At 45.6% G+C, this 115,343-nt stretch carries 93 protein-coding genes, 5 pseudogenes and 1 other annotated feature (1 of these 99 running past the window's edge); of the genes and pseudogenes, 46 read left to right on the forward strand and 52 right to left on the reverse strand.

Annotation, left to right across the window (positions count from 1 at the left end; translation table 11 throughout):
* Positions 1-140: 140 nt before the first annotated feature.
* The 3 genes from OQJ86_RS04840 to OQJ86_RS04850 all read right to left on the reverse strand — a co-directional run bounded on the left by OQJ86_RS04840 (position 141) and on the right by OQJ86_RS04850 (position 1,882).
* The gene (locus tag OQJ86_RS04840) at positions 141-380 is read right to left on the reverse strand and encodes a hypothetical protein (RefSeq protein ID WP_042604030.1); all 240 of its coding nucleotides are present in this window, start codon (positions 378-380) and stop codon (positions 141-143) included.
* Positions 381-537: 157 nt separating this feature from the next.
* Complete coding sequence (locus OQJ86_RS04845; RefSeq protein ID WP_038880668.1) at positions 538-1,020, reverse strand: SRPBCC domain-containing protein; 483 nt, start codon at positions 1,018-1,020, stop codon at positions 538-540.
* Between the two features lie 82 nt (positions 1,021-1,102).
* A complete protein-coding gene (locus OQJ86_RS04850) occupies positions 1,103-1,882 on the reverse strand; it encodes a hypothetical protein (protein WP_038880666.1) in 780 nt (259 codons plus the stop codon).
* Positions 1,883-2,321: 439 nt separating this feature from the next.
* Here OQJ86_RS04850 and OQJ86_RS04855 point away from each other — a divergent pair, with 439 nt between their 5' ends.
* Both OQJ86_RS04855 and OQJ86_RS04860 read left to right on the forward strand, forming a co-directional pair.
* Complete coding sequence (locus OQJ86_RS04855) at positions 2,322-2,708, forward strand: DUF4345 domain-containing protein (protein WP_042604029.1); 387 nt, start codon at positions 2,322-2,324, stop codon at positions 2,706-2,708.
* Between the two features lie 9 nt (positions 2,709-2,717).
* Complete coding sequence (locus OQJ86_RS04860) at positions 2,718-4,220, forward strand: arylsulfatase (RefSeq protein WP_104035580.1); 1,503 nt, start codon at positions 2,718-2,720, stop codon at positions 4,218-4,220.
* A gap of 118 nt (positions 4,221-4,338) precedes the next feature.
* Here the strand turns inward: OQJ86_RS04860 and OQJ86_RS04865 are convergent, their stop codons facing one another.
* The 10 genes from OQJ86_RS04865 to dsrO form a co-directional block, all read right to left on the reverse strand.
* A complete protein-coding gene (locus OQJ86_RS04865; RefSeq protein ID WP_265986839.1) occupies positions 4,339-4,911 on the reverse strand; it encodes a TetR/AcrR family transcriptional regulator in 573 nt (190 codons plus the stop codon).
* A 95-nt stretch (positions 4,912-5,006) separates the two neighbouring features.
* Positions 5,007-5,576, reverse strand: coding sequence for a PqiC family protein (locus OQJ86_RS04870; RefSeq protein ID WP_265986841.1), 570 nt, complete (start codon positions 5,574-5,576; stop codon positions 5,007-5,009).
* Positions 5,576-7,222 carry an intermembrane transport protein PqiB gene (pqiB, locus tag OQJ86_RS04875; RefSeq protein WP_042602481.1) on the reverse strand — a complete coding sequence of 549 codons (1,647 nt, stop codon included), beginning with the start codon at positions 7,220-7,222 and terminating at the stop codon, positions 5,576-5,578. The genes OQJ86_RS04870 and pqiB overlap by 1 nt, the downstream gene beginning before the upstream one ends.
* Positions 7,215-8,546: a paraquat-inducible protein A gene (locus tag OQJ86_RS04880; RefSeq protein WP_038880656.1), complete on the reverse strand. Its 1,332-nt coding sequence runs from the start codon at positions 8,544-8,546 to the stop codon at positions 7,215-7,217. The genes pqiB and OQJ86_RS04880 overlap by 8 nt, the downstream gene beginning before the upstream one ends.
* 132 nt (positions 8,547-8,678) lie before the next feature.
* Positions 8,679-9,683 carry a substrate-binding domain-containing protein gene (locus OQJ86_RS04885; RefSeq protein WP_061035934.1) on the reverse strand — a complete coding sequence of 335 codons (1,005 nt, stop codon included), beginning with the start codon at positions 9,681-9,683 and terminating at the stop codon, positions 8,679-8,681.
* A 150-nt stretch (positions 9,684-9,833) separates the two neighbouring features.
* Entirely contained in the window at positions 9,834-10,895 is a 1,062-nt protein-coding gene (locus OQJ86_RS04890) for a c-type cytochrome (protein WP_265986842.1), read from the reverse strand.
* Positions 10,892-11,515, reverse strand: a complete 624-nt coding sequence (locus OQJ86_RS04895; protein ID WP_265986843.1) for a c-type cytochrome — start codon at positions 11,513-11,515, stop codon at positions 10,892-10,894. The genes OQJ86_RS04890 and OQJ86_RS04895 overlap by 4 nt, the downstream gene beginning before the upstream one ends.
* 175 nt (positions 11,516-11,690) lie before the next feature.
* Positions 11,691-14,783 (reverse strand): tetrathionate reductase subunit A, encoded by a 3,093-nt coding sequence (locus OQJ86_RS04900; protein WP_265986845.1) that lies wholly within the window; start codon positions 14,781-14,783, stop codon positions 11,691-11,693.
* 17 nt (positions 14,784-14,800) lie between these two features.
* On the reverse strand, positions 14,801-15,898 hold the full coding sequence (gene nrfD / locus OQJ86_RS04905) for an NrfD/PsrC family molybdoenzyme membrane anchor subunit (protein ID WP_265986847.1): 1,098 nt from the start codon (positions 15,896-15,898) through the stop codon (positions 14,801-14,803).
* On the reverse strand, positions 15,895-16,662 hold the full coding sequence (gene dsrO / locus OQJ86_RS04910; protein ID WP_042602487.1) for a sulfate reduction electron transfer complex DsrMKJOP subunit DsrO: 768 nt from the start codon (positions 16,660-16,662) through the stop codon (positions 15,895-15,897). The genes nrfD and dsrO overlap by 4 nt, the downstream gene beginning before the upstream one ends.
* A gap of 171 nt (positions 16,663-16,833) precedes the next feature.
* Between dsrO and OQJ86_RS04915 the strand changes: the two genes are divergently transcribed.
* Complete coding sequence (locus OQJ86_RS04915; protein WP_265986850.1) at positions 16,834-18,726, forward strand: sensor histidine kinase; 1,893 nt, start codon at positions 16,834-16,836, stop codon at positions 18,724-18,726.
* On the forward strand, positions 18,719-19,318 hold the full coding sequence (locus OQJ86_RS04920; protein WP_104048811.1) for a response regulator transcription factor: 600 nt from the start codon (positions 18,719-18,721) through the stop codon (positions 19,316-19,318). The genes OQJ86_RS04915 and OQJ86_RS04920 overlap by 8 nt, the downstream gene beginning before the upstream one ends.
* Before the next feature lie 98 nt (positions 19,319-19,416).
* Here the strand turns inward: OQJ86_RS04920 and OQJ86_RS04925 are convergent, their stop codons facing one another.
* The 3 genes from OQJ86_RS04925 to OQJ86_RS04935 form a co-directional block, all read right to left on the reverse strand.
* Positions 19,417-22,509, reverse strand: a complete 3,093-nt coding sequence (locus tag OQJ86_RS04925; protein ID WP_265986851.1) for a beta-galactosidase — start codon at positions 22,507-22,509, stop codon at positions 19,417-19,419.
* Positions 22,510-22,599: 90 nt separating this feature from the next.
* The gene (locus OQJ86_RS04930; protein ID WP_265986852.1) at positions 22,600-23,475 is read right to left on the reverse strand and encodes a MalM family protein; all 876 of its coding nucleotides are present in this window, start codon (positions 23,473-23,475) and stop codon (positions 22,600-22,602) included.
* 69 nt (positions 23,476-23,544) lie between these two features.
* Complete coding sequence (locus OQJ86_RS04935) at positions 23,545-24,786, reverse strand: carbohydrate porin (protein ID WP_265986854.1); 1,242 nt, start codon at positions 24,784-24,786, stop codon at positions 23,545-23,547.
* Positions 24,787-25,623: 837 nt separating this feature from the next.
* On the opposite strand from OQJ86_RS04935, the gene OQJ86_RS04940 reads away from it, so the two are divergent.
* From OQJ86_RS04940 to OQJ86_RS04950, 3 genes are all read left to right on the forward strand, one after another.
* Positions 25,624-27,741, forward strand: coding sequence for an alpha-galactosidase (locus OQJ86_RS04940; RefSeq protein ID WP_265986856.1), 2,118 nt, complete (start codon positions 25,624-25,626; stop codon positions 27,739-27,741).
* 395 nt (positions 27,742-28,136) lie between these two features.
* The gene (melB, locus tag OQJ86_RS04945) at positions 28,137-29,510 is read left to right on the forward strand and encodes a melibiose:sodium transporter MelB (protein ID WP_038870574.1); all 1,374 of its coding nucleotides are present in this window, start codon (positions 28,137-28,139) and stop codon (positions 29,508-29,510) included.
* Positions 29,511-29,688: 178 nt separating this feature from the next.
* Positions 29,689-32,823: an HD domain-containing phosphohydrolase gene (locus OQJ86_RS04950; RefSeq protein WP_265986857.1), complete on the forward strand. Its 3,135-nt coding sequence runs from the start codon at positions 29,689-29,691 to the stop codon at positions 32,821-32,823.
* A 67-nt stretch (positions 32,824-32,890) separates the two neighbouring features.
* On the opposite strand, the gene OQJ86_RS04955 is transcribed toward OQJ86_RS04950, so the two are convergent.
* On the reverse strand, positions 32,891-33,796 hold the full coding sequence (locus OQJ86_RS04955) for a LysR family transcriptional regulator (RefSeq protein ID WP_038870579.1): 906 nt from the start codon (positions 33,794-33,796) through the stop codon (positions 32,891-32,893).
* Between the two features lie 139 nt (positions 33,797-33,935).
* Between OQJ86_RS04955 and OQJ86_RS04960 the strand changes: the two genes are divergently transcribed.
* From OQJ86_RS04960 to OQJ86_RS05035, 16 genes and pseudogenes are all read left to right on the forward strand, one after another.
* Complete coding sequence (locus tag OQJ86_RS04960; protein WP_265986860.1) at positions 33,936-34,334, forward strand: hypothetical protein; 399 nt, start codon at positions 33,936-33,938, stop codon at positions 34,332-34,334.
* A 67-nt stretch (positions 34,335-34,401) separates the two neighbouring features.
* A complete protein-coding gene (locus OQJ86_RS04965) occupies positions 34,402-36,513 on the forward strand; it encodes a protein-disulfide reductase DsbD family protein (protein ID WP_265986861.1) in 2,112 nt (703 codons plus the stop codon).
* Positions 36,510-37,022, forward strand: coding sequence for a protein disulfide oxidoreductase (locus tag OQJ86_RS04970; RefSeq protein WP_265986863.1), 513 nt, complete (start codon positions 36,510-36,512; stop codon positions 37,020-37,022). The genes OQJ86_RS04965 and OQJ86_RS04970 overlap by 4 nt, the downstream gene beginning before the upstream one ends.
* Positions 37,023-37,127: 105 nt before the next feature.
* Complete coding sequence (locus tag OQJ86_RS04975) at positions 37,128-37,757, forward strand: class I SAM-dependent DNA methyltransferase (protein WP_265986864.1); 630 nt, start codon at positions 37,128-37,130, stop codon at positions 37,755-37,757.
* Positions 37,758-37,778: 21 nt separating this feature from the next.
* Entirely contained in the window at positions 37,779-38,213 is a 435-nt protein-coding gene (locus OQJ86_RS04980) for a GNAT family N-acetyltransferase (protein ID WP_265986865.1), read from the forward strand.
* Between the two features lie 67 nt (positions 38,214-38,280).
* Positions 38,281-39,051, forward strand: coding sequence for a phospholipase A (locus OQJ86_RS04985; protein WP_265986866.1), 771 nt, complete (start codon positions 38,281-38,283; stop codon positions 39,049-39,051).
* 46 nt (positions 39,052-39,097) lie between these two features.
* Positions 39,098-39,627, forward strand: a pseudogene (locus OQJ86_RS04990) (GNAT family N-acetyltransferase).
* 17 nt (positions 39,628-39,644) lie between these two features.
* The gene (locus OQJ86_RS04995; protein WP_265986867.1) at positions 39,645-40,037 is read left to right on the forward strand and encodes a hypothetical protein; all 393 of its coding nucleotides are present in this window, start codon (positions 39,645-39,647) and stop codon (positions 40,035-40,037) included.
* A gap of 259 nt (positions 40,038-40,296) precedes the next feature.
* On the forward strand, positions 40,297-41,145 hold the full coding sequence (locus OQJ86_RS05000; protein ID WP_265986869.1) for an MBL fold metallo-hydrolase: 849 nt from the start codon (positions 40,297-40,299) through the stop codon (positions 41,143-41,145).
* A 195-nt stretch (positions 41,146-41,340) separates the two neighbouring features.
* Positions 41,341-42,477 carry an efflux RND transporter periplasmic adaptor subunit gene (locus OQJ86_RS05005; RefSeq protein WP_038870601.1) on the forward strand — a complete coding sequence of 379 codons (1,137 nt, stop codon included), beginning with the start codon at positions 41,341-41,343 and terminating at the stop codon, positions 42,475-42,477.
* Positions 42,470-43,741 (forward strand): TolC family protein, encoded by a 1,272-nt coding sequence (locus OQJ86_RS05010; RefSeq protein ID WP_038870603.1) that lies wholly within the window; start codon positions 42,470-42,472, stop codon positions 43,739-43,741. Before OQJ86_RS05005 ends, OQJ86_RS05010 begins: the two co-directional genes overlap by 8 nt.
* Complete coding sequence (locus OQJ86_RS05015) at positions 43,738-44,967, forward strand: ABC transporter permease (RefSeq protein ID WP_265986874.1); 1,230 nt, start codon at positions 43,738-43,740, stop codon at positions 44,965-44,967. Before OQJ86_RS05010 ends, OQJ86_RS05015 begins: the two co-directional genes overlap by 4 nt.
* A gap of 2 nt (positions 44,968-44,969) precedes the next feature.
* Positions 44,970-46,253, forward strand: a complete 1,284-nt coding sequence (locus OQJ86_RS05020; protein WP_265986876.1) for an ABC transporter permease — start codon at positions 44,970-44,972, stop codon at positions 46,251-46,253.
* 22 nt (positions 46,254-46,275) lie between these two features.
* Positions 46,276-46,968 carry an ABC transporter ATP-binding protein gene (locus tag OQJ86_RS05025; RefSeq protein WP_181137897.1) on the forward strand — a complete coding sequence of 231 codons (693 nt, stop codon included), beginning with the start codon at positions 46,276-46,278 and terminating at the stop codon, positions 46,966-46,968.
* A gap of 259 nt (positions 46,969-47,227) precedes the next feature.
* Positions 47,228-48,211 carry a YopT-type cysteine protease domain-containing protein gene (locus OQJ86_RS05030; RefSeq protein ID WP_265986880.1) on the forward strand — a complete coding sequence of 328 codons (984 nt, stop codon included), beginning with the start codon at positions 47,228-47,230 and terminating at the stop codon, positions 48,209-48,211.
* Positions 48,211-48,639: a CesT family type III secretion system chaperone gene (locus OQJ86_RS05035; RefSeq protein ID WP_265986882.1), complete on the forward strand. Its 429-nt coding sequence runs from the start codon at positions 48,211-48,213 to the stop codon at positions 48,637-48,639. Before OQJ86_RS05030 ends, OQJ86_RS05035 begins: the two co-directional genes overlap by 1 nt.
* Positions 48,640-48,705: 66 nt before the next feature.
* Here the strand turns inward: OQJ86_RS05035 and OQJ86_RS05040 are convergent, their stop codons facing one another.
* The 3 genes from OQJ86_RS05040 to OQJ86_RS05050 all read right to left on the reverse strand — a co-directional run bounded on the left by OQJ86_RS05040 (position 48,706) and on the right by OQJ86_RS05050 (position 52,910).
* Positions 48,706-49,320, reverse strand: coding sequence for a PolC-type DNA polymerase III (locus tag OQJ86_RS05040; protein WP_265986884.1), 615 nt, complete (start codon positions 49,318-49,320; stop codon positions 48,706-48,708).
* A gap of 225 nt (positions 49,321-49,545) precedes the next feature.
* The gene (locus tag OQJ86_RS05045; RefSeq protein WP_265986886.1) at positions 49,546-51,672 is read right to left on the reverse strand and encodes a peptidase domain-containing ABC transporter; all 2,127 of its coding nucleotides are present in this window, start codon (positions 51,670-51,672) and stop codon (positions 49,546-49,548) included.
* A 2-nt stretch (positions 51,673-51,674) separates the two neighbouring features.
* Entirely contained in the window at positions 51,675-52,910 is a 1,236-nt protein-coding gene (locus tag OQJ86_RS05050; protein WP_265986888.1) for an HlyD family secretion protein, read from the reverse strand.
* A gap of 415 nt (positions 52,911-53,325) precedes the next feature.
* On the opposite strand from OQJ86_RS05050, the gene OQJ86_RS05055 reads away from it, so the two are divergent.
* The 4 genes from OQJ86_RS05055 to OQJ86_RS05070 all read left to right on the forward strand — a co-directional run bounded on the left by OQJ86_RS05055 (position 53,326) and on the right by OQJ86_RS05070 (position 56,258).
* On the forward strand, positions 53,326-53,460 hold the full coding sequence (locus OQJ86_RS05055; protein WP_212582279.1) for a class IIb bacteriocin, lactobin A/cerein 7B family: 135 nt from the start codon (positions 53,326-53,328) through the stop codon (positions 53,458-53,460).
* Positions 53,461-53,473: 13 nt separating this feature from the next.
* Entirely contained in the window at positions 53,474-53,611 is a 138-nt protein-coding gene (locus OQJ86_RS05060) for a class IIb bacteriocin, lactobin A/cerein 7B family (protein WP_265986890.1), read from the forward strand.
* Positions 53,612-54,224: 613 nt separating this feature from the next.
* Positions 54,225-55,199 carry a DUF1852 domain-containing protein gene (locus tag OQJ86_RS05065; RefSeq protein WP_265986891.1) on the forward strand — a complete coding sequence of 325 codons (975 nt, stop codon included), beginning with the start codon at positions 54,225-54,227 and terminating at the stop codon, positions 55,197-55,199.
* A gap of 30 nt (positions 55,200-55,229) precedes the next feature.
* Positions 55,230-56,258, forward strand: a complete 1,029-nt coding sequence (locus tag OQJ86_RS05070; protein ID WP_063344533.1) for a methionine synthase — start codon at positions 55,230-55,232, stop codon at positions 56,256-56,258.
* A gap of 94 nt (positions 56,259-56,352) precedes the next feature.
* Here OQJ86_RS05070 and OQJ86_RS05075 read toward each other — a convergent pair whose 3' ends face one another.
* The 3 genes from OQJ86_RS05075 to OQJ86_RS05085 form a co-directional block, all read right to left on the reverse strand.
* Positions 56,353-56,856, reverse strand: coding sequence for an ankyrin repeat domain-containing protein (locus OQJ86_RS05075; RefSeq protein ID WP_265986892.1), 504 nt, complete (start codon positions 56,854-56,856; stop codon positions 56,353-56,355).
* A 716-nt stretch (positions 56,857-57,572) separates the two neighbouring features.
* Positions 57,573-58,592, reverse strand: a complete 1,020-nt coding sequence (locus tag OQJ86_RS05080; RefSeq protein WP_265986893.1) for a DUF2955 domain-containing protein — start codon at positions 58,590-58,592, stop codon at positions 57,573-57,575.
* Positions 58,593-58,601: 9 nt separating this feature from the next.
* Positions 58,602-59,666: an HlyD family secretion protein gene (locus OQJ86_RS05085; RefSeq protein WP_265986895.1), complete on the reverse strand. Its 1,065-nt coding sequence runs from the start codon at positions 59,664-59,666 to the stop codon at positions 58,602-58,604.
* A 114-nt stretch (positions 59,667-59,780) separates the two neighbouring features.
* On the opposite strand from OQJ86_RS05085, the gene OQJ86_RS05090 reads away from it, so the two are divergent.
* From OQJ86_RS05090 to OQJ86_RS05100, 3 genes are all read left to right on the forward strand, one after another.
* Positions 59,781-60,641, forward strand: a complete 861-nt coding sequence (locus OQJ86_RS05090; RefSeq protein ID WP_265986897.1) for a LysR family transcriptional regulator — start codon at positions 59,781-59,783, stop codon at positions 60,639-60,641.
* A gap of 117 nt (positions 60,642-60,758) precedes the next feature.
* Entirely contained in the window at positions 60,759-61,301 is a 543-nt protein-coding gene (locus OQJ86_RS05095) for a hydrolase (RefSeq protein ID WP_265986899.1), read from the forward strand.
* 54 nt (positions 61,302-61,355) lie between these two features.
* Positions 61,356-61,832, forward strand: a complete 477-nt coding sequence (locus OQJ86_RS05100) for a GNAT family N-acetyltransferase (RefSeq protein WP_265987043.1) — start codon at positions 61,356-61,358, stop codon at positions 61,830-61,832.
* A 129-nt stretch (positions 61,833-61,961) separates the two neighbouring features.
* Here OQJ86_RS05100 and OQJ86_RS05105 read toward each other — a convergent pair whose 3' ends face one another.
* The 3 genes from OQJ86_RS05105 to OQJ86_RS05115 form a co-directional block, all read right to left on the reverse strand.
* Entirely contained in the window at positions 61,962-63,404 is a 1,443-nt protein-coding gene (locus tag OQJ86_RS05105) for a hypothetical protein (RefSeq protein WP_265986901.1), read from the reverse strand.
* Between the two features lie 96 nt (positions 63,405-63,500).
* Complete coding sequence (locus tag OQJ86_RS05110) at positions 63,501-64,835, reverse strand: LysM peptidoglycan-binding domain-containing protein (RefSeq protein ID WP_265986902.1); 1,335 nt, start codon at positions 64,833-64,835, stop codon at positions 63,501-63,503.
* A 330-nt stretch (positions 64,836-65,165) separates the two neighbouring features.
* A complete protein-coding gene (locus tag OQJ86_RS05115; RefSeq protein ID WP_265986904.1) occupies positions 65,166-66,062 on the reverse strand; it encodes a 1-aminocyclopropane-1-carboxylate deaminase/D-cysteine desulfhydrase in 897 nt (298 codons plus the stop codon).
* A gap of 264 nt (positions 66,063-66,326) precedes the next feature.
* On the opposite strand from OQJ86_RS05115, the gene OQJ86_RS05120 reads away from it, so the two are divergent.
* Positions 66,327-67,565 carry a leucine-rich repeat-containing protein kinase family protein gene (locus tag OQJ86_RS05120; protein WP_265986906.1) on the forward strand — a complete coding sequence of 413 codons (1,239 nt, stop codon included), beginning with the start codon at positions 66,327-66,329 and terminating at the stop codon, positions 67,563-67,565.
* 110 nt (positions 67,566-67,675) lie between these two features.
* Here the strand turns inward: OQJ86_RS05120 and OQJ86_RS05125 are convergent, their stop codons facing one another.
* The gene (locus OQJ86_RS05125; RefSeq protein WP_265986908.1) at positions 67,676-68,974 is read right to left on the reverse strand and encodes a sensor histidine kinase; all 1,299 of its coding nucleotides are present in this window, start codon (positions 68,972-68,974) and stop codon (positions 67,676-67,678) included.
* Entirely contained in the window at positions 68,971-69,648 is a 678-nt protein-coding gene (locus tag OQJ86_RS05130; RefSeq protein WP_038871919.1) for a response regulator transcription factor, read from the reverse strand. Before OQJ86_RS05130 ends, OQJ86_RS05125 begins: the two co-directional genes overlap by 4 nt.
* A 152-nt stretch (positions 69,649-69,800) precedes the next feature.
* Here OQJ86_RS05130 and OQJ86_RS05135 point away from each other — a divergent pair.
* The 8 genes and pseudogenes from OQJ86_RS05135 (at position 69,801) to OQJ86_RS05170 (ending at position 79,597) form a co-directional block, all read left to right on the forward strand.
* Positions 69,801-70,834 (forward strand): annotated as a pseudogene (locus OQJ86_RS05135) (glycosyltransferase family 2 protein).
* A gap of 2 nt (positions 70,835-70,836) precedes the next feature.
* Positions 70,837-72,243, forward strand: a complete 1,407-nt coding sequence (locus tag OQJ86_RS05140) for an ArnT family glycosyltransferase (protein WP_265986911.1) — start codon at positions 70,837-70,839, stop codon at positions 72,241-72,243.
* A gap of 4 nt (positions 72,244-72,247) precedes the next feature.
* The gene (locus OQJ86_RS05145) at positions 72,248-72,634 is read left to right on the forward strand and encodes a GtrA family protein (RefSeq protein WP_039974954.1); all 387 of its coding nucleotides are present in this window, start codon (positions 72,248-72,250) and stop codon (positions 72,632-72,634) included.
* Positions 72,635-73,023: 389 nt separating this feature from the next.
* Positions 73,024-75,120, forward strand: coding sequence for a methyl-accepting chemotaxis protein (locus OQJ86_RS05150; protein WP_265986915.1), 2,097 nt, complete (start codon positions 73,024-73,026; stop codon positions 75,118-75,120).
* A 554-nt stretch (positions 75,121-75,674) separates the two neighbouring features.
* Positions 75,675-76,343: a helix-turn-helix transcriptional regulator gene (locus tag OQJ86_RS05155; RefSeq protein WP_039974952.1), complete on the forward strand. Its 669-nt coding sequence runs from the start codon at positions 75,675-75,677 to the stop codon at positions 76,341-76,343.
* Positions 76,344-76,367: 24 nt separating this feature from the next.
* Positions 76,368-76,751: a RidA family protein gene (locus tag OQJ86_RS05160; protein WP_010447452.1), complete on the forward strand. Its 384-nt coding sequence runs from the start codon at positions 76,368-76,370 to the stop codon at positions 76,749-76,751.
* Between the two features lie 40 nt (positions 76,752-76,791).
* On the forward strand, positions 76,792-78,198 hold the full coding sequence (locus tag OQJ86_RS05165; protein WP_045405788.1) for a cation:dicarboxylate symporter family transporter: 1,407 nt from the start codon (positions 76,792-76,794) through the stop codon (positions 78,196-78,198).
* A gap of 76 nt (positions 78,199-78,274) precedes the next feature.
* The gene (locus tag OQJ86_RS05170) at positions 78,275-79,597 is read left to right on the forward strand and encodes a CoA-disulfide reductase (protein ID WP_265986924.1); all 1,323 of its coding nucleotides are present in this window, start codon (positions 78,275-78,277) and stop codon (positions 79,595-79,597) included.
* Positions 79,598-79,714: 117 nt separating this feature from the next.
* Here OQJ86_RS05170 and OQJ86_RS05175 read toward each other — a convergent pair whose 3' ends face one another.
* The 4 genes from OQJ86_RS05175 to OQJ86_RS05190 all read right to left on the reverse strand — a co-directional run bounded on the left by OQJ86_RS05175 (position 79,715) and on the right by OQJ86_RS05190 (position 84,842).
* Positions 79,715-80,164, reverse strand: a complete 450-nt coding sequence (locus OQJ86_RS05175; protein WP_265986926.1) for a hypothetical protein — start codon at positions 80,162-80,164, stop codon at positions 79,715-79,717.
* A complete protein-coding gene (locus tag OQJ86_RS05180) occupies positions 80,161-81,372 on the reverse strand; it encodes a hypothetical protein (RefSeq protein WP_265986928.1) in 1,212 nt (403 codons plus the stop codon). The genes OQJ86_RS05175 and OQJ86_RS05180 overlap by 4 nt, the downstream gene beginning before the upstream one ends.
* A 315-nt stretch (positions 81,373-81,687) precedes the next feature.
* A complete protein-coding gene (locus OQJ86_RS05185) occupies positions 81,688-82,170 on the reverse strand; it encodes a hypothetical protein (protein ID WP_038880541.1) in 483 nt (160 codons plus the stop codon).
* A 308-nt stretch (positions 82,171-82,478) separates the two neighbouring features.
* Complete coding sequence (locus OQJ86_RS05190; protein ID WP_104026589.1) at positions 82,479-84,842, reverse strand: YgiQ family radical SAM protein; 2,364 nt, start codon at positions 84,840-84,842, stop codon at positions 82,479-82,481.
* A 409-nt stretch (positions 84,843-85,251) separates the two neighbouring features.
* On the opposite strand from OQJ86_RS05190, the pseudogene OQJ86_RS05195 reads away from it, so the two are divergent.
* A pseudogene (locus OQJ86_RS05195) lies at positions 85,252-87,620 on the forward strand (EAL domain-containing protein).
* Between the two features lie 74 nt (positions 87,621-87,694).
* On the opposite strand, the gene OQJ86_RS05200 reads toward OQJ86_RS05195, so the two are convergent.
* Positions 87,695-90,421 (reverse strand): Ig-like domain-containing protein, encoded by a 2,727-nt coding sequence (locus tag OQJ86_RS05200; RefSeq protein WP_265986931.1) that lies wholly within the window; start codon positions 90,419-90,421, stop codon positions 87,695-87,697.
* A 655-nt stretch (positions 90,422-91,076) separates the two neighbouring features.
* Positions 91,077-91,394 (reverse strand): annotated as a pseudogene (locus OQJ86_RS05205) (Ig-like domain-containing protein); the annotation flags it as partial.
* Between the two features lie 211 nt (positions 91,395-91,605).
* Here OQJ86_RS05205 and OQJ86_RS05210 point away from each other — a divergent pair.
* Positions 91,606-92,316 carry a hypothetical protein gene (locus OQJ86_RS05210; RefSeq protein ID WP_198593898.1) on the forward strand — a complete coding sequence of 237 codons (711 nt, stop codon included), beginning with the start codon at positions 91,606-91,608 and terminating at the stop codon, positions 92,314-92,316.
* A gap of 183 nt (positions 92,317-92,499) precedes the next feature.
* Positions 92,500-92,700, forward strand: coding sequence for a DUF4250 domain-containing protein (locus OQJ86_RS05215; RefSeq protein ID WP_005445023.1), 201 nt, complete (start codon positions 92,500-92,502; stop codon positions 92,698-92,700).
* Between the two features lie 21 nt (positions 92,701-92,721).
* On the opposite strand, the gene metR is transcribed toward OQJ86_RS05215, so the two are convergent.
* Positions 92,722-93,633, reverse strand: coding sequence for an HTH-type transcriptional regulator MetR (metR, locus tag OQJ86_RS05220; protein WP_038871949.1), 912 nt, complete (start codon positions 93,631-93,633; stop codon positions 92,722-92,724).
* A gap of 263 nt (positions 93,634-93,896) precedes the next feature.
* Between metR and metE the strand changes: the two are divergent.
* Positions 93,897-96,180: pseudogene (metE, locus tag OQJ86_RS05225) on the forward strand (5-methyltetrahydropteroyltriglutamate--homocysteine S-methyltransferase).
* A 103-nt stretch (positions 96,181-96,283) separates the two neighbouring features.
* On the opposite strand, the gene OQJ86_RS05230 reads toward metE, so the two are convergent.
* From OQJ86_RS05230 to OQJ86_RS05300, 15 genes are all read right to left on the reverse strand, one after another.
* Positions 96,284-96,685: a GspS/AspS pilotin family protein gene (locus tag OQJ86_RS05230; protein ID WP_265986951.1), complete on the reverse strand. Its 402-nt coding sequence runs from the start codon at positions 96,683-96,685 to the stop codon at positions 96,284-96,286.
* Positions 96,686-96,688: 3 nt separating this feature from the next.
* Complete coding sequence (locus tag OQJ86_RS05235; RefSeq protein ID WP_038871892.1) at positions 96,689-96,985, reverse strand: YciI family protein; 297 nt, start codon at positions 96,983-96,985, stop codon at positions 96,689-96,691.
* Between the two features lie 120 nt (positions 96,986-97,105).
* Entirely contained in the window at positions 97,106-97,501 is a 396-nt protein-coding gene (gene yciA, locus OQJ86_RS05240) for an acyl-CoA thioester hydrolase YciA (RefSeq protein ID WP_038871890.1), read from the reverse strand.
* 137 nt (positions 97,502-97,638) lie between these two features.
* Positions 97,639-98,211 (reverse strand): septation protein A, encoded by a 573-nt coding sequence (locus OQJ86_RS05245; RefSeq protein WP_038871887.1) that lies wholly within the window; start codon positions 98,209-98,211, stop codon positions 97,639-97,641.
* A 133-nt stretch (positions 98,212-98,344) separates the two neighbouring features.
* Positions 98,345-98,587: a hypothetical protein gene (locus OQJ86_RS05250; RefSeq protein WP_038871884.1), complete on the reverse strand. Its 243-nt coding sequence runs from the start codon at positions 98,585-98,587 to the stop codon at positions 98,345-98,347.
* 94 nt (positions 98,588-98,681) lie between these two features.
* Positions 98,682-101,225 carry a quorum-sensing autoinducer 1 sensor kinase/phosphatase LuxN gene (gene luxN / locus OQJ86_RS05255; RefSeq protein WP_265986955.1) on the reverse strand — a complete coding sequence of 848 codons (2,544 nt, stop codon included), beginning with the start codon at positions 101,223-101,225 and terminating at the stop codon, positions 98,682-98,684.
* Positions 101,218-102,417 carry an acyl-homoserine-lactone synthase gene (locus OQJ86_RS05260; RefSeq protein WP_265986957.1) on the reverse strand — a complete coding sequence of 400 codons (1,200 nt, stop codon included), beginning with the start codon at positions 102,415-102,417 and terminating at the stop codon, positions 101,218-101,220. The genes luxN and OQJ86_RS05260 overlap by 8 nt, the downstream gene beginning before the upstream one ends.
* 158 nt (positions 102,418-102,575) lie before the next feature.
* Positions 102,576-103,835, reverse strand: a complete 1,260-nt coding sequence (locus OQJ86_RS05265) for a dicarboxylate/amino acid:cation symporter (protein WP_265986959.1) — start codon at positions 103,833-103,835, stop codon at positions 102,576-102,578.
* A 337-nt stretch (positions 103,836-104,172) separates the two neighbouring features.
* Positions 104,173-104,979 carry a tryptophan synthase subunit alpha gene (trpA, locus tag OQJ86_RS05270; RefSeq protein WP_265986962.1) on the reverse strand — a complete coding sequence of 269 codons (807 nt, stop codon included), beginning with the start codon at positions 104,977-104,979 and terminating at the stop codon, positions 104,173-104,175.
* Positions 104,979-106,169 carry a tryptophan synthase subunit beta gene (gene trpB, locus OQJ86_RS05275; protein WP_005376781.1) on the reverse strand — a complete coding sequence of 397 codons (1,191 nt, stop codon included), beginning with the start codon at positions 106,167-106,169 and terminating at the stop codon, positions 104,979-104,981. The genes trpA and trpB overlap by 1 nt, the downstream gene beginning before the upstream one ends.
* A gap of 64 nt (positions 106,170-106,233) precedes the next feature.
* On the reverse strand, positions 106,234-107,673 hold the full coding sequence (gene trpCF / locus OQJ86_RS05280) for a bifunctional indole-3-glycerol-phosphate synthase TrpC/phosphoribosylanthranilate isomerase TrpF (protein WP_038871867.1): 1,440 nt from the start codon (positions 107,671-107,673) through the stop codon (positions 106,234-106,236).
* Positions 107,674-107,686: 13 nt separating this feature from the next.
* On the reverse strand, positions 107,687-108,697 hold the full coding sequence (gene trpD, locus OQJ86_RS05285; RefSeq protein WP_038871865.1) for an anthranilate phosphoribosyltransferase: 1,011 nt from the start codon (positions 108,695-108,697) through the stop codon (positions 107,687-107,689).
* Positions 108,698-108,734: 37 nt separating this feature from the next.
* Positions 108,735-109,343 (reverse strand): aminodeoxychorismate/anthranilate synthase component II, encoded by a 609-nt coding sequence (locus OQJ86_RS05290; RefSeq protein ID WP_265986975.1) that lies wholly within the window; start codon positions 109,341-109,343, stop codon positions 108,735-108,737.
* A 16-nt stretch (positions 109,344-109,359) separates the two neighbouring features.
* Complete coding sequence (locus tag OQJ86_RS05295; RefSeq protein WP_265986977.1) at positions 109,360-110,925, reverse strand: anthranilate synthase component 1; 1,566 nt, start codon at positions 110,923-110,925, stop codon at positions 109,360-109,362.
* A 125-nt stretch (positions 110,926-111,050) separates the two neighbouring features.
* Positions 111,051-111,154, reverse strand: a sequence feature (Trp leader region).
* Entirely contained in the window at positions 111,101-111,226 is a 126-nt protein-coding gene (locus OQJ86_RS05300; protein ID WP_038880506.1) for a trp operon leader peptide, read from the reverse strand. It overlaps the preceding feature by 54 nt.
* Before the next feature lie 94 nt (positions 111,227-111,320).
* Between OQJ86_RS05300 and rnm the strand changes: the two genes are divergently transcribed.
* Together rnm and OQJ86_RS05310 are read left to right on the forward strand one after the other, a co-directional pair.
* Entirely contained in the window at positions 111,321-112,196 is an 876-nt protein-coding gene (gene rnm, locus OQJ86_RS05305; RefSeq protein WP_038871860.1) for an RNase RNM, read from the forward strand.
* Positions 112,197-112,235: 39 nt separating this feature from the next.
* Positions 112,236-112,856 carry an L-threonylcarbamoyladenylate synthase gene (locus tag OQJ86_RS05310; protein WP_102386973.1) on the forward strand — a complete coding sequence of 207 codons (621 nt, stop codon included), beginning with the start codon at positions 112,236-112,238 and terminating at the stop codon, positions 112,854-112,856.
* A 112-nt stretch (positions 112,857-112,968) separates the two neighbouring features.
* Here the strand turns inward: OQJ86_RS05310 and OQJ86_RS05315 are convergent, their stop codons facing one another.
* Positions 112,969-113,679 carry a calcium-binding protein gene (locus OQJ86_RS05315; RefSeq protein ID WP_038871856.1) on the reverse strand — a complete coding sequence of 237 codons (711 nt, stop codon included), beginning with the start codon at positions 113,677-113,679 and terminating at the stop codon, positions 112,969-112,971.
* A 345-nt stretch (positions 113,680-114,024) separates the two neighbouring features.
* On the opposite strand from OQJ86_RS05315, the gene rluB reads away from it, so the two are divergent.
* On the forward strand, positions 114,025-114,963 hold the full coding sequence (rluB, locus tag OQJ86_RS05320; protein WP_038871854.1) for a 23S rRNA pseudouridine(2605) synthase RluB: 939 nt from the start codon (positions 114,025-114,027) through the stop codon (positions 114,961-114,963).
* A gap of 165 nt (positions 114,964-115,128) precedes the next feature.
* Here the strand turns inward: rluB and OQJ86_RS05325 are convergent, their stop codons facing one another.
* On the reverse strand, positions 115,129-115,343 hold the 3' portion of the coding sequence (locus OQJ86_RS05325; protein ID WP_005431208.1) for an HI1450 family dsDNA-mimic protein. The gene runs 106 nt beyond the window's last position; 215 of the gene's 321 nt are visible here — the last part of the coding sequence; its start codon lies off the right edge, out of view; the stop codon is at positions 115,129-115,131.

Below are 115,343 nucleotides of genomic sequence, written 5' to 3' on the forward strand. Positions count from 1 at the left end.
CTGGCGCGGATATCATCGTGGAGCGGGGAAGTTAATGTTCCCAACGTGGACTCCGAATACATTAGCGCAAACCAACTTCGTTATTACTAAATTGTAGTTGCAATAACGGGGCGGACCATACAATTTTATTCTTGAGGCATTTAGCTTACTAGGTAAGAAGCTTCCAGCAAGTAAGTCTTAACGTCACCAAGTGAAGCAAATTCTTTGTCGATAGCTTTAAAACGTTCATCAATAGAGTCCGTCGCCACGATTTGGCTAAAGGCTTTTACCGAGAAAGTTTCGTTAGACTTAAAAAACTGATGCACGTTTTCCAATTGAACTTTGTGGATGTGCTCCACCTTGCTTAATGCGGTGGTTAGATCTGAAATGTTAATCGACATTGCTGCTCAAGCGCCTTATCTATTGACCATGGGGTCATATGATTGGGTTTTATAGTTTTCGCTAAGGGTATCTCATGCAATGTGTCTCAAATATGATTGAGATCAGGGAGGGAGCATTTATTGTACATATCCGTCGGTAGGCGGGGGGCATTGGTGCTTATTTGCCGCAGTGACCATGAGACTGACGACATAACTCTTCTAGCCATTTGAGCTGGTATCTTCTCAACCTTTTTGGTGCAAAGTATTTGGTAAGCCAAGTCATGCCACCACGTTGTGTGCTTTCGGTGACAATACTGCAACCGGTTTTGGTTGGTTCCAACACCCACGCGTGATACATATCAACGCCGCCTTTTTTCCCTTTCCAAGCCAAGCGCTGATGCTGTGTGTATTCGACAACCGTACAATGAAAGTCTAGCCAAGAGGCTTTCCAACGAAACATGGTGTTTTTGCACAATGTGCTGTCGCCACTTAGGATCTGCACCATGGTTTTTCCGTCTCGCCATGCGGGCCATTCATGAGCACGAACTAAGTGTTGCCAAACAACCTCGGGAGGTTCAGGGATTTCGATTTGGCTACGCACATGAATATGAGAATGTTTGGGATGATAATAATCCGGCCAGATAACTTCCGGTTTGTTCATCTAAGCAACACCTTATGACACTCGTTCTTATTAGCTTAGGAGAATCCGGTACGAAGTGCCGAAACACTTCGCCCTAAAGTGATTAAAAGTACAAACCAAGACCGATTAAGAAGCCGTGCGAGGCGGTATCGTATTCAAAGGTTCCTTCGTTTACGTAATCAACCCAAGTGGATTTGTAAGCGAGGTTAACGTCTGACCAATCATTAATGTGGTAACGCAAACCAAATTGGGTCGCATAGGTAAAGTTGGTGTCTTTACCTAAACCGGCATCCAAGCTGGCATGAAAGCGCCAATCTTTGGTTAGGTCATTGATCCATCTAACACCCATTAGAAAATCAACCCAGTCTTCTTTGATGTTGAGCCTATCCACCAGAATGCGGTTATCGTTGCGGTAAACCTTGCCCTTGATGTCGTTATCCCACCAACGTAAGCCAAACATGTAATCGATCATGCCGAAGGAGTAGGTTTCTCGCTGAAATGCTTTTGCTTCTAGAACGCCTTGGCGGATCTCCAAATCAGCACGATAACTGACATTAGGGAGAATACCTGACAGGTTATTTACGTCACCACTGAGATCCATAAAACTGTAATCGATGTAGTAACCCCATTTGTTTTGATATACCCCTTCAAGTCTTGCCATAGCACCAATGTCGAGATGATCCATGATGAACTTTGGATCGACATCGAGACTGGAAGAGAAGTTACCCATGGTGGTATCACCATTGATATTTAAGGCGAGCATGTAGATCTCGACACTGTGTTGCCAGTTGCTTGGTGAGGATTGCGTATCTTCTGCTATTGCGCTTGGCGCCACTGCAAGCGAGGAAATAAGGGCGATAGAAGGGAAGGTCATCTTAGCCATATCAACGTCCGTGTTTGTAATCGTTATTAAATGAATTGCACAAAATTAGCGTAGAGCATGGATTGCAGTAATTCAAAATCTCAGGTTTATGGATAACTTTCTTTTCAATTCAGTGTGATACCAATTCTCTATGATCGAGCTAAGATCTTTTTGTAAATAACACTAGACCGACCGGTTTGTATTATGTATTCTTTGACCATCGAAGAACGTGGTAATGCGTTCAACATTCAACGTCGATGGAATGATATTTGACGGAGAATCCCAGATGAAAATCGAAAACGTCCTGCTATCTGGTTTGTGTATTTTGGCGCCTTTATTAATGTTTGCTTAAAGACACACAGGCTTCATCAAGCCTCTTTCAAAAAACCATTAGCTATGCAACTTGTTTAATTTGTTAATTTAACTACGCTGTATGTGAAACAGCGAATCAGGAGACGTCATGAAAATTCAAAGTATTTTTCTTCTCTTAGCTGCGGCAGGTCTTACCCCGATTGCACTTTCTTATGGTTTTTCACCGGTTGACTCGCTCTCATTTTTATTTGGGATTGATGCATCCTCGGTGAATGTTAGCCACATTTTCCGAGCGGTCATGGGATTGTATTTAGCGCTCTCTATGTTTTGGGTAATGGGGGCGATGAGCACCAAATATCGTCTACCTGCACTGTATAGCTTGGTCATTTTTATGTGGGGCTTAGCGATGGGAAGGCTCTTGAGTTTGCTAGTAGACGGAATGCCGCATTGGTTGTTAGTCGTGTATCTATTTTTGGAGTTCGGCTTTGGCTTAGTGGGGCTGAAGATGATCAGAAAAGAAGAGCAAACTGCATAAGGAAAATCTATGAAAGGGATACTTCGTCGTATAGCGCTAGGATTAGCTTCATTGGCGTCCTTCGCTGTAACCGCAGCGCAGGACCAACCCAATATCTTTGTGATATTTACTGATGATATTGGTGTCTCTAACGTCAGCGCTTATCACCGTGGGTTGATGAGTAGCCAGACGCCAAACATCGATAGCATTGCTGAAAAAGGCATGTTACTTACCGATTATTACGCTCAGCCATCCTGTACTGCTGGGCGTTCTGCTTTTTTAACTGGGCAATTACCAGTAAGAACAGGCATGCACACTGTCGGCCTGCCTGGTGGTCCTGTTGGGCTTAACCAAAATACTCCAACTCTACCTGAGTTACTTAAAGAGCTTGGCTACGTTACGGGGCAGTTTGGAAAAAACCATTTAGGTGACCGCGATGAGTTTCTTCCAACCATGCACGGCTTTGACGAGTATTGGGGTTGGCTTTACCACCTAAACGCAATGGAATACACTGAAGACCCTGATTGGCCAAAAGATGAAGCTTTCCAGAAGTTTGCGCCACGTAATGTGATTCATGCAAAAGCCGATGGAAAAGGCGGTCAGTCGATTAAAGATGATGGCGCTCTCACCATTGAGCGAATGCGTACTCTTGACGATGAGGTCAACAAGCGTGCGATCGATTTTATTGAGCGTGCGGTGAAGGCCGAAAAACCTTTCTTTACTTGGTACTGCCCATCAAGAGGTCATGTATGGACGCATCTCTCTCCAAAATATGAAGCGATGCTTGGTACTAACGGTTGGGGATTGCAAGAGGTCGTAATGAAAGACCTCGATGACCACGTTGGAGAAATGCTTGCGAAGCTTGAAGAACTCGGCGTTGCTGACAACACCATAGTGATCTTCACCGCTGATAACGGGCCTGAGATCATGACGTGGCCAGACGGAGGCATGACTCCTTTCCACGGTGAGAAAGGAACAACATGGGAGGGTGGGGTTAGAGCCCCTTTCTTGATCAGTTGGCCTGAAAAAATCCCAGCCAATAAAGTCAGCAACGGTATGTTTGATGGGATGGATCTGTTACCGACGTTGGTCGAAGCTGCTGGTGGCCCTGCTGATTTAAAACAGCAAATGCTGAAAGGTTACAAAGGCCACAAAGCACACCTTGATGGCTACAACCAAATGGAAATGCTAACTAACAACGGCAAATCTAATCGCAATGAAATCTTTTACTATGAGCGTGATAAACTGCAAGCCGTTCGTGTGGGAGATTGGAAAGCGCATTTTGTGGTACAAAACCACGGTTGGAGTGGTCCGAAAGAAGAGTTGAATGCGCCACTGTTATTCAACCTACGCCAAGATCCTTATGAGCGAGCGGAAGAAGAATCCGGTATGTACTTAAAATGGATGGGGCAGAAAATGTGGGCCTTTGGTCCTGCCCAAGCCGCAGTTCAGCAGCATTTGGAAACCTTCAAAAAGTGGCCTCCAGTGACGCCAGAAACACCTGCAGAAACCGTCGGTGGGGTCGGGAATTAGCATTACCCATCTAATAAACACAAAGCCAGCGAAATGCTGGCTTTGTTGTCTTTATCTTGATGGTTTCTCTCGATATATGTGTTGCACTGTGTTTTGCCGGGTATGTGAGAGGCTCTGCTTACTCGTTTAGGAGCTTAACGGTGGTTTGCATCGCATCATCTAAAATTGCGCGATCCTTTTGCATTGCCGCAAGCAAGGTATAACCCAACCACAAGCTAAACAGTGTTTTTGCTGTTTGTTCCGGTGCAGACAAACTAAGCGTGCCTTCTTGATTACTGCGCTCAAAGAAAGTCGTCATTTTCTCAATCATTTTCTTAGTGCCGGCAGCCATTTCACTTTGCATTTCAGTGTCGTGACCAGAAACTTCACCTGCGAGTTTGACGACTAAGCACTGAATACGAAAGTCGTCGGTTAACTTCACCACACACCAATCATCAAAGTAAGCTTGTACACGTTCTTGCGGCGTTTTTGTTTCATCTGAAAGGAAGCGGCCTAAGCGTTCGAGATGCGTTTCAAAGTAGTCGTGCAGCAAAATCGCACCGAAGTGTTCTTTTGATTTGAAGTAGTGATAAAACGACCCTTTAGTACCTTCTGCTTCGTTAATGATCTTCATTAAACCCACACCAGCAAAGCCGTGTTCATTGATCAAATGCAATCCTGCATCGAGCAACGCTTGTCGCATGTCTTTCATTTTTTATCACTCACTAAAAGGGCAGGGTTACAGTGTATCGGGAAAACAAGGAGAGAAACAATCGCCCACTCAGAGAACTGAATGGGCGAAGCGCGTTATAGCTGAGCTGCGATGTGGTCTGTCAGATTGTTCAAACCCACCGATAATGCGTCGACAAGCGCATCGTAGCCTTCATCTTGTAAAGGCATACTGATTTTTACCGGTGCACTGGTCTTCACTTTGCCGTTAGCATCAACAATGAGCCATTCGCCTTCGATTTCAGCGTTGCCCTCATAACTGCCATTGAACTTGCTCAGTGACAATTGAAGCTTGCTTTCGCCACTCTGGTCGAGCAGGTTATTGACGTCTACCGGCCAGTATTGAGTTTGTTTGCCACGCAGTTCAGCGATCACTCGTTGAGTAATTTGCTCAGAGATACTGTGCGCCCACTGATTATGTTTCGCTTGGATGATCTGGGTCTCTGAAGCGCGATACACTATGCCACTGTCGGCAAGATAGCTTGCTAATTCAACTGGGCGAACCACAAGTTGTGGACGCTGTGCAATCATGGTGTCGCTTACCTTTGCTGAGCTTGCTTCCGGTAAGACATACAAAGCGCCTATGTCTTCAGGAGCGCTACTGCAACCTGCCAGAAGGGCAGAAATCAATAAAAGTCCGCGTTTCATTATTTTTGTCCTCTAACTGGGATTGGGTCGTTGACTTCATCTTCGCCAAATACCAATGAATTTGGTTTTTCGTTCAACTGCTTAAGGACTGGTTTGAACTCAGTCATTACTTGTTCTAGCTCTTTCAGCGTCGACTCCATTTCACTGTACATGGTGGAGTTCGGACCGTAGCCATCTAATGTTCTTTGCAGCTGTTCTAGGCTCTTACGAATGTCGGCTGGAATCGCTTTGGTGTCTTCTTGGTTGAGGAGACGATCCACACTGCTCGCAACACGCTCTGCTGAAGCAAGCGTTTTTTCCGAGTTCTTCAATGTCTTGTTCAGTGAGTTCAACGTGTCTTCCATTGGTAAGCTGTTTAGCTTGGTTAGGAAGTCATTCACTTGGCGTTGAACCTGAGCAAAGCCACCTTGTTTGGTTGGGAAGACATCTAAATCTTCAAATTGGCTCGGCACGTAAGGTTCATCATCAGGATAGAAATCCGCATCGATATACAGTGCACCCGTTAACAAGTTACCCGTTTTCAGCGTACCGCGAAGACCTTTGGCAAACTCTTCTTTTAGCTTCTCTTTGAACCTTGGCAGTTGGCTTGATGGTAAATTTTCATAAACTCGGCCAAGCTCAATACGTACAAGCACTGGGATTTTCTTCGCGGAGAAGTCTTCTTCTGGCGTTGGCATTCGCATAGGCACTTTGATAACGGTACCAATGCGTAAACCACGGTATTCAACCGGTGCTTTAGCTTTCAGACCACGAACAGACTCTTCAAACATCATCACAAACTGAATGTATTCATCGTACATGCCTTCGCGCACTTGTTTAACATCATCGAACAAACGGAAGTGTGTCATGTCTTCTTTAAGCTCATCTCCTGCGCCCATTCCTGGCAGGGTATCGAAGGTTACGCCGCCCGTAATCATGCTTTCTAGTGAACCGAACTTCACCTCAAAGCCTTCCGCATTAAGCTGCAAATCGACACCTGAGCTCAACCAAAAATGAGTTTTGGTACGCACAAGACTGTCATATGGCTTGAAGATAAACAGTTGGTACAAAGCGCGGCGAGTGTCGACATCGAAACTAGTGGTTTCAACTCGACCCACGGTAAAGCCTTTGTAGATCACTGGGTCACCAACGCCAAGTTTTCCGGCTTCGCGGTGTGTCAAAACAATGCGTAGACCTTCTGCGTCAGGGGAAGCGACAGGTGGCACATCGAGAACATCAAAATGCTCTTTTTCGACCTGAGAATTGCCTGGTTGAAGTTGAATGTAGGCACCAGATAACAGGGTTTCTAAACCTGACACGCCCTCACGACCAATACGAGGCTTAACGACCCAGAACATGGAGTCTTCACGCAGCATGCGTTTCGCGTCTTTGTTCATTTGTGCTGTAGCGATGATGTGGTCATAGTCTTTGCTGAGTTTAACGTCAGTAACCACGCCCACTTTTACGTTCAGTGCTTTGATCTCTGTTTTACCGACTTCAATGCCTTCTGCTGTTGGTAATTTCAGTGTGATCTCTGGCCCTGTGCTGTTGATGTATTGGAACAGCATCCACGCTCCCATCGCTAACGCAAGGATCGGAATGATCCAAATCGCAGAGACCTGCTTTTGCGGTTTTATTTGAGCGGTTGCCTTGTTCTCATCACTCATATTTGGCTTTCTCATTTAAGTTATTAGTCATTGGCTCCTGCGCTTCGTTTTGTGGTAATTGCCACAACAAACGCGAGTCAAAAATCATTGCAGAGAGCATGGTGAGTATGACCACAGCAGCAAATGAAAGCGCTGCTGGACCAGGGTAAATCGCCATTAGGTTTTGCAACTGCACGAGCGCAACCAGAATAGCGACAACAAAAATATCAATCATCGACCAACGACCGATAAATTCTGTAATTCGGTAGATTTTCAAGCGTGAAATACTTTCTTCAGGAGGCAAGTATTGTGCTTTTTGAGCGTTGAAATACAGCCAAGCGAGTGCCAACATTTTTGCCATTGGGATAAACACACTGGCGAAGAAGATAACCGCTGCAATAGGGTAGGAGCCCAGTTGCCACAGAAGAACCACACCTTCCATGATGGTCGAGCCTTCGGAATGACCGAGGCTCACTGTGTACATCATTGGATAAAGGTTCGCTGGAATGTAGAAAATGATTGCCGCAAAAAGTAAGGCCCATGCTTTCTGCATGCTGTCTGTAGGGTTGTATTTGTGTATTGGGCTATCACAACGAAGACACTTTTGATGTTTTTTGTCTTCAATAGGGTTGAGTTGATGACAGGTGTGACAACCAATGTGGTTTTCATTGTGGTGCGTATCACCTTCTTTCACATTTGGCAGTTCAATCGCAGGAATGAAGTGTCCCCACAGCCAGCTCTTATCGACCATTGAAATACATTTCACGACCAGCACGGTGTAAACACAGAATGCCCAAAATGAACTACCCATGCCAATCTCAGCCAATGAGGCGATTTTAATTAAGCTCACTAAGACACCGATCAGGAACACATCGACCATCAACCATGGTTCAACACGGAATAAGATCCGGCATAGGGTTTTCGCCATGCGAATCTGCTTCTTACCTAATGGATGCTTGAGTGACTTCAAGGCTTCAAGGTGTAAAAACAGAATTAATCCGACGTAGATTGCGGGCAGCACCACGACGGTCGCCAGAAGCAAAGCCCCGAGTAATGCGTTATGAAACTCGGCTAGCATCTTAGCGGCATGCATCAAGGTAATCTCTTGAGATAAGCCTTGAACACTGAATGACATAAACGGGAATGAGACACTTAAAACTAAGGTGATCAAGCAAGCCACCGATACAGCAATGACGCTTTGATACGGTTTCGCGTTCACTTTGGTAAGCGAATGTTCGCAACGAGGACACTGCGCTTTTTGACCTTGCTCGATATCTGGGATACGAACGACCAAGCCGCACTCCTCACAGGAGACTAATTGACGTGAATTGGGTTGAATGCTCATTCAGTTATTATTTCGTACTTTTAATCACTAAGAATAACCCTTTTTCAAGATATGCGCTTGTTTTTGCGGGGATGTTTTACAAGCTTCTTACCTGTTTAATAGAAAAAACCAGCCGGTGAGGCTGGTTTGAGGTTATTTGATATTGCCAACAGAAGCACGTCTGACCAGAATTGGCATGAACAATTTGTGTTCTGTGCGTTCGGCTTCTTCGTTATTTACTAACTGAAGTGAGAGTTTGACCGCTTCATTTGCCATGACTTGAATTGGGTAACGAATGGTCGTTAGGCGAGGGTAAATGTAGCGTGCGATATGGCCATCATCGAATCCAATCACCGACATGTCTTCAGGAATACGGATGCCGTTTTCTTGCAGTAACGTCATGCAACCTGCGGCCATATAGTCATTGTAGGTAGCAACAGCAGTGATGGGCGTGTTCTTCGCCATCAGGTTTACCATGCCTTGCTCACCGCCGGTTTCGTCTGGCTCGCCGTATTCGATGTATTCTTCACGAATCTTGATGCCGTTATCTCGCAGAGCATCAAGATAGCCGTCGCGGCGATCGCGTGCATCTTCAATATCATGACCTGAGCAGATATAGCCGATGTGTTCGTGTCCATTGCGAATCAAATGCTCAGTGGCAATGTAAGAGCCTTTTCGGTTATCCAACGCAATACAGCGTGAAGCGATGTCTGGCACGATACGGTTGATCAACACCATGCCCGGAATTTCATTGGCGAGCGTGGCTAACTCGGCATCTGTCATGCCTTTGCTATGCACGACCAAAGATTCACAGCGGCTGTTGATCAGCAAGTTGATCGCGTTGCGCTCTTTCACGGCATCATGATAGCCACTGCCAATCAGAAGCTGTTTCTCTTGCTCACTGGCAATGGTGTCGATGGCTTTGACCATGGTGCCAAAAAAGGGCGCAGAAACGTCGTTCACCAATACCCCAATCGCGTTGGACGATTTACTGACCAGTGCGCGCGCATTGGCGTTTGGGCGATAGCCTAGTTTCGTCATTGCTTCTTTGACGGCGACAATCGCGGATTCACTGGTGTGTGGGGCGTTATTGATGACGCGAGAGGCGGTTGCAATGGATACGCCAGCTTCTTTTGCGACGTCTTTGATGGTAGCCATAGGGAACTCAGGATCTGAAATTTGCTTCATTTAACAATGCACAGCGGATGAACTCAAACACCCAATTGAGAATAGTGGCGGTGTATCAAGGTTTTAAAACAAAAAAGCGTGCTCAGGTGAACACGCTTTTAGTCGAATTGAAGTTGCGCCTTAATCTACCGTGGTTGGCGGGAAGGCTTTACTGCCTAAAACATGACCATTCACTTCTTTGCCGTAGTACCCTTGGTGGTTGTGGTACTTCGCCGCGTTCGCTTGCAAATCACCTTTGTAGCGAGGGTCTTGTGGTCGTTCGTGACTATTGATGTAAGCCGCGACATCCCATGCATCTTGTTTACTCAATTGAACGCTTTTACCCAAAGGCATGTTCTCGTAGATGAAGTAAGCTGCGGTGTTAATACGGTGCATACCAGCGCCCCAGTTGTAAGCGTATTCGCCCCACAAAGGTGGAATGTAAGACCGGCCGCTTTCATCGTGAATGCCTTGACCACTTTCTCCATGACAGGCCGCGCAGTTGTCGACGTAAACTTGCGCGCCACGCTCTGGTGAAGGCTCAAGCTCTGGATTATCAATTTTTGGGTAGCCACGGCCTGCTAGGTTGCCACGTTTCTCCGTAGGCAAAGCGTTAGCGATTTTTTCTGGCAACGGAAAGTCTTCTGCTTTACCGCCCATTAATAATTGTTCAGTGCTGATGGCAGGAACTGGCTCATCTTGCATACCGTATTGGTCCAATAAGCCTCCCAATGCTAACCAGTAGGCATAAGCGCTGAGCGCCTCTAATTCCTTTGAGTCTTTTGCTGGTGGCTTACCGTTCATCGAATAGGTGAAACAGCCTTGAATACGGTCGGCGTAACTGTTTACTTTGTCGTTCTTTTTACGATAAGCAGGGTAGGCCATATAAGCTGCCCACAGAGGCGCGGCGTTGGCTTTACGTCCGGCTTCCATGTGGCAGTTTACACAGTTTTGCTCGTTACCCACATAACGCCCACGCATTTGCTGGGAGTTCACAAACAGTGAGTAGCCGTATTTTACTTTCTGACCAAATTCGTCGTTTTCGATGGTGCTTAAATCGCGAGGTTTAAGGTATTGCGTATCAGCGTGCTTTTGTACTGCTGGTAATTCGGTTTGGCGATCTGGCAGTTCATGGTTTGCAGTATCACTGGCGTGTGCAAGGGTAGAGATGCTTGCAAGCAGCAGGGAATAAATCAGTTTCATTTCGACTCCTCATAACGCAAAGAAGCGAAGTAGTAAGACAAGTTTTCGATTTCTTTATCGGTGAGCTTTTTCGCAATGCTGCCCATCATATTGAGCGGATCACCGCTGCGTGTGCCGTTCTTCCAAGCATGAAGTTGGTTTTGTAAGTAATCGGCTTGTTGGCTCGCAAGGCGCGGGAATTTGTCTACGCCTATACCACTTGCGCCGTGGCAAGTTGAACAAGCGGGAATGTTTCTATCCCAGTCTCCTTGATAAACCAGTTTGCGATAGGGGTTGCTGATATCGGCTTGGTCACCGCGCTGCTCAAGGTCGGTAAATTCCCAAGTCGGCAATTGAGCAAAATATTGCAGAACTTCTGCACGAAGTGTCGGGTCACTCAGCTCATCGGCCATGCCTTTCATGATGACATTGTGGCGTTTATCGCTTGAGAAGAGTTCGAGCTGGCTCTCCATATAGTCGGCATTCAGTCCGGCAAGCATAGGTGCGATACCTGCTTGGCCTTTACCGTCGACACCATGGCATCCGGTACAGATCTCACCGTGTTCGGGGAGTGGTGCAGAATAGGCTGCGAAAGAGGCGGCACTCAAGCAAAGCGCAGCCAAAGATAAGTTACGAAACATGCTGACTCACATTTGATTATTATTTGAGCGCATTATTGTGAGTATTGTTATTAGTTGTGGCTATTGTGGAAATCCACATAAATCTTGTGGAGAGGCATTGCGGCTTACTGCAGAAATAAGAAAGGCTTCCACCCTAAAAGGGAAGAAGCCTAACGAACAAATGATGGCTGAATCGCTACGCTTTGCGAATCTTCGCAGGCAGAGATTGACGAGCTGCTGCACCAACCACCCAGTCCAGCATCACACCTTTACCTTCACGAGTAGGGTCAATCAAACCTACGTCGTTGATGTTGACGCCATCATTGCCGCTGGTTTTCACTGGTTGTTGTTTATCACCAATCCAGTGCGCACGCTGACCTAGCTCTGTGTGGCCAAAGCCATGTTCAAAACCGAGCGTCCCTTGGCGAATACCAGACATGACCATTGCAAGTGCGGTAGTGCTGGCTCCCGGTGTTTCAATCACGAAATGGTCGCCAGTTTGAATGCCAACCGCAGCGGCATCCGTTGGATGGATATAGACAGGGTTAACACCTTTAATCGAGTTTAAGCGTGGTGATAAGTTGGATACTGCGCTGTGAATGTTCGATTTAAAGTTGGTCAGACTAAATGGCCACTCGTTTTTCGGGTACTGAGTCTCAAGTGGCGTGCCATCTGCGAGCTTTTGTGGATGCCAAGTCGGACAGCCACTGTAGAACTCTCCTGTCATGGTGTTTCTTGCACTGCCAACACGCTCGTTCCAAATCGCGACAGGACGCGACCACTTGTACTTCATTTGTTCGCCTTTGTAGGCTTCTGTAGCGTTTTCAAAACGACCACCACGAGCAAAAATGAACGCCACGCGCTTCATCTCTTCATGTGTTAGTGCTTTTTGCATGCTTGGCAACAGGCGCTCAAGACCAGACCAAGCAATGTCTTCTGCACTCACTTCCGGAACGCCACCTTTGACGTAGGCAAGGTTGGCTGCTGAGCGAAGATAGAAGTCTTCAGCTGAGTGAATACCGTGTAAACGACCTTGCGTGTCTTTGATGGCGTTGTCACCAAAGCCGCCTAGCTGCATCTTTTTGGCGATATCAATCAGGAAGTTCTCTAGACAAATACTGCGACCATCGGCGGTTTTTTCTGTGCGAGCTTCCACGATTGGCCAGCGAGCCGTCACCGCTTTTACTGGAACATCATGCCAAGGTGATGCCATGCCCCAGCTTTCGTAAGTGACGGTATCTGGCACAATGTAGTCCGATAGTGCAGTGGTTTCGTTGATGAAGGCATCGACAGAAACAATCAAACCAAGCTGCTTTGGATCTTTGAGCTTGTCTTCAAGCAACGTTTTTAAACTCGGCACACCATAGATTGGGTTCGCCATATGGTTGATCCACGCTTTTACTCGGTATGGATAACCATCGATCGCCGCCGATAGATGCTCGGTAAGCAAAGGCGCTGCAAACGGATACCAAGGTGCACGAGTCGGGTAAGGGGATTCTCCCGCCTCCACGCGACGTTTGTATTCGCTGGTTTTCTGATAAGGGAATTTGCTGCGTGAAAGGAACACACCTTTTGGTCCCACTTTGCCTTCAAATTGAGTGAAGTCGTAACGAGGGCCTGCGGCAGATGTCGGATAACCGCCTGCTTTCGCCATTGCGCCGCCTTTCATGTTGATATTACCAATCAGAGCATTGAGCATCATGATGGTGAAGGCGTTGTAGAAGCCGTTGGTGTGCATGTTGCCGCCATGAGTATCAACAACCGCTTTAGTACCATGACTGGTAAAGCGTTTTGCTAGCGCGATGATTTGATCCGCTGGGATCTCACATTGCTCGCTGTAGAAGTCCAGATCGTATTTAAACGCTTCCTCTTTCAAACGTTGCAAGGATGACTTAACGCGAACGACACCTGATGTCAGCTCTACATCTTGGTCGACAAACAACGATGCTTCACCCGCCTGCTTGTGTACACTCAACTCGCCGCTTTGCGCATCGACAATCACATATGGATCTGTCTCTGATAGTGCTTCCCTTTCAAATGGCATGCCCATTTCAGATGCACGTAAGAATTGCCCGTGACGTGGGTGAGATTCATCGCTGATCACAAGGTGAGTGGCATTACACCAATGTGCCGTGCCCGCTCTTTGCATCGCCGTTGCTCCTGGTTGAGCAAGGAAGGTTTTGTTGTAGCGTTCGTTGGCGATGATCCACTGAATCATGCCAAGAACCAAGGCTGAATCGGTGCCCGGTTTAATTGGCATCCAATGGTTATTATCGCCCGCAGCAAGGCTGGATGAACCTGCTGGCAAGCTCGGCGTGATAATGGTGTATTCCAGTTTGCCTTCGGTGCGCGCTTTGGCTAGCTGACGGGCTTGACGTTTGAACGGGTTGCCCGCTTGTGCTGGTGACATGCCAATAAAAATAACGTATTCGGCATTATCGAAGTCTGGCTTTAAGTGGGCGTTCTTATCCAAATCATTCATAAACGCGCCGCTGCCTGCGCGGAAAGCGTAGCCACAGTAAGAACCATGATGGCCAAAGTTACGCGTACCAAAGCTGTTAAAAGCAAAACGTTTGAAGATGTCGTCACGGCCTTCGTTACCGGCGTTAGTCATCAACAGTTGGTTGGCTTTCGGGCCGTATTCTGGGCTTTGTGGATCAACGGGTGTGTTTAGGTCACGAATGTCTTTCAAACCTTCAACATGACCTTCGCCAAACAGATCGCCACCGTTGACGACTTCGTCCACCAATTGCTCGTAGCTGATTGGTTCCCATTTGCCTTCACCACGTTTGCCCACACGCTTCAGTGGTTGGGTAATACGATAAGGGCTATTACGGATTTCCATCATGCCGTTACCGCGAGCACATGCTGTGGAACGGCCCTCTAAACCGTTTTCCCCTGCCAAGCTCAAGTACGCGTCTTTTACTGGCGTCTCAAATGGTATGTGCTGTTGATGTGATAACGGGTGGTATGGGTTGCCCGAAATGCGCAGGATCTCGTCGTTACGATTGTCGATACGAACGCGCAAACCACATAGGCTCCAACAACCAAAACACATTGATGGCGCAATACGCTGATTTGGATTCGGGATTAAGTTGCCCTTGTCGTTCACCTTATATTCGGGCTCCAGTGAGTTGCCGTGGTGAATATCACGGGTTTTCTCACCCGCAGTGCCGTGAATAGCACCTTCTACCATGTGTTTTGTGGTGGTTGCGTAGCCCGCAGCGAAGGCACCAAGCCCGCCCACTGCAAGGCCAGATTTCAAAAACTGACGGCGTTTGTTATCCATAATGAAATCCTCTTAGATCAGTGTTGAGTTAGGGTTGAAGGTGACGATTCACGCTTTGGTTGAATCAGTTCGGAACCAAGTAATGCCAGCGCAATCCACAGGCCAAACATGCCGATGATGCCGATCAGACCATTACTGCCAATTGGTAAGTCATATGGATATGGGCCAACATCAAACTTAGCGATGGTTTGTACTTCCATCATGGTGATCCAACGAACCGTCCACGCTGTCGTGAGGGCCATCCCAGACATGAATAACACTCGAATGAAGTGACGATTGGTATCGCGCAGCGTAAACAGTGCAAGCAGCACGCTACCCAGCAGCAAAGACGTTAGTAATGCGATGTGTTGTACCCATAATGGAGAAGCGTAAAGGGATGAGCTGGCATTGTTCGAAGCCCAGATAGGAACCAACAACAGCGATAATGCGCCGCTAATTGCCGTCGTCTGACGCAGTAAACGTGTATCTCCGAAGGTCAGGCGATCCGACTTCGATGGAATCAAAAGCCAAATAAGTAAGGTAAAGCCGACCGCGCCAATAAACGCAGTCACAAACCAAAGCACAGGTGATGCAGGTTGATGCCACAATGAACGAGATTTCACGATCGCAATCTCTGCGCCAGTGTAAAGCGCGATGGTGAGGCCAGATAAGACCGTCATAATCGACGCTGCCATCATCAGCTTGCGGCCGGTTTTCCAACGGCCTAGCGAGAGCTTCGCAAGTAGCGGAAATACCTTACCCGGTTGGTTCTCTAGGTTGATCAAATCATTACGCAGATACAACCATGCCGTTGCCACAGCCAAGCCAGAGAACAGAGGTAAGAACAACGAACCTAATGACATCCAAGACCAAGGGGTGAGATGTGCGTAGAAATGCCAAGCACGTCCCGGCTGGTGGAGATCGCCTGTTAACGCGAGCGGACCAACGATCGCGCCAATCGCCAAAGTCAGCACCAAGGCTGCACGCAGACGATGGCTGGTGTGAGATTCAAACAACAGCGCGATTAAGAACAAAATAGCCGCAGCATAAGCTGAGCCGATGTAGAAGAAATATTGCACTGCCCACGGAAGCCAAGCGATGGCCTGAGGTTGTACGAGCACTTCGGTTATGTTCATGCTTTTTCTCCTTGTGGATCATAAATCGCAGGCTGACCTTCAATGTGTTGCGTGAAGCGTTCATTCATGCCGATGTAGAACACGTGAGGTTTGGTGCCTTCGTTTGGCTTAAGCACTTTGATGTCGTCTTGATGCTTTGTCATCAGGCGGCGAACTTCGCTGTTCGGATCGTTGATATCACCAATCACGCGAGCACCACCAACGCACGTTTCCACACAAGCAGGCAGCAAACCTTCTTCGAGGCGATGGGCGCAGAAAGTACATTTGTCCGCAGTGAGGGTCTCTTCGTTGATGAAGCGCGCATCGTAAGGACAAGCCTGAACACAGTAAGCACACGCCACGCAGCGACTGTTGTCGACCATCACGATGCCGTCTTCTCGTTGGAAGGTGGCTTGCACCGGACAAACGGCCACACACGGCGGGTTATCACAGTGGTTACACAAGCGTGGCAGCATGAAAGACTTCACTTCTTCTGTCGCGGTTGAGCCATCATCGAGGGTGACTTCATATTGTTTTACAGTGGTTCGGAACTGACCAATAGGGGCTTGGTTTTCGATGCTGCAACCGACAGTACAAGCCTGACAGCCTACACATTTACGCAAGTCGACAACCATGGCGTAGCGTTTACCGACTTGGCCTTTACGGTCTGGTTCATTGTTGTTTCTGATCACCGTGCCTGCTGTGGCTGTGCCAATTCCGGCGATCGGAATCAGCGCAGCGCCTGCGGTAACGGCACTGAGAAAACGGCGTTTGGTGGAATCCATAACTCACCTGCTAAGATTGATTAGAGCTTGTTTTCATTGTCAGAATTGCAGCCCTTTGTCGATATAGTGGATTTCCACATACCGAGAGCAAAGTTGATCTAAAACAAATGTGGATTCCGCTATGTTGCTGTTATTCTGATGCTCCCAATACCGAGGATTAAGAAACAATTCATGCTGAAAAAATCGCTAAACTTCATTCGCTTATGGATTGTTTTCATCAGTCTTATATCCGGCTGCTTCACGGTTTCTTTTGTACATGCAGCATCAACACAAACATTAGATTCCAGCGCTTTCTCTAAACCGCAAGTCGATGTAGGTGTGCTAGCCATACGTGGCCATTTATATGCGGAGCAGCGTTGGCAACCGACGATCTACTGGCTCAATCAACAGATCCCTGAAGTCCGATTTGTTCTCCATCCGCTAGATCTCGATGGCATGACCAAAGCAGTCGAAAACCAAAGCATGGATTTCATTCTCACTAACCCCGGACAAGCAGTGCGTTTGGGGCGTCAGTACGCGTTGTCTTGGATAGCGACGTTGACCAGCCAAGCGCCAGAAAACTCAAATTACGGCATTGGATCGGCGCTGGTGGTGCGTTCTGATTCGCCGTATTCCACACTCAATGATGTGTCCGGTTTGCCGGTCGCAGCGGTGTCAGAGAAAGCCTTTGGTGGTTACCTCACATTGCGTTATCAAGTGATAGAGAAAGGGTTAGATCCGAATGACTTCTTCTCGGACGTGCGCTTTTTGGGTTTCCCAATTGATGCCAACCTCTACCAACTGCGTGATCACAATGTGGAAGCCGCCGTGGTTCCAGCTTGTTTGGTTGAGCAAATGGAAGGTGAAGGGCTATTGGAAGAGGGGCAACTGCGGGTGTTAAGTCCGCTTAAACTTCCTCAAACTGAGTGTGCAGTATCGACGCCCCTATATCCAAATTGGTCCTTTGCGAAAACGGAGCGTGGATCGTCTCAATTAGCCAAGAAGATCAGTCGAGCCTTACTTGCGATGCCCTCCGATAATCCCGCTGCTATTGCAGCCAAAGCATCCGGTTGGACATCACCAGTCAGTTTGTTGTCGATAGACAAACTCTACCAAGCGATGGACTTGCACCCATTGCAGCAACCTTGGTGGAAAGAGGCGTTGCGCTGGTTGCGTTTCCATCAAGAATGGGCGTGGGCGTTGTTTCTGTTTGTTATTGTGTTGAACATTTACCACTTCTGGCTGGAGTATCGTTTCAGCAAGAGCAAACAAGCGCTAGAGAAAACCTTACTGCGCTTAAAAGAGAAGAGCGAAATGCTAGAGCACTCACAACGAGTGGCTATTGTGGGCGAATTAGGCGGCAGTCTTGCGCACGAGATTAACCAACCTTTAGCGGCGATCCGAAACTACAGCGAAGGTGGCTTGTTACGATTAGCTAAGAAGCGTCCTCATGAAGATATCGTGCCAGTATTAGAAAAGATCCAGACCCAAGTAGAACGTGCCGATGCGATCGTTTGTCGCCTGCGAACCTTGATTAAAAAGCGCAGCGTCGACATGGCTGCGTGCGATGTCGAGCAACTGATTTCTGATACGGTTGAGCTGCTGAATTTCCGCTTGCAGAAGCAAAGCATTGAAGTAGTTCGCAGCACCGAAGGACAACCCCAATGGGTCGAAGCTGATGCCGTAGGTCTGCAGCAAGTGTTGGTAAACGTGATGAACAACTCGATAGATGCTTGTGTGATGTACGCAGAAAATCATCCTAACAGTTACCAAGGCAAAATTGCGCTTCACACGGATTATCAAGCGCAAAGTATGTCGATTCGAGTGTTAGATAACGGTACGGGCTTGGAGCATGAGAACCCAACCGCCGCCTTTGTGAGTACAAAACAGGAAGGGTTAGGGCTGGGCTTGGCGATCTGTCGTGATGTGATGGAGATGCATGGTGGTGAATTCGTTATCCAATCTACTCAGCCACACGGTTGCTTAGTGGTATTAACCTTGCCGTATCAAACCATGAAAACCGCCAATACAAAACGCAATGAAGAAGAGCAAACAAAAAGAAACACAGGAGAAGTGAATGAGTGATAAGCAACTGCCCGTATTTGTGGTCGACGATGATGAGTCGGTGCGAGATTCGTTGGCGTTTATGCTCGAAGAACATGACTTCTCTGTGACGACGTTTGCCGATGGGCAGGCATTTCTTGATAGCGTGGATATCCATCAAGCAGGCTGTGTAATTCTGGATAGCCGAATGCCGAATCTACGTGGCCAGCAAGTGCATCAAATCCTCAATGAAGCTAAAAGTCCACTGGCGGTGATTTACTTAACCGGACATGGCGATGTGCCAATGGCGGTGGATGCGCTGCAAGCTGGCGCGGTGAATTTTTTCCAAAAGCCAGTAAAAGGGGATGAGCTGGCACAAGCGATTTTGAAAGGCCAAGTTCAATCTGCGGCGAATTTGGATATTGCGGGCGCGAAAGCTGCGTATGAATCACTGACGCCAAGAGAGAAAGACATTCTGCGTTTGATCATCGCGGGTAAGCGCAATATTCGCATTGCCGATGAGTTGTGTATTGCGATGCGAACAGTGGAAGTGCATCGCGCAAGTCTGTTGAAAAAGTTCTCGGCGAAAACCGTGGCAGAGCTGGCTTACATCTACGGCAAACTGGCGCAATAAAACAGGCATAAAACTTATGCTCAAATAAAAAAATCCCCAAGCCGAAACTTGGGGATTAAAGCCACACTGACGTGTTTTATGTTAAGGGTATCAATCGATTACTGAGCGGGTTTAAACGTCACTTTGTAAGCGTATTGATTGTCCGTTAACTGGAATTCCTTGTGCACACTTGGGCTCCAAGAGTCATCACCGCCAACGCCCATATGTTTATGGTCTAGGCGCACGTAAATCTTCTCTTCTGCGACCAGAACATTGGTGTGTTTTGCTGCTGCTAAGTGCTGCTGAGCGTACTGACTCACACTGAACTGGAAGTCTCCCGAGACTTCTAACTCATTCACTTTCAACCATTGCGTACCACAACGCAGACCGCTATCGGTTGGGAAAATGTATGGCGTGTGCATTTGCTCAAGTGTTTGTGTGTGCTGGCCGAAGCGCGCCGCTGCCAAACGGTCAGGGTAGTTTTCAAATGGACCTAAGCCTTGCCATGTGATCGGCGCGTTTTGCTCATTCAATGGCAGTTCGAATTCCAAACCGATGCGTGGCATTGGTGGTAAATCATCAGCCAGCTTCACGTCGACAGCCAATGCCATCTCACCGTTATTGCTCAGTGTGTGTGTCCAAGTCGTGATCGCCTGTACTTCACCATTAAAGTGGTAAGCGAACGTCGAAGTCACTTTCACTGCATGTGCCAGAGTTTCACTGTGGCAAGCGACGCATTGGCGTTCCCACTGGCCGATACCCGCCATGTCCCAACGACACATCCAAGCGTTTGGATCGACGTTGTCGATTTCGCTCACGCCGATGTCGTTATCCAGTGGCGCACGGAAGAAGTTATCTTGTGGTGCCGCGAGCATTTGTGCTTCGCCATCGACACGCCAGTCGGTCATCAAGCCAGTTTGGCTATCCCAACGCCATTGATGTTTTTCATCCACACTAGATACCAAAATGGCATTGTCTTGCTGCGTTAGCATTGGCGCCGGTTGCGTTTCCAATGTTGGTAGAGCAAGGCCTGCTGTATTGCGTAGTGACATTTGCTCAGAAGCAACGACGTGTTCTGCGTCTGCCCAAGGTGTTGCAGCAATCAGAGTAATGTCGATATTTAAGTGATATTGCGCTTCCGCTTTTGGCGTGAAATTAAAGGCAATCTCAATACTTGCTTGGCTATCCGCTTCTACGTTAAGCGCCAATGAACCCGTTTGGATGATTTTGCCATCTTCCAACAGAGACCAGTTCAATTGCTCATTATCGGTCGCGCGGAACAAGTTCTCGTTAGTTACCAACAGTGTGTAAGCTTCTTTGGTTTGTTCTTGCAGTGATACGGTGATCATGCGTTGGCAGTATTTTGCTTCTTCCAACGTTGGATGAACCGTGCGATCTGGGAAGATCAAACCGTTGATGCAGAACTGACGGTCATTGATTTCATCACCAAAGTCGCCGCCATAAGCCCAGAAATGTTGACCGTTTTCATCCCATTGGCTCAGACCTTGATCCACCCAATCCCAAATAAAGCCACCTTGCAGGCGAGGGTAATCGCGGAACGCATCCCAGTAATCATTAAAGCTACCCAGACTGTTGCCCATCGCGTGTGCGTATTCACACAAGATCAAAGGGCGCGTTTCGTTTGGTAACGACACCCACTTCTTGATTGCCCATTTAGGCACGGCTTCGTCTTCAATGACCGTGTTCACACGCGCGTACATTGGCGCAATGATGTCGGTTGCTGTGGTGTTTGAACCGCCGCCTTCGTATTGTACTGGGCGAGACGGGTCGTAGTTTTTAGACCAAGCGTACATGGCATTGTGGTTGCTGCCGTGACCGGATTCGTTACCTAAAGACCAGATGATGATTGAAGGGTGGTTCTTATCGCGCATCACCATTTGGGTGTAGCGGCTCATGTAAGCGTGCGCCCATTGTGGATCGCTCGATAGGCGGTTCATTGGCTGCATGCCATGCGTTTCGATGTTCGCCTCATCGCACACGTACAAGCCGTATTGGTCACACAGTTCGTACCAACGAGGGTGGTTCGGGTAGTGCGCTGTACGTACCGCGTTGAAGTTGTATTGCTTCATCAAACAGATGTCACGGATCATGTCTTCTTCCGTCATCACATGACCAAGCTCTGGGTGATGTTCGTGACGGTTCACGCCGCGGATCAACAAAGGCTTACCGTTTAGCTTCAATTGGCCATCGGTGATTTCGACTTTACGGAAGCCCACAGGGTACGCTTCGCTTTCTAGGTGCGTGCCATTTTCATCCAATAGTGAAACGACTAAGCGGTAAAGGTTCGGTGTTTCCGCTGTCCATTTCTTTGGCTCGTGTACGTGCAATGTTTGGAATACCACGTCATCCCATGTGCCACGTTCGTCAATGCGACGGTTGTGTGGGCGGTCGATGCGTGGCTCTGTCACAGCTTGTTCACCTTCAAACAGCTGCACTTGAACTTGGTAGGTGTCAGGCGCAGAAACCGAAGTCACAATCGACAGTGAACCATCGCGGTAACACGCGTCTAAATCCGGTGTGATGAACACATCTTCAATGCAGTGTTGTGGTTTAGACAGCAAAGTCACGTCGCGGAAGATACCACTTAGCCACCACATATCTTGGTCTTCTAGGTAGCTGCCATCACTCCAACGAATCACCATGACGGCAAGGCTGTTGTCACCCGCAACAAGGTAAGGCGTTAGGTCGAATTCAGAAGGTAGGCGGCTATCTTGACTGTAGCCAACCCAAGTGCCGTTACACCAAAGGTGGAAAGCCGAGTTCACACCATCAAAGATAATGCGCTGCGTATTGGCTAAATCTTCTGCTGAAAGTGACACGCTAGTGCGGTAGCAGCCCGTTGGGTTATCACTTGGTACAAACGGCGGGTTTACTTCGAATGGGTATTTCACGTTGGCGTAGATAGGCTTGTCGTAACCTTGCATTTGCCAGTTTGAAGGGACAGTAATCTCATCCCAGTCTTTGTCATTGAATTGTGACTCGATGAACTCGCCGTCAACTTGCTCTGGCGTATCAAACAGTTTGAATTTCCATTGTCCGTTCAGCGATTGGCGCTGGGCTTGAATACCGTCGCGGGCATGGTCAATATCGCGGAAACTGGAAAGAGGGCTGTGAGCCTTAAGACAGTGAATGTTCACTGATTGCGGGTTTTCCCAGTCGCGTCTTTGGAGAATTTCTGAAAATGCCTTCATGGTTTTCCTACTTAACTTTTTGTTTCTAATCTTGTTTCGCTACGGAATTTGAGTCCGCAGCGAGAGTGTCTTTGGTCTTGTTGTGAAGTGTTATTTCGCTAATTGCTTCACGAGATAGTCTTTTGCTTGGGTAAAGCCTTGCTCAGCTGCTTGGTTGGCAATCGCTGCAGCTTGTTTTACATCGTTGTCTTTGAGCGCTGCATCGATTTGAGATTGGTACAACGTCCATTCATCTTGTGCTTCAGGCGATGCGGCAGGGGTTAACTCTGCTTTTTCGGTGTCGTTGGTTTGTGTGCCAAATTCCGCCAAAAGCGTTAACAGCGCGTTGTTGTCGGAGGCGCTCGCCGTGACATCAATAACGCCAAAAGGTTGGAACTGCGCTGTGAGCGGAAGCTGTTTACTGCCAATGACGTTTTGCGTTTCTGCGTAGACTTCTTCTGGATGCTTACGAGTCAATTCGGTGCCAAGCAGTGTCGAATCTGAAGCGATGACCACGTATTTCGCGCCATTAAGTTGTGGGTTTACCGTGATCACTTGTTCAACACGTTCTAGGCCGCGCATACCCGTTGTGTGGTAGTTAAAGTCTTTTTCGGAGTATTCGGTTAGAAGCTGCCATTTCGCGTCATAAATAAGAACGTTAGCAGCAAATAGCGCATTGTTATCAACATACGAGCGAACAAGTAGCGAAAATGGCGCGTCAGAAGTGATTTGGTAGCTCATCACCGGGAGCGGTTTGGATGAAGCAGAATCTGAGGAAAGTAAAACCGCACTGCTAACACTTGGCAGATTTGCATCTATAACCACCTGCTGGTGGAAAGGAATCGATAGGGCGGTCAGAGGCAAAGCATCTAACGTTGAGCAACATTGTGGTTGGCTCAAATCGGTATTGAAGGTTTGCTCTGGTAATCCACTGCACGCGCCAAGAGACAGAGCCATGAATAGAGTTGCTAGCGGTTTTAGTTTCATCTGCGTTGTCCTTTGTGGGGTGAGCGTATTACTCACCCCGTTGGGTTCATAAATAGTAGCGGGTTTGGATTACCACCATGTTTCGACGTTAAAGCCGAAGGTGATTTCGTCGACGTTTTGTCCACCATTGCTGCGAGCATGGCCGTAGACTTCACCGCCACGGTTCCACTCATCGGCTTTCTCTGAGTAGGTCGCGAACAAGCGCAGTGATGGACGAGCCCAAACGCCTTTGCCTGCTTGGAACATTTGCGCCACCGTCACTTTGTACATGTCGTTAGCGCCAGCGCCGTTTTGTGCTTCTACTGATTCGTAGCCAACTTCAAGTGCGGTCGCCATGTATTCTGTCCAGCTGTACTGAGGACGAGCGCCTACGCTGAACCATTTCTCACCTTCGTTGTTATCCAGGTTTTTGTCTTGGTAAGCGATGGAGTACATCACTTGGAAATCTTCATTCACGTTAAGATCGCCAGAGTTGAAAATACGCCAGCTGTAACCATCGTGTTCAACGCCGGTGTTGTATTTACGGTTTGAGCCACCTTCAGCACTCATCAAACCGCCCGCAAGCGCATCTGTACCGTATTGGAAAGCGAATGTGTTTGAACCATAGTTCCAAGCTTGACGGTAAAGTGCAGAAAGCATAGCGCCAGAAGTGGTGATGTCACTTTCGTCATAACTAGAGTTTTGCGTGAACACATAGTTCAAACCGACCGTAAGATCTGCACTGTCGCTCAGTTCAATGCCGCTCAAACGTGCGTCGATGTTGTGTAAGCTGCGGCCATCTGCGCTAGAGTTTGGCGCCATCCATGCGATGTGACCTTTAGCAAAACCAAGATCCCAGTTTTCAATACCGATACCTGTGCTCGATGTGTCCCAGTATTTAATGTCGATCATGTGCACTTCATGACGGCGGTAAAAGCGTTCGCCCGCCCAAACGGTGGCATCTGCTTGGCCTTCAAACAGACCATGACCTGCCGACCACATTTGGATCAAGCTAACGTCCCCCCAGCTTTCGCCGCTACCAAGGTAAAGTGTGGTATCAAAGTACGCGTCGCCTTGTTGCCAAACGTCGGCTTTGAGGCCCGCTTCCCACCAGTTCAGTTCGTTACCCAAACGGTAGTTACCGTAACCTTGACCTGCACGAATCACATCGTTGCGTTCGCCTTTGCCACCATTGTGTTCATCGTTATCGGTGTAAATGTTGCCCCACTTGGTGTAGCCGAAGTAAGTGATGTTCTCCACTGCAGCCATACCAGCAAGCGGTGCTAGGGCGAGGGTTAACCCAAGCGCTCTTACAAGCGTCTTTTGTTTCATGAAGTGTCTCCATTCTATTTTTATGGATTTATTTTTTATTGGTTTGAGTCCTAACTCGCTGCGCAGTGTAAATAAACTCTGGAAACGTTTTCATGATGGGGTTGGCATTTTTGTCGTAATGAGGGGGTTATTACTATTTTGTGTGATTGCGATCTCTTAAATTGAGGTTTTAAGCGCGATTTTAGATTGATTTCTAACCACGTAAGTTGGAATCGTTTACTTCGTCTGGATGGTGTTTGAGTTGGAAGATGGAAGTTTATTTTATTTAAGATGCTGATTTAAATAGGTTTTTATCTAAGGAGAGGGAGTTATTAAGAAGAAGAGGAAAGAGAGCCCAATTGAAATCAACTGGGCATGTGAGACAAGGAAGCATATACAACAAGGGGTTCGCGGGCGCACTGCACACGAGCATTTGCGGTATCGTCAAACTGGGATTTTGAGTTAGGACCCAAGAGAGACACTTCATAAAGAATCTCGAAGCCTCAAGAATACGGTTGTCGGTTAACCACTTCAAGAGGTGAGGAGTTCAACTGAGCGGTCTGTAACCTTATTTATGATTTTGTTGTTGCAAGGTAATGAATTAAATAACGAAAAATTCTTTATAAATCAGTTTGGTATTCGAATCTACGTGCAGTGCTTTAAAGAACTCAGTAACTAAAAAATCTGAGGTTTTTGAACTGATCGCTGCGTAATATAAGAAGGAATTAGGTGTAGCGGGCGATGGCACCAGTTTGAAAAATTAACTGTAAACGTTTCCATGATTTTGGTGTGGCTCACAGATTCTTTTGTTTTTTTCATTATGATGCAGCGTAATTTCCAGTTTCAAGGTAAGACAAGATGACGGACAAAACACTGATTGAGCTAACCGGTCAGCAAACTCAATTGATTGTAGAGTTGGGCGAATATGCAGAGATTCTGCATTGGGGACAAAAAGTAAGTGGTGACCTTAGTGGTTTCCGCATGGCTTTACATCGTCCCGTGCCATACGGTCGTTTGGACAGCGACGTATCCATGACTCTACACCCAGAGCTTGGTCGTGGCGTTTTCAGCAGCCCTGGTGTGGAAGGGCATCGCAATGGTCAAGATTGGGCTCCAGTGTTTGTCATCTCCCATATTGAACAACAGCAAGACAGTATTGTGGTTGAGAGCGAAGATGCGATCGCAGGTCTTCGTTTACAAACCGAGCTTAAGCTTGATAGCAACGATGTGGTGAAAACGCGTCATACGCTCACCAACAAAAAAGCAGGCGTTTATCATGTGAACCGTCTTGCCAATACGTTGCCTTTACCAGCTCGTGCAAATGAGTTGATGACTTACTACGGCCGCTGGGTTCATGAGTTCCAAACGGTGCGCCAGCCATTGCTGCAAGGCGGCTACCAACAAGAAAACCGTCGCGGACGTACCTCTCATGAGCATTATCCTGCGCTTGTTGCTGGTACGACTCACTTTGATGAAATGAATGGCGATGTGTGGGGCTTCCATTTCGCATGGAGTGGCAACCACAGATTACGTGTAGATGTGAAAGCTGATGGCCGTCGTTACATGCAGGCTGAAGTTATTTACCTGCCTGGTGAAGTAGCGCTAAAAGAAGGTGAGAGCATTACGACGCCTTGGTTGTACGCGAGCCACAGTAATTGTGGTTTGAATGGCATGAGCCATCACTTCCACTCTCATGTACGCGAAATGATTTTGCCGAGTGATTTCACGGACAAACCTCGCCCGATCCACCTCAATACGTGGGAGGGCATCTACTTCGACCACGATCCAGAATACATCATGTCGATGGCAACTCAGTCCGCAGAGATGGGTGTAGAACGCTTTATCATTGATGATGGTTGGTTCAAAGGACGCAACGGTGATAAAGCAGGGTTAGGGGATTGGTTTCTGTGTGAAGCTAAGTACCCAAATGGCCTACACCCGATTGTGGAACACGTAAATAAATTGGGCATGGAATTTGGCTTGTGGTTTGAGCCAGAGATGATCAACAAAGATTCCGAATTGTTCCGTACTCATCCTGATTGGTTACTGGCTGTAAACGGTTACGATCAGCCAACTGGTCGCAACCAATACGTGATTAACCTACAAAATGATGATGCGTTTAACTTCTTGTTTGAGCGATTGGATCACTTCCTCTCGACTTACAATATCGCTTACATCAAGTGGGATATGAACCGCGAAGTCGTTCAGCCTGCGCATTTAGGTCAGGCTGCGGCGCACAATCAAACCCAACGTTACTATCAGTTAGTCGATAAAGTTCGTGAAAAGCACCCGAAAGTCGAGATTGAATCTTGTGCAGCTGGTGGTGGTCGTATTGATTTTGAGGTTCTGAAACGCACGCATCGTTTCTGGGCTTCAGACAATAACGACGCACTTGAGCGTCAAACCATTCAACGCGGTATGAGCTACTTCTTCCCGCCAGAGGTGATGGGCAGCCATATTGGTGCTAGCCACTGTCATAGTACGCGCCGCCGCCATAGTATTGAGTTCCGCGGGCTTACGGCACTGTTCGGTCATATGGGGATTGAGCTTGACCCAGTGAAAGAAGAACAAGCGGAAAAAGAAGGCTTTGAGCGCTACATCAAGCTGCACAAGATGCTGCGTCCATTGCTACACAGCGGAAGAACTTGGCGAATCCCAACGGACGATAAGGCACATCAAATTCATGCCGTTGTCTCAAACGATCAATCGGAAGCCGTGGTGATGATTGCTCAGCTTGCGATGCCAACGAACTCTTTAAGTGGGCATTTGCGTGTACCGGGCTTGGATCCACAAGCAACATATCGAGTGACGGTATTGGATAAACCGTCTAACTACGATGACATAGTGAATTATCAACCGCCTTGGACTGAATCGGGTTGTGAGTTATCTGGCGCATGGTGTGAAGAGGTAGGCTTGACCATGCCAATCCTCGATGCAGAAAGTGCCATGTTGGTGAAGTTCGAACGTATTCACTAAGCCTTACCGATTTAGAACCTTGCCTATTTAGAATCATAGCTATTTAGACGATTTCATCGTTTCTCATTGGTTTTCTATCGCCGTACAGACATCAAGTTTGTACGGCTTTTTGCGTTGGTTTTAATTGGCCGTTTTGAAATCGTTCTCATGCTCAATGAGCGTAAAGTGTTGATAAAATGACGTAAATAACACGATCTCCTCGCATTAATAGGTCTAAATATTGTTCGATGTCTCATTTTGAAAACCTGTCTGTAAACGTTTCCATAAAGCAGTTTTTGATCACAGTAAGGCATTCAGTGTGTGAGTAGCATTAGCATCGAAATATAAATAAAAGACGTCGACGTTATGAATTCTAGTTAGGGGAATGAATAGCAGTACGACACTAAGGAACTATTATGTCTGATAAAATTACGCTACAAACCAAGCTGTCCTACGGCCTTGGCGCACTCGGTAAAGACTTTGCCTGTGCACCTATCTACATCTTCTTAATGTTCTACTTCACTGACGTAGCTGGCTTGTCTGCTGCTTTCGTTGGTACTATCTTCTTAGCCGCTCGTGTTATCGATGCCATCACTGACCCAATGATGGGAGTGATTGTTGACAACACGCGCTCAAAATTCGGTAAATTCCGTCCTTGGATTGTGATTGGTACGCTTTTAAACGCAGTAGTGCTGGTCGGCCTTTTCAGTACTCACATGTTTGAAGGCACTACGCTTTACATCTACGCAGCGGCGGCATACATCCTTTGGGGCCTAACGTACACCATTATGGATATCCCATACTGGTCAATGATTCCAGCGCTATCAAGCTCTCGCCAAGAACGTGAAAAGCTTGTGGTATGGCCACGTTTGTTCGCGAGCCTTGCATGGTTCATTACTGGTACTTACGGTCTGCACATTGTGGGTGAGTTAGGTAACGGCAACCAAGGCGACGGTTTCTTCAATGTTGCGATGCTGATTGCGGTTCTGTTTGTGATGAGCGCATTCTTGATTGCTCGTAACGTAAAAGAGAAAGCGGCACCAGCTAACGCAAAACCAGCAGAGAAATTCAGCTTCAAAGACGTTTTGACTATCATCGGTAAAAACGACCAGCTTAAAGCGCTAATCGGCACGGTTCTGTCTTTCCAAATTGCGAACCTATTGGTTGGTGGCTTTGCGATTTACTACTTCTCTTACGCACTGGGTAACGCAGAGCTATTCCCAGTTTATATGGCGGTCGCAGGCGCGGCAGAAGTCGCGGGTGTGTTCTTATTCCCACGTCTTGCGGCATTCCTTCCCCGTAAGCTTCTATGGCCTATCGCGTGTGGCTTCCCAATTCTGTCTTGTGTACTTCTACTGTTGATGGGCTTTATCGCCCCAGCTAACGCGCTAATGATTGGTATGGCGGGTGCAGCAATTAAGTTTGGTGTGGGTATTGCGAACGCGCTGCAAACTGTAATGCTGGCTGACGTTGTGGACTACGGTGAGCACAAAACAGGTCGTCGTAGCGAGAGCGTTATCTTCTCAGTACAAACCATGCTTGTGAAGTTCGCAGGCGCAGCAGGTGGCTTCATTGTGGGTGTTGGTCTGTCTGTTGTGGGTTACGTACCAAACGTAGAGCAATCAGCAAGCACCATTATGGGCTTAGAATTTATGATGATTGGTCTACCTGCCATCATGATGACCATCAGTGGCGTGATTTACCAACGTTACTACCATCTACACGAAGGCTTCAACAAAGAAGAAGCTGAGCAACAAACTCAAGTTGAAAGCGTTCCAGCACAAGCATAATCGTTACGTTTTCACTTAAGTACCCCAACTCAATTTAGTCACTAAGATAAAGCGCCTCCCGATGGAGGCGTTTTTGTTTGCTTCGATCAAATTTCGTGATTGGCTTAAATTCAATTTTTAGACAATAATTTCAGTTGGTTAAAGGATTAAGGCGCTTGGATTACTCCAAGCTGAAACGATGAAGAAACGTAAACGGATTTCGTTAAGGACAGTGCTAGGGTTGATGTTTGTCTTCTGTACCCTAGTGACAGCAGGTGTGGCGATTACTTTGCAATACCATTTTGCAAGGAAAACTGAGCTGCAACACACCCTCACCCGATATCAAACCATCGCAACAGGTGTATCGAGTCATTTATCTAATCTACAAAATTTAGCTGAGAACGTGGCACGAAGCGGCGCGCAGTTAGTGTCGCTCATCGGGGTAGATACGCCCGAAGAGAGCATCATCATCCCTTTGTCTAAATTGTTGGTAAGAGAGCCCGGCATTCATAGTATTTTTGTTGCCAAAGCGAACAACGACTTCTTCCAGTTGATCAACCTTCCCTCAGAGGAAATTCGCTCACGTGTAGATGCTCAACCAGGGGACAAGTGGTTGTTGATCGCGCATAGCGGAGTGAAGCGAGATCGTCGTAAGGTAAGTATTTACTATGATGAAAACTTTGTATCACGCCATGCTTTAGATGAGTTTAGTAACTTCATCCCGACTCAACGCAGCTGGTTTGAAAATGCTGACCATGATGACATTTACAATACTTCTCCATATTTGTTCAACACTCTAAAAGTATCTGGGGAAACCTTTTCCATTAAGGTGCCAGAATCTGATACTGTGGTGGGTGTAGACATTCTTCTCTCCTCGTTAGAGGCGCAACTCACCAACCGTTTTGTCGAAAACAAGAAATCGCCAGAAGCGGAGGCGTTTATCTATCAAGCCAATGGCCGATTGATTGCAACTAACAAGATGGTCGACATCGAAGATCGCTTACCTTTGGTCTCTCCGGTGAACTTAACTGATGAGCAACGAGCACTGGTCGCCCAAACGCCAGAATTGAAAGTGTCGAACCAAAATAATTGGGCTCCGCTTGATTACACCGTTGGCGGTCGCCCAAATGGCTTCTCGATTGATTTGTTCAAGATGATTTCTGAAATGACCGGCTTAAAGTTTAAGTTTGTGAACGGTCGACGTTGGAATGAGCTCGTCAACGATTTTAAAAATGGCAATATCGACATTCTTCAATCGATTGCCGACCAAGATGACCTTTCGAGCATCGGTGTCGTCGGTGAACCTCTTTATCACGCAAAGTTTGCTTTGCTCACCACAGAAGAGAACAAGCACATCAATACCTTAGAGCAAGTGAAGAACGAAAGAATTGGCTTGCTGAAAGGGTGGAGCATTCAAGACGACTTGTTAGAAGCTTACCCGCAAATGACCATCGTCAATTACGCTTCTTTGCACGATGCGATCGACGGGGTATTGAATGGTGACATCGTCGCTGTGCTCGACATCCGTCAAATATTGGCCAACAAAATACGCGAAACATTTCGTCAGAACTTAGCCATCACTTTGGTTAAGGATTCAAACCTCTCCAACGCGTTTTACTACTTGGCGAATGAGGAACAAAGACCTTTAGTTGAGATCATTAACCGCGCTATTGACGCGATTACGCCAGAGCAAAGAAAAGAGCTGCGTGAAAAATGGTTTGAGGGTAAGGCAGCAGTGTCGACCTATACCTTTACGCCATACGAAGAGCTGGTCAAATTTGCCAAAGATCCTAAGTTCATCAATTCCGTTCAACTAGTGACGCTCAATGGGAAAGACAAGTATGTTTTTGTCTCCAAACTCACTCATAAGGAAGAGCGTTACTTTGCTGTCGTGATTCCACAGTCTTACGTCATGTCAGGCGTAAATGAAGTGACGCTATATGCTGTGGGCGCATCGTTGTTTGTTCTTGCATTACTCATTCCAGTCGCGTGGGAAATGGCAAAACCGATCTCAGACCCCATCAATGCATTGAGAAAGCAAGTCAGGTTTGTACGTGATCGCGAATACGACAAAGTGCAGCGTGTGCATTCTCGCATTGAGGAAATTCATCAACTTAGTCTTTCGCTGATGCGAGGCAGCAACTCGCTTAAGCAGTTTGAACAAAGGCAAAATGAGTTTTTTGATTCCGTGATTCAACTTATCGCACGCGCCATCGATGAAAAGTCACATTATACGGCAGGTCACTGTAACCGTGTGCCGGAGATTGCGTTGATGCTTGCGGAAGAAGCAGAGAAATCTGACCAAGGTGCGTTTGGAGCTTTTGAGTTTGCCAATGACGAGGAGCGCCGTGAATTCCGTATTGCCGCTTGGCTTCATGATTGCGGTAAGATCGCCACGCCGGAATACGTGGTCGATAAAGGCAGTAAGCTAGAAACCAACTACAATCGAATTCACGAAGTTCGCATGCGCTTTGAGGTGCTATGGCGAGATGCGCAGATTCAATATCTACTCAAAAAACTAAAAGCTATGGGCGTCGATGAACAACCTGAGCAAGCACTTGAACAAGAATTTTCTGCGCTGAAAGAAGAGTTCGAATTTGTCGCCAGTGCGAACGTGGGGGCGGAGTTTATGTCGGATCAAGGCATCGAACGTTTACACAAGTTGGCTGAGAAAGAGTGGACGCGTTACTTCGATTGCGGGCTTGGCTTATCGCCATTAGAAGAAACACGCTATGAACCACAACCAACGCCAGCAACGGAGAAGCTGCTTTCTGACCGTCCTGAGCATGTGATTGAGCGTGAGCAGCCGTTTGATCTTGACCCTGAGTTTGGCATTAATATGACGGTGCCAGAGAAGCTTTACAACCATGGTGAACTTTATAACTTGGCGGTGCAGCGCGGTACGTTATCAGCAGAAGAGCGCTTTAAAATTAATGAGCACATGATCAGCGGCATTAAGATGCTAGAGAGCATCCCATTCCCGCCAGAGTTAGAACGTGTACCTCGTTATGCTACGACTCACCACGAGGCGATGGAAGGGTTTGGTTATCCGCGTGGATTGATGGGCGAAGACCTGTCGATTCCGGAGCGTATTCTTGCGGTTGCTGACATCTTTGAAGCGTTAACCGCGGCCGATCGACCTTACAAGAAAGCCAAATCCTTGAGTGAGGCAATCAGCATTATGTCGAAAATGGCACTCGGTGGTCACATTGATAAAGACGTATTTAAGCTGCTGTTAACCAGTGGCACTTACCTAAGTTACGCCAAGCGCTATTTACCGGATGAGCTTATCGATGATGTCGATATAGAGAGCTATTTAGAAAAGTTATCTTAGCCTTCAATCCAGCTTGAAAAATGTGCGTAAGAGCTTCGGTTCTTACGCACTTTTTTATGCGCCAAACTTAAACATCAAAGTCTTGTGAAAATTTGGTTTTGACGAAATCGATGAAGGTGCGCAGGCGCTTAGGTTGGTAGCGATCACGGTGGTAAATCGCTGATAGCGGCACCGACGGAATTTCCCATTCTGGCATTACTTTAACCAGTTTGCCTTGTTCGACCTCGTCATCACAATAACTGAGAGGTACACGGATGATGCCGTTATCGAATAGCGCGCCCATTACCAGTGCACGTCCGTTTTTACAGCGTAGATTACCTTTCACGATGACATCGCTGTGCTCTTGTGGGTTAGCCACGTTACGGTAACTCCAGCGAGTGACTGAGCCTGTCAGAGTACGATGCTTCGCCAGTTCTTTTGGCGTGACAGGTTCGCCGTACGTTTTGAGATAGTTCGGACTTGCAAGCGTAACCATATCGATCATCATCAATTTGCGTGCGACGAATCCTGCGTCTTCCAACTCGCCCATGCGAATCGCGACATCGAATTGGTCTTCAATCAAATCAATACGTGGTGAAGAGAAATCCAAATCTACGGTGATGTTCGGATATTCCAACATGAACTCATTGACGTATTTGGCAATGATGTCCTCACCGATATAACCACCCACGCAGTTTACGCGAATCAAGCCGCGCACTTCTTGAGTATCGTCAACAGCAGCGATTAACGCTTGGTCGATGTCGTGCAGCGCTTTTTCGCACTCTTGATAGAAATGCTCGCCAGCGTGAGTGAGGCGTAATGTTCTCGTGGTGCGAGTCAGTAAGGTCACACCCATTTGTGCTTCAAGTCCACTGATTTGGCGAGACACATGAGACCGAGAGACGGAAAGCGCTTCTGCCGCTTTGGTGAAGTTACCCAGTTGAGCGATCAAAACGAAGGAGCGAATATCAGCAAGATTAACTTTATTGAGCATGTTGAATTATTTACAGAAACGGTAGTCATAAGACTATCACAGTTAGTTACGAAAACGCGCTGTTCAAAAAATCATACTACTTGAGGTTTATATTAACTTGCGTATGATTTCCCGCGTTTCCACATTTATCGAAGTTAGAATGCAATCATCCACTCTACAATCTGCCGCGTCCCGACAACAGGGCAAATGGTTCCTAGCACTAATCGGCTGGGTGATTGTTGTGTGCTTGATGAAAAATTCTGGCTTGATGTTCAGTTGTGCTATGCAATATGACTCTAGCTCTGCCTCTGTGCTCATTGGCGATGAAGTTAAAACCGTAAAAGCAGAAAAAGGGCATGACACGAGTAAATGTGAATTGTCTGAAAAGCTGATTCAATTTGCTCAGCAACAACTGGAAACCTTGGTCGTTGTATTATTTGTTGGCATTTTCGCGCTTGTCGTGTGGCGCTGTTGTGCGTTCGCTAGCAAAAGACAATGGACCGAACCGATAGTCCAAAAGTATCGAGTCCATCTCACCCTGTGTGTATTCCGCGAATGACAAGTGATTTCTGACGAGTTTCGTATCGTCAGTTTTTCTCTACACTTGTTTTTAACTAGGAATAACTATGAACCACATGAAAAAAACGACTCAAGCCGCGTTGATGCTTATCATGACGCTGGCACTGAGCTTATTCTCGCTAATTGCCCAAGCACAAACGACAGACACGGGATGGCTGACCAACCCGCAGCATCCACCTGTGCAAACGCGCTTTGTCCTTACTGGCCAACACGATCCTAAAGCAAAAACGCTGACGGGATATCTCGATGTCAAATTGAGCGGCGACTGGAAAACCTACTGGCGTTCGCCGGGCGAGGGCGGTGTTGCGCCATCCATTGATTGGGAAAAATCACAAAACCTAACTAAGGTGGATTGGCAGTGGCCATATCCGCAGAAATATGAACTGCTTGGTATTGAAACGCTGGGTTACAAAGGCGACACGCTTTTCCCGATGACCTTGCACGTTGAAGATATGACTAAACCTGTGACGATTGATGCGACATTGACGCTTTCTTCGTGCACAACGATTTGTGTCCTGACGGATTACCATATTCAATTGTCCTTCATGCCTTCTGACTTACAAGTCGATGAAGGTGTGATGTTCAGCTATGCGCAAGCGGTGAGCAGTGTGCCTCAAGCTTCGCCATTTATTGACGTGACAGAAGCAAACTGGGATGCAAACCAATCTAAACTACAAATCAAACTGACCAATTCACAAGGTTGGCAAAAACCAGAGGTGCTGGTTGATGGTGTTGATGAAAACACCAGCGATTACAGTTTCAAACTGCTTGGGCTGCACCAAGAAGGCAATACCCTGATAGCAAACTACAAAGTAAACACGTGGCTAGGTGATGTGGAACTGGATAACCAATCGGTTTTCGTTTCAATTAAAGATAGCAACTTGCTAGCAGAAGAAGTGGCACCTGTTAAAACAGGATTGATCACAGAGACGTTGCCAAGTACATCACTGGTGAGCATCTTCCTATTTGCGTTGCTCGGTGGCTTGATTCTCAACATCATGCCTTGTGTGTTACCGGTTCTAGGCATGAAGCTAAGTAGTATTGTTGCCGCGCAGGGGGTAGAACGCCGCCAAATTCGGACACAATTCATCGCGTCTTCATTAGGTATTTTGACTTCGTTCTGGATCTTAGCTGGCTTTATCTTGGTGCTTAAGCTTACAGGCAGCGCTATCGGCTGGGGCGTTCAATTCCAAAGCCATTGGTTCCTTGGTGTGATGGTTTTAGTTACTGCACTGTTTGGTGCCAATATGTTGGGCTTGTTTGAGATTCGTCTTTCTTCAGGTACCAATACTTGGTTGGCGTCAAAAGGCGATAACTCGTTAGTGGGGCATTACGTTCAAGGCATGTTTGCGACACTACTAGCTACGCCTTGCTCTGCACCTTTCCTTGGCACAGCGGTGGCTTTCGCATTGGGTGCTGATGTCATCACGTTATTCGCAGTCTTTACCGCACTTGCGATTGGTATGGCGCTGCCATGGATTTTAGTGGCGATCTTCCTAGGTATTGCCTTAAAACTGCCAAAACCGGGTCAGTGGATGAATGTCGTAAAAATCGTCTTTGGCATCATGATGCTGGCAACTAGCGTTTGGTTGTTGTCATTGATGGCAAACCACTTACCAATCTTCTGGGTTATCTTGATTGGCTTGGTAGCGTTTATCGCGATCATGGCACGTGTGAAGCATATTTATGGCAACAAAGCCTTAGCTATCTCAGGAAGCGCCTCTTTGATTCTGATCGCTGGTGGTTTGGTGTTAGGCAGTGTGACTGCAAATCATTGGGCTACGCCATTGCCAGAAGATTTGGCTTGGGAAAAACTCTCTAACGAAGCCATCACTGAGCACGTGAAAAATGGTCGTGTGGTATTTGTCGATGTGACGGCAGATTGGTGTGTGACCTGTAAAGCCAACAAGATTGGTGTGATCTGGCAAGATCCGGTTTATTCACTGTTGCAAAGTCCGAACGTGGCGACACTGAAAGGCGATTGGACACATCCGAACGGCTCAGTGACCGACTTCCTACGTGCACACGGTCGCTTTGGTGTGCCATTTAACATCGTATATGGACCAGCAGCGCCAGAGGGTATTCCTTTGCCTGTGATACTGACTGACGATGTTGTGGTGAAAGCAATCGAACAAGCAAGTGGAGGCACGATTAAGTGAACACAGTAAAAAAGCGCAAATCGCTGAAATACTGGCTTAGTCAAGCGTTGCAAATGGTGCTTATGGTGACCGTGATTTCGGTCGCCATGGATTGGTATCGCACCAAAGACATTCCTAAAGAGCAAGCGCCGCCGCTAAGCGTAGTCATGGCTGATGGTGAATATATGGACGTGATCGCCAAAAGTCATGAAGAGCCCGTTGTGGTCTACTTTTGGGCAACCTGGTGTCCGGCATGTAAGTTTGTTAGCCCAAGCGTGAGTTGGCTGAGTGATTACTATGAAGTCGTCACTGTGTCAGGTGCGTCAGGTCCGCAAGAACGGGTAGACCAATTCATGCAGGCGAAAGGTTACCAGTTCAACAACATCAACGATCCGAAAAGTAGCATTATGCAAGAATGGAGCATCAGTGTGACGCCCACTATCTATGTATTAAAAGATGGAGAGGTGAGCTCAATCACCACAGGAGTCACAACGCCAATTGGCATTCTGGCAAGGGTCTGGATGGCATAAACTAATGTGTAGCACGTCGACCTTTTTCACGCTTTTACAATGACATAAGTGTGTAGGTTAGTATGGCGTGCTACATTTGCAGCGTTCAACGATCAAGGAGGAATCATGGACGTTGCCACAATGTATGATGAAGTATCTGAGCGGTATCAGAAATTAATCGAAGACAGCCAATATGTTGGTCCGCGTTGGATAGATGGGAAGCTAAAAACGCTTAATCTCCAACAAGCTTCTGCTCTTGATTTGGCTTGTGCCACAGGCAGCATCGGGGAAGTTATCAAAACTCATTACCCAGAAGTTACTCTGCATGGCTTGGATATCTCATCCAAAATGGTCGATAAAGCACGCGAAACAAACCTCTATCAAAGCGTCAGTGTTCATAACCTCGACCAACCTTTCTCTCCAATTTTCAATCAAACCTTCGACATCATAACCGCGCTTGGTTTCACGGAGTTTCTTGCCAAACCCCAGTCGTTACTTCAATGCATTGCTAACAAGCTCAATGCTGACGGGCGCTGTTTTATCAGTTTCCAATGTCACGACCCAGATGGAAAAGACCTGCCAAGAAATACCTACAGTGGCGCGGTTGTACATACCGCTTACACCGAGAGTGAAGTCCGTGAATTCAGCCAAAACGCAGGGCTTGAAGTCGTATCACTAGAAAACCTCGTTGGTTACACATCAGGTGCTGGCTATGTATGTCGTTACCTGCTCTTGGAGCTAAAAAAGCCAAGTTAATTAACTGTCACGGAGAGCAACATGCAAGGATATCGTATTAGCACAGCCTTCGAAGAGATGGATTTGGATTGCATCCATCAGTTCATTTCACAGAGCTATTGGGCGAAAGGAGTGCCAAGGGACACGCTAGATAAAGCGATACGAAACTCCTTTTGCTTTGGTGTGTTTACCGAGTCGAATCAGCAAATCGCGTTTGCTCGCCTTATTACTGACAAAGCCACCTTCGCTTATCTCGCCGATGTTTTCGTACTCCCTGATTACCGCGGCAGTGGCATTAGTAAGTGGTTAGTTTCTGAAATTGTGTCCTACCCAGATCTTCAAGGTCTACGTAGAATGATTCTTGCGACGCGCGATGCACACGGCCTTTATGAACAGTGCGGCTTTAAGCCTATTGAGCCTGTCGAGAACTTTATGCAGATATGGCAACCTGATGTTTATCAAGAGAAGATAGGTTGATTCAACAGATAAGTTGCCAATTACCTTCTATATTGAATTCATGGATTTACAGATAAAAAGGACGATGATGCTTAACCGTAAAGAAGTATGCGTACTTGCTGATTTTACATCGATATTTGTAACAGAGGTCTATGCAGAGGAGAGACGTTTCTCTGCTCACGAAGACAACTATTTATTGCCTTTCTATACGGAATCAAAGGTAAATCAAGAGCGCTTCGCTCCGCTTAATCCTAACGGTCATGATGCGAAAGATGTCATGGTTCAGTTCCAAATCAGCATGAAATACAAGTTACTGGTTTTTGGTGATGATGGGCTTTTTGTCTCTTACACCCAGCGTTCTAACTGGGAGGCATACGATGATTCTGCTTACTTTAGGGATGACCAATATAATCCTGCCGTCTTCTATCGTTGGAACTTAAACCCTTGGCGCATTTCGCTTGGTTTTGAGCATCAATCCAATGGTGCGGGTGGAAATGATGAAGTCAGTTGGAATCGCGTATACCTAGATAACAAGTGGCGCTTTGACTCTGGCTTTGTCCGTTTTAAGACGTGGCTTGATGTTGGTAGTAACCATTACAACCCGGATATCGTTGATTTTCTTGGTTATGGCGAGCTAGAAGCAGCTTGGATTTCTGAAAATGATCACAAACTAAAGTTCACGGTATCCAACGTGTTTACAAAAGATTGGGAAAAGGGTTTCTATCGCGCATCTTGGAACTTCCCCGTTTATCAAGGGCTAAGAGGTTACATGAAAGCAGAAACAGGTTACGGCCTAACAATCTCTAATTACAACTTCGACGAAAGTGCGTATGGAGCTGGATTTGCGTTCGACTTTTAGTGGCCAACCTTTAACACCCAAAGAAACTTGTTCGAGAGGGAAGTGAATGAGGGTTGAAGCGCAAGATGTGGCAATTAGGTACCTTGAAGAAACAGATGCCGCTCCTTTGTTTGAAAATTATCTTGGTGATGAACAAGCGTGTTTGTATCTCAATCGACAAGTACACCAAAGCTCAAACGAAACGTTACAAGCGATCGATGGCGATCTCAGTACGAGTTGGCTCACCCTAATTTCTTGGTACTCGCAATTGAAGAAAGCGCAACTCAAGTTCCCATTGGTTGCTTAGTCTTAATCCCTGAAAACAGTCATAGCGAAATTCACTTTGGGATCTCTAGAAATTATCAAGGTAAAGGGTATGCGACTCAGGCGTGTAAGCTCGGGATTGAGTATCTGAAAAGTATCGGAGTCGAGCAGATTCATACAGCGCCTCATATCGACCATCAAGCCAGTATTCGCGTGCTCGAAAAATGTGGATTTAAGAAACAAGGTGTGTTGAAAGAGTATGCGGTGTTTCCTGTCCTTAGCGACGAACTTCAGGATTGTTTGGATATGCAGCTAAAAGAGTTGAAAGCATGAAATGGCTAATATGCTTAATGACTCTCATTGGATCTGAAGCAGTAGCAAATGAGAGGCTTCAAACTGCTGTTGAAGAGACTCCATACTCGGCTGTTGTGGTACTAACTGGTTTTGAGGGACCGGAGCAAGACGGTGGAGATAACTACTATAAGGTTCAAGCTAAGGTACTGGATGGAATTCGAGGCCGTATTACTTCCAACATCACTTTCGATATGTACACAGAGGTTGGAGATCCCCCTAAAATTGGAATTGATCCAATAATCATCACTCTCTGTCATGATGAGCAAGGGTACTACTGGCCGGGAACAGGCTCTGAATTCAAAGCCACCAAAGAACAAATTTTGTTAGCGAAAGAAGCCGCTAAAAACCTATCTGACCAGCAAAGAACCTTTGCACAATGTGACCAGTAGAATCTTATTCATCTAAGCCCAAAACTCGTGTTTTGGGCTTTTGTTATTTAGGCGTTATTGAACCTGCTCGTCTGGGTGACCCCACATCAATGGTTCTGCATAAGGGCCTTTGACTGATGAAGTGGAAAAATCAAGCATGATAGAAACGGATACTGTAAACCTCTGTCTAATCACACAATTACCATTACTTTTTTCTACAAGCATCAAACCTCGTTATTGTCTCATCCACTAAAGCGGTTCAACGTCATTAGGAGACACCATGATCGTTACCACTCTCGTTGATAATTCTCGTCTTGAGCACAGAACCGATCTCTGTGTCGAGCGCGGTTTATCGCTGCATATCGACACTGAAGGAACCAAACTGTTGTTTGATATGGGCAGTGGGCGAACGTTTTGCGACAACGCGCCTTTACTAAATATTGATATTCAAGAAGTGGACCTCGCCGTTATTTCTCACCGGCATCATGACCATTGCAACGGCACATCTCATTTTCTAGAGCAAAACGATGTAGCCAAAGTCTACTTAAAGTCGTGTGGAGATCAGGATTACTACTTTCGAGCTTTTGGTTTCAAGAGTGATGTTGGTATGGACAAAGCTTTGTTAGACACAACAAATGACCGCATAGTGCAGGTCAGCGAAACGACGCAAGTTGCTCCAAATGTTCATGTGATTACCAAGATCAGCGACAAGTACCCACAACCCAAAGGAAATCAGTACCTCTATACCCAATCGAAAGACGGCGGTTATGAGCAAGATGCTTTTGAACACGAGTTACTTTTGGTGATCAAGGAAGAAGATGGCTTGGTTGTGTTCACGGGATGTGCGCACAGCGGAGTATTGAACATGATTCAAACGGCCGTTGAGCTGTTTCCGAACGACAGGATCAAAGCGGTAGTGGGTGGTTTTCATCTTGTCGGCTTACCCGTATTTAATAGCATTGGCGGCACTAAAGACGACATCAAAGCATTAGGGGTAGCGCTATCTAGATACCCTGTTGAGAAGTTTTACACGGGCCATTGCACGGGCATGAAGGCGTATCATTTACTGAAAGAAGTGCTTGGTGATCGTCTGGAGCATTTGCCAACGGGTCGTTGTGTTGGGGTTTAATCATCGCCCCTGTTAACGTTTATGATTGTGAGCGAGCCAAATTCCAATCTCAGCTATTCATCTTGCCTATTGTCAAAGCACCCTGACAAAACCTTACCAAATATGACAGTTTTAGCGGTTTCAAACCACGGTATCCTTAGAACTTTATGTTCACCAGATGGTCACAAGACTACAAAACAATAATTGGAATCAATAATGGCAAAAACTTGGCTTGTCGCTGCTGTGAGCGTTGCATTACTTGGCGGCGGTGCGTATTTCTATCTGCAATCTTCGGCTCAACCAGAGGCGTTTCCGACGTTGGCAGTGGAAAAGGGAACCATTGAGAAACAAGCGGTGGCAGTCGGCAATATTGTCCCTGCACACTCAGTATCTATTAAGTCACAAATCGATGGTATCGTGGGCGAGATGTACGTTCAGGTCGGTGAAAAGGTCAAGCAAGGCCAACCATTGATTAAGGTTCGTCCGAACCCGACGCCTCAAGCGCTTACTGATGCTTCAACAGACTTAATGCGCAGTGAAGCGGACCTCGAATCAGCCAAACAAAAGCTCGCCAACCTAGAAAGCTTGGTGAAGCAAGACATCATTCCAAAGAATTACGATGAATACGTTAGTGCGCGTTCAACCGTGAAATCGGCTCAAGCGAACGTACTGCAAAAACGCCAGAACCTCGAATTAATTCGCAGCGGTGAAGCTTCTATTGGTGACGCTCGTTTAACCTCAACCATTTATGCACCAATTGATGGCACAGTATTAAACCGTAAAGTCGAAGTCGGTGAGCCAATCATATCAACTGAATCTAGCCAGGCCGCGACAGAAATGATGTCTCTGGCGGACATGAACAGTTTGATCTTCAAAGGTAGCGTGAGCGAGCATGATGCCGCGCAGCTTTCTCCGGGTATGCCAGTTCTACTAACCGTGGCGCCGTATCCGGATGTGGAAATCTCTGGTGTGCTAACCAAAGTGGCGATTCAATCAGAAAACCTAAATTCGCCTGAAGGCAATGCCTCTGCAAAAAGCTTCGATAACGGATTTGAGGTCGAAGTGGGTGAGCTGAAGATCCCGAAAGAAGTATTGCTGCGTTCGGGCTTTTCATCAACGGCACAAATCACACTGAAGAAATCTGAGAACGTATTAACCTTGCCAGAACGAGCGCTGCAATTTGATGGCGATACGCCAAACGTATTGATCCCTGATAGTTCAGAGCAAGGCTTCCACAAACAGGAAGTGAAGCTAGGCTTGTCGGACGGCATCAATGTAGAAGTGTTAGATGGTGTTGAGCTAGATGAAGAGATCATCGATAACAGCATGATGATGGGAGCCGCACATGGCTAAGCTGCACTTATCTAAAATTGGTGTTGCGATCTTAGCGGCAACACTCAGCTTACCAAGCTATGCAATTTCGATTGAACAAGCGTGGCAACAGGCAAAGCAAAGTGATCCAAATTACGAGAAAGCCAAAATTGGTGTTCAACTTGGTGAAGTGGGTGTCGATGCAAGCCGTAGTTCACTCTTACCCGGTTTGAGTGCGACAGCATCAGCGAATTGGAGCGAATCTGCCGACAATACCAATAGTTATGGGGCATCGCTTTCTCAAACCATTTGGGACAGCAGCTTGTGGTCGGATCTAGACCAAGCGAATGCCAACTACATCAAAGCTCAGCTTGAACTGGCTCAATCACATAATGAATTAGCACAAAGATTGCTTTCATCGTATTTGGATGTTGCGAGTGCACAAGGTGATTTGCAACTGGCGCAATCCAAGTTGGAAGAAGGCAACAAACTGCTGAAGATCATCGAGAAGCGTTACCTCGCGGGTAAAGTGAAATCGGTGGATGTCGAAGAGATTCGAGCAACACAAGTTGCGGACAGAGCCGGTATCTTGAATGCGCGTTCTGACTTAGAAGTGAAGCGAGCTGAACTGGCTGCGTTGATCAATCAAATCCCGCAAAACGTCGATCAAATTCGTACTGATTCGCTTGTTCAACCGCCCTTGCTGGTTGACTCTCAAGAGCAATGGTTAAAGCTCGCGAAGGACAGTAGTCCAGAACTTTTAGTGGCCGCGCAAAACGTGAAAGCCAGCGAGTTTGCCAAAGATTCTGCACAAGGTGGGTATTACCCGACGTTAAAAGGGAACGTTGGCTACAACGATGATGACCGACGTAAAGACGGCGAGTTCAATGCAGGCATTACACTGAGTGTGCCCATTGATTTGAACGGCGCAACACGAGCCAGAGTCGATGAGGCGTCACTCAATACCCTAAGTGCAAAGCAAGATCTACGTCGAGTGGAAATCGATATTCAAAAGCGCGTGATCCAGCAGTTCACTCAAGTCGACATCAACTGGAACCAAGTTTTGATGGCGGACGAATTGGTTACTTCTCGTGAGAAAGTACTGCGCAGCAAAGAGAAGCTTTATGATGCGGGTTTGCTCGAAGTATCAGAAGTGATTAGTGCACACAACAGCTTGTTTGAGGCGAAAAACAGCCTACAAACCAACTTGTACAACTATTGGCGTCAGCGTATCGGCTTGTTGCAAACTGCAGGTAAGTTAGATGACGACACCATGGCTCTGATCTCTCGAGCGTTTAATTCATGACCAGTTTATTGCAGCAAACCTTATTGCAGCAAACATGGCAAACGCTGATGGCACATCGCATGAAAAGCATGCTCGCCATCATTGCCATTGCGTGGGGCGTAATATCTGTGGTGGTTTTGATTGCGCTGGGAGAGGGCTTTTATCGCCATCAAACTCAGCAGTTGTCGTTTATGGTCAATAATGTGCAAGTTGCGTTTCCATCGAGCACCAGCAAACCTTGGCACGGATTACCTTTACGACGTCAGATTCAGATCCCGCAGGATAAAGTCGATATAATCAAACAATCTGGCTTTGTAAAATCTGCATCCAGTGTTTATGCCAAGTGGGATGCAAACATCACCAATGAAAAAGGCCAAAAACTCACGAGTTTTGTTAGCGGCATAGACCCGTACTATTTCTCATTGATTCAACGCAAGTTGGAGTCAGGTTCGCGTAATCTGTCACCCAGTGATATTGCCAATCACACTCGCGTAGCGATTTTGGGCGACCAAATTGCCAAAATGGGTGAAATCAGTATTGGTCAAATGGCCAAAGTTAACGGCGTGCCCTTTTTGGTGATCGGCATTATGAAAGACGAAGATGCGGGCATTTCATTTGGTGATAGCCGTAAAGTCTTCATCCCTCAAACTACCTACCTTGATTTGTGGGATGCCAAACCGTGGATGCTGCTACTCAAGCCTGTCGACGGTTTGGATGGCAACGCATTCCGACAAGCCATTGTTAACTTCTATGCCAAGCAATTGCACTTCGACCCGACCGACAAAGAAGCGATTAACTTGCCAGACTTCAGCGAGGGCGCAGCGGTGATCACGGGTATTTTTCGTGGCATTCAAATCTTCCTTGGGGCAAGCGGTGCGATGACCATGGCCGTTGGCGCTCTTGGTGTCGCGAATATTATGTTCCTCTCTGTGACAGAACGAACGCGAGAAATCGGCGTGCGCTTGGCGATTGGTGCAACGCAAAAATCCATACTCAACCAGTTCATCCTTGAAGGACTCATTTTGGTGGCGGTCGGTACAGCTCTCGGTTTAATGGTTGCTTATTTAGTGGTCGCATTGCTTGGCTCCATTACCTTACCGGAGTGGTTAGGTTTTCCGGTTATCACGCCAGACTCTATCGCTTGGTCACTGTTAGTTACGTTGGTTCTGGCATTGCTGGCGTCTTACTTTCCGGCGAGGCGAGCATCGCGTCTCACCCCCGTAATTGCATTAAGTGCGAGGGCGTAATCATGTTGCTACCGATGAGACAAATCTTTCAAGAAATGGCAGCAGAAAAGCTGCGTTTGGGTTTAACCATTCTTGCTGTGGCATGGGCGACCTTGTGTATCGCTGCAATGCTTGCCGTGGGCGAGGGCATTCGTCAGGGCGTATTGAGAACCGCGCAAAATGGCAACGGTAATCTGATTTACTTAACCGGAGGTATGGCGACTGTCGATTATGGTGTGTTCCACCAAGGTAAGTTTCTAACCTTAAAAGCCGACGATACCGATGTCGTTAAAGCCCTACCAGAGGTGAAAAGCGTTGCGCCAACCGCAGTATGGGATGAGCGTATCACCGTGGACGATAGAGGTTCATGGCAAGAACCCTTAGCGGTCACGACGGATTTTGCGTCCATGACCAATCTGATCCCAATGGATGGCGGTCGTTGGCTCAATCCGCTCGACCAAAAGCAGATGCGTAAGGTGGTTGTATTGGGTTATTCACTTGCCGCGGATCTGTTTAATCCTAATGAAGACTTCAGCTGGTTTGCTCCTGTGACGTTACAAGCCGATCCAGTGGGTAAAAAGGTCAAGATTGGCAGTGAAGAGTTTACTGTAATTGGCGTGTTGAAGAAAAACAGTGCTGAAATCGAACAGGGTGATCAAATTAACTACGCCAGTTTTGTGCCGTTAGCCACGTGGCAACGCTTTCATACTAATGGTGATATTGGCGGTATCAACGTAGAGCCGAATGCTAATGCAGATCGTGAAAAACTCGCAGAGACCATTCGTCAGGTGATTGCTCGTAAACATGGTGCCAGTGTGAGTGACGAGCAAGTCGTCCAAGTGGAAGACATGTTCCTTAAACAGAAAAGCATGCAACAGTTCTTAGTTGGTCTACAAAGTTTTCTTGGCATCATTGGCTTTGTCACGCTTGCCGTGGCGGGCGTCGGGATTGCGAATGTGATGTACGCAACCGTGAAGCGTTCAACCAGAGACATCGGCGTGCGCATGGCCGTTGGTGCTACGCCAACCGCGATTCGTCTGCACTATTTGGTGCAATCGCTGATGACCATGATGTTAGGTGGCGCATTGGGATTAGGCGTGACTTACGCGCTTGTTAGCGCAACTAGTGCGATTAATTTAGAAGGCAACATGTTTTATGAACGCCTTGGCAGACCCGTTCCTGAGCTCTCTTGGATAGTCGTTGCAATTGTGATTAGCACCTTGGTGTTTATTGGCGTTGCATCTGCTTGGTTACCTGCTAACCGAGCAGCAAAAGTGAGCCCGTTGGAGGCGCTGCAAAGTGAATAATAAAAAGAATTCTGGAGAGAAAATGTCAAACGCCCCATTGGTTGAGCTGACTAACATTTGCAAATACTACGCAAGCGGAGAGGCCGAAGTGCGCGCTCTAGATGGCGTCGACTTAACCATAAACCAAGGGGAGTTTCTGTCGATTCTTGGCCCATCTGGTTCGGGTAAATCGACTTTGATGAACATGCTTGGCTGTTTAGATAAACCAACCGATGGCCAATACCAATTGGGTGGTCAAAACGTCGCAAGTTTAAGCCCGAACGAGCTAGCCGGTATTCGTAACCAAAAGATAGGTTTTGTCTTCCAAAGCTTTAACTTGCTGGAATACGCCACAGCGTTGGATAACGTGGCTCTGCCGTTGGTTTACTCTGGCATCAAAGCCAAAGAACGTCGCCAGCGTGCCGCTAAATTGCTAGATCAAGTCGGGTTAGGGGATCGTCTCGACCACAAACCAAATCAGCTTTCTGGCGGTCAAAAGCAGAGAGTGGCGATTGCAAGAGCCCTAGTCAACGATCCGCAAATCATCTTAGCGGATGAACCAACAGGGGCATTGGATTCGAAATCTGGCGCAGAGATTGAAGCCTTGTTCAATCAACTCCACGCTGAAGGCAGAACCTTGATCATCGTGACGCACGATAACGCCCTAGCTGAGCGCACCAAGCGCATCATCACCATCAAAGATGGCAAGGTGATCTCGGATAGAGTGCCTGAGTAACCTTCTTTATGTTTGCTAAGACTCAGCGCATAGGGAAATAACGCTTAGAGGGCAATGATGGTTGCGGAAATCATCATTGCCCTCTATTTAAACAGAGCCACCTCAACGATTTCTGTGCCTCATAAATACACTCGCCCCAAATCTCTTTAAAGAAGTACTCTGATCAAATCAACAAAACAACGACCATGGCTAACAGCCCGCCTTCATTGCTTTGGTTAACCTTGCTGCATACAAAAACAAACAAAGAAAGCAGGTAGTTATGCAAGGTATTACTAATATCTCTCCTATCAGTCGACCAATCATCACTGCGCCAGTCAGCCAACCACAAAACCAAGTTCAACTTGGTGGTTTGAGTGCAAGCACGCAAATGACGCCAGATGCCATTCGCAACTTGATGCTGCAACAGATGAATAGCGGTGCTACCGCAAACCCAGCACCGATCAGTTCGTTTTCTCTGCAAAGCGCGACACCGGAACAAAGCGCAGAGCCTCGCTCAAAGCTACAAAACTTCAAAACAGCGGTACAAACGCTGGGCGACCGTATTTTGCACGCGCTGGTCAGCACTAAAACCGCTTCATTGCGTAACTCAGCAGCAAAACACAACGGCGAAGTGACCATGCAAGTCTCTCAGGTAACGGGCAGCATCAAAAACGCCATCCTAAAAGACACCAACACCTCTGGCGGATGTTGTGAAGCACTGAGCGCTCATTGGATGAAGGCACGAGCAGAAGGCTCTAACCTTGGCGAACAGCTATTTCAATCAGGAACGGCAAGCGACAAAGGTAAGCTGAACAAAGAGACAATGCAGTCTGTCGCGCAACTGCAAACCGATGGCATGGTGGGTTATGACCAAGAAGCGATCACAGAAGGTTGGCTAAGAAGCAACAACATTGAATCGCCTTACCGAGAGCTTGGTGCTTTATCACGTGTGCATGGGCAAACAAGTCGTGGCCGAAATGGTGCAGCAGAACTTGCGGCGAAAATCGTTGATAACGGCCCTAAAACATCACTATTGAAGAAGATTGGCCTCGAAGGCCCAAGTAATGCGCACGCCGTTGCCGCCGCGGTTGATGGGGAAAAAGTGACCTTCTTTGACCCGAACTTCGGTGAGTTTTCTTTCCCAAGCAAGGAAGACTTCACCAGCTGGTTTGTTCAGGATTTCTGGCACAAATCAGGCTACGACTTACCGAAATTCGGCTTATCGGGAGAATTCAGCATCGTCAACTTGGAGGCTAACCACTAATGACAACCACATTCGATCACCTAGTTAAACACTTTTTCGAAAAGAACGGCCTAGAGAACCCAACCGCGCAAGATGGTATCTATAGCCTGTTGATTGACCAAAAGTATCAACTTCATTTCACGCATCAGAATGAAGAGTGGATGGTACTGTATGCAGAACTTGGTGAGGCAAACCCGATATCGGAGCAGCTGGCGAAGAGCAATATCTTTGGTGAATACTGGCCTGCGCACGTTGTATCGCATCAAGAAAACAGCGCTGTTTTATGGTCGCAACAACCGATGGCGATGCTGAATGTCGCAGCGTTAGAGGCGTGGACAGAGTGCTTTATTCAAGATCTTGTTGAAAAGCAGGCGGCGATTTCTGGTGTAGCGCCAACGCCAGCAAGCGCAGAGCTAACCAATATCCGACCTCATATGATCTCGGTGTAAACCCTAGAATCTAAATTCACAGGGCATAAGTAACGCCCGCATGATTGGGCGTTACTTGTTTGTGGTTTAAGCGCGGCTTTTAGCCAGTAGCTGATCCACTTTTCCTTTCGCTGTTTTACTTACCGTCTGCATAAACTTAAAGCTTGGCGTGGCAATGCCCGATTGCTCAAGCTCTTCCACCATCAGCAACCACAGCTTTGCCGTTACCTGGGCATCGGCTAACGCGCGGTGGAATACACCGTCGTTTTCGATGTTCTTATAACGAACCAACTCACCCAGCTTGTGTGACGATGCGTCTTGAATCAGGCGTCGTGCTACCAATAAAGAACACGCGAACTCGCCAGAATAACCGCAGTCGATTCGCTCTAACTCTGCATCCAGAAATCGCTTATCGAACGACGCGTTGTGCGCGATAAGATTCTCACCCGCAATAAATTCACTGAACGATGCCATCACTTCATCGCAACTTGGTGCTGTGCGCAGCATGTTATTGGTTATACCTGTGTAGCCCTCAATAAATGAGCTCACACGAAAGCCAGGATTCATAAGTTGCTGAAAACTATCGACCACCTCACCATCTACGATCTTAACCGCACCAATTTCAATCGCGCGATCACCCATATTCGGAGACAGACCTGTGGTTTCAAAGTCGAGTACGACAACGGAGTTAGCTTGAGGCATGAAGTTTTCCAACTGAACAATAAGGCGCAAGAGTATCGTTGAAAGTGTGGGAAAAGGGAAGGAGGCTGTATAAGCCCGCTAGCACACGTGTCTAATAAGTCATAAAGCTTAAAAACTATATTGTTCTCATCTTTGTTAATATCAAGTTAAATTGGCTCAATATTTGTTACCAATAACTTGTCAGTTGGAAAAAGTGTTTGAATTTATCTAAGGACCTATTCGAAATTAAAGGTCTAATACAAAACGATTTATATCCTCTTCAAGTTTGTTGTTATCAATGTAAACAACACGTTCAGCTTGTTTTATTGTCTCTAAACGATGTGCAATTATTACTCTAGTCATTGACATTTTTTTTATATTATCTCCAATGTCTAGTTCGTTTTTTACATCCAGGTGACTAGTTGCTTCATCCATGAAAAGTATTTTAGGTTTTTTATACAAAGCTCTAGCAAGTAATAATCGTTGTATCTGACCTCCAGAAAATTGATTTCCCATATCTCCGACAAAAGAACCATAGGACATTGGCATTGAGGTTATATCTTTATCTATGGATGCTGTAATTGCAGACTCCTGTGCCTTTTTTAGGTCGGGGAATGTGTCAAAAAACGTAATATTATCTAATACAGTACCAGATAAAAGAGTATCGTTTTGCATTACTGCAGCAACTTGTTTTCTATACTCATTCATACCGATATGTTTGATGTCTTTACCATCTACAAGCACTCTACCTTCCGTCGGTTCTAATAAGCCTAACATTAACTTGACTAATGTACTTTTGCCACAACCAGATTCTCCCACTATGGCTATTGATTCACCTGACTGTATAGATAAATTACAAGACTTAAAAATCCAAGGTTGATCTTCGGAATAACGAAAACTAACCTTTTCTAAGGTCAACGTACCCTTTAAGTCATTAATCGAAAATTGAGAATCAAGGTTTTTTTCAACTTTGGATAAGGCTATGTCAGAAATACGATCTAAGTGGAGTCTCATCATGCGGAAATCAATCATTTGCTCAACTAATTTTATTATGTGATCCGTAAACTGCTCTTTATAAGCGATAAACGCTAAAACCATACCAATAGTTAACGTGTTCTCCATGACAAGTGTTGCAGAAAAATATATAACTATAATTTTTTCTATTCCAAAAATAATATTGTTGGCTATTTTAAAAGTTATATCAAGTTTACCTAGTTTGATCTCGGAGTTTAACAGGTCTGCATAGTAGTTCTGCCACAAGTTTTGGCGCTTATGCTCACTAGTATGTAATTTTATAGTTTGAATACCCCTCACTGTTTCCAAAAAATTACTTTGCTCTTTAGCTGAAGACTGTATCATTTCATCAGTATTTCGGCGCAAGGTTGAATAAAGAGAAAAACGAGTAACGATATAAAGAAAAACTGCAATTAGAACAAAAGAAGTCAGCTTGAAGGAATAAACTAACATGACGAATAGTACAATAATAGACATAAGGCCATCTACAATTGTCTCTGTAACGCCGGTCGTTAATCTTTCTCTTATATAACCCAAAGACCCAAAACGTGATACAACGTCACCAACATGGCGTTTTTCAAAATAATTCATAGGTAAACGCAATAGGTGATGTAAAAGGTTAACACCCATTTGCATGTTTAACATACTTGAAAGTCTTAACACCAAGTAACTTCTAACAGCTGTTGAAATTACTTTTACAAAAACTAATAAACTAAAACCAATAGCTAGGACAAGCAGCAATGGAAAATCTTGACTTAATAAAACCTTATCAACTACAAGCTGCATATAATATGGATTAACTAAAGCTATAACTTGTAATATTAAAGAGATAACTATGAGCGATATTAAACTGGACTTGAAGCCAACAATTTTTGTCCACAACTGAGACAGCTTCATTCTATCTCGATTATCAGTTCGTTGAAAATTTTTTGTCGGTGTAAGTTCTAATGCAATTCCAGTATAGTGAGCACTAAACTCATCAATTGTAAATCTTTTTCTCCCCAAAGCTGGGTCATTAATGTAGATACCTTTTCTATCTACTTTTGTGAGTACAACAAAGTGATTCAAGTCCCAGTGTAATATACAAGGTAAAGTTAACTTTTTTATATCTTCTAATGGGCACTTTAAAGCTCGACTGGCTAAATTTAGCTTACTTCCCAGCAATATCATTTGTTGGAGGTTCATCCCTGATAGACTTGTCGTATGCATCTTTCTCAAGGACGCAATATCAAGTTTACGATTATGATAACTAGATATCATCGCCAAACATGCTAAACCACATTCAGCAATCTCATTCTGTAAAATAACAGGAGTTTTATAAGCACCAGAAAACTCCAGAAGCTTTAAAGGTTCAGACATTATCAAATTCTTCCTTTCAGACTATAGATGGGTTCAAACAGCCACTGAAAAAGTGAGCGTTTATCTAAGATAATATCCGCCTCGATTAGCATTCCTGCTTTCAAAGGAAAGTTTTCCCCATAAGCATTAATTGACTGAGATTTAAGTTTTGTCTGTACACGATATACAGGTTCGTTTAATGGAAATGGAGAATTAACCTCCCCGTCGAATAATAAGGATTTATCGACTATTGTCACTGTACTTTCAACAAAACCAAAGCGCTGATAAGGACAAGCATCAAACCTTAACCTAGCTTGATCATTCTTTTTGACAAAACCAGATGATCTTGTCGGAAAAAATAACTCAGCTACTAACTCCGCATCTTTTGGAATAACACTTAATAGGGGTCTTGTTTGGGTTAGTAATTCACCTTCCTTTGAAGCTATGGCTGTAATAATTCCTGAATCAACAGCTAAAATATTGAAAGAATAATTATTTTCCGCTTCATCGATTAGACGTTGGATCTCTGCAGTTTTCATCAATATTTGAGTTGATTTTAGTTTTTTTTCATGTGGTTTTTTTCTAATTATATGTTTGGTTTCATTAAGATTAGTTTGTAAGGAAATTTTTGTAGAATTTGCATTTTCTAACGCTTCTTCAACTAATAAAATTTCTTGTTCTCGTCGTTGTAGATCGATTTTCGAAACAAAGCTATTCTTAGATAGACGCTCGAAACGTTCGTATTCACTAGTTTTTATGGTTTTCTTTTTAGAAAGTAACTGTATTTTTCTTTCGGCACTACTAATTGATAGGTTTAAATCTTTTACTTTTTGTTCAAGAGCTTCTAATTCTTTTTCTATAAGATAGTTAGTTTCTAGCAAATCTCTCTCTAGTAGTCCTTTTTGCTTATTTAGAATGGAAATAACACTTTCACTTAAATCTTCTCCATTTAGCTGAGGGCGCTTTAGAACTACTTTAGCGATGACATCACCTTTTTTTACGACTGCTCCCTCACTAACGTATAGAGAATCTAGTACTCTAACTCGGTTAGGGTATATTTTTATTACACCAGTGTTTGGAACTAAATAACCTTTGACAGTCTCTTTTCTTGCATAGTTAGAGGTTGTTAGAAAAGCAACTAGAATTCCAAAAAACAGAAAAACAACACCAATAGTTATATGTATAGAAAATGGTTGTGCAAGAGTGATTTCTCCTAGTAATCTATTTTTTTGTGAATCTATAACTTCTTTGCGAAACATTGTAAATTCTCTCTTCATCAATTTGAATAACTTGGTTTTTATATGAAGAACACTCAACATAACAATAATATTCTTACTGATAATTTATTTGGGGTGAGAGCTAATAATATTATTGATAAATTTAATTATTGTATTTTAATTTATTTATGGCAAATAGACGTTAACAAAAAAAACATTAATATCAAAACTATAATCCTTTGGTTATTTGTCCTGCTTATGGTTTTGTGACTTTCTATCACATTGCGTTGCTTATATGTTGGATATTTGTATGCGCTTGTGTAATTTGTAAGATGCGTGACATGTTCTAGGAGCTTAATGCTTCTGAGTTCGAAGGTTGTCTTACCTTTGAGCTTTGTGTATCTAAAATGTTGCGACTCAGCCTTAGGCGTAACCATGTATGACAAGGAGATTAACAATGAAGGAATTAAGCTTTCAAGAAACTCAAAAGGTGAGCGGAGGTATTGCTCCCGCTTTAGCTCTTGCTGCATTTAGCGGTGGTGCTGCATTTGGTGCTGGTTTGTATACTTCCATTTATAACATGCTGAAATAAAGGAGATGATATTATGAAAGAGCTAACGTTTGATGAAGTAAAGGAAGTGAATGGCGGTATTGCTCCAGCAGTTGCTGTCGTTGGCTATTTTGTCGCAGGAACAGGTTTTGGCGTCGGTCTTGCTAGTGCTATACATTGGGCTATGAAATAAGGGGGCACCATGACTTTAAGTGATTCTGTCAAAGTTCTTGCATTTATTGTAGGTTCGGTACTGGGCGCTTCTATTTATGTAATGAACATTTAGGTAAAAGTTCTTTTATTCTTTTTAAATTTTAACCCGGCAGTTGTTTTCAGTTAAGCACTGCCGGACTTTTTTGGCGTACGATGCGATTAAAAACAGGGGGTTACAAAATGCACAAGAAAGTAATAGGTACATATTAAGCATTCAAAATGCTCTATTTTAAGAACTTAGCTTATTCCCTAATGTAGTTCTTCATGTCTCAATTAACACAAACCGAGCTATCTTGTCTTGTAGTCAGATTCTGTATTATTGTGGAATTCAGCTTCCTATCATAACGCTCTTCAAACCATGAAATTCCTTCATGTTCAACGTGAAGTATTACCAATGTTATTCAAGTAACGAAGCAAGTATAAAAAACAGACTGCTCTGGTGTTAGGCACTGTGACAGCTGTTTTTGAACTGAATTTTCGAAGTAAACGCTGCATACACCGACGATTGGGAAAAGCAAAAAACACAACCATCCCCAAGAACAGAGTTAGGAATCAGTCAGCGTTTATCTAAGGAAATAGGATACCAACTCACCATGAATAACGATTTCAACTTTGCTATTAAAAGCATCCGTTTTGATGAGAACTACCAACCATCAGACAGCACGCGAATCACCACCAACTTTGCCAACCTAGCTCGTGGTGACAGCCGCCAAAATAACCTTCGTAATGCACTGCGCATGATCGACAATCGTTTTAACGCCTTGGCACATTGGGATAACCCGAATGGCGATCGTTACAGCGTCGAGTTGGAAATCATCTCTGTGGATATGGATATTCAAGGCAGTGGTGAAGCGTTCCCTTCTATCGAAGTGCTTAAAACCAACATTATTGACCGCAAAACTAATGAACGTATCGAAGGCATTGTCGGTAACAACTTCTCTTCTTATGTGCGCGATTACGACTTTAGCGTTCTGCTGCTAGACCACAACAAAGACCAGCCTCAATTTAGCATCCCTGCTGATTTTGGTGAGTTGCACGGTAAGCTGTTTAAAGCGTTCGTGAAATCGGAATCGTACCAACAACATTTCCATAAGCCGCCAGTGATTTGCTTGAGTGTGTCGGACAACAAGGTTTACCGCCGTACTGACAACCAGCATCCAGTGTTGGGTTTTGAATACCAGCCAAACGAATCGTCATTGACCGAGCAGTACTTCAAAAAGATGGGCTTACAGGTGCGCTACTTTATGCCGCCAAACAGTGTCGCTCCGTTGGCGTTTTATTTCTTCGGTGACTTGTTGAATGACTACTCGAATCTAGAGCTGATCAGCACCATCAGTACCATGGAGACGTTCCAAAAGATTTATCGCCCAGAGATTTACAACGCGAATGCGGTAGCCGGCCAGTGTTACCAACCGAACTTAAAGAATCTCGATCACTCGTTAACCCAAATCGTTTACGACCGCGAAGAGCGCAGCCAGCTTGCGAAAGAGCAAGGGAAGTTTGCTGAGGAGCACTTCATCAAACCTTATCAAGCGATCCTTGAGCAATGGTCTGCAAATTACGCGTAATCAAAAACGAGAATCTAGAAGGGAATGACGATGAAAACACTATTACCGACTTCAACGGCGGGCAGCTTACCTAAGCCTTCTTGGCTGGCTCAACCAGAGACGCTTTGGTCTCCGTGGAAACTGCAAGGCGACGAGCTAATTGATGGCAAACGCGATGCGCTGCGTGTCTCTTTGCAAGAGCAAGAACTGGCAGGGGTCGATATTGTCAGTGACGGTGAACAAACTCGCCAACACTTTGTGACGACGTTTATCGAACATCTTAGCGGCGTAGACTTTGAGAACCGCAAAACGGTGACCATTCGTAATCGCTATGACGCGAGTGTACCGACGGTTGTTGGCCCAGTAAGCCGAACCAAACCTGTGTTTGTCGAAGATGCGAAGTTCTTGCGTCAGCAAACCAAACAACCGATCAAGTGGGCCCTACCGGGGCCAATGACGATGATCGATACGCTGTATGATGATCACTACGGTAGCCGTGAAAAGCTGGCTTGGGAATTCGCAAAGATTCTTAACCAAGAAGCCAAAGAGCTTGAAGCGGCAGGCGTAGACATTATCCAATTTGATGAGCCCGCATTTAATGTGTTCTTTGATGATGTGAACGAGTGGGGCATTGCCTGTCTAGAGCGTGCTATCGAAGGGCTAAAATGCGAAACCGCAGTACATATCTGCTATGGCTACGGCATCAAAGCCAATACGGATTGGAAGAAAACATTGGGCACTGAGTGGCGACAATACGAAGAGGTATTCCCTAAGCTGCGAAAATCCAACATCGATATTATTTCGCTTGAGTGTCATAACTCGCGTGTACCTATCGAACTACTTGAACTTATCCGAGGCAAGAAGGTGATGGTTGGCGCAATTGATGTAGCAACCAACGAGATTGAAACACCAGAAGAGGTTGCAGAAACACTGCGCGAAGCACTTAAGTACGTCGATGCCGACAAACTTTACCCATGCACCAACTGCGGCATGGCGCCTCTATCTCGCGAAGTTTCAACTGCGAAGCTAAATGCACTCAGCGCAGGCGCAGAGATCATTCGTAAGGAGTTGGCGGGTTGAGTATTTAGCGATACTCAATATTCAGTTATCAACCCCTAGATAAACAAAACCAAGAGCTCGGCTCTTGGTTTTTCTGTATTAATGACAAGCTTTTCTAAATCATTCTTTTAAGAAATTCCAACATGTTGGCTCTCGCTGGTGTCGGATTTTGCTTAATCAGCCTGTCCGTGAAGTCATACAAGCTTTCGCTAGTTTGCGAGCTCAGAGTTTCAACGCTTGCTCCATGATCAATGAGGTATAGAAACGACTCATAATCGTCAGATAAAACGGCACTGTGTAAAGGTGGAAGAGAAAGTCCGTCTAGGGTGTTGATGCTGTTGATATCTGCCCCTTGTTGTAGCAGCACATTGGCGACTTTGAACTTATTCTCATGATCTGAGTTCAATATCGTCATAATGCCAAGCTCAGAGTTGATTGAATCAATATAGCTTTCACTCAGGTTGAAGGTCTCGATATAGGTTAAGCAGGCGCTGTCATTGAAGAGGACAATATTGCTACCTAAAGCACAGAGCACAAGTCTTTCATCATCAACTGAGCTCGTGAAGAGAGTAATCGTGGCAACGGAAACAGCCAAAATTGCAGTTAACTTTTTTAGCATAGTTACGCCCAGAGTTTGAGTTTTGTGGTGAATGGATGGATTTTTAGTCGGATTGAGGCGACAAGTAAATAAGGGAGAAGGACGCTTCTGCCATCATGCGAAGAGCTTGTAAAAATGTTGAAATTAATAGAGTTATCGTTTCACAGGGGTTGTAATCTCATCACACATCGTAAGGCGAAAAGCACGCATTGAAAAGTACAGTAGTTTGCAAACCTCCACAGCACTTTGCGGGTAGATCCTGAATCATGCTCGTCGCTCGTTTTTCAGGATGACAAGCGTTGGGAGATACGTTACTCACATAGCCAACTATTTGGTTTGTATACAAGACAGGGTCATTCCAGCGAGTCTAGACGAGACTAGGAATCTGCTAACAACTCGCTTGGAAAATGGCGATAACCTCAGGACTTAATAGCACTCTTTGGGTAGATCCTAAATCACTCGTTCCTCGTCGTTCAGGGTGACGGACGTTGGTAGATACGTTGCTCGCGATATTTTTATATTTGGTCTGTATCCAAAGTTGGGTCATTCCAGCGAGTCTAAACGAGACTAGGAATCTGCTAACAACTCGCTTGGAAAATGGCGATAACCTCAGGACTTAATAGCACTCTTTGGGTAGATCCTAAATCACTTCGTTACTCGCCGTTCAGGGTGACCGGTTCTAAATAAAAATGCCGCTCACAGCAAGGTGAGCGGCATACTTCGTTTCCCGTTTCCCGTTAATTCAATTCCACATTCTTCATCTCAGGATGCTTCAATAACATCACGCGAATCCAGTGGTGTACTACCCACATCACCATTGCGGTAAGCATTACCGCTACGAATATCGAACTGAATCGGTACAAGATGGAGAAGAACGCGTCTTTCTGCTCAGGCACCAATGACGTGGTCAGTGGAACAGACAGGGCAGACATCGCCGAGAAAGCAATGGCGGCTTTGACTTGTCCTTTCGTTAGCCACAAACAGAATGGCCCCATAGCGATGGTAAACGCCAGCCAGAACAACAGTCCATGACCAAACCAACTGCCCAAGATTAACTGCACCGCCATACCCGCGATACAACCCAGCGCTGTACCGATGATGCGGATTTTCGCCATGGCCATTGAGCCTGCCAATGTCATTGGCGTTAGGATGATGAGGATCGACGCCTGCGCCGAAAGTGAGTCGTACAAATCACCTATTTGGAACACCAAAAACGCCGCCATTGCTACCACCCAGCCCATTGCTACTTGGCTGATGTAGTCGATATCGCTTTTTACTGGCGTAGTCATTTTTGTTTGTAAGATCTTCGATTCTGGCTCTGGGAATAGCCAATAGGCGAGGGCACAGACAAAGATATTGCTGAACGAGATCACCCAAAGGTTGACGTTGAACTCCTCGATATCCATGAAATCGTAGCTCGCGAAGTTCAGTACGATCGAGCCAACCAATAACCCCATGTAGCCAAACAGATAGGTTTTGGGGTTCATCATTGCGATGCATTTAAACAGCATCATAATGCCCACCGCCGCGAACATCAGTGTGGGGTGGAACTGTAAGTATTCGAGAATAAAGGTGGCTTGAACCGTGGTCCAAACCGCCGAGAACAACACCATCAAGACGAGTGGCAGACTAAAGTGGTCCATACGACCGAGTACAAACAGTGGCAGCATGACGGCAAAGAAACCGTAAGACCAACCAAAGATCATGCTCAACGCCAAACCCATTGAGCAGCCAAACCAAATACGTAAGGTTTTCATCGCAGCCGCCTAGTAGATAAAGTGGAACCAGCTAGCAAGGTAGATTTGAACTTGTGCCATCAACGCCCAAAACGGACTGTTGTCTGGGTAAAGCACGATGGTGGCACGAGAACCAACGAACAGAGAGGAAGGCAGTGCTTCTTCGCTGGTCAGGTTCACGCGAGTGCGCTGTGCATCACGTACCCAACGGTTGTTCACTTCGACTTTGGTCAGTGCGCCATTTGGGGTTTGCTGAGCAGCGGCCACGCCGTAATCTCGGCTAGATAGGTCGAAGTCATAAACCGAACCTGGGTTAGCATCAAACGCAACCATGGCGTGGTAACTGTTGTCGACGCCCGCTACCGATTTCTCACGAAAATCCGCAGCAACCCACATTGATCCGGTTGGTACAAAGGTAAGCAATGGCATGTTGGCGTTTGCCATGGTACCGACTTCCAATTGCAGGTTAGTTACTACGCCGTCACTTGGAGCAAGAACTGCGGTATTAGTTAGATCGAGTTGAGCTTTCTCAATGCCATTTTGAGCAATGCGTACTGCGGTGCTTTGGCCTTTTTTGTCCCCAAGTTGTGCTTCAATCACTTTCAAGTTTTGTTGTTCTGCTTTGAGCGCAGCTCGTGACACTTGGTTTTGTGCGTAGGCACTGTCTAAGTTGGATTGAGAAATGACTTTTTGCTTCGACAACTTTTGTAGACGTGAGTACTCACTGTGCGCGTTGTTGTAAGTCGCTTGAGCACGAGCAATGTTTGCCAGTGCAGCTTCCCGCTGCGAATACAGTGTTGCTTCTTTTTCGTAAGCGGATTGCAGTGATAGCTGCGCTTGTTCAAGGGCGATTTTGTATTTACGAGCATCAATGGTGAACAGCACATCGCCTTTGCGTACAGACTGGTTGTTGGCAATCAGCACATCGGTCACTTTGCCAGACACTTCTGGTGCAACTTGCACCACGTAACCTTGGACTCGCCCTTCGGTCGTGATTGGCGCGTGTCGATCCGCAATGATGATGTAGAAAAATAGTACAATGAACAGGACAATAAGTGTTCGCATCCAGTGTTTGAATTTATGATCTGCCGTCATAATAGATACCTGAATTTATGGTGCTCGCAAGCAAATTAGACAGGCGATTATAGAGAACTTGGTCACAATTAAGTAGAATGACAATAAGCACATGAATGACCTAAAAGTAGGACAATGAACGTTAGTTTTGATGATCTTCACCTGTTTAGCCAAACCGTCGTGCACGGTGGTATCAGTGCTGCGGCAGAGGCGAACCAGTTACAACGCTCTAAAGTGAGCCGACGTTTGCAAGAATTAGAGAAAGCGTTGGGCTGCCAATTGCTGATTCGAACCACGCGAACCATTGAGTTGACCGAGCACGGCAAGCGTCTGTTTGAGCTGGTGGGGCAACCCATAGAGCACATTCAACAAGGTTTGAATGTGATGCATGAATACCAACAAGAGTTGACGGGTAAAGTGCGTGTTGCGATTCCCTCTGCATTGATGAGCTCGGCGGCGTTTAATTCGATCATTAACGAATATACGACCCGTTACCCTGAGATGTCGGTAGAGATTGAGAACCACCAAGAGAGTGTCGATCTTAAGCGACAAGCGTTTGATCTTCAGCTTTTACCGAGCGTAGCGAAAGTCTCGGACGACAGCTATGTTCAGTTCAGCTTATTGCCTTATCGCAGCCATTTTGTGGCGTCTAAAGCCTACCTAGAGGCGCATTCACCATTAAAAACCATGGAAGATTTAAAGCACCATCGTTTGCTCACCAACCGTTACAACGCGGATTTACTCGACTCTGAATTGCATGTGGCATTGAAATCCGACGATTTGAATTTACTTCGTTCTATGGCGATCGCAGGCAACGGCATCGCCTTTATCCCTCAAGTGCACTCCAAGCCTGCATTGGAAGACGGCATGCTGGTGGAAGTGCTGCCAGAGTTTACGCATCCTAAGCAGCACCTGACTCTGATTTATCCATCCAATCTGTTTTTGCCCAACAAGGTAAAAGTGTTAATCGAACTGTTTCGGGAAAAATTCCAATAGCGTGAGCGGACAATAACTTTGCGAATTTGCTCATCAGAATAGGCGGCAGTTCTGGTACATTCTCTTTATTCAAACGCTTGAGTATATTCACCTTCAAGCGGCTCATAGGAGATGAGAATGTTATCGAAAAATTCCACGGGTCTGATTGTTGTCGATGTGCAAGGTAAGTTGGCAACGCTAATGCACGAAAGCGAAGCGCTGATTGAAAGTACGACTAAGTTAGTCAAGGGCGCAAAGGCTCTCAAGCTCCCTATTGTTTGGCTTGAGCAAAACCCAGACCGATTAGGCCCGACGGTAGAACCGATTCGTGAAGTGTTAGCGAAAGAGCACTTGGCGATTGCAAAGCATACCTTTGATGGTTGCAAAGAACCGACATTCAAACTCGCGGTAGAACACGCCAAAGTCGATACTTGGTTGGTTTGTGGTATCGAAGCGCACATTTGTGTGTATCAAACCGCGGTGTCGCTGCGTCAAATGGGTTACAAAGTGGAACTGGTGACGGATTGCGTTTCTTCTCGAACGCCAGCCAACAAAGCGCTCGCGCTTGCAAAACTGACTGCGAATGGCGTTGGCCTAACAGGCGTAGAAATGTGTTTGTATGAAATGGTAGAAGATTGCCGAGCACCAGAGTTTAAAGAGATCTTAGGACTCTTCAAATAGTAAACAATAGCAGTAGCAGACAATTGCTACGGTGAAACAATGGCAGAGATGAAGATGGAACTGAGAGCATTTGAAACGGAAGATTACGAGGCACTCATCCGTTGGATTGATTCAGAGCAACTGAACTATCAATGGGGTGGGCCAAATTTCAATTTCCCTCTAGACCACCAACAGATTAGCCTCCATTGCGCGAAACCTGAAGTCTTCCCGTTTATGCTCGTTTGTGACGGGAAGCAGGCTGGCTATGTTGAGCTGTTTAAAGAGTCTCAATCCCAATTTAGAATTTGTCGTGTTTTTGTTTCCAATGATTTTCGAGGGAAAGGTCTTTCGAAAGTCATGCTCACGCAGCTCATCGAACTGTCTCAAACTCAGTATCATGCTCAAGTCTGGTCGTTGGCGGTCTTTGAACGTAACACCGTAGCCAAGAATTGTTATGAATCTCTTGGGTTTGAAGTGACGTCGCGTGAATCAGGAGAGCGTTCTTTTGATGGCGAGATCTGGGATTTGTTATTCATGGAAAAGCGTTTTTAGCACGAATATAACCCCCTTACTATCCACAAATTCAGAAAGAAACAAACACCACAACGTGAGCAATATGAGTTTGTATTCATCTCCCCCTGGCGCTATCGGCCTGCCAAGGGAAATACGTCTTATTATGGCTTACGCTTCGTCATGTGTATGACTCGACTCTTCATATGGATAGAGTGCGGCATTCGTCTCGTCTAACCCTTCCGGCTCAAACTGATAGCCAGACCCCATGCTCATGTCTTTGTACTTCACTAACATCTTTTCAATAACGAGAGACTGAATACGCAGAGGATCTTTTCCTAACGTTGAGGCGATGTATTCACTGAACACCTGAACCGTCACGTTATGCTTTTGTACGTTTGGTTTTGTACCAGTTTTCACTTGAATGACGAGGTTTTTTTCGTTCTCAGATATTTGAGTCAGATGCGCTTTAAACTTGTCATTGTAAACGTTGGATGTTGCCTTTAATCGCAGCTTGTTGATTCTTGGATACTGACTTTCGAGTTCGTCATCGAGCTTTTGGTGCAGCTTCAGATCTTTTAACGCAATGGATTTTTGCTGATCAATGCTGTTGAAGAACTTCATTTCGTTGGAGACATCAATATCTTCTGAAGAAGAGATAAATGCAGGGTCAAACAACACATTGCGGTTGAGCATAGTGAACTGTTCGATTGGTCGGCCTTTTACTGCCCCTTCATTGAGCAAGCTGTTTGGTGCTTTTGCGCCTTTCTCGTAGGTGTCACCACTTGTGACGCCAAGTGCAATATACAGCGTGGTATCGTCTTTGACTTCTGATGTTGCCTCTTCTGCGGCTGAGATAAGATCCATTTCAGACATGAGTACGTTGCAGTCCATCATGGTGATTTTTTTAAGGTGGTTGAGTTTGCAAAAATCCACGACAGCTTTTCTTGTTGCACCGAAACCAACGGTACCGGACTCGAATGACCACCCAACCAAACCTACGCCAGCGGCTTGAAGTAGTGTCCCCATTTGTTCTTGATATAAGTTCAGCTCACTTTGGTGGACGAACAGATAGACGGGGCGACTCATCCCCTCAGTGTACCAATATAGTTCTTGCAGCTTTTCTTTGGATTTAAACTCTTCCGGCATTCCGACAGAAGGTACCATTAACGCGGTACCTGAGTTGGATTGAGGTGGGATCTTAATATCAAATTGAGACATGCTTTCCGAAGCAGAATCGCGGCTTTGTTGCCGAGTTTGCATTGGGCTTGGATCATTGATTTGTCGGCGATAATAAACGCGCTCTAGCTCATCATAGTTATTTAGAACTTGATCGACGGTGACTGGCTCGTACTTCAATGCGCCGGTGTTGTCGTTAACGACATAACGGTAGTTAAAACGAATCAGCGCTTCTGGCGGTCTGTCTTGGATTGCCAAGTCATTTTCTTCAACGTGGTTTTGCCAGTTGAGTTGGAACTCGTTCCACTTCGCTAAGTTTTGAACGTCTCGTAATCGTTTCGCCGGAGCGCCTTCTTGTGAGTGGTGAGACGCGTCATTTTTTCTTTTTTTTGTTTGGCTTGAAGAAGAAGCCGGTTGGTTATTTTCACCGTACATAAACGTGTTCACTTTTTTAAATTCAGGCGACGATAGGCTGATTTTTATCGTATTGGCATTTGGGTAGGCGCTTTGTTCGGGCGCAGCTGGCGACCGTTAAGTCTTTGATACACTGGTTATATGCGTCAGTTGTATGTCGTCTTCAATAAAAGAAACGGCCACACGTAACAACCGATTTTCCACCTTCTGTACATTCAACACAGGTGTATTCTTTGACAAGTTGGAATGGTTAAAGATATTGATGACGGTTGATGGTTGGTTTGCACCGCAATACTCTCCCCATACATCTCGCTTTGAATATTTTCCCCAAATATCCCCAAGCGGATAGGCATGTCCGACGATGAAGTCGTTCTGTGGGCAACTTTGGTCAGAATTGCCCGTTGCTTGAGCCGGCTGCGTAATGTTGACCGTTAGTACATCGCCAACTTTTAATGAAATAGGATCACTTTCAAACGTCGGATTGAGTTTGAGCAGCGCTTTTGCTGACAAACCGTAGAGAGGAGCAATGTCTGTCCACCATTCTTGTTTTCCGTCGTCTTTTGTTCTCACCTTATGATTTTTTATGTGGACGGGTTTAATGTCCGATTCAGTGGCTGCTTTGGTTCGTGGCAGCAAAGGCTGCTTCCCCACAGCTTTAAGTGCAGCAATATCGATTAAAGTGGCGTGTTGATCGAGCCAAGTTTGGTTGATTTCTGCAAGCGCGTCATTGGTGAGTTTTTCGCGACGATAGAAAATATGTTGCGCTGCTGCCTTCTTACCTTCAATAGCGACAGGGGCGAGTATCATGTTAAACGTTTTTGGGCTAATGAGCTCATCTGTCATGCCGTTGGCCGTAGAAGCCGTCACTTGCCAAGAGAATTTATCATTCCCTAGGATCGCCATTTCATACATTAGCTTCCCATCATGGAAATAATAGTAATAACCTTGCGCTGCCCATCCTAATAACCCCTTGGTTTCTACCGCTGGAATAAATGGTAAGAACTCAGCATTAATATATTCACTACCAACTGGCTTGGGGGTGATTTTAAATTTTTGATTCAGGCCGATGTCTTGAAAAAGTTCATGTAAAAGGGTTTTGTCTTCGGCTTCGAAACATTCGGCTGATAACACCGTGCAGAGTGATGGTTGATTTTGCTCCAATTTGCTCCAGCGTTTTATCAACGGTTCATTTTGTGTTTTCGCTAAAGAAAAAACACCAGACTGCAGGGTATTTAAGTCATCTTTGGGAGCATGAATTTTTATTCGACATTCGAATCCAGCCTCGGCTTGAGATTGACTGTTGCTAACGACAGAACCGTAGCTTGCTTGAGTCGCGTTCTTTGACGTTGATGAGTAGTTTGTGCGCGAGCGGTTACTTGACGAAGACGTTACTGGGTCGATAAGTGGCGCGTAGCCAGCTCCCCTCACACGTGTTGATGTTGGACGCTTCATTAATATCGCCTCTTGAATTTAATTGGTGATAGCTTAGCGGCAAATAAAAGAACGCACTATAGACAAAACAACCAATTCCTTTTGCTTACTTACTAAATCTATAGTCAGAACGAAAGTCACGCAGGGTAAGGTATTTAATGATAATAATGTTTTTTAAAGCGAGGAGGTGATGCAATAAATATTATTAATGCGAAGGGAGGGTAGATATATTTAAGGTTTATTTTAGCAAAGCGTGAAGCGCTAATTATTGGTTATTATTGACGATAACTTAATAACCAATAACTGTTAATCACTCACTAGCGCTGTGGCTTACTAGAAGTACTAACAAGCTTATTCAAACTCTCTTTGGTATCTCGGCAGCATGGACTCATTGCCAAGCAACCCGCCTTGATGGATGTAGATGAGCGTTTTGTCCTCGTTTTCTGCTAACCACGGCTGCAAACATTGCCACATGTAAGGATCATAAAGCAGGTCAAACTCGAGGTTGGTATGGTCGTACAAGGCATTCCAGGTTTCGTAGTCGCTTTGGTATAAACGGCCAAAATGGTGTTTATTGCGCACCGAAAGTATGGTTGGATGGTTTTCAGTTTCCAGTGTATTGAATTGCTCAGTCAGATAGTCGGCATCACCGACACAAGCACAGGTAAGGACTTCGATTCCATGTGGCTTTAGGTGTTTACTCAGGTACAACGCGGTGGTTCCGGTTCCCGATGGCAACGCTACGGCAAACTGTTTTTTGCCTTCAAGGCGTGTCCAATCAAGCAGTTCACGCGCCAGTTGTTTTACCCCGGCTTCGGCAATCGTCGCTTTTCCGCCTTCTGGGACAACCAAGGTTGTGTCGTCCAACCCACGTACTTGCTCGATATACTCGGTTGGATGCAAAGTGGGCTCGATGTCCTGCATCGCCGTGATATTCATACCTAAATCGAGCGCGCCTCGATAGTTGCCGATAGGGGAGTCTTTAAGCCAAGACGGAATATGTTGAACGTAGAACTCGAAGTTCCAGCCTTTGATTTGCGCCAGAGCGGCAAGGGAATACATCGCGTTGGATTGAGCTGAACCGTAACTGATGAGTGTTTTGATTTGGCTATTTTGCGCTTCCATCAGCGCCATAAATTTACGTGCTTTGTTGCCCGAAAAGTGAGAATGAAGCATGTCATCACGTTTAAGAAAAAAGGTGTGACCGTAAAAGTTATGTTGAGTTATCGGGCTTTCAGAGAGTTTCATGCTACTGCTGACGTGTCCAACCACGCGACCTGCCGTTCAAAAGGGCGCGTAGTGTAACGCCATTAAATCCAGATCAAAAGTCTGTGTTTGAGCGGTAGCCGGATTCGACTTCTTGTTAAAGTGGCAACCTTTCTTCACGCCCCGTTTCAGTTGATGTCCTTTTTTGAGTGTTTTTTCTTTGTGACATTCTTAACGTTCCTCGCCTTTCAAGGTTAAGACACGTAAACTACGCCGCTTATTTCAACTCAATCAGAAGGCTTGGTTTTGCAAACTCTAGAACAATTAAAAACAGGACAATTAGTAGGAACGAAACAACTGAAGTTGGCGCAAGGGCTAACTGAGTTTCCTATGGAAATTTTAGAGCTTGCAGAAACGCTTGAAGTGTTAGATTTATCTGGTAACGCACTGTCAGATTTGCCACCAGAACTGGAACAGTTGACCAAGCTAAAAATCATCTTTGCTTCTAATAACCAGTTCACGCACTTACCAGAAGTCTTGGGCAAGTTGCCAAACCTAGAAATGGTTGGCTTTAAAACCAACAAGATCAAAGTGGTGAGTGAAGCCTCACTACCAACTCAGTTAAGTTGGCTTATTCTGACCGATAACGAGATTGAAGTTCTCCCCAACAGTCTGGGTGAAAGACCGCGCCTAAGAAAGCTTGCACTGGCGGGCAATCGCATCAAGCAACTGCCAAATAGCATGGAAAACTTGGTTAATTTGGAATTGATTCGTCTCTCTGCGAACCAGCTAGAGCAGTTCCCTGATGTGTTGATGAAGCTGCCTAAGTTGGCGTGGTTTGCTTTTGCAGGTAACCCATTCTGCAAACACCCATCGTCGCTAAATAGTGTGCCGAGAGTGACCACAAACAGTTACTCACTTAACCATGTTCTCGGGCAAGGTGCGAGTGGCGTGATTTCTCATGCTAACTGGACTGACGTTCAATACGACTTCCCGAGTGAAGTCGCGGTAAAAGTGTTTAAGGGCGAAGTGACTAGTGATGGTTACCCACATGATGAACTTGAAGCATGCTTGCAAGCAGGGCATCACAACAACTTGGTGAAATCCATCGCACAAGTGGATGATGGCGATGAACTGGCGTTGGTGATGGAGCTGATCCCAAACAGTTACTACAACTTAGGTTTGCCGCCAACATTGGAAACCTGCACCCGAGATACATTCCCACAAGGGTTTACACTGACAGTCGAGCAAGTCAATTCTATTGTGGAGCAGATGGTGGACGTATTTAATCACCTGCACGACAACAAGGTGTGCCATGGCGATTTGTATGCGCACAATACTTTGGTGAATGAGCAAGGTGAGATGATCTTTGGCGACTTTGGTGCGGCGAGCATTTACGGTTACTTATCAGACGAGCAGCAAGCCGCAATCAGAGCCATTGAATCTAGAGCGTTGAAGTACTTTATCGAAGATGTGTTTTCTGTGTGTGAAGCGTCGGAATCGGCATCACAGGCATTCAATCGACTCGCTGCGCTTGCGGCATAAGACTTTATTTAACCGCGAAAGGTCGACAGACGATAGAAAGAGGTATCGAATTGCTCGTTTTAATACTGAGCCAATGAGATACCTCTTAATTGAATCAAGTGCTGAGGAAGTTACTCTGAGCAAGTCTCTTGATGCTCTGACGCAAGATCAATCATTGCCTCACATCCACCCTCTGGATGTGTACCAATCTTAAATTGCCAGCCATAACGCTGGCATAAATCATCCACAATCATCAAACCCAATCCGTGCCCATCAGAATGTGGAATGGTCGAAAAGCCTTCGCCTTCATCACGTACCGAGATGGTGTTTTCCCCCATGCTGATATGAATTGATCCCGATGGTGTCGCGGCGATGCCGTTGCGAATCAGGTTGCCAAGAATAATGGTCAACACAGCATTGGTCGCGCGCGTTTTTGGGTTTCCGTCGATCTGTACATCAAAGCTGAGTGCTTTCTCATCCGCCTGAGCTTGGCTTTGGAAAATGATTTGTTTCAGCTCTTCTTCGGTGATGCTACGTACCGATGAATCGTCTGCATTGCGCTCGTAACGCACTAAGCCGAGTAGGGCATCCACCATGGTCGACATCTGCTGCGTTGCATCCTGAATTCGGTTCACTTGGCGGGTCTGGAAATCCGTGTTCGCACTTCTCGCCAGTAAGCTACTTGAGCCTTTCATCACGGTTAACGGTGTACGCAGTTCATGGCTCGCGTATCGTGCAAAGGCTTGCTCGCGCTTGATGACTTGGTTGATTTTGTGGCGATATTCATTCAACTCATCCGCGAGGGTTTGGAACTCTTTGGCCGAGCCCTCAGGCACACTAAAGGTCTGCGTGGCATCGCCTTGGTGGTGATCGAGTTGAGTTTTAAGCGCATTGACGGGTTCAATCAAGCGCTGTGATAAACGCAGCAGCAGGCTACCAAACAGAAACACCAGCACGGCGACAATGGACAACACCATAGCGACAACGAGAATGAATTCCTCTGAGGTGATCTCGATTTCATCAATCAAGGAAACCAGAATCACAGGATGTTCAACGCCTTTGTAAGTGTACGTGCTCATGTAGATCATTCTGGAGCTTGGCTCGTCACCCACTTCGTCTAAAAATCGGCTTTTTCCAATCAGGTATTGTTGGAACTGTTCTGGTATGAGCTGGATGTCATTGTATGCGGTAGTGAGAAAGTCGAGTTTAATCACGCCTTGCTCAGGGTGAGACTGAAAGTGCTCGATGGCTTCTTTTTTATCGATCATGATACGGCGTTCACCGACACGATCCTCAGACCAAAGCAGTGCGCCTGTAATCAGAAGAAAACAAAAAATACCAATCACGACCGACACCAAAGAGAAAAACAGAGCGAGTCGCCCTGTCATACTTTGTGTGCTTTGCGTGCTAGCAAGTAAGCGATTGATCATGCATCTGGCTCCAAGCGAAAGCCAACTTTCGGCACGGTGATCAGCACATGTTGTTCAAATGGCTTATCGAGTTGGTTACGTAGCTGGTAAATGTGGCTGCGCAGAACGTCGTTATTCGGCTCGTTTTCTTGCCATAGCTGGAAGGCGATTTCTTCACGCGTCACCACGTCTGGTGCGCTTTTCACAAGCATTTCCAGAATGGTGTAAGTGGTTGGATTGAGCGCCAGCAGTTTATCTTGGCGGTACGCTTTACGCGTTTTTTGGTCGATAGACACTTCACCGTATTCCAACTTGCTCGATGCGACAGTGCCACGGTAACGGCGGATCAGCGCCATCATACGCGCTTCAAGAATATCCAGGTCGAAAGGTTTGGTCAGGTAGTCATCGGCGCCGTGTTGGAAGCCTTTGAGCATATCGTCACGGCTATCAAGTGCGGTCAGCATAAGTACCGGTGTGTTGTTGCCCGCATCGCGAAGTTTATTACACATGGTCAGGCCATCCATGCGTGGCAACATGAGATCGAGCAAGATGATGTCGAAGGTGTTTTCCATCGCCAGTTTCAGGCCGAGCTCGCCGTTGTCTGCATAATCGAGTTCCATACCTGCACACTCGAAATAATCGAACAACATGCCTGCGATTTCTCGATTATCTTCGACTAAAAGTACGCGTTTCATGTATTTCTCTCCAAGTGGGCGGGTTTTCGAAAATAAGACTTCGTCTTAACCGAACATTATTCACTAAGAACGTGAAAAAGATGTCAACAACATCTCTTTCACATTGATGTTTGTAGACTGGATTCATTCATCGGATTTAGTGGAAGAGTAGCATGTCAACCTTCAACATTCACGCTGCAGCCTTTTCAAAGGTGAGCCAAAACACTGAGCCTAAAACAGTTTTGTCTGTTGTGGTGCCATTCTTTAACGAGCAAGAAGTCTTGCCTGAATTTCATCGTCGTTTAGCCGCCGTTTTGGATGAAATGCCAGAACGCTGCGAAATCGTTTATGTCGACGATGGCAGCAAAGACGACAGCCTAATGATCGCGCAAAGCTTTTCTCAATCTTCTAGCGATGTTCGTTGTATTGCATTAAGCCGTAACTTCGGCAAAGAGTCCGCCATGAGTGCGGGTTTGGAACACTGCCAAGGTGAAGCGGTGATCGTGATTGATGCCGACTTGCAAGACCCGCCTGAGTTGATCCCGCAAATGGTATCAAAATGGCGTGAAGGGTATGACGTAGTGAACATGCAGCGCAGTGAACGCCACGGTGAAACTTGGTTCAAACGCTTCTCGGCCGCTTGTTTTTACAAAGTGCTTAACAGCATGGCGAAATTGGATGTGCCGGAGAACGTGGGCGATTTCCGTTTATTGAGCGCAAAAGTGGTTAAACACATCAATGCGCTGCCAGAGCGTAACCGATACATGAAAGGCATTTTTTCTTGGCCTGGTTTCAAGCAAGTGACGGTGCAGTTTGAGCGTGATGCTCGTTTCTGCGGCGAAACCAAGTGGAACTACCTCAAGCTGATTGGCCTTGCAATGGACGGCATTACCTCGTTTTCCATTCGCCCTTTGCGACACTTGCTGGTGCCTTAGTGGCGGTCAGTGCTTTTATTTATGGTGCATTCATTGTGATGAAAACCGTTGTGTTTGGTGAGCCTGTCACTGGCTACCCATCCATGATGGTCGTCCAACTTGCATTGGGCGGTGTGCAATTGCTGTCGATTGGCCTTTTAGGCGAATACATTGGCCGCATTTTTGTCGAGACCAAGCAACGTCCTCTTTATCTTGTTCAGTCTGTTTATGAGCAGCCTGCAAAACATCAATCCATCCAAACCATGAAGTTTAAACTGGGAGAAACCGCGTAATCATGAGTATTAATAAAACCCATCTGTGGTTGTTGTTGGCGTTTGCTCTTTTACTCCGTCTTATTTCACTTGCCGCTTACCCTTTGATGGACACCACAGAAGCCCGCTACGGCGAAATGGCGCGCTTAATGGTGGAAACCGGCAATTGGCTTACCCCACAGTTTGATTACGGCGTGCCTTTTTGGGGGAACCCCCCCCTATTCACGTGGATGAGTGCTTACGGCATTGAGCTGTTTGGATTGAATGAATTTGCAGTGCGCGCGCCTCATTGGTTAGCGGGTGTTGCGACGATTGTTTTTGTTGCTTTCATGGCGTATCGCGCGGGCTTTAATGCAGTCATCGCAGCGTTGGTACTGGCGACGTGTGGCATCTTTTCAATTGCGGCGGGTGCGGTGATGACCGACATGGCACTGACGTTGGCAATGACCATGGCGATGGTCGGCTTTTACTATTGCTGGCTTGGCAAAGACAAACACAGCCGATTGTGGGGTTACCTCGGTTTCTTTGGTTTGGCTTGTGGGTTGTTGGCAAAAGGTCCCGTAGCGATAGTGATCATGGGCATCGCAGTATTTCCTTGGCTTGTGATTCAGCATGGTTTCTTTGGCGCTTTTAAAGCCTTGTGGCAGCGGTTTCCTATCGTATCGGGTTTGGCGCTTATGCTGGCGGTTGCTCTGCCTTGGTACATCATGGCAGAAATGGCAACGCCGGGCTTTATTGATTACTTTATTGTTGGTGAGCACTTTAAGCGTTTTGTTGTCAGCGGTTGGGAAGGGGACCTGTATGGCTCTGCTCATGATCAACCACGTGGGATGATCTGGGTATTCTGGCTGCAGTCGGCTGCGCCTTGGTCAATTGTATTGCCTATCTTGGCGTGGAAACGTCGTAAGGTACTCAAAGCCATTGAAACTGATCATCAAGGCCTATTTAGCTTCCTGATGTGTTGGCTGATTTCCCCAATGATCTTGTTCACCATGGCTGGGAATATTTTGCCTGCTTACGTACTACCGGGTGTGCCTGCGTTGGGTATCTTAATTGCGATGCTGGTGGATAAACACGATTTTAAATGGTTGACCGGAACGGCGGCGGTGTTACCAGCCCTGCTTATGATTGCGATGTTGGTTTTGAATATGGGCAAAGCAGACAGCCGCAGCGACCGCATCATCTTCGCGCAAATTAATGACAACGCTCCGGTCTTTTATATTGGTAAGCGCCCGTTCTCAGGCCAGTTCTATAGTCATGGTCAGGCGAAAAAACTTGAAGATAAGAATGACTTAAACAATCTAAAGAAATTCCACCTGATTGGTAAATCGCAGCAAGTGGATAGCATGATTCATGAAAATGCGTTGAGTTGTACCAACGAGTTCACAGCAAAATCGAAACGCTCACTCTACACCTGTGTGATTGGGTAACGGAATGCACAAATTAATAAGGTTTGCTCTGGTTGGTGGTGTCGGCTTTATAGTCGACACCCTTATCTTTTCGCTGTTGTTCCATTGGTTTGGTCTGGAGCTGATGCTGGCTCGTGGGATAGCATTTTTGTTTGCGGCAACCACGACTTGGCTTGGCAATCGCTGGCTGACTTTCTCTCAAGCAGAAAAAACCGATCCGTTTGCTCAATGGCAAAAGTTTATGGTGAGTGCTTGTATTAGTGCAGTGCCGAACTTTGCGGCTTTCAAAGGTTTGACGCTTATGTTTGGGACTCAAAACTATATGGTGTACGTCGCGTTGGTTTTCGGAATATTGGTAGGCATGATGAGTAACTACTTACTCAGTACAAAATGGGTATTTAGCGAACATTGATCCTAGCTTATTTGCTTTAATACTGAATAACTGCATTAAAAACAGTGAGATGAAGAAAATTAAACGTGACTCAAGTCACGGTTTGGCTAATCTAATACTCAGTATAGGAGAATGAATAGCTATGGGTACTTTCGTATAAGATTCATCTTGAATGTTGATTTTAAATTCTATAAATACAATAACTTAATGATCGATTCTCTAGGTTTTATTTATTGTGGGGCTCATGCACTTAAAATATAAAACTGGCCTCATACGTAACCCTGTTAATAAGTTTGATCTTTCCATTCTCTTTTCATTCATATCTTGACGTCTTCTGTTCACCTCTGTTGTTTAAAATCCATGAAATTTCAGAAAATAATGCCAATCTATCATCAGTTACAGAGGTGACTATGTTTAACAGTATACGTACGCGAATCGCAGTCAGTGCGGGCGGTGCCATGGCCTTCACCTTATTGATTGCAATGGGTATGACAACCAACGCATTTACTGACGTGAACAAGCAAGTGAACGAGAAAGTAAAAGCGCAATTGACGAATGCGACTAGCACCGACTTGCAAAATACCGCGATTCAGCAGGGGTTGGATATTGCTAACCAACTTGATCCTGTATTGGCAAACTTAAAACAAGTACGTTCGATCATTGAGTTGAGTGCAGAAACCAACGCAAGCGCAGACCTTATTGTTAAACAGTTTACTGCCGCGCTAGAAGCACAGAATAAAGCCGTATTTGCGGGCTACATGGTTTGGCAAGACAAAACGTGGCCAGAACAAGTGACGTTTAATCCAGAAGAGGGTTTTAACAGCCAAGGCTATCTGGCGCCTTTCTTCTCGCCAAATGACCAAAATAGCTTTGATGCAGTGGCGATGGAGAGCTTTAGCAACACGGAGCTAAATAGCAGTGGTGAACGTAAAGACGATTGGCATTTAATGCCTTATGAAACGGGTAAAACGTTCGTCATGGAGCCGTACTTTTATCCTGTACGTGGTAAGCAAGAGCTGATCACAACGATCAGTCAACCAATCAAACAAGATGGCAAAATCATCGGCTCTCTTGGGTTTGATCTGTCTCTTTATGAGCTACAAAGCCAGAGCGAGCAATCTGCACGTAACTTGTTTGATGGCAAAGGTAAAATCCTCATCACATCATGGAAGGGCATCACCCTAGCGAACAGCCGCGCTGCTGATATGGTCGGTAAGAAGGTCTCTTCTGAACTGGCCTCTGAATGGTCTAACATCCAATCTATTGCAAAACGTCAAGGCGCTGGTGTTGTGACCTTTGGCGGTGATGAATATGCGATTACTTCTATCGATACGAGTGACGCTCCTTGGGTAGTCATGGTGTCGGTTCCCAGTAGCCACCTTGCAAGAAGCGTCGATGACTACGCGCAATGGAGTGATGAACAGAATTCAAAAGCGCTTGAAAAAGGTGTGTGGGCGGGGATCATCGCTGCTCTTCTAGGTATTGCCTCGATGGCTTTGATCGCGAACTCTTTGGGTAAAGTGCTAAACAATCTGGTTGAGCGTTTTAAAGATGCCGCGCAAGGTGAAGGTGACTTAACTTACCGTATCGAAGTGAAAGGTAAAGATGAAACTGCGCAATTGGCACATTGGTTCAATACTTTCCTATCGCGTATGCAAGAGATGCTGCTGACCGTGATGGTGACTGCTGATCAAGTCGATAAGAATGCGACCGAAGGTCAAACGCGCGCTGCGGCTTCTCGCGATCAATTGAATACGCAAGTAAATGAGGTGAACTCATTAGCGACGGCCATCAATGAAATGAGTGCAACCGCTCAAGAAGTAGCGAACTCTGCGGTCCAAGCGGCAGCGGCGGCGAGCCAAGTACAAAGCAACAGTCTAAATGGTATGACTCGCATGGACAATGCTGCGAGTGCGGTAGATAGCTTGGCAATGCAAGTCAACGATGCGCAGCAACAAACACAAAACCTAGTGGATTCTAGCACGGCGATTCAAGGTATTTTGAGTGAGATTGGTGGCATTGCAGAGCAAACCAATCTGCTGGCTCTGAACGCGGCTATTGAAGCTGCACGTGCAGGTGAAGCGGGTCGAGGCTTTGCGGTGGTTGCCGATGAGGTTCGTAACCTTGCAAATCGTACTCAAGGATCAACTGAAGAGATTCGTACGATGCTGGCCCGTCTAGAACAAGAAACTCAATCAATTGTGGTCTTGATGGAACAAAGCCAAAAGCAAGCTAATGATACTAAAGGTGAAACACAAGCTGCCCACTTAGCGCTGTCTGAAATCAACCAAGCGATTGAAGTCATCAATGATATGAACAACCAAATCGCTTCGGCAGCAGAAGAGCAGAGCTCAGTATCAGAAGAGATTAACCGCAATGTAGTGATCATCAACGACACGGCGGTAGAGGTGATGGATACGATGACCTCTTCAGTAGAAATCAGTAACGAGTTGACGGTAAAAGCGAGCGATCTTCACGGTGAGCTGAGTAAGTTCAAGCTGTCTTAATTCGTCTTTCCTCATTTTTCATACAAAGCCGAGCAGGTAAATCTGCTCGGTTTTTTTGTTCTGTACTTTCATTTTTGCACTTCGATAACCGCTTTTTCTCGGTATTTTCTTCAACGTTTGCGTCTTTTTAAAATTCACGTCGTCTTATCAGCATGGACTAAGGTTGGAGAGAGCAGTTATTGATGTTTTATTCATTCACAACCATTGTTTTGTATCGTAAATGAATGGCATTTTATAAATATTATCGCCTTTTAAATTTGTTATTACCGTACGCGATTTTCACTGACTTTAAGAACTTGTTCTAGATCATTAAAGTGTTCAAAAGTGCAATCTTTGATTTTAAATATTTAAACTTTGATGAGGTTTAAGAAATTAAACCCAATTCATATGTTTTTGGTGATCTTGTTCAACTATTGTGCGTGATTTCGATCAATTCTTCGGTTTTTGGCGGTGTTTTAGACGCATCTTTTAGGTTTACAGAAGTTTACCCTGTATTGCTCAACTAACTCGAAAGGAGTACTTTTTAGTCATTGAGTTCAAAAATGTAAACCGAGATGATGAGTGTAAAGCAAGTTCGATTCACCGACGAAGACAGAGAATGTTTAAGCAATTATTTTCGTTTAGCAGACACGATTGCCGATTTAATCGGGCCGTACTGCGAAGTGGTCATTCATTCATTTGAAAGCTTAGAAAATTCAGTCGTGAAAATCGTCAATGGTCATCATACTGGCCGCGAAATCGGCTCGCCTATCACGGATTTGGGTCTACGTATGTGGAGCACATTCGAGAAAACCGGAGAGGTCTCGCCAAAGAGTTACTTCACTAATGCTGCGGATGGTTCGTTACTGAAATCGACCACATGCATTTTGGCGGGCCCTGAGCAAAAGCCGATTGGCATGCTTTGCATCAATATGAACTTATCCTTCCCATTCCCAGAAATCGTTAAAACGCTTATGCCGCAGTGCAATGTGTCTCAAACCTTAGTCAGTGAGACGTTTAGCAAAAATGCCAATGAGGTCATTCAAAAAGCCTTGAGCGCTGCGATCACAGAGGTGGAGCAAGACGAGACGATTTCTTGCAAAGGCCGTAACAAAGCCATCATTCGTTGTCTGTTTGATAACGGCGTATTTGAGCTAAAAGAGACGACCACACAAGTATCAGAGCAGCTTGGGATCAGCCGTCAGGCCGTTTACAAGTTTATCCGTGAATTTAAATCAGAATAAAATTAATAACTTAGGAGTTACATCGTGAAACAGATCATTGCCACTGAACAAGCACCAGCAGCTATCGGCCCTTACTCACAAGGTACGGCTTATGGCGACATGGTTTACACATCAGGTCAACTACCACTGGTTCCAGAAACCATGCAGTTTGTTGAAGGCGGCATCAAAGAGCAGGCACGTCAGTCTCTTGAGAATTTAAAAGCGGTTCTAGAAGCAAGCGGTGCAGGCCTAGATACAGTATTGAAGACGACATGCTTCCTATCAGACATGGAAAACTTCGCCGCATTTAACGAAGTGTACACAGAGGTATTTGGTACAGAAAACGCACCAGCTCGCTCTTGTGTTGAAGCAGCAAGACTACCAAAAGACGCATTGGTTGAAGTTGAAGCCATTGCATACAAAAAGTAACCGATCTTCGGACATAAATGGGTATCAATAGGAGATTCTCATGAGCGTTTCATTTATTGGATTGAGCATCCTGTTCTTTGGGTTCTATGCATTACTTGCGAACTTCAAAAAACAAAAGAAAAGCTTTAACTTCCGCGTACTAAGTGCGCTTGCTGCTGGTCTGTTATTCGGCGGTGCGATTCAGCTCGTATTCGGTGTGGGCAACGTGGCAACCGCAGGCTTTGCTGAACTGATTTCCGTGTTCGGTAAAGGCTACATCAAGCTTCTACAAATGATTGTAATCCCGCTGGTATTTGTGGCGATGATCTCTTCAATCATGAACGTAGAAGGCGGTGGTGCACTATCGCGTATCGCACCAAAAATCATCGGTATTCTACTTTTCACTTGTGCAATCTCAGCAGCCGTTGGTATCGCAAGTATTTACCTATTCGGTATCGATGCAAACGCACTAGTCAGTACAATCGGTACGAATGGTGCGATTGAAGCTCGTGGTGATGCATTAGTAGCAACGCAAGATGCGATGGCGAACAGCGGTTTGTCTGGTATGGCGCTATCTATCATTCCAGCTAACATTTTCGACATGCTAACGGGTTCTGAGCGTACTTCAACACTATCAACAGTATTGTTCGGTATGTTCCTTGGTTACTGTATCCTGCAAGTGAAAAACCGTAAGCCTGAGAAAGTGCAAAACTTCGTTGATTTCATCAACTCTGCAAAAGAAGTAGTACTTTCAATGGTACGTGAGATTCTGAAGCTGACGCCTTACGGTGTATTCGCTCTGATGACCACGTTCATGATGACAAACGATTTGTTCGCACTAGCAGAAATGGGTCGCTTCCTACTAGCAAGCTACGTGGCAATCGGTGTAATGTTCGCTATCCACTTCGTGATGGTGTCTATGTTCGGTCTGTCTCCGGCGAAGTTCATGAAGAAAATCTGGCCAGTGCTTGTATTTGGCTTTGGTTCTCGCTCAAGCATGGCGGCAATCCCACTAAACGTTGAAACTCAAACTCAACGTCTAGGTGTGGACGAAGAAACAGCAAACATGTCAGCAACGTTTGGTACCAGTATCGGTCAGAACGGTTGTGCAGGTATCTACCCAGCAATGCTCGCTATCATGGCAGCTCAAGTAATGGGTATGCCAGTTGACCTAGGCTTCATCCTACAACTGATTGCTGTCATCGCGATTGCTTCATTCGGTATCGCAGGTGTTGGTGGCGGTGCAACGTTCGCAGCAGTAGCGGTGCTAACCATCATGGGTCTAGACATTACGGTTGTGGCGATTCTGGTTTCTATCGAAGCGCTTATCGACATGGCTCGTACCGCGCTTAACATCTCTGGCTCAATGTTGTCAGGTGTACTAACCGCGAAGAAGAATGGCTCACTAAACACTGAGCAATACAATGCTGACGTTACTGCAACAGTAGCAAAAGAAGCAGCAGTGTAATTTCCAAACTTAATAAAGAGCACCCAACGCGGGTGCTCTCCGTTTTTCCTGAGTTCAGGTTATTTAGGTAATAAATATGAAAGTTGTTGTCGTAGGCGGTAGCGCTGCAGGTATGAGTTTCGCAGCGAAATACAAACGTAATCAGCCATCAGATGAAGTGATTGTGCTCGATAAGCGCGATTACATCTCGTTCGGTGCGTGTGGTTTACCTTATTTTGCTGGTGGCATGTTTGATGACACTGAGCGCATGATTTCTCGTACGCCAGAACAAGCGATTAAATCTGGTTTAGACGTGCGCATTGAAACAGAAATGGTGGCACTAGACCGCACAGAAAAGCTGATTAAAGTTCGTCACCAAGGGGAAGAAAGCACCATCGATTACGATATGTTGGTGATTGCCACGGGCGCACGCCCAATCGTGCCATCTTTCGGTGAGTTCAACCCAGAGCACGTATACACGCTAACCAGCATGGAAGATGGTTTGGCAGTAAAAGAAGCGCTTAAGGACAGCAACAAACAACGCATTTGCGTTATCGGCGGTGGTTTTATCGGGCTAGAAGTGTTCGATGTCGCACACTTACTAGGTAAGCACGTCACCATCATCGAGCGTGAACAACACGTGATGAGCCGTCAGTTCAGCCCTGAGATGATTGAAGAGGTAGAAGGCGCGATTCGTGAATCTGGCGCTGAGCTTAAAACCGGTTGCAGCGTATCAGCCATTCGCGACGCAGAGCAGGGCGATTACATCGTAGAAACCGACAACGGCAATGTTGAAGCAGACGTTGTGATCATGTCACTTGGTTTCAAACCAAACACAGAAGCATTCGAGTTACCAAAAGCAGCGAACGGCGCACTACTAGTCGATGAGTTTGGCGCAACAGAAGATGCACACATTTACGCTGTCGGCGACTGCGCTGTGGTTCACCACATGGCGCTAGGCAAATCAGTGTATGTTCCACTGGCAACCACAGCGAATAAGCAAGCGCGCATGATGGCTGACAAACTTGCTGGCAAAGACACTTACATGAGTGGCTTCTTGGGTTCATCTTGCTTGAAAGTGCTGGACTACGAACTGGCATGCACAGGCGTATCGGAACTTCTAGCTAAAGAACACGGTTTGGAAGTGAAGGTTTCAACCATTTCAGATAAGAACCAAACCGACTACTACCCAGGCCAAGAAGACATTAAAGTGAAGCTGGTTTACCACCCAGAAACCAATGTACTGCTTGGTGGCGAAATCGTGGGTAAGAAGGGTGCTGTAGGCCGAATCAATGCACTCGCTGTTGCCATCACTGCGAAGATGACAACACAGCAACTAGGCTACATGGACTTCTGCTATGCACCACCATTCGCACGTACTTGGGATGCACTAAACGTTGCAGGTAACGTAGCGAAATAATTTAGTTATCCAAGTCAATTCAGACAAAACAAAAGGGCTCCAGAGTAATCTCTGGAGCCCTTTTTCATGCTTGTTGTGAATTATTAAGCAGATTTTTGCGCGTATCGATTTATCAATTTACTTAGAAACTTTGATGCAAAGGGATTCTTCTCTAGCAAACTTAGTTGCGAAGAATGGTAGGTAGCCTTCGGGGGAGCGAGAGCACTCTTTCAGACCCGCATTTTCATAGCGTGCCTGATAAATCGAAGGGGTTATCAGAGTCAATACGATAGCAACAGCAAGAGAACCTAAGATCAAATATTGTAAGCCGTTTCCATATACTTCATCCCAGCGTTTCTTTTTAAATGCAAAAAACAAAGCACTGATTAACCCTCCAAGTAATACTAAGCCAAATGGAATCATCGCTAAGTCAAACCTTGAGTAGACCGCAACGTCGCCAATTTGAGAAGCTAGCGTTAGAATTTTTTGATATCCAAAGTAAAAACAGAAACCAGATAAACCTATTAATAGCAAAATTCCTGGGTAAAGTTTGTACGTTTCTTTGTTTGATTTTTGGCTGTTATTCATATTGTTTTTGGTACTAGGTCGTTTATTGACTCGCGAATAAATTGTTTTATTTCAGACTCGATGACTTCTTTTCCGGTCTCTAAGGCATCCGCGATAAACATTGCTGTAAGGTCAAGAAGACTATCTTTAACGCTTTTTTGTAGCTCTTTTCCTTTCTCAACGGCTTCCTGCTCTGCTCTTTCGAGCAACTCAATGACCCTTTCAGTCACACCATAGTGTTTATCTAACTCATTTAATACAATGGATGTTACTAACCCTGCAACAACAACAACTGCGAGTTGTGCAGAAACGAGAGCGACAGAAGTTAGCATAAGAGATCCGGCAATTGCTGAAACCGCAGAAGATATTCCGATCTTCACTATGTCTACTGCTAAAGAGCCGATTAAGTCTGTTAAAAATACCTCGTCATTGAGTGCATAGTCCAGAATTCTGAAGCCTGCTGCGACATAAATGGTTAAAACGGTTCCAGATTTTATTGAATTTGCGAGACCATACTTTCCAATACCGAGTTGCACAACTTTGGGGTTATCCAGTCTATACGTTGTACCTGTTAAAATTCTTCTTAATCCAGAGTACCCTGACAACGTAATCATCTCTGTGCCAACTTGATTGTAATATGTTGCCATCCTCATACCAAAGGTTGCCTTTAGTCCCAACTTGGTAGCTTTTAGCCCATGAATATTAAACTGAGCGATAACCATCGAAGTTGTTACGATATCTTTACCGTTGACGCCATAATTGATGAGTATTTGAGCCCCTGTGGAGGTTGTCATTGACTTCCAAGTGCTATGAGTATCTTTCCAACCCCAACTTTGTAAAACTTTAAACGCTTCATCTAATGTCAAATACATCACATGTTCTTGGTTTCCTACCAATTGTTGTCGAAGAGTCTCGTCAGGCAGCTTTTTCGTGTTTATATATTCCCCAGACATAAAGTCGTAGGGAGGCCAATACATGTTTTCAGGACTGATATTGGCTACAGGTTTTTGTGGGGTAGTAAAGTACGTGCTTTTTTTCTGGGGAGTAAGGAATCCTTTGCCAACGCCAGGAGTTATTCGGTTAGCTCTAGTTTCATTCTCATAGGCTATTGAAGTTTTTGGGAAAAATGTTTGTTCTTCAGCTTCAGAATGACTTGTGTGGCAAGCGTTCTTTTGTTCGTTTTCGTATGCAATTGATCCTTCGGGAAATATACTTTTCTCGTTGCTCATTTTTGGCACCAGATTTTTGGCTTGGATGAGAGAATTGTAACGTTACAGGAATCTCCGGTTTGCCTAAAAACGTAAGCGAAATAACTAAAACAAATGATGTGTGATTTATGTACCGTTAGTGATTGGCTAGATAGCACCTAGATTACAAAACCTATATAACTCCCAAAAGACCCCAGAGTTACCTCTGGAGCTTCACTAGTATCTGTTTCTAGGATGATTTTTGGGGAAGCTGACGGCTTTAAAAGGGAATATGAAGTTTAGAGCATCAGTTTTATTACCATCGATTACTGTAGGGGAGCTTAGCCCCAAAATCGCTTAGTAGTTTCTGGTCATGAGACCAAGAATCGAAGCGCTATTCTCACCAAAATGCAAAGTGACGGACTTCGTTTCTCCTTGAGCGAATTTATCATCCTGCTCAATCGAAGAAGGAGATAAGTACACTTGGCCACCAAAGTACGCTTTGATTTGAGATGTTTTGAGCTTAATACCACCGCCTGAGTTGTTGGTGATAACGGCTTGAATCATACGCTTGCCAGAAGGGCTGCTGAATATGTCGTAGCTCTCTATCGAGAAGTAACTGTAAGAAGGCATATCTTTACTGTGTTTGGGTTCCGGCACAAAGGTTGAACCAGAAACCGATCTCACGAATTGCATGGTGTCTTGCGATTGAGAGAGGCTATCTTGGATATCGCCAATTTTGTTTTTAATGTTATCAATGTCATCTTTGCTTTCCGCATTCGCACTCGAGGCGAAGGCACACAACAGCATTAAGGTGGTTACATAGTTCTTGTTTGACATACTTAGACTTCCTGTTTTAATTATGCGAAACACAGTAAAATTGATTTAGATCAATTATGTCAATGTTGCGTCAATTCAGTAATTTGTATTCCTGCGCTCATGTACATGACTAGATATCACGTGCTTGCTTACCTTAATCCGATTATAGAAAGGGATACTCGGATGCTCTAGAAAGGCGGTTCTCTGAGGGGGTAGTTTCTAGTGTGAAGTTCTTAATGGCATCGCAGTGATAGTCACAAACGAAAGACAAAACAAAAGGGCTTCAGAGTTACCTCTGAAGCCCTTTTTTCTATTCAAGCTCTATTGAATTAACGGCGCTTAGGTTTGCGTTGACCCGCTGGTTTGCCTTGTCCTTGAGGACGACCTTGACCTTGTGAACCTGCACCGTTTGAGCGGCTTTGGTTGTTGCTACCAGGACGTGATCCCGTATTAGGACGCTGACCGTTTTGGTTGCCACGACCTTGGCCGTTTTGTCCGCCTTGCGCTTTACCTGAACCGTTGCGGTTACCAGATGGCTTGCCGTCGCGAGAGCCACCTTCAGAGCGTTTATTTAAGTGACCACCGAAGCCTGGTTGGTTCTTGGTGTGTTTGGTCGCAAAACGGTTTGCACCGTGACGACCAGACTTACGACGTTGAGCTGGAGTTTGCGCATCAATGTCTTCTGCCGGAACCAGACAGTTTGGTTTATCACCAATCAGGTGTTTTTTACCCATGTTGATCAGCGCTTCGCGGATCATTGGCCAGTTCGCTGGATCGTGGTAGCGAAGTAGGGCTTTGTGTAGGCGACGCTGACGTTCACCTTTCGCCACTGGCACATCTTCACGTTGTTTGTACTTCACGCGTTTTAGAGGGTTAGTCTCTGAGTAGTACATTGACGTAGCGTTACACATTGGCGATGGGTAGAAGTTCTGTACTTGGTCACACTCGAAGTTGTTCTTCTTCAGCCATAGAGCCAAGTTCAGCATGTCTTCGTCTTCTGTACCTGGGTGCGCCGAGATGAAGTAAGGGATCAGGTATTGTTTTTTACCTGCTTCCGCGCTGTACTTCTCAAACATCTCTTTAAAGCGGTCGTAAGTGCCCATGCCCGGCTTCATCATCAGATCCAGTGGACCTTTTTCTGTGTGCTCAGGTGCAATCTTCAGGTAACCGCCTACGTGGTGGGTCACAAGCTCTTTCACGTATTCCGGTGATTCAATTGCAAGGTCGTAACGTACGCCAGATGCGATCATGACCTTCTTAACACCTTTTACTTTGCGAGCTGCGCGGTAAAGATCGATGGTGTGTTTGTGGTCGGTATTCAGTTTGTTACAGATACCCGGGAACACACAAGAAGGGCGACGGCAGTTTGCTTCCGCTTTTGGATCGCTACAGCCAAGACGGTACATGTTTGCTGTAGGGCCACCCAAGTCAGAAATCGTACCGGTAAAGCCTGGAACCTTGTCGCGGATCTCTTCTAACTCGTTGATGATGGAATCTTGAGAGCGGTTTTGAATGATGCGGCCTTCGTGCTCGGTAATCGAACAGAAAGAACAGCCACCAAAACAGCCACGCATGATGTTAACCGAAGTTTTGATCATGTCGTAAGCAGGGATCTTTGCCTTGCCATACATAGGATGAGGAACACGCGCGTACGATAGGCCGAATACGTAATCCATTTCCTCTGTAGTTAAAGGGATTGGCGCTTGGTTCACCCAAAGCTCACGGTCACCATGACGTTGCAATAGAGCACGACCCGAGTATGGGTTGGTTTCTAAGTGCAGCACACGGCTTGCATGCGCATAAAGAATGCGGTCGTTGTGCAGTTTTTCGAAGGCTGGTAGGCGCACCGCTGTGTTCGCTGCATCATGACGTGATGGGCGAATAGTGATTGGCTGTGCAACAGGCTCTTCTTTTTTGGTATCGCACTGAGTTTCCACTTCGTAAGGGTTTTTTGGTACGAACGCTTCTTTACGAGGTTTCTCAATACGAGAAGAATCAATAACGGTGTAACCTTCTGGTTCGGCTGGCAGGTTAACCGCAGTACCGCGAATGTTGGTCATGGTCGAGATGTCTTCGCCATCAGCAAGACGGTGCGCGACTTCTACGAGGGCACGCTCAGCGTTACCAAAAAGAAGAATGTCTGCTTTTGCATCGAACAGAACAGAGCGACGAACTTTGTCTGACCAATAATCGTAGTGAGCAACACGACGCAAGCTGGCTTCGATACCACCAAGAACAATAGGTGTGCCTTTGTAGGCTTCACGACAACGCTGTGAGTACACCAAGGTTGCACGATCTGGACGCTTGCCGCCTTCGTTGTTTGGAGTGTAAGCATCATCGTGACGAAGCTTTTTGTCCGCCGTGTAACGGTTGATCATGGAGTCCATGTTACCCGCAGTGATCCCGAAGAACAGATTTGGCTTACCAAGCTGCATGAAAGCATCTTTGTTGTTCCATTCTGGTTGAGCAATGATACCGACACGGAATCCTTGTGCTTCCAACAGACGACCAATGATTGCCATACCAAAGCTTGGGTGGTCCACGTACGCGTCACCCGTGACAATGATAATGTCACAACTATCCCATCCTAGGGCATCCATTTCTTTGCGGCTGGTCGGCAAGAAAGGTGCCGTACCAAAACACTCAGCCCAGTATTTTTTGTACTCATGAATAGGAGTAATGTCGTTGGTCATATTTTGCTCTCTGTTCCAGGGAGCGCGAATTATAGCGATTTGATGATCAGGTATCTATACCCAAGTGATTATATAAAGCTTAGTTCGACTAGATTTATTTGGAGATGAAAATCACTCTCAATTCCATCGCTGACTTTTACGCAATTATGTCCTTCAATCCCTTATGGTTATTGGGTTTTTTAACCTTGTAAAAATTAGCAATAAGCAATGGTGTGCTTATCGAATTCTGTTCCTATAATTGTATTAGTGCATACTAAAATGCACGCGCTTGTTGACTGAAACGCGCCGTAAACATCGTTGATGTTTCAAATGGTATTGACCGATTTGCAATCAAAAAACTACAGCAAACAATCGTCATACATGGGTGGCGCTCTCAAAGTCTTAAGCCGATACAATAGGGGGCTAGGTTATGAGTGAAATGCTATCCGTAGCACAAGGAGAAGTGCAGCCTGCGTCCGGTCATTCTCAAGTGATCGAGTGGTCTTATGATATCGAGACACATGAGTTTGAATGTGACCAGCAAAGCATGATGTCTGTTTTGGGCTTAAAACAGACAGTGAATAGTTTGGATGATGTTTTTCAATACATGTTGCTTGGTCAGGGTGACAGCGCGAAGCAACACATCTTAGATGTAGAACAAAATGGTGGGCATGGTAAGTTTTCTGGTTGCCTGATGCTAGATAATGATCGACTCGTGCATGTAGCGTTGAGCTTTGAGCGTCTTAACGGTCATATCGTGCAAGGTGCCATCATCCCGCAATTGAGTATTACCGGGTGCGAAGAGTTAGCCAAAATTCTGGAAACCATTTTCGATTTACCCAACGTAGGCGTTTTGGTCGCCGATCAAGACACTCGCATATTAGGCTGCAACCCAGCGTTCGAGCAGCAAATGGGTTATGAAAACCGTGACCTTGTTGGTCTGAAAACCCATATTTTAAGTTCTGAACATCATAGTAAAGCGTTTTACGAACAGATCTGGCAAGACATTGATACTGACGGTTTTTGGAGTGGTAACCTTCTTAGTCGTACCGTGAATGGGAGTAACCAAGCGCATCATCTTTGCATTTATCGGTTAGTGTTCAATTCTGGTCGTACGCTTTACCTCGGTTTTTCTACCGATATTTCTGCCTCATTATTGTGGATGAAAATAGCCACAAAGATCTCAATATCATCGTGACAATTAGACCGAAATTCTCACAGCAGTCCCTACTTGAGCAGCAGTTAGGTTTTTCCGATTTTGTGATGCGAAGTCGCCACGCCAGTATTGCGGGTCAGTTGTCGCGGGACGTATTTGTAGTGTGTTTGCAAACGCCTCGATGCCAATGGTTAAGCCCACTGCGTCTTATTCAGATTGCGTTACGAGGCTTTTTTTCGGAATTAAGATGTGAGTTGGGATCAAGTATGCATGATGCAATAGTAGAAGGACAAACTGGTGTATCGGTGCTCGGTTACGATACTGATAATCCAAAACAAGCACTGGTGCATGCAGCGCAAGCGATGGTTTCCTCTCCGAGTGGAGGCCAGAACTACTTCAGTTTTTATAATAGTGAACTGCATGATAAACTCGTCAAGCGTCATCATCTCGAAGCCTTTCTAAGAGCACAAATTGAGAGCCCACTTGTTGATGTCTATTATCAGCCGATCATTGAAACACGTACGGGCAAAGTGGTGAAGTTCGAAGCGTTAGCGCGTTTCTATCATCAGAATAAAACCTATGATACCCAAGAGATGATCGCAGTTGTCGAGGATTTAGAGTTGATTGCTGCGTTGGATGATCTCGTTTGCCGCACAGCACTCAAGCAACTTCCTCATATCCAGAAAGTTTATGGAGAAGAAATAGGATTAACGTTGAATCGTTCACTGAATACCAAGTTGGATGCGCTGCAAGTTTTGCAAAGTTCCTATGATTTGATTGCTGGAAGTGGTGTTGATCCGAATCGAATCACTATCGAACTCACGGAAACTGCGTATTTTGAACAAGATAAAGAGCATACCCTTGCTTTGAGTGAACTGCGTGACAAGGGCATCAAGATCGCTATTGATGATTTTGGTACTGGCTACTCTTCCTTTTCTTACCTTGAAGAAGGGCAGTTTGATCTGCTCAAAATAGATCGAAAATTTATCAGAGGTATCGAAGAAGGGAGCACTCGTTACAACATCGTCAAAATGATCACTGAGTTAGCACACAAGCTTGGCGTGAAAGTGGTTGCTGAAGGGGTTGAGTCGCAACAAGAACTAACAGAGCTTGCAGACCTTGGTGTTGATTTTATGCAGGGTTTTTTGTTTTCTCAAGCGGTACCTGTGGTGCTACTGGACAAGCCACAGTGTCACAAAAAGCACTTTAACAACGTGAAAGTAAAACCGACGCAAGATGCACCACTGATGTCTCTCAGCCATATCGATGTTCGTCGACTTGATCCGGGTGAGCCATTGTCACTCGCCGTTGAGTACATGAACTTGAGCCCGACGGCGCCTTTGGTAGTCATTAATGAAAAGCAATGCGTTGGTCTGATTACTAAAGCTCAAATCAACTTGCACTTAACACCAACGATGGGGACTGATTTGGAATCGGAACGTGAGAATAGGATTTGGAAGCGACCAGTGAATCAAATCATGAGTACAGAGTTTGAGCTGGTGGATGCGAACTTGCCTGTCTCGACCGTTCGAGAGCTAGTGACAGCAGGAACGGCCTTTCCATGGATACTTTGTGATTCACAAAATCAGTACCGTGGTTTGTTAACTCAAGAAGATGCGTTGAGTTATCTGGCAAAGAGCTAGTATTAGTTGCATCGATCTTTTATATGGGCAGTGTTGGGGACTGGTAAAAGTGCTCAATGCTGCTTTCATTCAGTTCACTGCTCATTACATACAATTACGGCACCTTTTTCTACTTCTGTAATAGTATTTGGTCGGTAAGTGGTTGGTACTGAGATCGCCATCGGTGTACCAGTTTCGTACGACAGCCCCACTTGAGTTCCGTATTTCTGATATTTCGTTTGAAAATCCATCATATCTCTTGAGCGAAATGGCTTTAATGTTCCTAGGTTGAGTCCTTTCTCTTTGCAGAACTGTTCCGCTTCAATTGGTGAGAGTGTATTTACTTCATTGGTGAAGACGTTATTGTCATTTTTATTCCATTGCTTGGTTAGATAGACGAACTGTCCATCTTTGCTTACAAATCCTCCTGAACCTGAGTAGTTGATTACGAGGTTCGCTTGTTGCTTTGTATCTTCCCTGTTACCACCGATAAAGATGATAGATGTAGGGATGTTGTTTGTATTTGCTTGTTCTGGTTTATCAAAAACAAAAATGAGTTTTGACGCGACTGGTTCAGAGTTCGCCTCACTTATGCTTTGAGGTTGAATTGGCTCAATATTGTTAAATACATACGTGTGCTCATAACCAGAGTCGAGTTCTGGGTAAATTTCGATGGCATTGTTATTATGATCAATTAGATAGCTACGCTCTAATTTAGCCAAAGAAGTGGTGAGTAAGATGAACTTATCAATATGTCGGTTTGATGGCGCCGATGTGCTCTTATCTAAAAATGAAATCTCTAACTTAAACTGTTTACCCAGATCTTTGAGTTCGTATTGGCTTGCTAGTGTGGGTGTCGATGCCTCAACCGCGCCATCTTCGTAAAACTGTGTCCAAGATTGATTCACAAACTTGCCAGTCTCTGCGGGGTAGCCATAGGTCATCCCTCCTTTATGACCGAAGTCGTGGTTGTGCATCTTTTCGTGTAGGTAGGTTGTTTTAGGTGATGTAGCCCCTTCAGAAAACAACCTAAAATCACGTACGCTCAACCACCCATCTCCAACCGTTGCGACGCCGTTGGCTTCTCGGGTCAGCATCATGTAGGTCGCACTCGGCTTATTTGCGATAAGACTTACGTGTTTCAATGTATGTGGTGAAGTATCGTTACCTTTGAATTTAGCAAAGTGGTCAGAACTGCTTTCTATTGAACGAGTTGATGTCAGTAGCGTTTCTACTTCACACCAATGATCTTCATGCCGGATCATGCGGGTTCTTGAATTCATATAGCTTTGAATGAAGCCGATAAACTGATGGTTATAGTCATAGTTATTCATTAACTGTTTGAAGCCACGCAACTCTTTTTCATATTGATAAACGTTTTCTGTCGTTGGTTGTGCGTATTTGTCGTCATTTTGTCTGACGTCGGCATAAGCTCGTATATGTGCTTTGAACAATGGTTGCTCATCAACGAAATAAGCAGAAGCGATGGGTTCATCAAACCATTCTGGCAGTTCAAAATTCATAGCTTTAAATGGTGAGATAACCCCCGTAATGCGAAAGTGTTGTTGATTGACTCTGACTAAAGGATTATTCAAGTAGCGTGGTGTTGTGTTCAACAAATCAAAGCTTGTTAAACCGTTATGCCTAATTTTTATATCATCGATGTCATAACCTTCGAAAACGGAGCGACTTAGAGGAGATATCGCTTCTTCTACCAATGTAATCGTGTAGTCCTTAGGGATAACAGTGAATGTTTTCTGAGTTGTGACCATTGAGGGAAAAGACTCCGCAGTAACAGAGACTTTTATTTCACCTTTTTCAATTCCGGTAAGCGTTATCACTTCCGTTGATTGAGTAAGCTCTGCGCTACCAACGGGTTCGACGCTCCAATCTAATGTTGAGCTGTTTGTTACGTTAACCTCAGAGCCGTCGGTCATGGTTGCGATAGCTTGCAGTACCAGAGGAACTCCAGCCGTTATTTCTGTAAATGTTGATTCTAGAGAAAGTCGTTTTATTACGGGAGGCATGACGAACAATGTCATATGGTTTTGATGTTCTAATGAATTAAATTTAGCGAGTGCTGTAATTGTGGTCGAGCCCATATTCTTTCCAACAACCACATTTCTTTCTTGGTCGTCAAAATCGGCAAACTCTTTATTGCTAACAATAAAGCTAATCTCAGGAGAGTTCGAAATATCAATGACACTTCCATCTGACAATAGGGCGTTTACTTTCAAAGGATGCTCTAGCCCTACGGGTAAAGAAAGCTCAGTTTCATCAAAGCTGATCTCGGTAACGATAGCATCTGAAACCGTTAATGTAGCGGTACTACGCCATCTATCAGAAAGTGTACCTGTTATGTTGGTTTCACCAACTTGAATGCCCGTTATCATTCCTTTATGAGGACTAAGTTCAAATGTCGCGATGTCTGTATTATCTACGCTCCATTGAAATTCTGAGGCAGACGTAACTTCGGCAATGGAACCGTCCGAGTATGTGGCCCAAGCTTGAAATGAATGAGATAACCCTTTAGGCAATGAATCGACATTGGGAGATAAACTAAGTTTGGTCACCACAGGTTCGGATACGCTAAACGGTACTTGCGAGCGTATTTGTCCATCGTTCAGCGAGGCAACGAGCGTCGCTTGACCAGATTTAAGCGCTTTGATGGTCAGTTTGTTCTCTTTTGTTTCTATTCGAGCAATGGTTACAGGGAGCACAGACCAAATCACTCGAGGGTCTCGTGTGACATTGATAGTGGATTGGTCTGTAAGTTCTGCCAGTGCTTGAACATGCGTTGAGAGGCCCCAAGGGTATTTCATCTTTCTCGAGGGTTACATTGAGTGTAGAAAACTCAGCTGGAGTAATGACGACTGATACTTCGTCGGACAGCTCTGTGTTTTTAATTTTCGCCGTCAAGATTGCTGTCCCGGTAGAGGTAGCAAATAATTGGGTTTGACCTTGTTCTTGAATAATAGATGCCAGCGAGCGATCCCTGATGTCTAAATGGAGCTCCGGCGCGTTTGTAATTTCTTGCGTTGAACTATCTGAAAATTTAGCGAGCGCGAGTATTTGAGAGCTCGAACCGACAGGCAGTTCTGAATGCTCTAGGCTAAGGGACAATTCGACAGGTATGGCTTTGCTGATAGAGATTTTCTTACCTGCCTCTAAGGCGGTATCTCCATATGTGCAGTTAAGTACAGTATTCCCTACACTCATTCCTTGGATGAGGTTGGCTGGATTCCCGAGTGTGAGTTGGGCGACAGTAGAGTCTGCGATATGGCACTGAAGTTCCGAAGAGTCAGTCAAATCAATGCGGTTTCCATCTGAATATTCCCCCATGACTTGAAAGGGAAGCGTTAAGCCTTTAGGTGTTGAACCTTCGTTTGCCAATACGAGAGTTAATTTTGAGAGCATTGCTTCGGACACTGTGATTTCTAAGCTTACAGAGAAGGCGAGACCATCTTTATTTATTGATGCGGTGATGGTTGTGGCTCCTTGTGATTTCGCAAGCAATAAGCCGCTTGAGTTAATCGTCGCGACCTTCTCATTCGAGCTATTCCAAATCACGGTATCTGTTTCGGTAAGCCAACTGTTATTCTCTGAGTCAAGAAGTTGAGCGCGTAAATAGAGCTTATCCCCTTTGGGTAGTGACTGAGATTCAGCGTGAATGACTAACTCATGAGAAACCGTGGACTCTTCGTATGATAGGGAGAGAACTGGATCTTTGTTGAAATCACAGCCTGTTAACGAAAATAGACAAAAGAGAATAGAGATGAGCGTTCTGTTTTTCATGTTGTTTTTGACTTTACACTTTCATTTTATTGCAAAATGTAAAGTTCAAGCGGAGAGATTAAATAGCAGGTTTGACGGCTATTTCGCGGCGATGCTAACACGGAAAGCGAATCAGCCCCTCAAGAGATGCTGACTTGTGAACTCTGCGAGCGAGTGGTGAAGTTACGGGCTAGTCGACCATTAGGTGATTTGCTATTATCGCCACCCCAAAATGACTTTTGAGTTTGCATTCAACATGATTCAACAATTGCTGTTAACTTTTCCTCCAATGCTATTTGGCGCCCAAGCGCTGTTGACCTTACTTTTGATTAAGGGTGATATCTGCCCTGGTCAACGTGGTCGCCTGCATAAGATGTTGCCATCAATTGGCGTACTTTGGTTGGCAGTGGCGTCGCTTCGTATTGAAGCTTTCATGATCGTATTCGCGATCTTTTATTTTTACTCTCAAGTTCAGACTAAGAAGACACGTGAGAAAGGGCCATTATGGGCTCTGCATCTAGCGAACGGTTTGGCGTTCGCGTACGTGAGCATTCAACTATTTGAGCAACCGCATTGGGCGGCAAGCGCTTCAGTGGCATTGATGATCTTCTTCTTAGGTGCCGTGTTTGCGCAGTTACTTCTAGTTATCGCACGTAGCCGCTTGCAAGCATTTCACCGAATCTTACCGGTTACGGGTGTTGTTTCGGGTATGCTGTTGGTCGTGATGACGTTGTTTTCTGCTTATCAGTTGGATGAAGCGACATTGAATGGCGTGACACAACATATTCTAGCGTCACTGGCGATGCTGATTATGGCAATCGTGGTTTGGTGCTGGCATCTCTTCACTCATAAAGCGCCAAACAAAGTGCAATTGGCGGCAGCGTTGCTTCTTGCTTTGGCTTCAATGACAAGCTTACAGGGGCTGTTCCTATTGGGGGCATAGACCGAACGAACTAACACTTCTGTCTTCTTTTCTTTTTGTGAGCTCGGGATTTAGATCGATCTCACTTTCAAAACATTCGATTAAGTCTACGCTTTAGTTATAGCCTCATTCATTTCGAGAGAGTCCTGACGCACGTGCTCAACGGAATTGGGGTCAAATACCTTGTCTTAGAGGAGTGTCGCGATGGATTTAAGCAACGTAAGTAACTGGGACAGCATTATCTTGTTGGGTATCGTTAATGAAAAGCTGCGCTTAGAATGTGATAGCTTTGAAGAGTTGGTATCGATGTACGAGATGGATGTGGAATCGGTAGTGGGCAAGCTCGATATGCTTGGCTATCAATATGACCCACTGACCAATCAATTTAAATCTTACGAACGTTAGTTTCGTTTCAATTGTCGATCTTTAAGCCATCTTGATCCCATCAAGGTGGCTTTTACATTGCTGGCGAGCTGTTGCAAAGAAAGCCTGTAAGTAACGTTTCTCTTTTTCTGAGTTACGTGTTGCTGCGAACAATCTACGCCATAACCCCTCTCCAAAAGGCATGCTGGTAATCAAACCTTGGCGCGAGAACTCAGAAATCGCCCAATTTGGTAATGCTGCTACCCCCAATCCTGCTGACACCATTTGTACGAGCATTAATGTGTTGTCCGCTTGTTTCCACTTGGCTGGCTCAACTCCCGCAGGGTGTAAGAAGTGTTTGACCACATCCAATCTTTGTTTCTGTACTGGATAAGAAAGCATGGTTTGATCAGCAAGATCTTCAGGCTCAATGACGTTTTTGTTCGCTAATGGGTGGCTAGTCGAAGTAATCAAGCGCATTTCGAAGTCAAACAACGGTTCATAATGGACTTCGGAGCGTGGCTGAATGTCTGATGTAATGACCAAATCAAGCTCGCCAGCCAACAGGGCTGGTAGAGGTTCAAAGCCGAAGCCGGAAGAGAAATCGAGCGTCACACTTGGCCAAGTTAATTGGTATTCCTTCAGTGCTGGCATTAACCATTGGAAGCAAGAGTGGCACTCAATCGCCATGTGCAAACGACCGTTGACGTCCTCTTTCAAGCTCGCAAGCTCGTTTTCTGCTTTGGCGAGTTTTGGCAAGATTTCATCAGCGAGACGAAGCAAAATTTCACCTTCTGAAGTGAATTTAACGGGGCGGGTTTTGCGCAAAAAAAGCTGCCCACCAATACGAGATTCAAGATCTTTTATTTGATGAGAAAGGGCAGATTGCGTCAGGTGCAAAGCGGTTGCGGTTGCCGTTAATGAACCAGTATCCCTCAGTGAAGTGAGTGTGCGTAAGTGTTTCAACTCTATCATGAATCCCATTCATCCTTTTATGTCTGCCATGAGCTTTATTAACTTACCCATAAAAAATGGATATGTAAACGTCTAGACGTCCATTTGTTTTAGTCTAGTGCGAGTGAGATCGCTCAATATGAAATTTTTTAATAAACAAGTTGAATAATTGGATGTTGTTCAATGCGGTTACCAGAGCGATAGCTTTAGCCATCCAGACATCTTGATAGGTTTTCTCTCGATGCTCTGACCTCAACATCAGACACTGAATAAGGAATACGGACATGGCAACGACAACGCATATTCTTGGTTACCCACGCATTGGTGAAAAACGAGAACTTAAGTTTGCTCAGGAAAAATACTGGCGTGGTGAAATCGATCAGGCGGAGCTTAAGCGAGCAGGGGCAAACTTGCGAGCACAAAACTGGAACACACAAACAGAGGCGGGTTTGAGCTTCACAACTGCGGGTGATTTTGCTTGGTACGATCATGTTTTAACCACAACATTGCTATTGGGACATGTACCAAAGCGACACGCAAGTGGGTTTCCAGATTTAGACACACTATTTAAAGTCGGTCGTGGTCAATCTCAATCTGCTTGCGACTGTGGGGGGGGCGGCAGCCTCTGATATGACGAAGTGGTTTAATACCAATTACCATTACATTGTGCCTGAGTTCAGCAAGGATGATACGTTTGAAGTCAGTTGGCCACAGCTTTTTGACGAAGTGAATGAGGCAGTCAAAGCCGGCCACAAAGTAAAACCTGTTTTGCTTGGGCCGCTCAGTTACCTCTATCTAGGTAAGGAGATGGAAGAAGATTTTGATCGTTTGACTTTATTGCCAAGGCTACTCTCTGCGTATCAAGCAATTCTTTCTAAACTTGCTAGTCAAGGTGTGGAATGGGTACAAATTGACGAACCGATTCTCTCGCTTGAGCTGGAAAGTAAATGGTTGGATGCGTTCAAGCTAGCTTATCAGGTCATTCGTAGTGACGTAAAAGTGTTGCTAACCACTTATTTTGATTCGGTCACGGACACGTTGGATAAAATCATCGAGCTTAATGTTGATGGACTTCATGTCGATTTATCTGCATCGCCTGAGCAGTTTGAAGAAGTGGTAGCAAAACTGCCTAGTAGCTGGGTATTGTCTGCGGGCGTGGTGAATGGACGTAATGTGTGGCGATCGGATTTAAGTGCTCAATTAGAGCGCTTATAGCCAGTTAAAGAGAAACTTGGCGACAATTTATGGGTAGCCAGTTCGTGTTCATTGCTACACAGCCCGGTAGACCTAGAGTTAGAAACGGAGTTAAGTGAAGAAGTAAAAAGTTGGTTTTCTTTCGCCAAACAAAAAGTAACGGAAGTTGCCTTGCTTGGCCGTGCGCTTGATGGAGACCAAAATGCGATTTTAGCTTGTGATACGTATAGTCAACCCATTAAAGATCGTAAAGCCGCTTCACATGTTAACAAACCACACGTTCAGTCTCGTTTGAACCAAATCACGGCGGCGCTCAGTCAGCGCAGTGCACCTTATGAAGAGCGTGCCGTACACCAAGCTGAAGTGCTTGGCTTGCCACTCTTGCCGACTACGACTATCGGGTCTTTCCCACAAACGGCAGAAATTCGGGTTCAGAGAAGTGCCTTCCGCAATGGTCAACTTTCAGAATCAGATTATAAACAGGCATTGAAAGGACACATCGCTGATGCGGTGAAACGCCAGGAAGCACTCGATCTTGATGTTCTTGTGCATGGTGAGGTTGAGCGTAATGACATGGTGGAGTATTTTGCTGAAAACCTGGCGGGCTTCCAAACCACTCAATTTGGTTGGGTACAGAGCTATGGTTCTCGTTGTGTCAAACCAGCGATTGTGGTCGCAGATATTGAGCGTGTAAAACCGATTACGGTGGAATGGTCGACGTATGCACAATCGTTGACCATCAAGCAAATGAAGGGCATGTTAACTGGTCCAGTGACGATTCTGTGTTGGGCATTCCCACGTGAAGACATTACTCGCAAAGAAATTGCAGACCAGCTGGCCCTTGCACTTCGTGATGAAGTCTCAGACTTGCAAGAGGCGGGTATCAACATTATTCAAATCGATGAGCCAGCGATTCGTGAAGGCTTACCATTGAAGAAGCGTGACCATAAAGAATATCTAAATTGGGCCGTCGATGCGTTTAAGATCTCTGCGGCAAGTGCGAAACCGGAAACGCAAATTCACACCCACATGTGTTATAGCGAGTTCAATGAGATTATTGATTCGGTGGCGGCGTTGGATGCGGATGTCATTACCATTGAGACATCTCGCTCGAACATGGAATTACTCAAAGCGTTTGAAGAGTTTAATTATCCAAACGAAATTGGTCCGGGTGTGTACGACATCCATTCTCCGAACATTCCAACGGAGGAGTGGATTGAAGGCTAACTCAAGAAAGCAGCTGAAAAAATACCGGCGCAACGCTTGTGGGTGAACCCTGATTGTGGACTTAAAACGCGTAATTGGGCAGAAACCGAAGCCGCATTAGGTAACCTTGTCTCTGCTGCTAAGAAGCTCAGAGCTGAACTCGTATAAGCGCTTAGTTTTTCAAACTGGCCGTAGAAACAAAAAAGCGAGGATATCTATCCTCGCTTTTTTATTTTATCGAGCGTCTAACTCAAGAAGATTGAGTCGCGTATTACTGTGCTTTTTGACCTGCGCTGCATGTTTGCGCTGACACCAACTCATCCGCCATTAATTGGCCGCGGGAGTTGCGTACTTTGATTCGGTACATCAAGCCCATATCAATTTGCTCACGCACCGCTGGTGTATTGCAGTAAGTGTATATACTGGTGTTCACTACTTGATTTAACGGCTTGGCACCAAGCGCATCATCGTTATAAATCATCATCATCTCAACCACATTTTTGTTGGAAGAAATGCGTAAGATTTTTAATGGACCGTATTCAAGCGGTAAACCTGCAGAAAGAACACCAGCGCGGTTAGAAGCCATCAACTCAAGTTGATGTTGCTTGTCATCTCTTGATGAACAACCTGCTAGTGCACCGAATACGAGGAAAAGACACAGTAATTTTTTCATAACTTAAAACACTTTCTTGAACGGTTTTACGATGACATTTTCGTAAACGCCCGCTGCAATGTATGGATCGGCATCAGCCCATGTTTGAGCTTCTTCCAAAGAGGAAAATTCTGCTATGACTGTCGAGCCAGTAAAGCCTGCTTCACCCGGATTATCGGAATCAATGGCTGGCATTGGACCTGCAGTGAGTAGACGTCCTTCGTCTTGAAGTTGCTGCAAGCGCTCAAGATGTTGAGGGCGAACACTCAGACGTTTTTCTAATGAGTTCTCGATGTCCTGAGAAAAAATGACGTACCACATAGCATATTTCCTTAATTGGTAGGGTAAAGTCTTAATTTAACGCCTTTTTTGTGCCACTCACAAGTCAACAATGGAATTTGTGAGGTTGTTCCTAGCAATTCGTTATATTAAACCAAGTTATTACTTTTGAACTGGGCGTGGTTTACCTTCGCTATCGATCGCAACATAGTTGAATGTGGCGTCACAAACCATGAAGCGCTCTTCTACACCGTCGACTTTAACAGGCTTCACCCATACTTCTAGGTCTACACTCATCGAAGTTCTGCCGATCTTTGAGCATACTCCGTAACAACAGACAACATCGCCGACGCTGACAGGTTTTTTAAATGTGATGCTAGAAACCGAGACAGTAACAACTCGGCCTAAGGAGATTTCTTTAGCCAGAATCGCGCCAGCTAAGTCGAGTTGGGACATGATCCAGCCGCCGAAGATATCGCCATTGGCATTAGTATCAGCGGGCATAGCAAGGGTGCGAAGCAATAATTGGCCTTTTGGTGTATGACCTTCTTGATTCATGATGACATCCTACAATCTTTATTAAGCTCAAAAATGGAGCAAATAATGCACCAAGATTTCTGGCGCAAACAACAAAACAGCGACCCTGAGGTCGCTGTAAATAATCAATGTAAGAAGATTATAGCAAAATTGAGCTTTTAATCATCAACCGAAACATCGGATGAGTTTTCTTTCTTCTCTTTTTGATCTTTTGGCATGTGCTTGTAGATGTAGAAGCCCGTAGCGATCATGTAAGCGAATGTCGCGATCAGTAAACCGAACACTTTGAAGTTAACCCACACATCGAGTGGGAGCTTAAACGCTACGTATACGTTTAGGCCGGCACAGAACGAGAAAAAGCCAACCCATGCCCAGTTGATTTTGGTCCAGACCGCTTCAGGCAAAGTGATTTCTTTACCAAGCATGCCTTTGATCGCGGACTTGCCCATAGCATGACTTACGGCTAAGCCAACAGCGAACAGTGCATAGATGATGGTTACTTTCCATTTGATGAAGTTGTCATCGTGGAAAAATATGGTCATGCCACCGAAGATAGCCACCATTGCGAAAGTAACCAATTGCATCTTTTCTACTTTCTTGTAGAGAGCAAACGTCAACACGATTTGAATAGCCGTTGCGATGATAAGCGCGCCTGTCGCAACATAGATATCGTGCATCTTGTATAGGACAAAGAAGACAATGAGTGGAATAAAATCAAGGATTTGCTTCATGATGCAAAAAACTACCTAGTTATTGAGTTGAGGACAGTCTAGCGGAATCTGAGGCAATGTGAATATATTATAGAATATAGAGGAAAGAAATAGCCGCATTCAGCGGCTATTTTGTTGGACAGAAGGAAGAGGTTCAGGCTACGTTTTGGTAACGAGTGATGAGGTTTTTCACATCTTCCAAATAGCCTTCGCGTAACAGGTTATCGACTGTTGCTTCTAGTTCGTCATGGGACATGGTGAAGCAGGTTGATTTTCCCGTCATCAGGTTGAGGTACTGATGGTATTCTTCTTCTGTATAGTGTCCAACACGGTCTAAAAGTAAGGTTTTAATACCGTGGTGAATCAAGCCGTAATAAGTATGTCGATGAAGCATCATGGTCACCTCCTTATCAAGTTTCCCCGCTAATAAAGAGAGGGCTTGAATCTATGGATAATTCGTTTGTACTTCAGTAATGCATATCAGGTGCCAATTATTCATTCTCAATTTCGAAAGAATTCGACGCGGTGTCTTTGTTGAGCCAGTTGTTCAGGACATGCCTGAGGGCATTTAAAGTCGTTGGCTTTTCCAAACGCCCATCCATGAGCTTGGCAATCATTTCAAGCTCGCGTTCTCCAGACTCTCCTGAGAGCGCAATGATCGGCGTGTTAGGCGATAGCGCTTTTATCTTTTCACTGGCTTCAAATCCATTCATTACAGGCATTTGCACATCCATTAATATCAAATCGATGTGGTTAGCTTCAAACAGTTCGACCGCATTCTCTCCGTTCTTGGCTTGCAAGCTATTCACACCAAGTTGGTTTAAATACATTTGCACTAATGCTCGTTGCACTTCTTTATCATCAACGATGAGTACGGTTGGTGCGTGTTTATCTATTTGTACGTTCGATTTGGCTTTTTGTTCAGTGTGACTATTCTTCCAATCCGTGAAATAAGGCGTACGTAAGGTTTCAGCTTTTGGCGCATTAGGGACAACAGGGAAATAAAGGTGAAACTCGGTGAACTCTTCCAGTTTTGAGTGGCACTCAATTCTCCCGCCAAATGAACGCATTACGCGTTGGCAATAACCAAGCCCCAAGCCGCTACCACCACTTTTCTGGTAAGAGAAGAAGTCGTCAAAGATTTTGTGAGAGATCGTCTCGTCGATACCAGGACCGGTATCGCGGAACACAAGCACGTTTTCATAAGCCCCAGTACTGGTGCTGATTTCAATTTGACTATCTGGATAGGAATCAAAATAGTAAATTGCGTTACGAATGAGGTTAAAAATAACGAAGTTAAATAAGGTCTCATTTAGCTTGGCCACAAAATCAGTATGTTGTGGTAAACGAATTCTCTCAATTATCTTCTCATTTTCAAAACCGTAGTGGCTGACCGCTTGATCGACCGCTTTATGAATTGAAGAGAGGGCAATGGGCTCATGTTCAGGGGCGCTGTCGCTGACCTCCCGAAGAATGATATCAATCAACTGACGGCCACGTTGGATGGCCGCCTGACCATTTTCGATGTCAATTTTTATCTGCTCAATCGGCGCTTGGTTTTCAATATGCTGCTTCAGAGCCTCAAATTGCAATTGAACTTGAGCGAGAGGATTACGCATTTCGTGGGCAATTGAGTTAGCCAGCGCACGGCTTTGACGAATACGTCGATCGGCCTCAATGGTGCTTTGAACACGTGTAAGCAAGGTTTGCAACGCGGAGATCTCTTCATTTGAGAACAACTGATTGTTGATCTTATGTGGTGAGACCAATAGGTGCGTCACGGATTTGCCTTGCCCGAAGAGTGGCATAACCAAAGCCGTATTGTTTGAACTCATTTTTTCGTACAAGGCTTTTACGGAGCCCTTTGATGAGCTTGCATAGTCAATCTCGTCAGAGAGTTCGTCTAACACTAAGACAGATTTGTTTGACGACAAGTAGTCTTCGTAAAATGTCTCAGTGTAATTACTGGTCACCAAGCGGAGCTTGTCGTTCGGGATTTGAAGTAATATTCCCAAACGTCTCATCGCATCATCAATCGACAGTTTGAACTCATCCTCAAGCGCTAAGATTTGTTGCACGGGTGTTTTCTTATTGCCGTAAATCAAAAACGATGAATAACGGCTTACTCGTTTATAAAGTAGATGCCAAGTAATGCCGATTAGGGCGCAGATTGGTGTGGCGATTAACCATTGTTTGCTATCTGTCATTGGGATGAAGATTGCACCTAAAGGCAAAACGAATATCGCGCATACGAGCAATGCGCTGAGTGACATGTATGCGAGGTATTTGACGCTATAAAAACGTGAGGTGAGTAGCGCATAACCTACGAATAACATTTCACTGATAGACAACGCTGGTGGTAGCCAAGTCAGTGAAAAGTCACCCATGAAGTAAGTCATGCCAAGGTGTATGGTTGCCGTTGATAGCATGAACACCAAGATGCCTGCGATCATGTAGTTGGTTTTGGCTAGCGTTAGTCTGCTGCTGTTAGCGCGCATGGCGACTAAGTTGACCAAAGTGAGCACAACGAAACTTACCAAACCTATGAAGAAGTAGGAGGTCTGTGGGCCAAACTCAATGACAAACTCACTAGGCCCAACGATTTCGACATGCTCTACCGTTAAGTTCGGTTGTAAGTTGATAAATAATGAGTAGACCGTCAGGGTGACGAAGATCAGTTGTTGCCAAGGGTGTACTTTGCCCTTTCTTTGCTCGGCAGAGAGTTGGCAAGAAAAGTAATAGGCGAACGCAAATGCGAAGAAGGACGCAAGGTTAGCAAACTTTGCCATAAAGATGCCGACATCCGGCCCCAAATCAGGCAAGAGCTCGGTATGGAAATACGCATTGCTGCTTATCCAAGCAATGATGCAAACAGAGTAAGCAATGTAAGGCGCGTGATGCGTCCCAAAGATAACCTCGTTTTTTTGTTTTAAGCGAAAGCAGTAGTAAATCAGCCACATAAAAACCACTGCTACCGTGGCAAGTAGCGTAATGGCTTTTGCGTAGATGATTGTCTCTAAACCGAAATCAAACATATTCATCCCTTCCGGATGACGCTCGTTTTCGGTTGGCTCTCACTGCGCGTTTGTAGGCGCGGAAATCGGTTTGATTGAATGCTTTGACCATCATTTCGAAATTCCAGAATCCCCGGTAAGTTTCTTTGCCGTCATTATTGAGATCGCAATATCCAGAATGGAAATACGCTTTCTTATCGATCGACTGATAAAAGTTGAGCATGAAAGGTTGCTCAATGATGGTGAAGCCTACTTTATAACCAGCTTGATACAGTACGTTCATTAGCTCTTTTTGTGCAAGGTAGAGAAAGTAGAGTTTCTGCTGGGCATTTCCACTTACTGTCAAGCGCAGGACTTCACACACGGATTGTGTATCGGATAATAGTAACTTGAATTCGCGATCAAATTCTGGGAGAGAGTAACATTTTAACAGTGTAGATGATGTAAAAAGCTGTAATCGCGTTAGTTCTTCGTACCCATGGTTTGGTAAACAGTAGTGCCATTGTTCGTTGCTAAATTGTGGTGCGTAGCTCAACCAACGGTTGTGAATAGCCCAATCCTGAACCAAAGCAGAGGCAACAAGGGTAGGAACCGCTTCATTGTCTGGATGTTTTAGTAATATAAAGTGCTTCCCTGTTTGCGACAGCAACAGTAACGGCAGCATTTCGTACCACTTTTCACCTTGTATAAAAAGCTCAAGATTACTTAACGTGACTGCATCACTCAGTGATATTGCTTGAGAGTGAGAGGGTGTTTTTACCATAAGTTGAGCATCTTCTATGCGTTCAATCATGGCACCGTAATAAGCGCTATCTTCAAAGGGCAATTTGGTACTTATTGTAGAGATTTCCTGTACAGGAGGCTTCGTCTTGATTGCTGCAATTTCACATTCACACCAAAACTCCAGCCAGTGCGTAAAGCACTGAGATGCGACAAGCTCTAACGCCGTAATGTAAGGCGATAAGGTGGAAGGGTAACGTTGTACTAAATCACGATAGTCCATCGATTCAAACAGCACTGAAAAGCTCTTAGCCTTATGTTCTGGGAAGAGTGCAATGAGTTGATTTCTTCGGTAGTCAGTAACGGATTGGAATATAACTTGACGTTCTTGCGTATCGAAACCACTAAGAACCGCATTGATCAGCGCGAGCTGTTTTTTTTCAATAGGCATGCTGCTCGCAGATAGCACCCCTAAAGACGACGTAAAATTCATGAGATAACCTAGCCAAGGTTTATGGTTTTTTATTTATGCCGCTCTTATATCATTTAAAACAAAATATGCCATTAGTTTCTATTTAAACGGTTACCTAAGGCAGATTTATCGTAAAAAAAGCCGCTCGATGGAGCGGCTTGAATGAGCGTTAATTTAAATTATGCTTCTTGCTTTTGAAGCTCAGTTTGTTGTGCTTCTTCTTCAATAAGTGCATCCACGATAACGGCACATGCTGCATCACCTGTGATGTTTAGTGCGGTACGAATCATGTCGAAGATACGGTCAAGCGCAAACAATAGTGGGAGACCTTCGATTGGAATACCAGCAGCAAGCAGTACCGCGACTACTAGGAATGAAGGACCAGGAACACCCGCTTGGCCTACTGCGCCCAGTGTCGAAGTGACGATGATCGCAATGTAAGCGCCCATGCCTAGGTCGATGTTGAACAATTGCGCGAAGAAAATTGCCACTAGGCCGTAGTAAATCGCGTTACCAGACATGTTGATTGTCGCACCAAGAGGCAGAACAAATGATGCTGTTGAGTTGCGAACACCTAGCTCTTTCTCACACGTATCCATTGTTACAGGCAGCGTTGCCATTGAAGAGGCGGTAGAAAGGGCAACTGCTTGTGGCTTCTTCATTGCTGATACGAATTTCTTCGCCGATGTCTTAGTGAAGATATGTACCATTGCTGGGTAAACCACGAAGCCGAACACTAGGATTGCCGCTACGTAAACGACGAACAGTTTGAAGACCACCATTAGGGCACCAAAACCGAACGTACCTACCGCTTCAGCCATCAGACCAAATACACCGATAGGCGCAATGATCATCACTTTGTTGATCATCCAAACCATAGCGTCAACGATGCAGTTAACACCATTGATGATTGGCTCGCGACGTGATTTTTCTTGTTTTGAAATCGCGATACCGAAGAACATACAGAACACAAGGATCTGAAGGATGTTCGCTTCGTTTAGTGATTGGAAAACGTTAGTTGGGATCATACCAGTGATGGTTGCCCAGAAAGTAGGTAATTCACCTTTTGAAGCGTATTCAGCTGAGAACATACCTTCAACGCCAGAAACGTCGATGCCCATGCCTGGTTGGAATACTTCACCCATAAACAGTGCTAGTGCGACAGCTAGGGCAGACGTTAGACCAAAGTAACCTAGCGTTACCAAGCCCACTTTACCTGCAGATTGGCTGTTGCCTAGACCTGCTGCACCTGAGATAAGCGCTACTGCGACCAGAGGGATCACAAGCATCTTGATCAGGTTGATGAAGATAGCACCTAGTGGTGCAAATACTGTCGCGCTTTGACCCATGAAGGCACCAACGGCAGTACCTACGATCATTGCAATGACGACTTGTACGCCAATGTTGTTTAGCAAACTCTTTTTGTTTAACACTTCCATAACCTCTGTGCTAATAAAATGTAAAATCCTAAAATTACCCACCAATATAAAGTTGTTATTTGGATAATTATATCGCCTTGCTTTTTACACTTATCATTCACAATTAGCAATACAATTTCCGTACAAACTTATCAACTGATCGGGAATTCATTGATGAATGGTAGTTTTTTAATCGCAAGCAAACGATTGCCATCGATCGTGCTGATGTTTTTACTTGGTGGTGTTTATAAAATATATGGTAAGAAAGAGGGGAATTTAGAGAATGGATGTTAAAAAAAAGATCGATTCCGAATGGTAAATAAGGAATCGATCTCATATTTATGCGAGTAGTAATACGTTATTTTTGTGTTGCTGCTTTCATAGCAGATACGAATTCACTTAGCTTGTCTAGCATGATTTGTGGCTGCTCAACGTGCGCTTCAATGATCTTCACCACGGCTGAGCCAGAAATCGCACCAGCGGCACCAGATTCTAGTGCTTGTTTCACCTGTGCTGGCTCAGAGATGCCAAAACCAAGTAATGCTGGTGGCGCATCAAATTGGTTCAGTCTATCGAGCATGTGACCTACAGGCATGTTTGCTTTGGTTTCTGCGCCAGTAACACCTGCACGAGATAGTAGGTAAGTGTAGCCGCCACCCAGCTTCGATACTTGCTTCAGTGTTTCATCACTTGCCGTTGGTGGTGCAATGAAGATTGGGTGAATACCACACTTCTCTGCAGCTGCGACAAACTCTGCACTTTCATTGGTTGGTACATCTGCAATCAAAACAGAATCGATGCCTGCTTTTGCGCAACGCTCATAGAAATTTTCGATACCACGAGAGTAAACAAGGTTCGCGTACATCAGAAGACCAATAGGCAGCTCTGGATACTTAGCTCGGATCTTACCAATTTGCTCGAAGCAGATATCTGGTGTTGCACCTGAGTCTAACGCGCGAATGTTAGCGCCTTGGATGGTTGGGCCATCGGCTAGCGGATCTGAGAATGGAATGCCAAGCTCTAGTGCATCAGCGCCAGACTCAACCAGGGTTTCCATGATTTTATATGACTGTTCAGCGTTTGGATCACAAACCGTTACGAACGGTACAAATGCGCCTTGGTTTTTCTCGTTTAGACGCGAGAACATCTTTTCATAACGGCTCATTAGATCGCTCCTTTTTCTTCTAGGATGGCATGCACAGTGAAGATATCTTTATCACCACGACCAGATAGGTTGACTACCAGCAATTGTTCTTTCTCAGGATTCTCACGAGCCATACGCAGTGCGTGTGCCACGGCGTGAGAAGATTCTAGGGCAGGGATAATGCCTTCATGGCGTGCAATCTCTTGGAATGCTTCTAACGCTTCATCGTCTGTTACGTTGTCGTATTCTGCACGACCAATTGCGTTTAGGTGCGCGTGCTGAGGACCAACTGAAGGGAAATCAAGACCCGCAGATACAGAGTAAGACTCTTCAACTTGGCCGTTAGGATCTTGCATTAACGGTGCTTTCATACCAAAGAAGATGCCCGTTTTGCCATGTTTAAGTGGTGCACCGTGCTGGTCTGTATCGATGCCTTTACCTGCTGGCTCAACACCAATTAGGCGAACGCTTTCTTCTTCGATGAAGTCAGCAAACATACCAATCGCATTTGAACCACCGCCCACACATGCGATAACCGCATCAGGAAGACGACCTTCACGTGCCAAAATCTGATTCTTCGTTTCTTCACCAATCATGCGTTGGAAATCACGCACGATCGTTGGGAATGGGTGAGGACCTGCCGCTGTACCTAATAGGTAGTGCGCGTCTTCATAAGTTGCAGACCAGTCGCGCAGCGCTTCGTTACATGCATCTTTAAGTGTCGCTGAACCAGAGTGAACAGGAATGACTTCTGCACCCATTAGCTTCATACGGAATACGTTCGGGCTTTGACGCTCAACGTCTTTTGCACCCATGTAAACGCGACACTTAAGGCCAAGCAGCGCACACGCTAGTGCAGTTGCTACACCGTGTTGGCCTGCTCCCGTTTCAGCGATGATTTCGTTTTTACCCATGCGTTTCGCAAGCAGAGCTTGACCTAACACTTGGTTGGTCTTGTGCGCGCCACCGTGAAGTAGGTCTTCACGTTTTAGGTACAGTTTAGTTTTCGTACCTTTGGTTAGGTTACGAGTTAGAGTCAAAGCCGTTGGACGGCCCGCATACTCTTGAAGAAGCGTCATGAATTCGCTGCGGAATTCTGGATCTTCTTGCGCGTCGATAAACGCTTGCTCTAGTTGCTCCAGTGCTGGAACTAGAATTTGCGGAACGTACTGACCGCCGTATTCGCCAAAGTAGGCATTCAGTTTTGCCATCGTTATATTCCTTCTCGTATTTTTCGCTACGAATAGCTTTAAATTTTTTAGCTGATATCCAGCTTTAGTAGTTGCGAATGGCGGTGAAGGCCGCGAGCAACTTCTGTGAATCTTTTTTGCCTGGTGCACTTTCTACACCAGAGTTTAAATCTAATCCCAAGCAACCTAGTGTCGCTGCTTGTTGAGCATTTTCTGGCGACAGTCCGCCCGCTAGCATAATTTGACTTGGGTCGCCGATCAGTGACCAGTCGAACACTTGACCAGTTCCGCCGGTTTGAGTGCCAACTTGCGCATCTAATAAATGGCGGTCAATGTTGTCTGCAAGTAGTTCTGGCTTCGCATCAGTCACGCCGTAAGCTTTCCAAATTTCTACTGCTGCTGGCAGTTCGGCTTTGAGTTGGTTAACGTAAGCTTGGTCTTCTTGGCCGTGCAGTTGCACTGCTTTTAAACCCAAAGAGGTCACGACAGAAGCAACAAAATCGATATCGTGATTTTGGAAAACGCCGACGTAGTTAAGTGGAGCACCGCTCATGGTTAAGCGAGCACCCTCAAGGTCAACCGCACGCTTCGACTTCTCGACAAAAATCAGGCCACCAAATACTGCACCAGATTGATACGCTTTTGCTGCGTCATCTGGGTGCGTTAAGCCACAGACTTTGTTTTCACCCAACGTGACTTTGCGTACTGCAAGTTCAAGGTTGTCTTCTGCCATCAGCGAGCTACCAATCAAGAATCCGTCTGCGTATTCCGCTAAATCACGAACTTGTTGATGCGTATAAATGCCAGACTCTGAAATCACGGTCGCATTTGGTGCTAATTCGCGAATTGTCGGCGCCAGTTCTTTAGTACGATTCAAATCAGTACTTAGGTCGCGCAAGTTACGGTTATTGATTCCGATAACGCGTGCGCCTAGCTTAACAGCACGATGAAGCTCTTCTTCGTTGCTGACTTCGGTCAGGATACCCATGTTCAGGCTGTGTGCTGCTTCTTCTAGCGCTTTGTACTCTTCGTCATTTAAGACAGAAAGCATCAGTAGCACGGCATCAGCACTGTAATGACGCGCTAGGTAAACTTGGTAGGTATCTACCATGAAGTCTTTACAAATAACTGGCTGTTTGACTTGACCACGCACTTGAGGAAGAAAGTCAAAGTTGCCTTGGAAGTACTTCTCGTCTGTTAGGACTGAAATGGCATCTGCATGGTTGTTGTAAACCGATGCAATGTAATCCAAGTCGAAGTGATCACGAATCAAACCTTTAGAAGGAGATGCCTTCTTACATTCGGTGATGAATGCCGTCTTTTCGCCACTCAGAGCATCGTAGAAGCTGCGGTCCGATGGAAGCAAATCAGACTGAAAGGTGCTTAGCGGTTGAGACACCTTACGGTCTGCTACCCACTGATATTTGTCGCGGACAATTTTCGCCAGTACTTCTGCCATTTCTGCTTCTTTCTTAGAAACGTGTTCAGACAGGTTGTCAGCTTGCTGAGTGTTGAAGTCAGTCATCTTCTTCAATTCCTTAAGCGTGTGCGGCAAGTTGTTGTACCAATTGGTAAGCCTTGCCTGAATTCATTGCCTCAATCGCTTGTTGCGTGTTGGCTTTTAAATCTTCGTGGCCGAATAGACGCATTAGCAGAGCAACGTTTACTGCCACTGCACCCAATTGTGCGTCTGTACCTTTACCCGTCAGAATATTGGTAATGATCGCTTTGTTTTCTTCAGGATCGCCACCTTTGATCGCTTCTAGTGGGTGTGCTTCTAGACCGAAGTCTTCAGGCGTTAGTTTGTATTCTGTGATCTTACCGTCTTTGATTTCGGCAACGGTTGTTTCACCGTGAATTGCTACTTCGTCCAAGCCACTGCCGTGTACCACCGCGGCGCGCTTCATACCCATTTGTAGCATGGTTTCTGCGATAGGACGAACCAGTTCTTCACTGTAAACACCCATCAATTCGATGTTTGGACGAGCTGGGTTAATCAGTGGGCCAAGAATGTTAAAGATGGTACGTGTTTTCATGGTTTGACGCACTGGCATCGCATGGCGCACACCACCGTGGTATTGAGGTGCAAATAGGAAAGCAACACCGATATCGTCTACCGCTTTGCGCGTATCTTCTGCGCTCATTGCTAGATTGATACCAAATGAATCAAGAAGGTCAGAAGAGCCTGATTTGCTGGAGACGCTGCGGTTACCGTGTTTCGCTACTTTTAGACCACATGCTGCAGCAACAAACGCCGCAGTGGTTGAAATGTTGATGGTGTTGTGACCGTCGCCGCCAGTACCTACGATATCTGCGAAATCGTAATCTGGGCGAGGGAATGGGTTTGCGTTTGCCAGCAGTGCTTTCGCCGCGCCTGCAATTTCATCTGGTGTCTCGCCTTTGATTTTTAGTGCAGTCAGTGCTGATGCCATCAAAATTGGGTCTAGTTCCCCACGGATAATGATGTCGAATAGCTGTTGGCTCTCTTCCTGAGTAAGCGATTCTTGCTCGTACAGTTTGGTAATAATAGGGTTGATGATTGCTTCCATATTTCCTCTCCTAAATTTCTTATGTGCCAAGTGCTTTTTAAGCAGTGAGTGGGTTCGCTGAAGTTTGTTCTTCTAGTGCCCATTCAATGGCATTGGCCAACAGTGTCGCTCCGTAGGTCGTCATAATAGATTCCGGGTGGAACTGGAACCCGCAAACTTTATCTTCTTCATGTACAACAGACATTACCAAGTCATCCACTTCTGCTGTGATGGTTAGGCTCTCAGGAACCTTGGTCGCAACCAGCGAGTGGTAACGTGCAATTGCAAGTGGTGATGGTAGGTTTTGGTAAATCGCATGGTTTTGGTGCTCCATCATAGAGACCTTACCGTGAATGATTTCGCCCGCGCCAGCAACGGTGCCGCCGTATGCTTCAACAATCGCTTGGTGACCAAGACAAATACCGATCATCGGCACTTTGCCTTTCATACGTTTGATAAGCTCCGGCATTGAGCCTGCCTCTGACGGTGCACCTGGGCCTGGTGATAGCAGGACCACTGGGTTTTCAAGCTCATTTACCGCTTGCTCAATGGTTTCTGCTGGGATGTTGTTTCGGTAAATCTTGACTGAGTGACCTAGCGAGCGGAACTGATCCACAAGGTTGTAGGTGAACGAGTCAAAGTTATCGATAAAAATGATATTAGCCATCTCTGAACCCTATTCCTTATTGTGACTTATGCGCTGCTTGGATAGCAGAGATTACCGCTTGTGCTTTTCCGCGCGTTTCGTCTGCTTCCGCTTGTGGATCAGAGTCGAACACCACGCCTGCACCAGCTTGAACTTGAGCAATGCCGTTCTCAACGTACGCTGAGCGGATCACGATACAGGTGTCGAGTGTGCCTTCACCAGTTAGGTAACCCACAGCACCACCGTAGCTACCGCGACGTGCGCCTTCTACATCGCGAATCAACTGCATTGCGCGAATCTTAGGTGCGCCTGTCAACGTGCCCATGTTCATACACGCTTGGTATGCGTGCAGTGCGTCTAGGTCTTCACGTAGTTGACCGACCACGCGTGATACCAAGTGCATCACGTGACTGTAGCGGTCCACTTTCAATAGGTCTGCCACGTGGCGAGTGCCAGCTTGAGCAATACGAGCGACGTCGTTACGTGCCAAGTCAACCAACATCATGTGTTCTGCGTTTTCTTTCTTGTCGGTGCGCAGTTCAAGTTCGATGCGGCTATCTAGGTCGAAATCAATCTCGCCGTTAGGGCGCTTGCCACGGCGACGAGTGCCGGCGATTGGGTAGATTTCAATTTGGTTGGTATCGGTTTCGTACTTAAGCGCGCTTTCTGGTGATGCGCCAAACAAAGTGAATAGCTCATCTTGCATGTAGAACATGTAAGGGCTTGGGTTGCTCTGTTTAAGTTCTTTGTAGGCCGCCAATGGAGAAGGGCAAGGTAGCGTGAATCGACGAGATGGTACGACTTGGAATACATCGCCTTTCACTACGTACTCTTTAAGGTCACGAACGATTTGGCAGAAGTCTTTATCTTCGATGCTAGGTTGAGCGTGAACATTCTCAAGTTGGGCGGCACTAGGTAGCAGCTTAGGAGAAGTACATTGAGTACTGATTTCTTCGATTCTTGCTTTTAACGCTGACTTTTGAGAATCATCGACAAACAAAGTTGCCTGCAAATGGCAAGACTCTGTCTGATGATCCACAACCAATAGCGTTTCTGCTACGTAAAACACGTAGTCTGGGCATTGGTTAGTTGCTTCTGCATTGCCCAACGGTTCGAAGTTCGCAACTAAGTCGTAGGCAAATAGACCACCAAGGAAAATTGCGTGTTTGTCTTGCTCTGAGATATCGAAGCTGTGCTGAACCAAGCGAAGTGCATCAAAAGATGACGCTTCACGTAGACGAGAATCTTCATCCAGTGTGTCGCATGGTTGTGTAAATTCTAGCGTTAATGTGTCAACGTCAAATTGACGAGAGACATCACCACGGACATTTTGGTTTAAGTGTGCTAGTAGGTTTTTGCCGTTATCCGTGAGAGCTTGCATGGTGACAGTGTGACCAAAGCAGACGATACGAACTGCCGAATCAACCAGTAACAGGGATTTCAAGTCTTGCTTTGAATCGATTTCAGCAGATTCCAGCAATAGGCTGCCAGTTTTGTTCTCACATAGAGTGTGGAACAAGCGAGTCGGGTCTTGAGTATAAGGGACGGAAGCCGTTAGCACTTCAAGCTGTCCAAGTTTCTTAATTTCAATGGCCTTGTTCACAAGACCTCCTTATAGCTGTTTACATCTTCCTGCCGTACATAGTCGCATAAAGCAAACGTTCACCCAATCAAGTTTTGGTCATATTCGATGAATGTTTAAGCAGTTGAATGTGAGATGGACGACAAAACAAAAAGCCCGCTGAAGTAGCGGGCTTTGTGACATTTAATTCTCTAAACTAGAAGTACACGTTCGCCCACCAAGAACTTGTCCAAGTGCGCCACCAAGCAACGTCTACGGAATTCATCTTATTCAGACGAACCGAAACTTTCGCTTTCTGGTTTTGGTTAAATTCTTGTAACATGGTGAGCCTTAAATAGGTACTTCGTATTTGTGTACTAGTTAACTAGTGCAGAGATAAAAAGTCAACCCCAAAACAGCATTAAAACGACAAAAAGATGAGAATTGATTTACACAGCCACACTACAGCCTCGGATGGTCGATTTGCGCCGAGTGATTTGGTGGATCGGGCACTAAGTTTTGATATCGAGGTTTTGGCGATCACGGATCATGATACGGTTGACGGCTTAGCTCCGGCCAAGCAATACGTTGAAGAAAATAATCTGCCGCTCAAAATCATTAACGGTATCGAGATCTCGACTGTTTGGCAGAACAAAGACATCCATATTGTGGGTTTGAATATTGATCCGGAAAGCCCAGCATTGGTTGGGCTAATTCAGCAACAGAAAACGCATCGCGTAGCAAGGGCGCAGCTGATTGCAGAGCGTCTACAGAAAGCCACTCGCGATGGGGTGCTCGAAGAAGTTCAGTTAATTGCCGGTGATGCGCCAATCACACGAGCTCACTTTGCTAAATGGCTTGTGGACAATGGCTACGCAAAGAACATGCAGATGGTGTTCAAGAAGTTTTTGACGCGTAACAATCCAGGTTATGTTCCACCGAACTGGTGTTCGATGAAAGACGCTGTCGACGCGATTCATGCTGCTGGTGGACAAGCGGTTTTAGCACATCCAGGGCGATATCAACTTACCGCCAAATGGGTGAAGCGAATGCTGGCTGCGTTTGTGGAGGCGGGTGGTGATGCTATGGAAGTGGCTCAGCCCCAACAAGCACAACAAGAAAGACGCAACTTGGCTGATTATGCTATACAATACAAACTATTAGCTTCTCAAGGCAGTGATTTTCACTATCCGTCACCGTGGATGGAGTTGGGAAGAAACCTCTGGTTGCCTGCGGGTGTAGAACCAGTTTGGAAAGATTGGGGTATTGATCCTTCGTTGAATGCTCAACCTGACGAAGTCGAAACGCCATAAAAAATATAGAGCCGAGAGGTTCGATAATGAGGAATTACAATGAGCCAGTTTTTTTACGTTCATCCAGAAAACCCACAGGCTCGCTTGATCAATCAAGCAGTAGCAATCATTCGTAACGGCGGTGTGGTGGTTTACCCAACCGATTCAGGTTACGCACTAGGCTGTCAATTGGAGAACAAGCAGGCGCTGGAACGAATTTGTCAGATCCGTCGTCTGGATGACAAGCATAACTTTACGTTGTTGTGTCGCGATTTGTCGGAGCTTTCTCTGTACGCTCGAGTGGATAACTCGGCATTCCGACTACTGAAAAACAACACACCGGGTCCTTACACTTTTATCTTCAAAGGCACAAAAGAAGTGCCGCGTCGTTTGATGAACGCAAAACGCAAAACGATTGGTATCCGTGTTCCAGATAACCGTATCGCATTGGACTTATTAGAAGCGCTTGGCGAGCCGTTGATGTCAACATCGCTAATTTTGCCAGGTAGTGACGTGACGGAATCGGACCCTGAGGATATTCGTGACAAATTAGAGCACGCGGTTGATGTCATCCTTAATGGTGGGTATCTGGGTGAGCAACCGACAACAGTGATTGACTTTAGTGATGGTGAGCAAGTGATAGCGCGCGTAGGTGCTGGTGACCCAGCGCCATTTGAGTAAGCTCGTCAACTCAAAAGCAAATACGAAACTAGCACAAAGCTAAATAAGAAAGGGAGGCGAAGACGCCTCCCTTTAATTTTTGAATCAATGAGTAGAAGTTCACATTCGTGGATTATGCGAAGTCAAAGATATCGATATTGTGGTGCTCAATGTAGTTCATGTAACCCGCATCAATACCTTTCAACGTTACTTCCACATTAAACTCGTCGCTAGAGAACACAGCCCAACCAAAGTCGTTGTATGACAGCGTTAGGTCGTCTGCGGAATCGAGGAACGTGTCGCGAATACCATCGTCGTTGGTATCGAGACCCATATCAAATACAAGCTTATCGTGGCAAATGTTGAAGTCTAGGATCTCTGCTTTCACTTCAATGTCGTTTGAGGAAACTGGCTGATCTGGAACGCCAACCGCAAGACGGTTTGTCATTACGAACGTGTCATCACCACATCCACCAGCAATCACAGAGTTGCCATCACCAACGACGACCGTATCATCACCCCAACCGGCATTGATGAAGTTGTTGCCAGAGTAGTCGAAAATCGTATCGTCACCACAACCACCAAATAGAGAGTCATTACCCAAGCCGCCAGACAAGTAATCGTCGCCTGAACCACCAGCCAGTAAGTCATCACCTCTGCCGCCTAATAGAGTGTCGTCACCACGGCAACCAAAGACATAGTCATTTCCGTCGAAACCAACAAACTTATCATCGCCACCAAAACCGACGAAAACGTCGTTGGTATCTGAGCCTTTTGTTCCGGTCATGTTATCGTCTTCTGAGGTGCCAAATATCCAATTTAGGTCAAGATTTGTATGAGACATTTATTATTCCTTTTCATCTGATTAAGGGAGCTAGCAAGCTGAACAGTTATCTTTCTTATAACCTTGATAATTTTATCAGGTGCACCAAAAATTCAGAGGTGTGGACAGACCCATAATAGTGCGGTTCTACCCTAGTGCGGCTTAGTACTAAGTTGGAGAAGATGATGAGTTAAGTGTGAGTTTTAGAGCGAGATTTTAACGAGAGAATCTGGACGATTTCACTTACATTAAATGGGAGAATCTCGTATAATGTCCGACCGAAAAAATCCCATTTACATGGGTAACTTGCAAAATGAAGACCAATTCTGGTCTCGACGTCTGTGAAGACGACACATAGGTAGATAAATGAGCGAAAAGTTACAAAAAGTATTAGCACGCGCAGGTCACGGTTCTCGTCGTGAGATTGAATCGTTAATTAAATCTGGTCGCGTTAGCGTGAACGGAGTCGTAGCTAAACTTGGTGAAAGACTAGAAGATGAGAACAGCGTAGTTCGTATCGATGGTCACGTTGTGTCTGCGAAGGTACAAGAAGAAGTGATCTGTCGTGTTTTGGCTTATTACAAGCCAGAAGGTGAACTGTGTACTCGTCACGACCCAGAAGGTCGTCGCACTGTTTTCGATCGTCTGCCAAAGATCCGTGGTTCTCGTTGGATTTCAGTAGGTCGTCTTGATGCTAACACATCAGGTTTGCTGCTGTTTACAACAGATGGGGAACTGGCGAACCGCCTTATGCACCCAAGCCGTCAAGTTGAGCGTGAATACCTTGTTCGTGTTTTCGGCGAAGTAACTGAACAGAAAGTGAAAAACTTAGTTCGTGGTGTTGAACTTGAAGATGGTATGGCACGTTTCGAAGATGTGGTATATGCGGGTGGTGAAGGTATGAACCACACGTTTTATGTTGCTATCAACGAAGGTCGTAACCGTGAAGTTCGCCGTCTGTGGGAATCGCAAGATACGACGGTTAGCCGCCTAAAACGTGTTCGTTACGGTGATATCTATCTGGATAAGAAACTGCCTCGTGGTGGTTGGATGGAACTTGATCTTAAAGAAGTAAACTACCTACGCGAATTGGTAGAGCTTCGTCCAGAAAAAGAAACCATGCTTGATCTGAACAAAGACAACACCTCACGTAAACGTGAACGTGCTCGTAGCCAAAAAATCCGTCGCGCTGTTAAGCGTCACGAAGAGCGCGTAAATACGCCTAAAGGCCGCAGCAACAACCCTTCTCGCCGTAAGCCAAAGAAGAGCGCAGGTGATCAGGGTGCACGCAACAAGCATCGTTAATCGATAGCGAAAATTAGAAAGGCTTGCCACTTGGCAAGCCTTTTTCTTATCTAGCGTTTCGCGTTCGTAATCTTTCGTGTTTGCCAATCATAAGTAACTTTGACTTACAGATATAAAAAAAACACCAGCGTGAGGCTGGTGTTTTTGATAATGATGAGGAAATCGTTAATCACGTTTCCAAAGCATATGACAGAACTTATGTTCTGGGTCTCGACTGATTAGCATACGAGCAAAAACGTCATCAAGTACGTCATTTTCCTCGTTTACTAAGCCGATTCGAACTTCTGCATACACTTCTTTGTCGATGTCGAAGCCAACATGTTCAACCCAGTCATCACCGGTTTCAACAAGCTCTGCGGCACCACGATCTTCAAATTGCG

This window comes from Vibrio sp. Sgm 5, from assembly GCF_026241575.1.
Lineage (GTDB): Bacteria > Pseudomonadota > Gammaproteobacteria > Enterobacterales > Vibrionaceae > Vibrio > Vibrio jasicida.

Excerpts from the sequence above, each read along its gene's own strand:
- OQJ86_RS05070 (WP_063344533.1), top strand. The coding sequence starts at position 55,230 with ATGAAAACACTATTACCGACTTCAACGGCGGGCAGCTTACCTAAGCCT.
- OQJ86_RS05140 (WP_265986911.1), top strand. The coding sequence starts at position 70,837 with ATGAGTATTAATAAAACCCATCTGTGGTTGTTGTTGGCGTTTGCTCTT.
- OQJ86_RS05145 (WP_039974954.1), top strand. The coding sequence starts at position 72,248 with ATGCACAAATTAATAAGGTTTGCTCTGGTTGGTGGTGTCGGCTTTATA.
- OQJ86_RS04840 (WP_042604030.1), bottom strand. The coding sequence starts at position 380 with ATGTCGATTAACATTTCAGATCTAACCACCGCATTAAGCAAGGTGGAG.
- OQJ86_RS04965 (WP_265986861.1), top strand. The coding sequence starts at position 34,402 with ATGAACCACATGAAAAAAACGACTCAAGCCGCGTTGATGCTTATCATG.
- OQJ86_RS05170 (WP_265986924.1), top strand. The coding sequence starts at position 78,275 with ATGAAAGTTGTTGTCGTAGGCGGTAGCGCTGCAGGTATGAGTTTCGCA.
- OQJ86_RS05180 (WP_265986928.1), bottom strand. The coding sequence starts at position 81,372 with ATGAGCAACGAGAAAAGTATATTTCCCGAAGGATCAATTGCATACGAA.
- OQJ86_RS05090 (WP_265986897.1), top strand. The coding sequence starts at position 59,781 with ATGAACGTTAGTTTTGATGATCTTCACCTGTTTAGCCAAACCGTCGTG.
- OQJ86_RS05315 (WP_038871856.1), bottom strand. The coding sequence starts at position 113,679 with ATGTCTCATACAAATCTTGACCTAAATTGGATATTTGGCACCTCAGAA.
- OQJ86_RS04920 (WP_104048811.1), top strand. The coding sequence starts at position 18,719 with ATGAGTGATAAGCAACTGCCCGTATTTGTGGTCGACGATGATGAGTCG.
- OQJ86_RS05245 (WP_038871887.1), bottom strand. The coding sequence starts at position 98,211 with ATGAAGCAAATCCTTGATTTTATTCCACTCATTGTCTTCTTTGTCCTA.
- OQJ86_RS05300 (WP_038880506.1), bottom strand. The coding sequence starts at position 111,226 with ATGTTACAAGAATTTAACCAAAACCAGAAAGCGAAAGTTTCGGTTCGT.
- OQJ86_RS05125 (WP_265986908.1), bottom strand. The coding sequence starts at position 68,974 with ATGATCAATCGCTTACTTGCTAGCACGCAAAGCACACAAAGTATGACA.
- OQJ86_RS05005 (WP_038870601.1), top strand. The coding sequence starts at position 41,341 with ATGGCAAAAACTTGGCTTGTCGCTGCTGTGAGCGTTGCATTACTTGGC.
- OQJ86_RS05065 (WP_265986891.1), top strand. The coding sequence starts at position 54,225 with ATGAATAACGATTTCAACTTTGCTATTAAAAGCATCCGTTTTGATGAG.
- OQJ86_RS05025 (WP_181137897.1), top strand. The coding sequence starts at position 46,276 with ATGTCAAACGCCCCATTGGTTGAGCTGACTAACATTTGCAAATACTAC.
- OQJ86_RS05110 (WP_265986902.1), bottom strand. The coding sequence starts at position 64,835 with ATGAAGCGTCCAACATCAACACGTGTGAGGGGAGCTGGCTACGCGCCA.
- OQJ86_RS05250 (WP_038871884.1), bottom strand. The coding sequence starts at position 98,587 with ATGATGCTTCATCGACATACTTATTACGGCTTGATTCACCACGGTATT.
- OQJ86_RS05000 (WP_265986869.1), top strand. The coding sequence starts at position 40,297 with ATGATCGTTACCACTCTCGTTGATAATTCTCGTCTTGAGCACAGAACC.
- trpCF (WP_038871867.1), bottom strand. The coding sequence starts at position 107,673 with ATGACTGACTTCAACACTCAGCAAGCTGACAACCTGTCTGAACACGTT.
- OQJ86_RS04925 (WP_265986851.1), bottom strand. The coding sequence starts at position 22,509 with ATGAAGGCATTTTCAGAAATTCTCCAAAGACGCGACTGGGAAAACCCG.
- OQJ86_RS04930 (WP_265986852.1), bottom strand. The coding sequence starts at position 23,475 with ATGAAACTAAAACCGCTAGCAACTCTATTCATGGCTCTGTCTCTTGGC.
- OQJ86_RS04995 (WP_265986867.1), top strand. The coding sequence starts at position 39,645 with ATGACTCTCATTGGATCTGAAGCAGTAGCAAATGAGAGGCTTCAAACT.
- melB (WP_038870574.1), top strand. The coding sequence starts at position 28,137 with ATGTCTGATAAAATTACGCTACAAACCAAGCTGTCCTACGGCCTTGGC.
- OQJ86_RS05045 (WP_265986886.1), bottom strand. The coding sequence starts at position 51,672 with ATGTCTGAACCTTTAAAGCTTCTGGAGTTTTCTGGTGCTTATAAAACT.
- OQJ86_RS05100 (WP_265987043.1), top strand. The coding sequence starts at position 61,356 with ATGGAACTGAGAGCATTTGAAACGGAAGATTACGAGGCACTCATCCGT.
- OQJ86_RS05095 (WP_265986899.1), top strand. The coding sequence starts at position 60,759 with ATGTTATCGAAAAATTCCACGGGTCTGATTGTTGTCGATGTGCAAGGT.
- trpB (WP_005376781.1), bottom strand. The coding sequence starts at position 106,169 with ATGGCAAAACTGAATGCCTACTTTGGCGAATACGGCGGTCAGTACGTT.
- OQJ86_RS04985 (WP_265986866.1), top strand. The coding sequence starts at position 38,281 with ATGCTTAACCGTAAAGAAGTATGCGTACTTGCTGATTTTACATCGATA.
- OQJ86_RS05060 (WP_265986890.1), top strand. The coding sequence starts at position 53,474 with ATGAAAGAGCTAACGTTTGATGAAGTAAAGGAAGTGAATGGCGGTATT.
- OQJ86_RS05010 (WP_038870603.1), top strand. The coding sequence starts at position 42,470 with ATGGCTAAGCTGCACTTATCTAAAATTGGTGTTGCGATCTTAGCGGCA.
- OQJ86_RS05290 (WP_265986975.1), bottom strand. The coding sequence starts at position 109,343 with ATGGCTAATATCATTTTTATCGATAACTTTGACTCGTTCACCTACAAC.
- OQJ86_RS05215 (WP_005445023.1), top strand. The coding sequence starts at position 92,500 with ATGGATTTAAGCAACGTAAGTAACTGGGACAGCATTATCTTGTTGGGT.
- OQJ86_RS05265 (WP_265986959.1), bottom strand. The coding sequence starts at position 103,835 with ATGGAAGTGTTAAACAAAAAGAGTTTGCTAAACAACATTGGCGTACAA.
- OQJ86_RS05155 (WP_039974952.1), top strand. The coding sequence starts at position 75,675 with ATGATGAGTGTAAAGCAAGTTCGATTCACCGACGAAGACAGAGAATGT.
- OQJ86_RS05055 (WP_212582279.1), top strand. The coding sequence starts at position 53,326 with ATGAAGGAATTAAGCTTTCAAGAAACTCAAAAGGTGAGCGGAGGTATT.
- yciA (WP_038871890.1), bottom strand. The coding sequence starts at position 97,501 with ATGAATCAAGAAGGTCATACACCAAAAGGCCAATTATTGCTTCGCACC.
- OQJ86_RS05165 (WP_045405788.1), top strand. The coding sequence starts at position 76,792 with ATGAGCGTTTCATTTATTGGATTGAGCATCCTGTTCTTTGGGTTCTAT.
- OQJ86_RS04915 (WP_265986850.1), top strand. The coding sequence starts at position 16,834 with ATGCTGAAAAAATCGCTAAACTTCATTCGCTTATGGATTGTTTTCATC.
- OQJ86_RS04855 (WP_042604029.1), top strand. The coding sequence starts at position 2,322 with ATGAAAATTCAAAGTATTTTTCTTCTCTTAGCTGCGGCAGGTCTTACC.
- OQJ86_RS04980 (WP_265986865.1), top strand. The coding sequence starts at position 37,779 with ATGCAAGGATATCGTATTAGCACAGCCTTCGAAGAGATGGATTTGGAT.
- OQJ86_RS04895 (WP_265986843.1), bottom strand. The coding sequence starts at position 11,515 with ATGTTTCGTAACTTATCTTTGGCTGCGCTTTGCTTGAGTGCCGCCTCT.
- pqiB (WP_042602481.1), bottom strand. The coding sequence starts at position 7,222 with ATGAGTGATGAGAACAAGGCAACCGCTCAAATAAAACCGCAAAAGCAG.
- luxN (WP_265986955.1), bottom strand. The coding sequence starts at position 101,225 with ATGTTTGATTTCGGTTTAGAGACAATCATCTACGCAAAAGCCATTACG.
- OQJ86_RS05050 (WP_265986888.1), bottom strand. The coding sequence starts at position 52,910 with ATGTTTCGCAAAGAAGTTATAGATTCACAAAAAAATAGATTACTAGGA.
- OQJ86_RS05020 (WP_265986876.1), top strand. The coding sequence starts at position 44,970 with ATGTTGCTACCGATGAGACAAATCTTTCAAGAAATGGCAGCAGAAAAG.
- OQJ86_RS04865 (WP_265986839.1), bottom strand. The coding sequence starts at position 4,911 with ATGAAAGACATGCGACAAGCGTTGCTCGATGCAGGATTGCATTTGATC.
- OQJ86_RS04975 (WP_265986864.1), top strand. The coding sequence starts at position 37,128 with ATGGACGTTGCCACAATGTATGATGAAGTATCTGAGCGGTATCAGAAA.
- OQJ86_RS04860 (WP_104035580.1), top strand. The coding sequence starts at position 2,718 with ATGAAAGGGATACTTCGTCGTATAGCGCTAGGATTAGCTTCATTGGCG.
- OQJ86_RS05210 (WP_198593898.1), top strand. The coding sequence starts at position 91,606 with ATGACTTTTGAGTTTGCATTCAACATGATTCAACAATTGCTGTTAACT.
- OQJ86_RS05040 (WP_265986884.1), bottom strand. The coding sequence starts at position 49,320 with ATGCCTCAAGCTAACTCCGTTGTCGTACTCGACTTTGAAACCACAGGT.
- OQJ86_RS05085 (WP_265986895.1), bottom strand. The coding sequence starts at position 59,666 with ATGACGGCAGATCATAAATTCAAACACTGGATGCGAACACTTATTGTC.
- OQJ86_RS05230 (WP_265986951.1), bottom strand. The coding sequence starts at position 96,685 with ATGAAAAAATTACTGTGTCTTTTCCTCGTATTCGGTGCACTAGCAGGT.
- OQJ86_RS04880 (WP_038880656.1), bottom strand. The coding sequence starts at position 8,546 with ATGAGCATTCAACCCAATTCACGTCAATTAGTCTCCTGTGAGGAGTGC.
- trpD (WP_038871865.1), bottom strand. The coding sequence starts at position 108,697 with ATGGAAGCAATCATCAACCCTATTATTACCAAACTGTACGAGCAAGAA.
- OQJ86_RS04950 (WP_265986857.1), top strand. The coding sequence starts at position 29,689 with ATGAAGAAACGTAAACGGATTTCGTTAAGGACAGTGCTAGGGTTGATG.
- OQJ86_RS05190 (WP_104026589.1), bottom strand. The coding sequence starts at position 84,842 with ATGACCAACGACATTACTCCTATTCATGAGTACAAAAAATACTGGGCT.
- OQJ86_RS04885 (WP_061035934.1), bottom strand. The coding sequence starts at position 9,683 with ATGGCTACCATCAAAGACGTCGCAAAAGAAGCTGGCGTATCCATTGCA.
- OQJ86_RS04870 (WP_265986841.1), bottom strand. The coding sequence starts at position 5,576 with ATGAAACGCGGACTTTTATTGATTTCTGCCCTTCTGGCAGGTTGCAGT.
- OQJ86_RS05030 (WP_265986880.1), top strand. The coding sequence starts at position 47,228 with ATGCAAGGTATTACTAATATCTCTCCTATCAGTCGACCAATCATCACT.
- OQJ86_RS04850 (WP_038880666.1), bottom strand. The coding sequence starts at position 1,882 with ATGGCTAAGATGACCTTCCCTTCTATCGCCCTTATTTCCTCGCTTGCA.
- OQJ86_RS05115 (WP_265986904.1), bottom strand. The coding sequence starts at position 66,062 with ATGAAACTCTCTGAAAGCCCGATAACTCAACATAACTTTTACGGTCAC.
- OQJ86_RS05235 (WP_038871892.1), bottom strand. The coding sequence starts at position 96,985 with ATGTGGTACGTCATTTTTTCTCAGGACATCGAGAACTCATTAGAAAAA.
- OQJ86_RS05080 (WP_265986893.1), bottom strand. The coding sequence starts at position 58,592 with ATGAAAACCTTACGTATTTGGTTTGGCTGCTCAATGGGTTTGGCGTTG.
- OQJ86_RS04955 (WP_038870579.1), bottom strand. The coding sequence starts at position 33,796 with ATGCTCAATAAAGTTAATCTTGCTGATATTCGCTCCTTCGTTTTGATC.
- OQJ86_RS05200 (WP_265986931.1), bottom strand. The coding sequence starts at position 90,421 with ATGAAATACCCTTGGGGCCTCTCAACGCATGTTCAAGCACTGGCAGAA.
- OQJ86_RS05260 (WP_265986957.1), bottom strand. The coding sequence starts at position 102,417 with ATGAATTTTACGTCGTCTTTAGGGGTGCTATCTGCGAGCAGCATGCCT.
- trpA (WP_265986962.1), bottom strand. The coding sequence starts at position 104,979 with ATGAGCCGTTATGAAAAGATGTTCTCGCGTCTAAACGAGAAAAACCAA.
- OQJ86_RS04900 (WP_265986845.1), bottom strand. The coding sequence starts at position 14,783 with ATGGATAACAAACGCCGTCAGTTTTTGAAATCTGGCCTTGCAGTGGGC.
- dsrO (WP_042602487.1), bottom strand. The coding sequence starts at position 16,662 with ATGGATTCCACCAAACGCCGTTTTCTCAGTGCCGTTACCGCAGGCGCT.
- OQJ86_RS05175 (WP_265986926.1), bottom strand. The coding sequence starts at position 80,164 with ATGAATAACAGCCAAAAATCAAACAAAGAAACGTACAAACTTTACCCA.
- OQJ86_RS05035 (WP_265986882.1), top strand. The coding sequence starts at position 48,211 with ATGACAACCACATTCGATCACCTAGTTAAACACTTTTTCGAAAAGAAC.
- nrfD (WP_265986847.1), bottom strand. The coding sequence starts at position 15,898 with ATGAACATAACCGAAGTGCTCGTACAACCTCAGGCCATCGCTTGGCTT.
- OQJ86_RS04940 (WP_265986856.1), top strand. The coding sequence starts at position 25,624 with ATGACGGACAAAACACTGATTGAGCTAACCGGTCAGCAAACTCAATTG.
- OQJ86_RS04960 (WP_265986860.1), top strand. The coding sequence starts at position 33,936 with ATGCAATCATCCACTCTACAATCTGCCGCGTCCCGACAACAGGGCAAA.
- OQJ86_RS05130 (WP_038871919.1), bottom strand. The coding sequence starts at position 69,648 with ATGAAACGCGTACTTTTAGTCGAAGATAATCGAGAAATCGCAGGCATG.
- OQJ86_RS05310 (WP_102386973.1), top strand. The coding sequence starts at position 112,236 with ATGAGCCAGTTTTTTTACGTTCATCCAGAAAACCCACAGGCTCGCTTG.
- OQJ86_RS04935 (WP_265986854.1), bottom strand. The coding sequence starts at position 24,786 with ATGAAACAAAAGACGCTTGTAAGAGCGCTTGGGTTAACCCTCGCCCTA.
- OQJ86_RS05185 (WP_038880541.1), bottom strand. The coding sequence starts at position 82,170 with ATGTCAAACAAGAACTATGTAACCACCTTAATGCTGTTGTGTGCCTTC.
- rnm (WP_038871860.1), top strand. The coding sequence starts at position 111,321 with ATGAGAATTGATTTACACAGCCACACTACAGCCTCGGATGGTCGATTT.
- OQJ86_RS05015 (WP_265986874.1), top strand. The coding sequence starts at position 43,738 with ATGACCAGTTTATTGCAGCAAACCTTATTGCAGCAAACATGGCAAACG.
- metR (WP_038871949.1), bottom strand. The coding sequence starts at position 93,633 with ATGATAGAGTTGAAACACTTACGCACACTCACTTCACTGAGGGATACT.
- OQJ86_RS04890 (WP_265986842.1), bottom strand. The coding sequence starts at position 10,895 with ATGAAACTGATTTATTCCCTGCTGCTTGCAAGCATCTCTACCCTTGCA.
- OQJ86_RS05105 (WP_265986901.1), bottom strand. The coding sequence starts at position 63,404 with ATGTACGGTGAAAATAACCAACCGGCTTCTTCTTCAAGCCAAACAAAA.
- rluB (WP_038871854.1), top strand. The coding sequence starts at position 114,025 with ATGAGCGAAAAGTTACAAAAAGTATTAGCACGCGCAGGTCACGGTTCT.
- OQJ86_RS05075 (WP_265986892.1), bottom strand. The coding sequence starts at position 56,856 with ATGCTAAAAAAGTTAACTGCAATTTTGGCTGTTTCCGTTGCCACGATT.
- OQJ86_RS05150 (WP_265986915.1), top strand. The coding sequence starts at position 73,024 with ATGTTTAACAGTATACGTACGCGAATCGCAGTCAGTGCGGGCGGTGCC.
- OQJ86_RS04845 (WP_038880668.1), bottom strand. The coding sequence starts at position 1,020 with ATGAACAAACCGGAAGTTATCTGGCCGGATTATTATCATCCCAAACAT.